The organism is Sorangium sp. So ce367 (assembly GCF_051520455.1).
Classification (GTDB): Bacteria; Myxococcota_A; Polyangia; order Polyangiales; family Polyangiaceae; genus Sorangium; species Sorangium cellulosum_B.
On the sequence record NZ_CP150334.1, the window covers coordinates 7,153,292 to 7,268,634 of the forward strand.

Annotated in this window: 95 protein-coding genes and 1 tRNA gene (2 of these 96 running past the window's edge); 38 read left to right on the top strand and 58 right to left on the bottom strand. The window is 71.4% G+C overall.

Going from position 1 to position 115,343, the window contains the following annotated elements:
• Positions 1–269 carry the end of a hypothetical protein gene (locus WME97_RS27135; protein ID WP_437541446.1) on the top strand. It extends 898 nt beyond the left edge of the window, so the window shows 269 of its 1,167 coding nt (coding positions 899–1,167); the start codon falls outside the window, past its left edge; the stop codon is at positions 267–269.
• A 13-nt stretch (positions 270–282) separates the two neighbouring features.
• Here the strand turns inward: WME97_RS27135 and WME97_RS27140 are convergent, their stop codons facing one another.
• Positions 283–1,437, bottom strand: coding sequence for an FHA domain-containing protein (locus WME97_RS27140; RefSeq protein ID WP_437541449.1), 1,155 nt, complete (start codon positions 1,435–1,437; stop codon positions 283–285).
• A gap of 283 nt (positions 1,438–1,720) precedes the next feature.
• Positions 1,721–4,174, bottom strand: coding sequence for an endopeptidase La (gene lon, locus WME97_RS27145; protein ID WP_437541452.1), 2,454 nt, complete (start codon positions 4,172–4,174; stop codon positions 1,721–1,723).
• Between the two features lie 438 nt (positions 4,175–4,612).
• On the opposite strand from lon, the gene WME97_RS27150 reads away from it, so the two are divergent.
• Both WME97_RS27150 and fmt read left to right on the top strand, forming a co-directional pair.
• Positions 4,613–5,437, top strand: a complete 825-nt coding sequence (locus WME97_RS27150) for a formylglycine-generating enzyme family protein (RefSeq protein WP_437541454.1) — start codon at positions 4,613–4,615, stop codon at positions 5,435–5,437.
• Between the two features lie 78 nt (positions 5,438–5,515).
• Positions 5,516–6,451: a methionyl-tRNA formyltransferase gene (gene fmt, locus WME97_RS27155; RefSeq protein WP_437541456.1), complete on the top strand. Its 936-nt coding sequence runs from the start codon at positions 5,516–5,518 to the stop codon at positions 6,449–6,451.
• 48 nt (positions 6,452–6,499) lie between these two features.
• Here fmt and WME97_RS27160 read toward each other — a convergent pair whose 3' ends face one another.
• From WME97_RS27160 to deoC, 3 genes are all read right to left on the bottom strand, one after another.
• On the bottom strand, positions 6,500–7,339 hold the full coding sequence (locus tag WME97_RS27160) for an aldehyde dehydrogenase family protein (RefSeq protein ID WP_437555508.1): 840 nt from the start codon (positions 7,337–7,339) through the stop codon (positions 6,500–6,502).
• Positions 7,340–7,470: 131 nt separating this feature from the next.
• Positions 7,471–8,997, bottom strand: a complete 1,527-nt coding sequence (locus WME97_RS27165) for an aldehyde dehydrogenase family protein (protein WP_437541458.1) — start codon at positions 8,995–8,997, stop codon at positions 7,471–7,473.
• A 63-nt stretch (positions 8,998–9,060) separates the two neighbouring features.
• Positions 9,061–10,014, bottom strand: coding sequence for a deoxyribose-phosphate aldolase (gene deoC / locus WME97_RS27170; RefSeq protein WP_437541460.1), 954 nt, complete (start codon positions 10,012–10,014; stop codon positions 9,061–9,063).
• 78 nt (positions 10,015–10,092) lie between these two features.
• Between deoC and WME97_RS27175 the strand changes: the two genes are divergently transcribed.
• The 3 genes from WME97_RS27175 to WME97_RS27185 all read left to right on the top strand — a co-directional run bounded on the left by WME97_RS27175 (position 10,093) and on the right by WME97_RS27185 (position 12,071).
• Positions 10,093–10,857: a peroxiredoxin gene (locus WME97_RS27175; RefSeq protein WP_437541463.1), complete on the top strand. Its 765-nt coding sequence runs from the start codon at positions 10,093–10,095 to the stop codon at positions 10,855–10,857.
• 124 nt (positions 10,858–10,981) lie between these two features.
• Entirely contained in the window at positions 10,982–11,941 is a 960-nt protein-coding gene (locus WME97_RS27180) for an alpha/beta fold hydrolase (RefSeq protein WP_437541465.1), read from the top strand.
• 58 nt (positions 11,942–11,999) lie between these two features.
• Positions 12,000–12,071: transfer RNA gene (locus tag WME97_RS27185), tRNA-Thr, on the top strand.
• Between the two features lie 200 nt (positions 12,072–12,271).
• Here WME97_RS27185 and WME97_RS27190 read toward each other — a convergent pair.
• The 4 genes from WME97_RS27190 to WME97_RS27205 all read right to left on the bottom strand — a co-directional run bounded on the left by WME97_RS27190 (position 12,272) and on the right by WME97_RS27205 (position 16,079).
• Complete coding sequence (locus WME97_RS27190) at positions 12,272–12,877, bottom strand: hypothetical protein (RefSeq protein ID WP_437541466.1); 606 nt, start codon at positions 12,875–12,877, stop codon at positions 12,272–12,274.
• A complete protein-coding gene (locus tag WME97_RS27195; protein ID WP_437541468.1) occupies positions 12,874–13,995 on the bottom strand; it encodes an AAA family ATPase in 1,122 nt (373 codons plus the stop codon). The genes WME97_RS27190 and WME97_RS27195 overlap by 4 nt, the downstream gene beginning before the upstream one ends.
• Complete coding sequence (locus tag WME97_RS27200; RefSeq protein WP_437541470.1) at positions 13,992–14,420, bottom strand: hypothetical protein; 429 nt, start codon at positions 14,418–14,420, stop codon at positions 13,992–13,994. The genes WME97_RS27195 and WME97_RS27200 overlap by 4 nt, the downstream gene beginning before the upstream one ends.
• A 78-nt stretch (positions 14,421–14,498) precedes the next feature.
• Complete coding sequence (locus tag WME97_RS27205) at positions 14,499–16,079, bottom strand: serine/threonine-protein kinase (protein ID WP_437541472.1); 1,581 nt, start codon at positions 16,077–16,079, stop codon at positions 14,499–14,501.
• A gap of 168 nt (positions 16,080–16,247) precedes the next feature.
• Here WME97_RS27205 and WME97_RS27210 point away from each other — a divergent pair, with 168 nt between their 5' ends.
• A complete protein-coding gene (locus WME97_RS27210) occupies positions 16,248–16,556 on the top strand; it encodes a hypothetical protein (protein WP_437541473.1) in 309 nt (102 codons plus the stop codon).
• Between the two features lie 115 nt (positions 16,557–16,671).
• Here the strand turns inward: WME97_RS27210 and WME97_RS27215 are convergent, their stop codons facing one another.
• Both WME97_RS27215 and WME97_RS27220 read right to left on the bottom strand, forming a co-directional pair.
• Positions 16,672–17,160: an AAA family ATPase gene (locus WME97_RS27215; RefSeq protein ID WP_437541474.1), complete on the bottom strand. Its 489-nt coding sequence runs from the start codon at positions 17,158–17,160 to the stop codon at positions 16,672–16,674.
• A 248-nt stretch (positions 17,161–17,408) separates the two neighbouring features.
• Positions 17,409–17,816: a hypothetical protein gene (locus tag WME97_RS27220; RefSeq protein WP_437541475.1), complete on the bottom strand. Its 408-nt coding sequence runs from the start codon at positions 17,814–17,816 to the stop codon at positions 17,409–17,411.
• A gap of 216 nt (positions 17,817–18,032) precedes the next feature.
• Between WME97_RS27220 and WME97_RS27225 the strand changes: the two genes are divergently transcribed.
• From WME97_RS27225 to WME97_RS27250, 6 genes are read left to right on the top strand one after another with little or no spacing between them, the layout of a single operon-like run.
• Entirely contained in the window at positions 18,033–19,073 is a 1,041-nt protein-coding gene (locus tag WME97_RS27225) for a DUF2169 family type VI secretion system accessory protein (RefSeq protein ID WP_437541476.1), read from the top strand.
• A 12-nt stretch (positions 19,074–19,085) separates the two neighbouring features.
• The gene (locus WME97_RS27230; protein ID WP_437541477.1) at positions 19,086–19,553 is read left to right on the top strand and encodes a DUF4150 domain-containing protein; all 468 of its coding nucleotides are present in this window, start codon (positions 19,086–19,088) and stop codon (positions 19,551–19,553) included.
• 16 nt (positions 19,554–19,569) lie between these two features.
• On the top strand, positions 19,570–20,646 hold the full coding sequence (locus tag WME97_RS27235; protein WP_437541479.1) for a hypothetical protein: 1,077 nt from the start codon (positions 19,570–19,572) through the stop codon (positions 20,644–20,646).
• 21 nt (positions 20,647–20,667) lie between these two features.
• Positions 20,668–21,357 (top strand): AHH domain-containing protein, encoded by a 690-nt coding sequence (locus WME97_RS27240; RefSeq protein ID WP_437541481.1) that lies wholly within the window; start codon positions 20,668–20,670, stop codon positions 21,355–21,357.
• Complete coding sequence (locus tag WME97_RS27245) at positions 21,354–21,950, top strand: imm11 family protein (RefSeq protein ID WP_437541482.1); 597 nt, start codon at positions 21,354–21,356, stop codon at positions 21,948–21,950. The genes WME97_RS27240 and WME97_RS27245 overlap by 4 nt, the downstream gene beginning before the upstream one ends.
• The gene (locus tag WME97_RS27250) at positions 21,947–22,717 is read left to right on the top strand and encodes an Imm49 family immunity protein (protein ID WP_437541484.1); all 771 of its coding nucleotides are present in this window, start codon (positions 21,947–21,949) and stop codon (positions 22,715–22,717) included. Before WME97_RS27245 ends, WME97_RS27250 begins: the two co-directional genes overlap by 4 nt.
• A 34-nt stretch (positions 22,718–22,751) precedes the next feature.
• Here the strand turns inward: WME97_RS27250 and WME97_RS27255 are convergent, their stop codons facing one another.
• The 5 genes from WME97_RS27255 to WME97_RS27275 form a co-directional block, all read right to left on the bottom strand.
• Positions 22,752–23,999: a TIGR02270 family protein gene (locus WME97_RS27255; RefSeq protein WP_437541486.1), complete on the bottom strand. Its 1,248-nt coding sequence runs from the start codon at positions 23,997–23,999 to the stop codon at positions 22,752–22,754.
• Positions 23,996–24,478, bottom strand: coding sequence for a DUF6484 domain-containing protein (locus WME97_RS27260; RefSeq protein ID WP_437555510.1), 483 nt, complete (start codon positions 24,476–24,478; stop codon positions 23,996–23,998). The genes WME97_RS27255 and WME97_RS27260 overlap by 4 nt, the downstream gene beginning before the upstream one ends.
• Positions 24,479–24,691: 213 nt before the next feature.
• Positions 24,692–26,830 carry a type VI secretion system Vgr family protein gene (locus WME97_RS27265; protein WP_437541488.1) on the bottom strand — a complete coding sequence of 713 codons (2,139 nt, stop codon included), beginning with the start codon at positions 26,828–26,830 and terminating at the stop codon, positions 24,692–24,694.
• A gap of 202 nt (positions 26,831–27,032) precedes the next feature.
• Positions 27,033–29,018 carry a DUF2169 domain-containing protein gene (locus WME97_RS27270; protein WP_437541490.1) on the bottom strand — a complete coding sequence of 662 codons (1,986 nt, stop codon included), beginning with the start codon at positions 29,016–29,018 and terminating at the stop codon, positions 27,033–27,035.
• Between the two features lie 137 nt (positions 29,019–29,155).
• On the bottom strand, positions 29,156–29,335 hold the full coding sequence (locus tag WME97_RS27275) for a hypothetical protein (protein WP_437555512.1): 180 nt from the start codon (positions 29,333–29,335) through the stop codon (positions 29,156–29,158).
• Positions 29,336–29,379: 44 nt separating this feature from the next.
• Here WME97_RS27275 and WME97_RS27280 point away from each other — a divergent pair, with 44 nt between their 5' ends.
• The 3 genes from WME97_RS27280 to WME97_RS27290 all read left to right on the top strand — a co-directional run bounded on the left by WME97_RS27280 (position 29,380) and on the right by WME97_RS27290 (position 32,946).
• Positions 29,380–31,431 (top strand): B12-binding domain-containing radical SAM protein, encoded by a 2,052-nt coding sequence (locus WME97_RS27280; protein ID WP_437541492.1) that lies wholly within the window; start codon positions 29,380–29,382, stop codon positions 31,429–31,431.
• Between the two features lie 428 nt (positions 31,432–31,859).
• Complete coding sequence (locus tag WME97_RS27285) at positions 31,860–32,249, top strand: hypothetical protein (RefSeq protein WP_437541494.1); 390 nt, start codon at positions 31,860–31,862, stop codon at positions 32,247–32,249.
• 112 nt (positions 32,250–32,361) lie between these two features.
• Positions 32,362–32,946, top strand: a complete 585-nt coding sequence (locus WME97_RS27290) for a Uma2 family endonuclease (RefSeq protein WP_437541496.1) — start codon at positions 32,362–32,364, stop codon at positions 32,944–32,946.
• A gap of 126 nt (positions 32,947–33,072) precedes the next feature.
• Here the strand turns inward: WME97_RS27290 and WME97_RS27295 are convergent, their stop codons facing one another.
• The 3 genes from WME97_RS27295 to WME97_RS27305 all read right to left on the bottom strand — a co-directional run bounded on the left by WME97_RS27295 (position 33,073) and on the right by WME97_RS27305 (position 35,213).
• The gene (locus WME97_RS27295) at positions 33,073–33,498 is read right to left on the bottom strand and encodes a type II toxin-antitoxin system VapC family toxin (protein WP_437541498.1); all 426 of its coding nucleotides are present in this window, start codon (positions 33,496–33,498) and stop codon (positions 33,073–33,075) included.
• Positions 33,479–33,745: a hypothetical protein gene (locus WME97_RS27300; RefSeq protein WP_437541500.1), complete on the bottom strand. Its 267-nt coding sequence runs from the start codon at positions 33,743–33,745 to the stop codon at positions 33,479–33,481. The genes WME97_RS27295 and WME97_RS27300 overlap by 20 nt, the downstream gene beginning before the upstream one ends.
• A gap of 160 nt (positions 33,746–33,905) precedes the next feature.
• On the bottom strand, positions 33,906–35,213 hold the full coding sequence (locus WME97_RS27305; RefSeq protein WP_437520870.1) for a DUF362 domain-containing protein: 1,308 nt from the start codon (positions 35,211–35,213) through the stop codon (positions 33,906–33,908).
• A gap of 430 nt (positions 35,214–35,643) precedes the next feature.
• On the opposite strand from WME97_RS27305, the gene WME97_RS27310 reads away from it, so the two are divergent.
• From WME97_RS27310 to WME97_RS27320, 3 genes are all read left to right on the top strand, one after another.
• Positions 35,644–35,808 carry a DUF1328 family protein gene (locus WME97_RS27310; protein ID WP_012237660.1) on the top strand — a complete coding sequence of 55 codons (165 nt, stop codon included), beginning with the start codon at positions 35,644–35,646 and terminating at the stop codon, positions 35,806–35,808.
• A gap of 66 nt (positions 35,809–35,874) precedes the next feature.
• The gene (locus WME97_RS27315) at positions 35,875–36,189 is read left to right on the top strand and encodes a hypothetical protein (protein WP_437541502.1); all 315 of its coding nucleotides are present in this window, start codon (positions 35,875–35,877) and stop codon (positions 36,187–36,189) included.
• Positions 36,190–36,194: 5 nt separating this feature from the next.
• Positions 36,195–41,123: a translocation/assembly module TamB domain-containing protein gene (locus tag WME97_RS27320; protein WP_437541503.1), complete on the top strand. Its 4,929-nt coding sequence runs from the start codon at positions 36,195–36,197 to the stop codon at positions 41,121–41,123.
• 71 nt (positions 41,124–41,194) lie between these two features.
• Here WME97_RS27320 and WME97_RS27325 read toward each other — a convergent pair whose 3' ends face one another.
• The 5 genes from WME97_RS27325 to WME97_RS27345 all read right to left on the bottom strand — a co-directional run bounded on the left by WME97_RS27325 (position 41,195) and on the right by WME97_RS27345 (position 47,503).
• Complete coding sequence (locus WME97_RS27325) at positions 41,195–41,824, bottom strand: hypothetical protein (RefSeq protein WP_437541505.1); 630 nt, start codon at positions 41,822–41,824, stop codon at positions 41,195–41,197.
• Positions 41,825–42,087: 263 nt separating this feature from the next.
• On the bottom strand, positions 42,088–44,070 hold the full coding sequence (locus tag WME97_RS27330) for a hypothetical protein (RefSeq protein ID WP_437541507.1): 1,983 nt from the start codon (positions 44,068–44,070) through the stop codon (positions 42,088–42,090).
• A 453-nt stretch (positions 44,071–44,523) separates the two neighbouring features.
• A complete protein-coding gene (locus WME97_RS27335; protein ID WP_437541509.1) occupies positions 44,524–45,591 on the bottom strand; it encodes a hypothetical protein in 1,068 nt (355 codons plus the stop codon).
• A complete protein-coding gene (locus tag WME97_RS27340) occupies positions 45,588–46,247 on the bottom strand; it encodes an RNA polymerase sigma factor (protein ID WP_437541511.1) in 660 nt (219 codons plus the stop codon). The genes WME97_RS27335 and WME97_RS27340 overlap by 4 nt, the downstream gene beginning before the upstream one ends.
• 59 nt (positions 46,248–46,306) lie before the next feature.
• A complete protein-coding gene (locus tag WME97_RS27345) occupies positions 46,307–47,503 on the bottom strand; it encodes a hypothetical protein (RefSeq protein WP_437541513.1) in 1,197 nt (398 codons plus the stop codon).
• A gap of 282 nt (positions 47,504–47,785) precedes the next feature.
• Between WME97_RS27345 and WME97_RS27350 the strand changes: the two genes are divergently transcribed.
• From WME97_RS27350 to WME97_RS27360, 3 genes are read left to right on the top strand one after another with little or no spacing between them, the layout of a single operon-like run.
• Positions 47,786–48,163 (top strand): hypothetical protein, encoded by a 378-nt coding sequence (locus tag WME97_RS27350; RefSeq protein ID WP_437541515.1) that lies wholly within the window; start codon positions 47,786–47,788, stop codon positions 48,161–48,163.
• Positions 48,163–48,870 (top strand): DUF4166 domain-containing protein, encoded by a 708-nt coding sequence (locus WME97_RS27355; RefSeq protein ID WP_437541517.1) that lies wholly within the window; start codon positions 48,163–48,165, stop codon positions 48,868–48,870. Before WME97_RS27350 ends, WME97_RS27355 begins: the two co-directional genes overlap by 1 nt.
• Positions 48,867–49,403, top strand: a complete 537-nt coding sequence (locus WME97_RS27360; RefSeq protein ID WP_437541518.1) for a hypothetical protein — start codon at positions 48,867–48,869, stop codon at positions 49,401–49,403. Before WME97_RS27355 ends, WME97_RS27360 begins: the two co-directional genes overlap by 4 nt.
• A gap of 28 nt (positions 49,404–49,431) precedes the next feature.
• On the opposite strand, the gene WME97_RS27365 is transcribed toward WME97_RS27360, so the two are convergent.
• The 3 genes from WME97_RS27365 to WME97_RS27375 are packed head-to-tail and all read right to left on the bottom strand — an operon-like array spanning position 49,432 to position 52,677.
• Complete coding sequence (locus tag WME97_RS27365; RefSeq protein WP_437541520.1) at positions 49,432–50,310, bottom strand: carbohydrate ABC transporter permease; 879 nt, start codon at positions 50,308–50,310, stop codon at positions 49,432–49,434.
• Between the two features lies 1 nt (position 50,311).
• Complete coding sequence (locus WME97_RS27370) at positions 50,312–51,244, bottom strand: carbohydrate ABC transporter permease (protein WP_437541522.1); 933 nt, start codon at positions 51,242–51,244, stop codon at positions 50,312–50,314.
• A 29-nt stretch (positions 51,245–51,273) separates the two neighbouring features.
• Positions 51,274–52,677: an ABC transporter substrate-binding protein gene (locus tag WME97_RS27375; RefSeq protein ID WP_437541524.1), complete on the bottom strand. Its 1,404-nt coding sequence runs from the start codon at positions 52,675–52,677 to the stop codon at positions 51,274–51,276.
• 715 nt (positions 52,678–53,392) lie between these two features.
• On the opposite strand from WME97_RS27375, the gene WME97_RS27380 reads away from it, so the two are divergent.
• The 3 genes from WME97_RS27380 to WME97_RS27390 all read left to right on the top strand — a co-directional run bounded on the left by WME97_RS27380 (position 53,393) and on the right by WME97_RS27390 (position 59,184).
• The gene (locus WME97_RS27380) at positions 53,393–54,673 is read left to right on the top strand and encodes an isochorismate synthase (protein WP_437541526.1); all 1,281 of its coding nucleotides are present in this window, start codon (positions 53,393–53,395) and stop codon (positions 54,671–54,673) included.
• A 97-nt stretch (positions 54,674–54,770) separates the two neighbouring features.
• Positions 54,771–56,939, top strand: a complete 2,169-nt coding sequence (pabB, locus tag WME97_RS27385) for an aminodeoxychorismate synthase component I (protein WP_437541527.1) — start codon at positions 54,771–54,773, stop codon at positions 56,937–56,939.
• A 31-nt stretch (positions 56,940–56,970) separates the two neighbouring features.
• Positions 56,971–59,184: an anthranilate synthase component I gene (locus WME97_RS27390; RefSeq protein WP_437555513.1), complete on the top strand. Its 2,214-nt coding sequence runs from the start codon at positions 56,971–56,973 to the stop codon at positions 59,182–59,184.
• A 244-nt stretch (positions 59,185–59,428) separates the two neighbouring features.
• On the opposite strand, the gene WME97_RS27395 is transcribed toward WME97_RS27390, so the two are convergent.
• Positions 59,429–60,256, bottom strand: coding sequence for a GNAT family N-acetyltransferase (locus tag WME97_RS27395; RefSeq protein ID WP_437541529.1), 828 nt, complete (start codon positions 60,254–60,256; stop codon positions 59,429–59,431).
• A 290-nt stretch (positions 60,257–60,546) separates the two neighbouring features.
• On the opposite strand from WME97_RS27395, the gene argG reads away from it, so the two are divergent.
• Together argG and WME97_RS27405 are read left to right on the top strand one after the other, a co-directional pair.
• Positions 60,547–61,899, top strand: coding sequence for an argininosuccinate synthase (argG, locus tag WME97_RS27400; protein WP_437274770.1), 1,353 nt, complete (start codon positions 60,547–60,549; stop codon positions 61,897–61,899).
• Positions 61,900–62,046: 147 nt separating this feature from the next.
• Positions 62,047–62,406, top strand: coding sequence for a phage holin family protein (locus WME97_RS27405; protein WP_437520919.1), 360 nt, complete (start codon positions 62,047–62,049; stop codon positions 62,404–62,406).
• A gap of 28 nt (positions 62,407–62,434) precedes the next feature.
• On the opposite strand, the gene WME97_RS27410 is transcribed toward WME97_RS27405, so the two are convergent.
• Together WME97_RS27410 and WME97_RS27415 are read right to left on the bottom strand one after the other, a co-directional pair.
• Positions 62,435–63,418: an aldo/keto reductase gene (locus tag WME97_RS27410; protein ID WP_437541531.1), complete on the bottom strand. Its 984-nt coding sequence runs from the start codon at positions 63,416–63,418 to the stop codon at positions 62,435–62,437.
• A 49-nt stretch (positions 63,419–63,467) separates the two neighbouring features.
• Positions 63,468–65,183: a MutS-related protein gene (locus WME97_RS27415; protein ID WP_437541533.1), complete on the bottom strand. Its 1,716-nt coding sequence runs from the start codon at positions 65,181–65,183 to the stop codon at positions 63,468–63,470.
• A 208-nt stretch (positions 65,184–65,391) separates the two neighbouring features.
• On the opposite strand from WME97_RS27415, the gene WME97_RS27420 reads away from it, so the two are divergent.
• The gene (locus WME97_RS27420) at positions 65,392–66,279 is read left to right on the top strand and encodes a BON domain-containing protein (protein WP_437541535.1); all 888 of its coding nucleotides are present in this window, start codon (positions 65,392–65,394) and stop codon (positions 66,277–66,279) included.
• A 239-nt stretch (positions 66,280–66,518) separates the two neighbouring features.
• On the opposite strand, the gene WME97_RS27425 is transcribed toward WME97_RS27420, so the two are convergent.
• The 5 genes from WME97_RS27425 to WME97_RS27445 all read right to left on the bottom strand — a co-directional run bounded on the left by WME97_RS27425 (position 66,519) and on the right by WME97_RS27445 (position 72,653).
• Positions 66,519–68,153 (bottom strand): protein kinase domain-containing protein, encoded by a 1,635-nt coding sequence (locus WME97_RS27425; protein WP_437541537.1) that lies wholly within the window; start codon positions 68,151–68,153, stop codon positions 66,519–66,521.
• A gap of 599 nt (positions 68,154–68,752) precedes the next feature.
• On the bottom strand, positions 68,753–69,814 hold the full coding sequence (locus WME97_RS27430; protein WP_437541539.1) for a 3-oxoacyl-ACP synthase III family protein: 1,062 nt from the start codon (positions 69,812–69,814) through the stop codon (positions 68,753–68,755).
• A gap of 225 nt (positions 69,815–70,039) precedes the next feature.
• A complete protein-coding gene (locus tag WME97_RS27435) occupies positions 70,040–70,666 on the bottom strand; it encodes an endonuclease III domain-containing protein (protein ID WP_437541541.1) in 627 nt (208 codons plus the stop codon).
• Positions 70,663–71,418 carry a c-type cytochrome gene (locus WME97_RS27440; RefSeq protein WP_437541543.1) on the bottom strand — a complete coding sequence of 252 codons (756 nt, stop codon included), beginning with the start codon at positions 71,416–71,418 and terminating at the stop codon, positions 70,663–70,665. The genes WME97_RS27435 and WME97_RS27440 overlap by 4 nt, the downstream gene beginning before the upstream one ends.
• Positions 71,415–72,653: a YncE family protein gene (locus WME97_RS27445; protein WP_437541545.1), complete on the bottom strand. Its 1,239-nt coding sequence runs from the start codon at positions 72,651–72,653 to the stop codon at positions 71,415–71,417. The genes WME97_RS27440 and WME97_RS27445 overlap by 4 nt, the downstream gene beginning before the upstream one ends.
• Positions 72,654–72,928: 275 nt before the next feature.
• Between WME97_RS27445 and WME97_RS27450 the strand changes: the two genes are divergently transcribed.
• Complete coding sequence (locus tag WME97_RS27450; RefSeq protein WP_437541547.1) at positions 72,929–74,548, top strand: metallophosphoesterase; 1,620 nt, start codon at positions 72,929–72,931, stop codon at positions 74,546–74,548.
• 36 nt (positions 74,549–74,584) lie between these two features.
• Here the strand turns inward: WME97_RS27450 and WME97_RS27455 are convergent, their stop codons facing one another.
• Positions 74,585–75,325 (bottom strand): 4'-phosphopantetheinyl transferase family protein, encoded by a 741-nt coding sequence (locus WME97_RS27455; protein ID WP_437541549.1) that lies wholly within the window; start codon positions 75,323–75,325, stop codon positions 74,585–74,587.
• The gene (locus WME97_RS27460) at positions 75,326–76,165 is read right to left on the bottom strand and encodes a metallophosphoesterase family protein (RefSeq protein ID WP_437541551.1); all 840 of its coding nucleotides are present in this window, start codon (positions 76,163–76,165) and stop codon (positions 75,326–75,328) included.
• 230 nt (positions 76,166–76,395) lie between these two features.
• Between WME97_RS27460 and gltB the strand changes: the two genes are divergently transcribed.
• The 4 genes from gltB (at position 76,396) to WME97_RS27480 (ending at position 83,997) form a co-directional block, all read left to right on the top strand.
• Entirely contained in the window at positions 76,396–81,003 is a 4,608-nt protein-coding gene (gltB, locus tag WME97_RS27465; protein WP_437541553.1) for a glutamate synthase large subunit, read from the top strand.
• Positions 80,996–82,435 (top strand): glutamate synthase subunit beta, encoded by a 1,440-nt coding sequence (locus WME97_RS27470; RefSeq protein WP_437541555.1) that lies wholly within the window; start codon positions 80,996–80,998, stop codon positions 82,433–82,435. The genes gltB and WME97_RS27470 overlap by 8 nt, the downstream gene beginning before the upstream one ends.
• A gap of 9 nt (positions 82,436–82,444) precedes the next feature.
• Positions 82,445–83,440, top strand: a complete 996-nt coding sequence (locus WME97_RS27475; RefSeq protein ID WP_437541557.1) for an MDR/zinc-dependent alcohol dehydrogenase-like family protein — start codon at positions 82,445–82,447, stop codon at positions 83,438–83,440.
• Between the two features lie 146 nt (positions 83,441–83,586).
• Positions 83,587–83,997, top strand: a complete 411-nt coding sequence (locus tag WME97_RS27480) for a hypothetical protein (RefSeq protein WP_437541560.1) — start codon at positions 83,587–83,589, stop codon at positions 83,995–83,997.
• A 106-nt stretch (positions 83,998–84,103) separates the two neighbouring features.
• Here WME97_RS27480 and WME97_RS27485 read toward each other — a convergent pair whose 3' ends face one another.
• Positions 84,104–85,408: a GRAS family protein gene (locus WME97_RS27485; RefSeq protein ID WP_437520963.1), complete on the bottom strand. Its 1,305-nt coding sequence runs from the start codon at positions 85,406–85,408 to the stop codon at positions 84,104–84,106.
• Between the two features lie 961 nt (positions 85,409–86,369).
• The gene (locus WME97_RS27490; RefSeq protein ID WP_437541562.1) at positions 86,370–87,758 is read right to left on the bottom strand and encodes a sigma 54-interacting transcriptional regulator; all 1,389 of its coding nucleotides are present in this window, start codon (positions 87,756–87,758) and stop codon (positions 86,370–86,372) included.
• A gap of 206 nt (positions 87,759–87,964) precedes the next feature.
• On the opposite strand from WME97_RS27490, the gene WME97_RS27495 reads away from it, so the two are divergent.
• Positions 87,965–88,612, top strand: a complete 648-nt coding sequence (locus WME97_RS27495) for a hypothetical protein (RefSeq protein WP_437292956.1) — start codon at positions 87,965–87,967, stop codon at positions 88,610–88,612.
• Positions 88,613–88,740: 128 nt separating this feature from the next.
• Here WME97_RS27495 and WME97_RS27500 read toward each other — a convergent pair whose 3' ends face one another.
• From WME97_RS27500 to WME97_RS27530, 7 genes are all read right to left on the bottom strand, one after another.
• Positions 88,741–90,147, bottom strand: a complete 1,407-nt coding sequence (locus WME97_RS27500; RefSeq protein ID WP_437541564.1) for a hypothetical protein — start codon at positions 90,145–90,147, stop codon at positions 88,741–88,743.
• Between the two features lie 101 nt (positions 90,148–90,248).
• Entirely contained in the window at positions 90,249–93,185 is a 2,937-nt protein-coding gene (locus WME97_RS27505; protein WP_437541566.1) for a carboxypeptidase regulatory-like domain-containing protein, read from the bottom strand.
• Positions 93,186–93,383: 198 nt separating this feature from the next.
• The gene (locus WME97_RS27510) at positions 93,384–93,815 is read right to left on the bottom strand and encodes an ExbD/TolR family protein (RefSeq protein ID WP_044965786.1); all 432 of its coding nucleotides are present in this window, start codon (positions 93,813–93,815) and stop codon (positions 93,384–93,386) included.
• A 10-nt stretch (positions 93,816–93,825) separates the two neighbouring features.
• Positions 93,826–94,287 (bottom strand): ExbD/TolR family protein, encoded by a 462-nt coding sequence (locus WME97_RS27515; RefSeq protein ID WP_437541568.1) that lies wholly within the window; start codon positions 94,285–94,287, stop codon positions 93,826–93,828.
• Positions 94,238–94,939: a MotA/TolQ/ExbB proton channel family protein gene (locus WME97_RS27520; protein WP_437541571.1), complete on the bottom strand. Its 702-nt coding sequence runs from the start codon at positions 94,937–94,939 to the stop codon at positions 94,238–94,240. Before WME97_RS27520 ends, WME97_RS27515 begins: the two co-directional genes overlap by 50 nt.
• A gap of 59 nt (positions 94,940–94,998) precedes the next feature.
• Positions 94,999–95,766, bottom strand: coding sequence for an energy transducer TonB (locus WME97_RS27525; RefSeq protein ID WP_437541574.1), 768 nt, complete (start codon positions 95,764–95,766; stop codon positions 94,999–95,001).
• Between the two features lie 177 nt (positions 95,767–95,943).
• Positions 95,944–96,651: a response regulator gene (locus WME97_RS27530; protein WP_437541577.1), complete on the bottom strand. Its 708-nt coding sequence runs from the start codon at positions 96,649–96,651 to the stop codon at positions 95,944–95,946.
• A 252-nt stretch (positions 96,652–96,903) separates the two neighbouring features.
• On the opposite strand from WME97_RS27530, the gene WME97_RS27535 reads away from it, so the two are divergent.
• Complete coding sequence (locus WME97_RS27535; protein WP_044965787.1) at positions 96,904–97,473, top strand: serine O-acetyltransferase; 570 nt, start codon at positions 96,904–96,906, stop codon at positions 97,471–97,473.
• A gap of 38 nt (positions 97,474–97,511) precedes the next feature.
• Here WME97_RS27535 and WME97_RS27540 read toward each other — a convergent pair whose 3' ends face one another.
• From WME97_RS27540 to WME97_RS27580, 9 genes are all read right to left on the bottom strand, one after another.
• A complete protein-coding gene (locus WME97_RS27540; RefSeq protein ID WP_437541579.1) occupies positions 97,512–99,065 on the bottom strand; it encodes a PrsW family glutamic-type intramembrane protease in 1,554 nt (517 codons plus the stop codon).
• A 481-nt stretch (positions 99,066–99,546) separates the two neighbouring features.
• A complete protein-coding gene (locus tag WME97_RS27545) occupies positions 99,547–100,245 on the bottom strand; it encodes a LolA family protein (RefSeq protein ID WP_437541581.1) in 699 nt (232 codons plus the stop codon).
• A 309-nt stretch (positions 100,246–100,554) separates the two neighbouring features.
• Positions 100,555–101,094, bottom strand: coding sequence for a crossover junction endodeoxyribonuclease RuvC (gene ruvC / locus WME97_RS27550; RefSeq protein WP_437541583.1), 540 nt, complete (start codon positions 101,092–101,094; stop codon positions 100,555–100,557).
• Between the two features lie 4 nt (positions 101,095–101,098).
• A complete protein-coding gene (locus WME97_RS27555) occupies positions 101,099–102,607 on the bottom strand; it encodes an FAD-binding oxidoreductase (RefSeq protein ID WP_437541585.1) in 1,509 nt (502 codons plus the stop codon).
• A gap of 157 nt (positions 102,608–102,764) precedes the next feature.
• A complete protein-coding gene (locus tag WME97_RS27560) occupies positions 102,765–104,939 on the bottom strand; it encodes a hypothetical protein (RefSeq protein WP_437541587.1) in 2,175 nt (724 codons plus the stop codon).
• A 41-nt stretch (positions 104,940–104,980) separates the two neighbouring features.
• Positions 104,981–105,172 carry a hypothetical protein gene (locus WME97_RS27565; RefSeq protein ID WP_044965791.1) on the bottom strand — a complete coding sequence of 64 codons (192 nt, stop codon included), beginning with the start codon at positions 105,170–105,172 and terminating at the stop codon, positions 104,981–104,983.
• Between the two features lie 232 nt (positions 105,173–105,404).
• Positions 105,405–106,889, bottom strand: a complete 1,485-nt coding sequence (locus WME97_RS27570; RefSeq protein ID WP_437541590.1) for a PQQ-dependent sugar dehydrogenase — start codon at positions 106,887–106,889, stop codon at positions 105,405–105,407.
• A gap of 912 nt (positions 106,890–107,801) precedes the next feature.
• Entirely contained in the window at positions 107,802–108,827 is a 1,026-nt protein-coding gene (locus tag WME97_RS27575; protein ID WP_437541592.1) for a hypothetical protein, read from the bottom strand.
• Positions 108,828–108,988: 161 nt separating this feature from the next.
• Complete coding sequence (locus tag WME97_RS27580; RefSeq protein WP_437541594.1) at positions 108,989–110,539, bottom strand: protein kinase domain-containing protein; 1,551 nt, start codon at positions 110,537–110,539, stop codon at positions 108,989–108,991.
• A gap of 235 nt (positions 110,540–110,774) precedes the next feature.
• Between WME97_RS27580 and pdxH the strand changes: the two genes are divergently transcribed.
• Positions 110,775–111,362: a pyridoxamine 5'-phosphate oxidase gene (gene pdxH, locus WME97_RS27585; RefSeq protein WP_437541596.1), complete on the top strand. Its 588-nt coding sequence runs from the start codon at positions 110,775–110,777 to the stop codon at positions 111,360–111,362.
• 99 nt (positions 111,363–111,461) lie between these two features.
• Here pdxH and WME97_RS27590 read toward each other — a convergent pair whose 3' ends face one another.
• Entirely contained in the window at positions 111,462–111,815 is a 354-nt protein-coding gene (locus tag WME97_RS27590) for an HNH endonuclease (RefSeq protein WP_437541598.1), read from the bottom strand.
• A gap of 169 nt (positions 111,816–111,984) precedes the next feature.
• Here WME97_RS27590 and WME97_RS27595 point away from each other — a divergent pair, with 169 nt between their 5' ends.
• Positions 111,985–112,398, top strand: a complete 414-nt coding sequence (locus tag WME97_RS27595) for a secondary thiamine-phosphate synthase enzyme YjbQ (protein ID WP_437292975.1) — start codon at positions 111,985–111,987, stop codon at positions 112,396–112,398.
• A gap of 56 nt (positions 112,399–112,454) precedes the next feature.
• Here WME97_RS27595 and WME97_RS27600 read toward each other — a convergent pair whose 3' ends face one another.
• Entirely contained in the window at positions 112,455–112,913 is a 459-nt protein-coding gene (locus WME97_RS27600; RefSeq protein ID WP_437541600.1) for a globin domain-containing protein, read from the bottom strand.
• A 329-nt stretch (positions 112,914–113,242) separates the two neighbouring features.
• Here WME97_RS27600 and norR point away from each other — a divergent pair, with 329 nt between their 5' ends.
• Positions 113,243–114,820 (top strand): nitric oxide reductase transcriptional regulator NorR, encoded by a 1,578-nt coding sequence (gene norR, locus WME97_RS27605; RefSeq protein WP_437541603.1) that lies wholly within the window; start codon positions 113,243–113,245, stop codon positions 114,818–114,820.
• A gap of 64 nt (positions 114,821–114,884) precedes the next feature.
• Here the strand turns inward: norR and thpR are convergent, their stop codons facing one another.
• Positions 114,885–115,343, bottom strand: the 3' portion of a protein-coding gene (gene thpR / locus WME97_RS27610) for an RNA 2',3'-cyclic phosphodiesterase (RefSeq protein ID WP_437541606.1). The gene runs 129 nt beyond the window's last position; only the last 459 of its 588 coding nucleotides appear in the window; its start codon lies beyond the right edge, outside the window — the gene reads right to left on this strand; its stop codon occupies positions 114,885–114,887.

Consider the following 115,343-nt stretch of genomic DNA (forward strand, 5'->3'; position numbering starts at 1 on the left):
TCCCGGCGGCCCTCCCGCTTTGCTTCAATGGCGTGAAGGACGGCACGGAGACCGACATCGACTGTGGCGGCGCGCTCTGCGAAGCGCGGTGCGGCGATGGGCAGTCGTGTATCAGGGGCGGCGATGATTGCTCGGATGGGCTCGAGTGCCTCATCGTGGATGGCTTCTCCAAATGCACAGGGCCCACGGAAGGCACCGGCACCGGCGGCTCGGGTGGCGCCGGCGGCGCAGATGGTACTGGCGGTGCAGGCGGCGCCGACGGCCAGTAGCCTCGCGCTCCGCTCAGGCGACCAGCACCTTCACCACGAACGTCGTGCTCCCGAGGCGCAGCCGGTCGTTGTCGCGCAGCTGCCGGCGCTCGCCCTGTCCGAGGCGCTGCTCGTTGACGAAGGTGCCGTTGCGCGAGCCGTCGTCCTCGATGAAGACCTGACCCGTCGTCGGATCCGCGTGGATCGACGCATGCCGTGAAGAGGCGCTCGCATCCGCGAGCCCGATCTCCGTCGCGGCGTCCGCCCCGGCGCGCCCCACCTGCGTCCGGCCGCTGTAGATCGGCCAGAAGCTGCCTCCGGGATCGTTCTGGAACGTCACGATGAAGCCGACGAGGACACGCGCAGGCTGCGCCGACATCTGCGGCACCGCGCCCGAGACCGCCCCCTGGACGATCGGCGGCGCGACGATCGCAGGCGCCCTGGCCTGAGCGACCATCGGCACCCCGCCCTGCACCATCGGCGGCGGCGCGACCGCACCCCCTTGCATCATCGGCGGCGGCGCCACCACGCCCCCCTGCACCATCGGCGGCGGCGCGACCGCACCCCCCTGCACCATCGGCGGCGCGACCAGCCCCGGCGCCCCCGTCGGCACGACCATCGGCGGGGGCGCAACCATCTGCGGAGGCGCGCCGAAGACCGGCGCCGGCGCCACGGGCTGCTGCCCCATCGCGCCACCCATCGACGCGCCAGGCACCATGCCTGGCCCCGGTGCCCCGAGCGCAGGCTGGACCGGCGGGACGCCCGGCGCGTTCATCGGAGGAGACGCCGGCTGCGACGTGAGCCCCGCGGAAGGCGCCGCTCGGGCCCAGGGGGAGACCGGGAAGGGAGCTTCCGCGCCCGTCGAGAAGGCGACGCTTCCGCCCGGCGATGCCGGCACCGCGAGCCCGCCTCCCCCGACCCCGTAGGCCTGAGGAGGAGGCGGATAGGCGCCCTGCGCGCCCCCCGCCGCGTAGCCTGGCGACGCCGCGCCGCCATAACCCGCGACGGCTGGCTGCCCTGGATAGCCCGGCGGGCCGGGCGGAGCATAGGCGCCAGCCCCCGCCTGCACCGGCGGAGGCGCGACCGGAACAGAGGCTCCAGGCGATGCGCCCGCCACGCTCGTACCGCACATCGAGCAGGCAGCGTCGGTCTCCTTGAGCATCCACGCGCAGTTCGGACACGGCCTCATGCGATCTCGAGGCTACCGATTCGCTTGACATCCGTCGAGGCGAAAGCCGCGCTTTGGCGAGAGCGCGCGAGCCCGCCGCGCAGCTCGGCGCGCGCTGCGCGGGCGATGCGATGCCGCTCCCACGCGCTGCAACGCGAGCGCGCCAAGCTCGCCGAGAGGCAGGGCGCCCTTCGCTACGGCGCGGGCGTCGTCACGAAAAAAAGCATGAAAAAAGGCGCCGCGCGTTCAAGCCGCGCGGCGCCTCGGAGACAGGTCGCTCAGCGATCGCTGGCGACGGCCGTCATCAGTTGCTGGCGATCGAGCTCTTCTCCGACTTCTCGATCTCCTTCTTCTCGCCGTCCTTCGACTCCTCGGTCACGGGCGCGGGCTCGGGCAGCCGCTCGAGCGCGGCCTCCAGGACCTGCTCCATCCGGCTGACGAAGAAGAACTGCAGCTCGTCCACGACCTCCTTCGGGACCTCCTCGAGATCCGCCCGGTTGCGCTCGGGGACGATGATGCGCTTGATGCCGGCGCGGTGCGCCGCCAGCACTTTCTCCTTCAGGCCGCCGATCGGGAGCACGCGACCGCGGAGCGTGATCTCGCCTGTCATCGCGACGTCGTGACGGACCTTGATGCCGGTGAGGAGCGAGACGAGCGCCGTGAACATCGTCACGCCCGCGCTCGGCCCGTCCTTGGGCATCGCGCCGGCAGGGATGTGGATGTGCAGATCGCTCTTCTCGAGGAAGTCCTTCGCGATGCTGTACCTCGACGCGTTGCTGCGCACGAACGACAGCGCCGCCTGCGCCGACTCCTTCATCACGTCGCCGAGCTGGCCGGTCAGCTGGAGCTTGCCCGTGCCGTACATCCGCGTCGCCTCGATGAAGAGGATCTCGCCGCCGACGCTCGTCCACGCGAGGCCCGTCGCGACGCCGCTCTCGGCGGTGCGCTCCGCGACCTCGCTCGTGTACTTCGCCGGGCCGAGGAACTCGTGCAGGTCGTCCTCGTTGTCGACGCGCCGCTTCTGCGTGTCGCCCTCGGCGACCTTCACCGCCACGCCGCGGATGACGCCCGCGATCTGCCGCTCGAGCGACCGGACGCCGGCCTCGCGCGTGTAGTGATCGATGATCTCCTCCAGCGCCTTGTCCGTGACCTCCAGCTGCTCGGTCGTGAGCCCGTGCTCCGACAGCTGCTTCGGGAGCAGGTGCTGCCGCGCGATCGCGAGCTTCTCCTTCCGCGTGTAGCCGGGGATCTCGAGGATCTCCATGCGGTCGCGGAGGGGCGGCGGGATCGGATCCGCCACGTTCGCGGTCGCGACGAACATCACGTGCGACAGGTCGTACGGGATCTCCAGGTAGTGATCCGCGAACGTGTTGTTCTGCTCTGGATCGAGCACCTCGAGCAGCGCCGCCGACGGATCGCCGCGGAAGTCGTGCCCGATCTTGTCGACCTCATCCATCATGAAGACCGGGTTGATCGTCCCCGACTTCTTCATGCCCTGGATGATCTGGCCAGGGAGCGCGCCGACGTAGGTGCGCCGGTGGCCGCGGATCGCCGCCTCGTCGTGCACGCCGCCGAGCGAGACCCGGTGGAACTTGCGGCCGAGCGCGCGCGCGATGCTCCGGCCGAGCGACGTCTTGCCGACGCCGGGAGGCCCGAGCAGGCAGAGGATCGGGCCCTTCTTGTCCTGCTTCAGCTTCCGGACCGCCAGGTACTCGAGGATGCGCTTCTTGACCTTCTCCAGGCCGTAGTGGTCCTCGTCGAGCACCTTGCGGACGCTGCCGATGTCGAGGTTGTCCTGCGTCGACTGCGTCCAGGGCACGTCGAGGATCCAGTCGAGGTACGTCCGCACCACGGTGTACTCGGCCGACCCGACCTGCATCGTGCGCAGCCGCTTCAGCTGCTTCTTCGCGACGGTCTCCGCCTCGGTCGGCAGGTTCGCCTTCGCGATGCGATCCTCGAGCCCGTCGAGATCGCCCTGATCGCCGTCGTCCTCGCCCAGCTCCTCCTTGATCGCCTTGAGCTGCTGGCGCAGCACGTACTCGCGCTGGTTCTTGCCCATCTCCTCCTTGATCTGGGAGTTGATGCGCTCGCGCATCTTCAGGATCTCGAGCTGCCGCGTGAGCAGCCGCAGCACCTTGCGGATGCGCTCCTTGACGTCGATCGTCTCGATGAGCTGCGCCTTCTCCTCGACCGGAGCGTCGAGGTTCGCCGCGACGAGATCGGCGAGCGCGCCAGGCGCCTGGATGGAGTCGATGAGCGAGCCCGCCTCGCGCGGGAGCTCCGGCATGAGCTGGATGACCTGCTTCGCGATGTCGCGCAGGCTCATCGCCAGCGCCTCGGCCTCGACGTCCTCCGTCGCCGGCTCGTCCATGCGGCGGATCTTGGCGCGCAGGTACGGCGTGTGGGCCGTGACGCTATCGAGCCTGATCCGCGTGAGGCCCTGCAAGATCAACGAGTAGTTGCCCGAGCTGTGCTTCAGCGCCTTCAGCACGCGCGCGGCGCAACCCATCGGGTACAGGTCCTCCGCCCCGGGATCGTCGGTCGACGGATCGCGCTGGGCGAAGATCGCGATGACCGGGCCGGGGAGGTTGTCGACATCCTCCACCAGCGCGACCGACTTCTCGCGGCCGACATCGAAGGGCGCGACGGCGCCCGGGAACAGCACCGCATTGCGGATCGGCAGAACCGGCAGCTCGTCGCCGAAGACGACCTCTTCCTCGGAGCGCGGCGGCATCGGCGGGTTCTTTTTCTCGGACATGGCGATCTCCTCTAGGCACCCGACCGGGGGAGGTAAACCCCTTCATCAACACGCAGCCGGGCCGCGCGGCCACCGCGCGCCCCGGTCATCTTGGCTTGCATCCAGACGGATGCGGATGGTGCAACGCGGAGCCCTGCTGGCAGCTCTTGGTGGAAGACAGCCCGCGAGGCTACGGGAACTCACCATAGACACGGCGCATGCCGCGTGCCACAGCCCTGGCCATTTTTTTGAATGAGGATACGCTGCGGGTGGTCAGGTCCGACTCCGACCTGCAGCGCTCGCTCGTCACGCTCGTCACCACCTGGCGCGCGCGGCGCGGCGCAGGATCCTCGGCGGCCGGGTCAACGCGGCGCGCGGAGGAGGCGCGCCTCGGCCTCGCCGCGCGGCGCAGCCGAGGCTGCGCCCGGCACGGAGCGACACCCCGGCCCTCGCTGAACGATGATCGATCCCCTGCTCGGCCTCGGCGCGCTCGCGATCGCGATGCTCGGCCTGCCGGCGGCGCCGTCGCTCGATCCAGGGCCGAGCCCGGCGTGCCCGGCGGACATGCGGCTCGTCACCGGCACGCACCGCGACGAGGTGCAGCACGTCTGCGTGGAGCCGGTCAAGAGCGGCAAGGCGACCCACTGCTTCGCGTACTGGGAGGACATCACGGCCGAGGAGGGGCCGTCGACCGAGATCTCCGTGTGCATGGACCAGTTCGAGGCGCCGAACCAGCGGGGGGCGAAGCCGCTCGTCATGCAGTCGTTCGAGACGGCGACCGCGTGGTGCGCCGCGCGCGGCAAGCGGGTGTGCGCCGAGCAGGAGTGGGAGCTCGCGTGCGAGGGCCCCGAGCGGCGTCCCCTCGCCTACGGCTGGCGCGTGGACAAGGCGGTCTGCAACAGCGGCAAGGCCTGGCGGCGGGTCGACGAGCGGAAGCTCGGCGCCTCCGGCGAGGCGGCGCAGCGCGAGGTCGAGCGGCTCTGGCAGGGCGCGCCGAGCGGCTCCCATCCCGGGTGCGCCTCGACCTTCGGCATCTTCGACATGATGGGCAACGTCGAGGAGTGGGTCGCCTCGCGCCGCGGCCGCCGGTGGCCAGGCGCGCTCATGGGGGGCTTCTGGGCCAAGCCGTGGACGGGCTGCCGCGGGACGAACGACGCGCACGATCCGAAGTTCGTGTTCTACGAGACCGGCTTCCGCTGCTGCGCCGATCCTCGGCCCGCGAGCGGCGCGGCGGCGCGCGACGCGAACGAAGAGCGCGGCGGGCGCCGAGCGCCCGGGCCCTGAGGCCGAGCCTCCACGGCGGCGCTCGCCGCGAGCGAAGAAGGCGGCACGACGGGCGCAGGTCCTGCTAGAAGCCAGGGCGTGCGCGCCCTGTTCTTCGGTACCCCCGCCATCGCCGTGCCGTCGCTCGAGGCGCTCGCGTCGATCGCGGACGTCGTCGGCGTCGTCTGTCAGCCGGATCGGCCGGCCGGCCGCGGGCTCGAGCTGAAGGCGCCGCCGGTGAAGGTGAAGGCGCTGGAGCTCGGCGTGCCCGTGCTGCAGCCCGAGAAGGTCCGCACGCCCGAGTTCGCCGCGTGGGTGGCGGGCGCCGGAGCGGACGTCGCGCTGGTGATCGCCTACGGGCGCATCCTGCCGAAGGCGGTGCTCGAGGCGCCGCGGCGCGGCTGCATGAACCTGCACGCGTCGATCCTGCCGCGCTACCGCGGCGCCGCGCCGATCACCTGGGCGATCGTCGGGGGCGAGACCGAGACGGGCATCTCGCTGATGCAGATGGACGAGGGCATGGACACGGGGCCCGTCTACGCGGTGCGCCGGACGCCGATCGGCCCGGACACGACCGCCGACGAGCTCGCGATCGATCTCGGGGCGCTCGCCGCGCGCGTCGTGCGCGAGGACCTCCGCCGCGCGGTGGACGGTGAGCTCACGCTGACGCCGCAGGACCACGATGCGGCGACGCACGCGGCGCTCCTGAAGAAGGAAGACGGGCGCATCCGGTGGGAGCGGAGCGCCCGGCAGATCCACGACCACATCCGGGGGATGACCTCGTGGCCAGGCGCCTTCACGACGATCGACGGCAAGGCGCTCAAGGTGCTGGCCGCGCATGTCGAGAGCGAGGCCGACCAGGCCGGCGCGCCGCCGGGGACCGTGGTGATGGCCGGCCGCAGCGTCGTGATCGTCGCCTGCGGCGCGGGCGCGATCCAGATCGTGCGAGCCCAGGTCGAGGGGCGGAAACCGCTCGCGGCGGCGGACCTCGTCGCCGGGCGGACGCTCCAGACGGGGATGGTGCTCGGTCGTTGAGCGCCCCGGGCGCCGTTCACGGCGCCCTGTCGTCGAGCGCCGCTCGCGTCACGGCCCGGCCGGGTGCCAGATCGTCTTCATCTCGACGAACCGCTCGATCCAGCGGGGGGACGTCGCCGCCCTGTCGTCGAACCACTCCGCCTCGCCGAGCGATCGGGCGCGCACCCGCTTGACGCTGGCCGCGGCCGCCTCCTCGAGGCGCTTCGTCAGCGCCGCGTCCACGCCGTGGAGATCGAGCGCGGCGACGTCCATGTGCGCGGCGAGGTGCGGCAGCACCTCCGCGAGCTGGCCGGTGAGGACGTTGACGACGCCGCCCGGGAGATCGCTCGTGGCGAGCGCCTCGCCGAAGACGAGCGCCGTGCGCGGATCCGCCTCGCTCGCGAGCACGACGCAGGTGTTGCCGGCGGTGATCACCGGCAGGAGAGCGCCCGCGAGGCCGAGGAGCGCCGGCCGCGGCGGCGCCGCGATGACGACCACCCCCATCGGCTCGGGCACCGTGAAGGTGAAGTGCGGGCCGGACACGGGGTTCAGGCTCGCGAAGAGGCTCTGGTACTTGTCGGCCCAGCCCGCATAAGCGACCGCGCGATCGATCGCCGCCAGGACCTCGCGCTCGGCGGCGCCTGCGCCCTGCCCGCCGCGCTCGAGCGAGGCCGCGAGCTCCGCGCGCCGCGCCTCGAGCATCTCGGCGAGGCGGTAGAGGATCTGCCCGCGGTTGTACGCGGCGCGCGCCGACCAGCCGCCGAGCGCGCCGGCCGCCGCGAGCACGGCGTCGCGCCCGTCCTTGCGCGAGGCGCGCGGGATGTTCTCGACCGCGCCCGCGCCTCCGTGATCGCGCACCTGCGTGTACCTCCCGGACTCCGAGCGCACGAACGCGCCGCCAACGAACATCTTGTACGCCTTGCGCACGCCGACCCGCGCGCGCGCCTCGCCCGGAGGAGCGTCGAGCGCGGCCGCGCCGGCGCAATCCCCGATCGGCGTGCACCCCTCGTCGCCGCCGCTGTCCTTGTCGCCGAGCGCCATCAGTCCACCTCGAGGTAGGCGAGCAGCCCCTGGCGCCCGCCCTCGCGGCCGAAGCCGCTCTCCTTGTAGCCGCCGAACGGCGCGCTGGGATCGAACTTGTTGAAGGTGTTCGCCCAGACGACGCCGGCGCGGAGGCGCTGCGCGACCCAGAAGCTCTTCGAGCCCTTGCCGGTCCAGACGCCCGCCGACAGCCCGTACATCGTGTTGTTCGCCTTCTCGATCGCCTCCTCGGGCGTGCGGAAGGTCAAGATCGAGAGCACCGGGCCGAAGATCTCCTCGCGCGCGATCCGGTGCGACTGCGCGACGCCCGTGAAGAGCGTCGGCGCGAACCAGTAGCCCCGCTGCGGGAGCGCGCAGCTCACCGAGAAGCGCGAGGCCCCCTCGCGCTCCCCCGCCGCCACGAGCTCCTCGATCTTCGCGAGCTGCGCCCGCGAGTTGATGGCGCCCACGTCCGTGTTCTTGTCGAGCGGATCGCCGACGCGCAGGGTCGCCATGCGCTCGCGCAGCTTGAAGAGGAGGGCGTCGTGGACGCTCTCCTCGACGAGGAGGCGCGAGCCCGCGCAGCAGACGTGGCCCTGGTTGAAGAAGATGCCGCCGATGATCCCCTCGACGGCCTGATCGAGCGGCGCGTCCTCGAACACGATGTTCGCGGCCTTGCCGCCGAGCTCGAGGGTGAGCCGCTTCCCGGTGCCGGCGAGCGCGCGCTGGATGCGCTTGCCGACCTCGGTCGACCCGGTGAACGCGACCTTGTCGACGCCAGGGTGGCCGACGACCGCGGCGCCGGTCGCGCCGGCGCCCGTGACCACGTTGACGACGCCGGGCGGGAGATCGGCCTCCTCGATGATCTTCGCGAGGAGCAGCGCGGTGAGCGGCGTCGTCTCGGCGGGCTTGAGGACGCACGTGTTGCCCGCCGCGAGCGCCGGGGCGAGCTTCCACGCCGCCATGAGCAGCGGGAAGTTCCACGGGATCACCTGGCCCGCGACGCCGAGCGGCCGGGGGTCGCGCCCCGGGAACGCGTGCTCGAGCTTGTCCGCCCAGCCCGCGTGGTAGAAGAAATGCGCGGCCGCGAGCGGGAGATCGACGTCGCGGGACTCCTTGATGGGCTTGCCCCCGTCGAGCGACTCGGCGACGGCGAGCTCGCGCGCCTTCTCCTGGAGGGCCCGGGCGACGCGGTAGAGGTACTTGCCGCGATCGAGCGGGCGCATCCGCGACCAGTGTTTCTCGTACGCCACCCGCGCCGCCTGCACGGCGAGATCGACGTCCTGCTCGGAGGCCTCGGCGAACTCGCAGAGCTTCTCCTCGGTCGACGGGCTGATGCTGTCGAGGTAGCGGCCCGAGGCCGGAGCGCGCCACGCGCCGCCGATGAAGAGCTCGTACCGCGGCGCGATCTTCACGTGGTCGCGCCCCTCGGGCGCCGGCGCGTAGCGCCAGGCGTCGCCGAACACGACGGCCGCGTCCCGCGCCGCGGTCGCATCCGGGGGCGAGCCCCCGTCGCCGCCAGCCGCGGCGGTGCTGTTGTCGCTCATGCGGCGCACTCTACGCCCGCGGCCGCGCGTTGAACACCGACGCGGACCCGCCCTCGTGGCGCGTCAGTCCTTGCTGAAATGGTCCCCGCTCTGGTAGGCGCCCGTCCGCTCCTTCTCGAGCTGCATGAGCACGTCGTTGAGGAGCGTCGACGCGCCGAAGCGGAACAGGTCGCTCGTGAGCCAGGCGTCGCCGAGGGTCTCCTTGACCAGCACGAGGTAGTGGAGCGCCTGCTTCGCGGTGCGGATCCCGCCGGCCGGCTTCATCCCGACGCGCCGCCCGGTCGCCTGCGCGTGATCGCGGATCGCCTCCAGCATCACCAGCGTCACCGGAGGCGTCGCCGCCGGCGTGATCTTCCCGGTCGAGGTCTTGATGAAGTCGGCGCCCGCGAGCATCGCGATGCGGCTCGCCTTGCGGACGCGATCGTAGGTCCCGAGCTCGCCCGTCTCCAGGATCACCTTGAGGTGCGCGTGCCCGCACGCCTCCTTGGTCGCGGCGATCTCGTCGTACACGGCGCGGTACTCGCCGGAGAGCATCGCGCCGCGGTCGATCACCATGTCGATCTCGTCGGCGCCGAGCTCGACCGCCTGGCGGACGTCGGCGAGCTTGACGGCGAGCGTGGAGAGGCCGCTCGGGAAGGCGGTCGCCACACTGGCCACCTTGACCGCCGAGCCCGAGACCGCTCGCTTCGCCACGGAGACGAGCTTGGGATAGACGCACACCGCCGCACAGGAAGGGATGTCCGCGCGCTCGTGGGGTCGAAGCGCCTTCTGACAGAGCTGCTCAACTTTTCCCGGGGAGTCTTTCCCCTCGAGGGTGGTGAGGTCCATCATCGAGATGGCGAGCTTGAGGCCGGCGACCTTGGCGGGGCCTTTGATGCTCCTTTTGCCGAGCCCGGCTGCGCGCTCTTCGACCATGACCTTATCCACGGTGGGCGAAGAGAAATCGGGGTAGGTGACCTCCCTGCCCTGGCGCACCACGCCGGGCGCGGCGCCGCTGTCGTTTCCGAAGATCGCCATCGGCCTCGTCTCCTGGCGCGGGAACGTACCAGAAGCGTCGGATCGATCCTACCGAGTGCGTGCTAACGTGGCGCTCTGATGAAGAGACGCTTCCCGATTGCGGTCGTTTTTGTCGTACTTGCTGTCGTCTTTGCCTTTGCCTCGCTGCTCGGGTGTGGCGCGGCCGAGCGACCCGATGGTGGACAAGGGCTGATCCCGGTCGGCGCGACGGCGCCCGACGTGTTCGCCGCGGATCAGCACGGCGCGATCCAGCGGCTGTCCGACCAGCGGGGTCGGGCCGTGGTCGTGTACTTCTATCCGAAGGACGGGACGCCGGGCTGCACCGAGGAGGCGTGCGCGTTCCGCGACGCGTGGGATCGCTTCAAGCAGGCCAACGTGCAGGTCTTCGGCGTGTCCTCGGACACCCGCGAGTCGCACGAGAAGTTCGCGACCGAGAACAAGCTGCCGTTCCCGATCCTCGTCGACACCGATCACGCGTGGGCCACGGCGTTCGGCGTGCCGATGCGGCTCGGTGCGACGGCGCGCGTGACGTTCCTCGTCGATCCGGACGGCAAGATCGCGAAGGTCTATCCGGACGTGGATCCCGGGGTGCACGCGGACGAGGTGCTGAAGGACGCCGCGCAGCTCACGGGCGCCGCGCTCCCGGTCGCGCCAGCGGCGCCGGGCAGCGCAGCGCCGGCCGGAGCGGACACCGCGGCGCCGGCCGCCACCGGGGCGGCGCCCGCGGCGGCGCCTGCGGGAGCGGCGGAGCCGGCCACCGCCGCGCCGGTGGCGACGGGGACGATGCTGCCCCCGGCGGCCCCCGCGGCGCCCCCGGCGAAAGGTCCGCCGGGGAGGCGGTGACGCCAGCGCGCGCACGCGGCGCGGGAGCGCCGGCGGGGCGCGCGCGGACCGCGCGGCCGCGCGGAGGGCTGACGGGAGATCTGCTGACGGGAGCGCGCGCGTGGTGCGTAGGTCGTCGGAATTTTTGAACACCAACGGGTTGGACCTCTGCGTCCATCGCTTCCGCGACGACCACGCGCAGCCGACGGGCCTCACGCTGCTGCTGCTCCACGGCTTCCTCGACGCCGGGAGCACGTGGGACCTCGTGGCCGAGCCGCTCGCGCGGGCGGGGCACGACGTCGTCGCGCCGGACCTGCGCGGGTTCGGCCGGAGCGCCCGCGTCGGACCGGGCAGCTACTACTACTTCCCCGACTACATCGCCGACGTCGCGGCGCTCGTGGACGCGCTCGCGCCGGCGCGCCTCGGCGTGGTGGGCCACTCGATGGGCGGCGCGGTCGCCGTGTACTACGCGGGCGCGTGCCCCGGCCGCGTAGAGCGCCTGGCGCTGCTCGAAGGCATGGGGCCGCCGGCGAGCGGGCCCGAGATCGCCGTCGTGCGCGTCGAGGCATGGCTGCGCCAGATGTCGGAGCTCGATCGCGCGCCGCGGAAGCTCTCGTCGATGCAGGACGCGATCGCGCGGCTGGTGGCGAACCACCCGCGCGTGCCGCGCGAGGTGCTCGCGACGCGCGCGCCGCTGCTCACGCGGGAAGAGCCGGACGGCGGGCTCGCGTGGGCGTACGATCCGATGCACCGGACGACGTCGCCGCTGCTGTTCCAGGTGGAGGCGTTCATGACGTTCCTGGAGCGCATCGCGTGCCCGACGCTGCTCGTGAGCGGCGGCCCGACCGGGTGGCACCCGGAGGACGAAGCGGAGCGGGCGGCGAGGCTCAAGCGCGCGGAGCACGTCGAGCTGCCGGAGGCCGGGCACATGATGCACTGGTCGGCGGCGGCGGAGCTGGCGGAGCGGCTGGGCGAGTTCTTCGCCGCGGGAGGAGACGCCGGGGACGCGACGGGCGCGGAGGGGAAGGGAATCGCGGAAGCAGCCGAGGCAGCCGAAGCCGCGGCAGCAGCGAGCGAAACCGGGTCCCTCCGAGGACGGAAATAAAAGAGCTTGACTCGGCAGGGCGAGTGGGTAATCTGCGCGCCTCCTCGACGAGAGGCATGCCACCTTAGCTCAGTGGTAGAGCAACGGTTTCGTAAACCGTAGGTCTCGAGTTCAAATCTCGAAGGTGGCTCAACGTGAATGCCAGCGTGTTCGCTGCCCTGTGGGCGAGCAGATGACGCGCTGGGTGCGGCCATGTACGCGCCGCGCAGAGAATTCTCCTGCTCGGGCGCGTGGTCCACGAGCCGCGGCGGCGCGTGTGTGATCCACCGGTTGAGCCGGGGCGTCCCGGACACCGAAGGCCGTACGAGTTCATGCGGGATCGGCGCGGATCTACGTGGATTCGCCGAGTGCCTGGCGCGCGCGCCCGATCCATCGCCGCAACGAGTGCGCGTCAGCGGGGATGCTGGTCAGGCCGCTCTCCTCCACGAGGCGCACCATGGCGGCGGTGTCCTTCTCGTTCATCCCGAGCTCGGCGAGCCTCTCTTGCGGCCTGCGCATCGCTTCGGAGCCATGGTGGCCGGCAACGGCCACCAGCCACGACTCCAGCTTCTCGATGGCAACACCGCCAACGACAGCCGGCTGCTGATCCGCGGTACTTCCCAGCCCTTCGATCGCCCGTTCAATGCCGTCCTCGCGGTGGGCGAACTTGGCCTTGTCACGGTCGCGCGTGAACGCAAAGACCTCGCACCCACGCTTCTTGGCATGGTGGAAGGCGCGCTGGACGTTGAGCTCCTCGCCCTTTCCACCGATACCCACGCGGAGCTTGGGGATGCTCTTCCAGAGGATGGCGTCCACGACCTTCCACCCCTCGGGACGGACCTGCCGCAGCAGCGCCTCCACCACACCGGGCTCGGGGTTGTCGTCGCGGAAGCTCGGCTCGGCTGCGAAACCGCCGAGCTCGTTCTTGCCCTCACCGGCGAGAATGACGCGGATCAAGGCTCGGTGCCCTCGAGGAGCGGCGCCTCGTCCTCGCCGTTGGCATAGGCGATCCACAGCTCGCCGAGCGCGTAGATTTTGGAGCGCTCTTCGAAATCGGGCGTATCCTTGATGCGCTTGACCCGGGTGCCCCCCTCGGCGGTGCGGGTGACGACGGACACCTCGTCGGGCTTGAGCTCGTTCACGACGAGCGGGCTATGGGTCGCCATGAGGACCTGTGTCCCGCTCTCCTCGACGATGGCACGGAGGATGCGCATGACCTCGGCGATGCGCGCCGGATGCAGGCCGTTCTCGGGCTCTTCCACGAGCAGGAGCGAGACCGGGTCCATGTAGCGGAGAGCGGCGAACGCGAGATAGTAGAGGAGGCCCTCGCTGAGCCGAGCGGCTTCCACCCGCGCGCCATTCACGAGCTCGACCTCCAGGACGACCTCGCTGCTCGTTACTACCTTGACCCGAAGACCTTTGATCGTCGGGAAATGGCGGCGAACGTCGTCGACGATGCGGGAAAAGGCGTCGTCGTTGCGGTTGCGAATGGCGAAGTAGATGCCGGCCAGGCCGTGACCCCGGTCGTCGAGGAAGCCAACCGGCTGCGTTTCGGGGATCAGACCGCTTGGCTCACGCAGCGCATCCGGGTCGAAGCGAACAAGCCTCGCCTGATAAATCTGGCTCAGGATATGCCGCTCGGACGGATGTTTGCCCTCCTGCGGTGCGTCCCGCGGTACGGTGCTGAACCAGGTACTGGGCCGAGGAGCAACCGAACGGCCATGATATAGAGACGTATCGCTGCTGCGCCGCTCGCCGGTACGCTCTTCGAGACTTCGCAGCCCCGTTTTGATAGCGTACCATCCCCCGTCGACCCCGCACTCGAGCAGGATGTCGTGCGGGGATTGAGGTAGTTCATGGGATGGAGGCTCTGTGGGAAGATAGGGATCAAACGGCTTCCATCTACCCTTATCCTGCTGAAAGTGGGATCCGGCGAACTGCACCAGGGTCCGCATACCGTGCAGCAATGTGCTCTTGCCGCTATCGTTCGGGCCGATGAACGCATGAAGCGGGGTCAGCGAGGCCTCGGTATCGACCAGGCAGCCGTAGTTCCGAGCGTAGAAGGTGTGAATCATCGCAGCTCCACGTGGGCGTCAGCCGCTCGCCTGCTCTGAAGGGCGTGCATGCTCTCCGTCCGCAGGTCGAGCCGCTCCCGAGGGCGAGGGAAGGCTTGCAGCCGCTCGAAGCCGCTCCCGCTCGGTTCATCCTCGAGGTCTTCGGGCCGAGACTCCGCGCCGAGAGGACTGCAGGCCGAGCTCCGGCCAGCCGCTGCAGCAGCCGCCTTCTCGCGGCTCCCGTCGCCGAGGCCGAGGCCGCGGCAGAGCTCCTTCAGGCGGTCGCAGGAGATGCCGGCGAGCAGCTCGGGCAGCGCGGGCCTGTGGCCATCGAGCATGTCGGCGAGCTGGGCCTTGCCATCCCGAACGAGCAGATTGTAGCGGCCGACGAGCTCGACGAGCTCGTCACGGGGCAGGAGGTCGAGAACCTGGCGCTTGCTGGGCATGAGCGGCGCGAAGAGTACGCCAGGAATCGCGGATGTGGAGCCTGGACTCTCGAACCACAGCCCGCCGACGGCGATGCGTCACGCCGGGGCGAGACCCAGCATCACCGCAGCAAATAGCGCCATGACCACGCCGAGCACGACGAGCACGACGAGCCCCCACCTGGTCCGCGGAGATGCCGCGCGCGCTCCCGACGGCCGCACGCCAGCTCTTGCCGCATCCCAGGGCTCCGTCCTCGCCAGCCGCTCTGGTCCTGACACCGCCGCCGTAACGGCCGCTGTCGACTCCCACCGCTCCGTGCTCACCCGCATCCCCCCTCCCGTCACCGGAGTAGCCGCCCCCTCCCACCGCTCGGTGCTCCCCACCAGGCTGGTTCCCGCGCTGGCGTCGATCGCGCTCGCGCCCTCCCCCGGCGCCGGCCCCGCCACTTCACCCTCTATTGCCGGCAGCACCGGCCCCCGCAGTGGCTGCCCGGCAGCTGCATCCTCGCTCCGAGTCCCCGTCCCCGCGCTCGCCCCTCGCAGCCCCCACGACGGCTCCACCCTGAACCTCTGCGCCATCGCCAGCCTGCTCCGCGCATCCGCGCCCGGCACCGCGCTCCCCGGCATCACGCCCTGCCCCGGCATCGCTCCCGGTCCCGGCAGCGCCGTCACCAGCTGCGCCGGGCTCGCCGCCCTCTCCTCCCGAGGCGTCCCAGCGCGCTCGCGGATCGCCCGCTCCCTTGCCGCGTCCGCCGCCTCGCTCAGGAGCTGCCGCGCGCCCGCGTCGTCCAGCGCCCTCTCGGCCGTCACCGCGGTCCCCGCCACCTCGCGCAGCGCCGCCGCGAGCTCCGCCGCCCGCGCAAACCGCGCTTCAGGCCGCTTGGCGAGGCACCTGGCCACCGCGCTCCAGAGCGCCTCCGGACACCCCGGGAGCACCTCCGGCAGGGGCATCGCTTCCAGGTGCACGTGCGCCGCAAGGATCTCCGTCTCCCCGATGCCCGACGCCTCGTCGAGCACCGCGTACGGGTGCGCCCCCGCCAGCATCTCGTACACGACCACGCCGAGCGCATACAGATCCGCGCGCGCGTCCACGGCGCCCCTGGCCACCTGCTCCGGGGCCATGTAGCGCGACGTCCCGACCGCCCTGCCTTGCCCGGTCAGCCCGAGGCCCACGCCCCGCGCGTCCTTCGCCACGCCGAAGTCGACGAGCCGCGCGCGCACGCCGTCGCTCACCAGGATGTTCTCGGGCTTCACGTCGCGGTGCACGAGGTCGGCCTCGTGCGCCGTCGAGAGCGCGTCCGCGATCTGGATCGCGTAGTGGAGCGCGCGCACCGGATCGAGCCGCGCGCCGCCTGCGATGATCTCCCGCAGCGGCACGCCCGCGGCGCGCTCCGTCACCATGAAGAGCCGCCCGTCCGCGGCCCTGCCGGCGTCGTACAGCCGCACGATGTTCGGGTGCGCGACCCGCGCCGCGAGCTTCGTCTCCCGGAGGAAGCGCTCGGCGTAACGCGCCTCCCCCGCGAGGGCGCGGTGGATGATCTTGATCGCCACCGGCCGCTCCAGCGCCGTGTCGAGGGCGGCCCAGACCTCGCCCATCCCTCCGCGTCCGAGGAGGCGATCGATCAGGAAGCGCCCCTGGAACAGCGCCCCGGGGCTCAGCGGCTCATCGACGCTCGTCACCTCGCGACACCCTACCTCGCAGCAGCTGACGATAGGCGAAAGAGCGCCCGGCCCTCCTCGCTCCTCTGCCCTTGTTGACCCTCCCCGGGAAAGGTAGCGTCGGGTGTCCATTGCGCGAAGCGCGCCGAGCGCATGCAGCGCCAGCGGGCAGCGCGCCCCCGGAGCCCGATGTCGAGCCCCCGCCCCGACCCCGATGACGGCGATCCGACCCTCGAGGCCCGCGTCGCCCACGCCGTCGCGCCGTACGCCGATCTCGTGCCCGCGGAGGATCTCGAGGCGCTGCGCGCGCTGACCTCGCGCTTCCTCGCGACGCACCCCGTCGCCGCCCCGCTCGTCGACCGGCTCCGCCCGCGCACGCCGCCTGCCGCGAGCGGCGAGGTCGACCGGCGCGAGCCCGCGGCGCTGGCCGAGGCCGCGCAGCGGCTCGCCGCGAAGGCGGGCGCTGCCAAGGGCCGAGGGCAAGGCGGCGCCCGATGAGCCACGGCGACCGGCCGCGGAGGCCCCTCCGCCCCGACCAGCAAGCGCTCGTCGCGGAGGCCGTGCCGCTCGTCGAGAAGCTCTGCGGTCACTTCCTCCGGCGGACGCGCGCGCACTACGTGAGCTTGATTGCGGCGAGCGCGAGATCATCGCTGTACGCTGCGGCGGCGATGCGCTCCGCATTGAGCTTGTAGAGCGTCGCGGGTGCGACGGCCTCGTCCAGCCGCGGCACCAGCTTGCGGAGGGGGGAGATGCCGCTAGCGGTGAAATTCTTCGTATCGTCATCATCCCGTTCCCAGTCGACGTGCACCGAAGATTCCGAGAGAGCGGTCCGGAAGCTCCATGCCTCGTGCTCCCATGTGCCCTGTGACGTCAGCTCGATCGGCCCCCCCTCGGCTCCCCGGCGCAGCAGATCCCCGAGCGACCAATCACCCGTCAACACGTCCCGGGACGCGTGGCGCACGAGGCGGCTCTGAAGCGCGAGCGCCTCGAGCACGCTCGTCTTCCCGGACCCGTTCGGGCCGACGAGCACCGTGAGCCGGCCGAGCGCGACGGTGCTGTCCCGATGGCCATTGAATTCCTGGAGTCGAACGGACGTGATCATGAGTAAATTCCTACAGGTCGAGCTTCCCCTGGCGGAGAGCAGCGGCATCCGGGGCCGCCCGCCGCGTCAGGCGCCACGGGCGGGCGGAAAGGTACGCCCGTGGGACCAGCCGGTGAAGCCTGTCCTGTGAGGGCCCGGGCGTCAGCCGGCGGTTCGGCGGAGGCCCGGGGGCGCTTCGCCGCCGCGCTGCGCGCGGACCGGGAGCGCGCAGCGCAGCGCCTCGCCACCCGCTCAGCCAGGGCTCTCCGTCACGAGCTCCGGGATGACGGGCGTCGCCCCCGGCTCCTCCCCGCTGCCGCTCCCATCGCCGCCGCCGCCATCACCGCGCCCGTCCCCCTCGCCTCCCTCGGCGCCTCCTTCTTCGACCGGCCCGAGTTGGGCCTGCCCACAGCGAACAGCGACGGGAACCGCTCCTGGATGCGCGAGTTCTTCCCCCACAGCCACAGCGCTGCCGCCCGCACCTCCTCGTAGCGCAGGCAGAGCAGCGTCCAGACCCGCACGTACCAGTCGAAGGCCTGCCGGGCCCTCGGCGTCATCGCCGCCGAGAGCTTCTGGATCATCACCCCGGCCAGCTCCCGCGCGCGCGCCGCGTCGGTGACATCGAACTCCTCCCGGGGCAGCCGCGCGAAGCGCGCGCGCACGTCGGGCGAGGACACGAACCCGACGACGCCGAGGACCGGCGATCGAGCTCCGAGGCGAGCGTCTCGATCGCCTTCTGGCCCGCCGCAGCGGCCACGACGTGCGGGACGGGCCCGAGCACGAGTAGCGCGCTCGGCGCAAAGAGCAGCGGCGCCGGCGGGCGGACCCACCGCCGTCGGGCCCGCGCTCCCGCTTGCCAAGCGCCGAGTTTCGCGTTCCGATCGCTCGGCGCCATGGGTCACGCGAGCATCGAGAACCGGACGCCGTTCGCGTTCGAGGCGGTTTACCTCTCCGACGAAGAGGCGCGCCCGCTGCTCGTGACGGTGATCCGCGCGACGTACGCCCTCATCGGCCACCACCTCGCGCTCGCCGAACAGCAGGCGCCCGTGTGCGTCGCTGGCGAGCTGTGGGGCGACAACGCCGAGACCTCGAGCTGGAAGCTCGAGCCCGAGGTCGCGTTCTTCAAGCCCACCACCGACGTCGTGCTGATCGGCCACGCGCGCCCGCCGCGCATCGGACTCGCCGAGGTCGACGTGGCCCTCCAGGTCGGTTCCGTCTCCCGCGCGGCGCGCGTCGTCGGCGATCGCACATGGGTCAAGAGCGCTGGCGAGCTCAGGATGACTCGCCCCCAGCCGTTCGAGCGGATGCCGCTCGTCTGGGAGCGCGCCTTCGGCGGCCGGGACCGCACCGCCGGCACGCCCGAGATGCCCGCCTTCGAGCCGCGAAACCCGGTGGGCACAGGATACCGCTCCTCCTCCGAAGGCGCCTTCGAAGAGGGTGTTCGCCTCCCGAACATTGAAGATCCCGCCCACCCCATCCGGAGCTGGGGCCAGGTGGTGACGCCTGTCGGGTTCGGCTTCACTTCCCACAACTGGCAGCCTCGCGGCTCGCTCGCCGGCACCTACGACGAGGCCTGGATGAGAGACCGGATGCCTCGCCTGCCGCGTGACTTCGACCGCCGCTTCTTCAACGCCGCAGCCCCAGGGCTCGTCGCCCCGAGGTACCTGCGCGGCGACGAGCAGGTCGCCGTCACGGGCATGTCGCCGGCGGGGACGATCACCTTCCAGCTCCCCGGAATGCCGCCCCCCGTCTGCCGCGCAGCGCTGGCACGCCGCGGCGACGCCCTGATCGAGACGAAGCTCGACACGGTGGTGGTGAGCACCGACGACAATCGTGTCTACCTGACATTTCGCGGACATACCCGGCTCCGCGACGGGCCGCACGACGTTCGATCGATCCTGATCGACGCCCCCGGGCTACAATCGGTGCGCTAAGCGGAGGAGAGCATGGGAGTCACGGTCGGCGTCAACAACATGTCGGTCGTCCACGCGAGCTCGAGCGGGATCTCGTCGGCGTTCCCCGACGTCTGCAAGACGCCGAGCCCCGGCGGCCCGATCCCCATCCCGTATCCCAACATCGCGAAGTCGGGCGACACCGCGAAGGGGACGAAGAAGGTGAAGTGCGACGGCGAGTCGGTGTGTGTCGCGGACTCGAACTTCAGCACCTCGGTCGGCGACGAGGCGGGCACCGCGGGCGGCGGGGTGGCGTCGAACAAGACGAAGGGAAAGGCCGAGTTTGTCAACAGCTCGTTCGACGTGAAGTTCGAGGGAAAGGGTGTGGCGCGAGCGATGGACCTGATGCTTCACAACGACAAGAACACGCCGCCCTTCCCGGTGATGCAGGGGCCCGTGATGGTCATGGGCGGAGACGAAAGCGTGAAGAAGAAGTGCGTCATCTGCGACAAGGACAAGTAATCGCGAGGGGGGCTCGATGCCGATGCGCGCCACGATCACGAGCCTCGGGATGATCTCGCCGGTCGGCCTGAGCGCGATCGCGACGGCGGCGGCGGTGCGCGCGGCCCTATCGTTCCCCGCGGAACTCGATCTGTTCGACGCGGAGCTCGGCGACGAGGCCGACGCGCGGCCCGTCCGCGGGCACCCCATCCACGATTTCACCGAGGGGTTTCACCTTTTCGGGCGGTGGGTCCGCATGGCGGCCGGCTGCCTCGACGATCTCGTGACCTATGGCGATCTGGACCGGAGAGACACGGCGTTCTGGCGCGGCACGGGCCTCTACCTGGCCACGCCCGTCTCGGATCCGCGCCGCTTCGACCTCGATGCTCCGATGTCGAGCCAAGAGGTCTTGGACGTGTACGGGCTCCGGATCCTCAGCGTCACCGAGCTCGCCATCCCGGCGGCTCAGGTGGAGGTCATGATGCTCGGCCATGCCGGAACCGCGTCGGCCGTGCAGCGGGCCTCGCGCGCGATCCAGAACGGCCATCTACAGCGCGTCATCGTGCTCGGCGTCGACTCCTACCTCGACGCGCCCTCGCTCGAATGGTCGCTCGATCGCGTCAAGGTCGCCGATCATCCCGTCGGGCTGATGCCGGGGGAGGCGGGGGCGTGCTTCCTGCTCGAAGCCGAAGCGGCGGCGCGGCGGCGCGGCGCGCCGATTCACGCCGTCGTCCAAGGCGCGACCGTGGGCGCCGAGCCCAATCACCTCTTCACCGAGGAGATCAACCTGGGTACCGGCCTCGCCTCCGCCATGGCCGCGCTCCTGCCCGAAGGCGCGATCTTCTCGGGCGACGCCTTCGTCGATCTCAACGGCGAGGAGTGGCGGGCGCGCGAGCTGGCGGGCGCGCGGGTGACGCTCGGCCCGCGGTTCGAGCCCGCGCGGCTCGTCGCACCGGCCAGCTCGCTCGGCGAGACGGGCGCGGCGAGCGGCGCCATCGGGGTCTGCCTCGCGGCGCGATCCTTCGCGCGAGGATACGACGCCAACGGACAAGCGCTCGTGACCTCCAGCTCCGAGCATGGCCACGTGGGGGCCATCCGGCTCTCCAAGACCTGAGCGTGCACGCAGGAGACCACAATGGGTGACGAGAAACAGCACAAGTTCGACAACGAGGTCCTCGGCCTCCATGATTGCACGGGCAGCACCGAGGGCGGCGCATGCCTCACGCGGCACGAGTTCAAGTCTCCCGTGGCGCTCAACAATTCGTGTTCTTATCGGTGGCAGGCCATCGTGCGGGCCATGGGCGAGGACAGGACATACTATAACGGCAAGCGCTCAAGCTGGGACGTCACGGTGAACGGCTTCCGCTGGTCGGCGAGCAAGCCGTACCCGCATCAGGCTCATCACATCCTCCCGAAGGGCACGCTGGACGACGCCATGCTCACCACCGCGCAGAAGTCGAACACCACCTTGCTCGCCATCATCCTGCGCATGGGCCTCCTCCAGGCCAAGTACAACCTCAACCATAAGGATAATATGATGATCCTGCCGACGGGGCTCCACGCGTCGAGGATCCTCAGCCTGCCGCGGCACCTCGGCTCCCACCCGAACTATAACGCGATCGTCCAAAGCAAGGTCCAGCCCGTCATCGACGAGTACGCGCAGCTCCTCGAGAAGGCCGCCGCCGAGCCAGAGAATCACCCGGCCGCGCCGGACAAGCTCTCCAAGGCGAAGCTCATGCGCGTCTCGGCGCAGATGAGGGCGCTGGTCCTCACCTGGGCGCGCGGGACCGGCGGCACGCGCCTCGAGACGCAGGCCACTCCGTGAAGTACTACTTCATCGACACCCTCGGCGAGCTCACCGGGGGCTACTGCATCCTCGCTTCGCCCCCGGAGGGGCTCGGGCTCTCGTACTATCGAATGGCAAAGGGGGAGCCCATCCAGGACAAGTATCCCGAGGACGCCCGGATCTATATGAGCGAGAAGATGCCCGGGATCAAGGTGCCCTCGATCGTCGGCAACACCCACAATTACCTCATCACCTCGAAGCCCGCCAAGGACGAGATCGCCGCCCACTGCCAGGGCGTTGAGATCGAGGTTCTCCCCATCACCCTCTACAACCACAAGAAGCGCCCGCACCCGGGGGAGTATTTCATCATCAACCCGATCGGCACGCGCGACTGCCTCGATCTGGGCGCGAGCGCGATCGAGTACCTGGACGAGCCAGGTGATCCGTACCACGGCGCCATCGTCGGAGTCGACCGCTTCGTCCTCGATCCCCAGAAGCTCGTAGCGGCGCCCGCCTTGTTCCGGGTCCGCGAGGACCCCAACAAGTACGTCGTAGACGAGCGCCTCGCCGGCGCCCTCCGCGCGCTCGGCCTCACGAACCTCGTGCTCACGGAGGTCGAGCAGAGGCAGTGACGATAAGCTCGATCCACCTCCCTGTCTTCCGCTCCAACGCGGCGTTCGACGCGCAGGATCTCCTGCCGCGCCTCTCTCAACGTCGCGTCGCCGCGAAGGACGCGCTCGCGTTTAGCCGCGCCTGCCGCGTTCAGGGCATCGCAGGGCTCTTTCAGGACGGCGTCCCCGAGCCGCTCCATCGGGAGCTGTGCCGCAGCGGGCGCGCGATGCTCCACGCGCTCGGCCGCATGGACGACACCGAGAAGGCGACCGGCGGCCTTTTCCCGTTCTTCGACGCCATCGCGGCGTGCGACTTCGACTGCGCGCGCGGCATCGCGGGGCTCGCGAGGGCGAACTGGAATCAGGACGAGGAATACGAGGACGATTTCCTCTACGTCCATGGGTTGATGAAGCATTTCTTCCTAGGCGCAGATCCGGCCGAGCGCGACGCGCTCGCCGCCCGGTGGGAGGCCGTGCTGGGCGGCACGAGCGATGTACGACTCGACGTCTCCCGCGCGCTCTGGAAGCGATCCGCCGGCGACTTCGAAGGCGCGCTCGTGAGGCTGCTCGGTGACGAGAAAGCGCGTATTGGTCGGCTCCGGCGGGCCGACGCGCTTGCCCCGGAGATCGAGGCAACCGAGGGGCACCTCTCGGTCGAGGGGATCGCGCTCGTGCGGCTGGCGCGCTGGGTCGGCATGAAGACGGGCTCCAATTACTGGGGGGTTCCATCGATCGCGCTCAAGGAGTCGCGCCCCGTGTTCTCCGGGGACGCCTGGCAGGGCCTCTGATCGAGCACCGCCTCACGAAGGGTTCCACGCTCGCTCAGACGGCACGAAGCTCCCAGGACCGCACCGGTCCCCTCACTTCAGCCACGCTCCGTCGCACGCCCCGCAATGCCAGCTCCACCGCGGCCGCTGCGCGCGCCGGCTGGCTCCCCCGCTGCAGCACCTCGCCCATCCACTCCACCGCCATCGGCCTCCCCAGCAGATACCGCGTCCCCCGCTTCAGCTCTTTCCCCCGGCTCCCCCACCACGTCGCGATCTTCTCCCTGTCCGGCCACGAGAGGCTCTCGTCCGGATCCATCGCCACGTCCTCGTCCCCTGGATCATCGCTCGGCCCGGCCTGAAACCCCGGCGGCCGCCCCCCCCGTAGCTTCGCCTCCTCGAGGTCCACCCCGGTGATCATCGTGAACGCCCCGCCCGCCACCCGCGCGAGCTCCGGCGTCCCCATGCACTCGATGATCCACGGCATCAGCGCCGGATCCCCGAGCGCCGCCGCCCCCGCGAGCGCCACGCGCGCCCCCCGCATCGTCCCGGCGATCGCGCGCAGCCGGCTGGACGCCATCCCCGGATCCATCTTCCGCATCGCCATCGCGCAAGCCCGCTCGGCGAACGGCCCTCCACGGTCCGCGATGGCTTCGAGCACCCTCAGCGCCGCTGCATCGCCGAGCAGCGCCGCCGACCACGCCGCCGCGAAGCGGCACGCATCGTCCTCGCTGCCCAGCGCTCGCCGCACCTCGTCCAGCAGGTCCTCCCGCCCGAGCTCCCCGACGGCGCGCAGCGCCCGCGCCTTCAGGCGCAGGTCGCTCGACGTCACCGCGTACCCCAAGGGCGCCCCCGGGTCCTGCCGGTGAACCGCGCACCCCGCGATCCCGATGCGGTGCAGCTCCGGCCCAACCCGGTGCGAGAGCAGCCCCGGCAGGATCCCCCGCACTTTATCGAAGCTCACCCACCCCAGCGCCGACACGATCGCCCGCGACAGCGCCGGCACGCCCCCGCCCACGTCGAGCACCCCGGCGATGCCCCTCAGATCCCGCCGCTCCACCGCGAGCACCATGGGCGCAAACAAGCTCCCCGGCTCCTCCTCGTCGATGGCGCCCTTGCAGATCTCCCACCCCGCATCACCCGCCAGCCGCAGCCCGTCGACATGCGCCTCCAGCCGCTCGTCCAGCTCACCGAGGCTCTGCAAATCGTAGAGCGGATCCACCACCGCAGCGTCCCGGTACGACCACAGGAACGCCGCCTCCTGGGCGTGCTGCTCGAAGATCTCGGCCTCGATCGTCGAGATCAATTGATCTGCACCGATCCGCCCTGGATCCGGTTCACGCCGGACGACCGGGTCAGCAGATAGGCGCCTCGAATCAAGATCTTCCCGGCGCGCGTCAGCGTGATGCTGGCCTTCCCGCACTGGAGCACGATCTCCTTCTCCGCGGTGAACACCAGCCGCTCGCCGTCCGCGGTCGCCGTCGCCCCGTCGCGCACCGCCGCGATCGCGCTCTCCCCCGCCACGTGCATCCGCCCCATCACCACCGGCCTGTCACGCCGCCCGCCCTCGAACAGGAGCGCCACCTCCCGCCCCTCGTCCTCCGGCCCGAGCGCCGTCATCGCCCGCGCAGCAATCCCCCCGCGCGCCCCCTCTCCCAGGACCGCCGCCTCGACGAGCGGCTCGCCGCTCTGCGCGAACCCCACGATCCGCCCGACAACGACGCCCTCGATCGGCCCGGCCTTCTCCGCCTCGGCCCGGACGCGCTCCTCGTGCGCCGCGACCACCAGCTCGAGGAGCCCCTCCGCGCCCTCGAGCGCTCCCGCTTCTACCCCGCCCTCGTCCGCCACCTCCCCGCCGGCGGCAGCAGCCTCCCCTTCCCCCTCGATCAGGATCGCCTCGCCGCTCGGCTCCGCCGCCGGTGCCCGCCCGTCGTCTCTCATCACCCAGCTCCTCCGCTCCCCCTCATCCTCGAAGCGCCCGCGAGCCCCCGCTCCACCTCAGTTCACCCCCACGTTGCTCCCCTTGATCTTCACGTTCCCAGAAGCCTCGACGTTCACCGCCCCCTCGCTCTTCACGTCGAGCTTCTTCCCCTCGACCCGGATCGGCCCCTCGCCCTTCACCGTGATCTTCTTCCCCTGCACCGTCACGTTCCCGTTCTTCTCGACCGTGATCGTGGCGTCCCCGCACTGGATCGAGAGCTTCTCCCCGATGATCATCGTCTTCTTCTCCTTCACCTCCTCCTTCGCGCTCTTCCCGATCGTCACCGTCATGTCCTTGCCCACCGTCACGGTGTAGCCCTCGTCCACGCTCGTCGACTTGCCCTTGGAGACGCTCTCCGAGCTCGAACCACCCACCGTCTCGCTCTTGTTCTTGCCGATCGACGCGCTCTGGCTCTTGCCCACGTCGATCGACTGGCTCCCGGCGACCGACTCGGTGTGATCCCCCTCCACGCTGACCGACCGGTTCCCGCCGACCGAGAGGGTCTCGTCCTCGCCGATGCTCTCCGTGTGGCTCTTCGCGACGTCGATGCTCTTGTTGCCGCCGATCTGCTCGCTCTGGTCGTTCCCCACCACCTTGCTCCGGTCGTGGTCCACCTCGAGCGCCTCGTCGTTCCCGATCCACTGCTTCTTGTCGTGCTCGATCGCGATGTTCCAGTCCTTCTGACCGTGCAGGAAGATCTCCTCCGAGCCCTTCTTGTCCTCGAACCGGAGCTCGTTGGACCCCCCGCCGCCCTTCGAGCTGTTCGACTTGATGGTGCTCTTCGTCTTCTCCGCAGGGAGCGCGTACGGCGGCACGTTGGTGCCATGATAGACGCTCCCCACCACGAGCGGCCGGTCCGGATCGCCCTCCAGGAAGTCGACGACCACCTCGTGGCCGATCCGCGGCAGGAACACCGCGCCCCACGCAGAGCCCGCCCAGATCTGGCTCACGCGGATCCAGCACGAGCTCTGCGCGTCCTTCTTGCCCTCCCGATCCCAGTGGAACTGGACCTTGATGCGGCCGTGCTCGTCCGTATAGACCTCCTCGCCAGCAGGACCGACGACGATCGCGGTCTGGATCCCCTTGATCGTCGGCCAAGGCGTCACCGACTGCGGACGGAAGGGGACGTCGGACGGCACGACCTGGAACTCGTTCCGGTAGGCCGCGGCGTCGCCCTCGGGGACAGCGTCCACCACGGGCTCGTGGCCCTCATGGCGCACGGACACCAGCAGATACTCCCGGTTGAAATCGTCGCGCGCGTGCTCCGCGAGCGTGAAGGTCTGGCCAGGAACGAAGCGCGGGCAGACGCTCTCGCCGCTGCCGGTCTTGCGTGAGGTCTGGATCTGCTCGAGCCGGATCTTGGCGATGCTCGATCCCGCGCCGGGCGCGTCGTAATCCCCAGGATAGTCATAGACCTCGAGATCGTCGTCCGCCTCGGCCTGGGCGTTGCTCTCGAGCGACAGGCCGGGCTTCTTGAAGTTGTAGTCGCGCAGCGTCACCTTCCCGGAGCGCACCCGCTCGGCATAACGGAAGCGGGAGACGTGCTCGCTCTGGCGGAGGGCGCCGAGCGGCGGCCGGGACACGACGGTGCTCTCCCCCGCGATCGGCCCGTGCCCCGACGCACCGTCAGAGAACACGAGCACGTGACCGCCCTCGTCGTGCTCGAAGTAATAACAGATGCCCTCCTCCTCGAGCAGGCGCGACACGAAGGCGAAGTCGCTCTCCCGGTACTGCACGCAGTACTCCCGCGGGCGATAGGCGCCGCTCAGCACGAAGCGATAGCCCTTGCTCGCGATCCCGGCCGCGCGCAGGACCTTCTCGATGATCTCCGGGGTGGAGAGCGCCTGGAAGATTCGGCTGTTCCTGCGGTGCTTGAGGCGGGAGACATCGGGCACGATCGTGGCGTGATAGGCCGTGACCCGCTTGCCCTCCTCACCTTGCTCGAAGCTCGCGACGACACCGTGAAGGTGCCGCGGCAGCTCGCCGACCTGCCAGGTGAGCAGCGCCGTCTTGCCCACGACGTCAGCGAACGCGATGTCCCTGTCCGCGCAAGCGACGAGCACATCGAAGTGGAAGAGCTCGGAGATGCCCTCGCGCCCCTCGAACCGCGTCACCCGGAGCTCCTGCTCCAGTCCGTCGACCTGAAACGAGTGCATGGACTCTCCCCTGTTCAGAGCGCGTGCGCGGACAGACCGCGGGCAGCATTCACCCGGAGTCATCCTACATGCTGCGACCGCTCGACCGCAATGGACGGTTGAGCTCGATGCCTGTGAGGCGCGTCGGGACAACCGAACGCGGCGTCGGCACGGCCGACGGGCGCGCGCCGGAGCGGCGCGGCCTCGGCAGTCCCGGGAGGTGCTAGCGGTGAAGCAGCCCTGCCTCGGCCATCGCGGCGAGGAACTGAGCGCCGAGCGCCTCCGGCAAAGCGCCCGCATCGCCGAGGCGCTGCGGATGCACGATGGGCGGCGCCGCATGGACCTGCGCGGTGACGAGAGGCGCTGGCGAGAGAAGCGAAGGGGGCGCTGGAGGCGCGCTGGATGACGCTGCCTGGCGCGGAGGCGCGGCAGGCGCGGCGACCGGAGCTCGGCGTGCGTCGAACGGCGTCGCGGCGGAGGCGATCACCCTCGCCGCGTCCTCGGGCTCGAGCGAGGTCGTCTCCCCGAGCAGATCGCGGACGCCACCGGGCCGCGCGGGAGGGGCCGCGGCAACGCGCGGGGCGACGGCCGGCTGCGACGTCGCCGGCGTCGCCGAGCGCGCAGGCTCCGAAGGCCCTCGCGCTGCGCTGAACGGCATCGCCCCGGCGGCCACCAGCCTGGCCGCGTCCTCGGGATCGAGCGCGTCCGTCTCCCCGAGCAGATCGCGGACGCCGCCAGCCCGCGCCGGCTCGGCGGCTGTAGCCCGCGCGGCGACGGCCGGCTGCGACGTCGCCGAGCGCGCAGGCTCCGAAGGCCCTCGCGCTGCGCTGAACGGCATCGCCCCGGCGGCCACCAGCCTGGCCGCGTCCTCGGGATCGAGCGCGTCCGTCTCCCCGAGCAGATCGCGGACGCCGCCAGCCCGCGCCGGCGCGGCGGCTGCAGCCCGCGGGGCGACGGCCGGCTGCGATGTCGCCGGCGTCGCCGAGCGCGCAGGCTCCAATGGCCCTCGCGCTGTGCTGAACGGCATCGCCCCGGCGGCCACCAGCCTGGCCGCGTCCTCGGGATCGAGCGCGTCCGTCTCCCCGAGCAGATCGCGGACGCCGCCGGGCCGCGCCGGCGCGGCGGCTGCAGCCTGCGGGGCGACGGCCGGCTGCGACGTCGCCGGGGTCGCCGAGCGCGCAGGCGCCGAAGGCCCTCGCGTTGCGCTGAACGGCGTCGCCGCAGCCGCGACCACCCTGGCCGCGTCCTCGGGGCTGAGCTGGTTGGTGCCGTCCAGCGTGATGGCCTTGGCGTTTTGCTGTGAGGCCGATCCAGAGGGCGCGGCGCGCGCAGCGGGCGCGCTGCCGGCGGCGAACGGATCGGCCCATGCGATCGGCTGCGCCGGGAGCTCCACGCCCGCGAGCACGCGCAGCGACTGGATCTCCGCCTCCTCGAGTGGCGCATGGCCGCGCCACACCACCGAGCAGCGCCGTCGATCCACGTCGACGTGCACCGTGTCGGCGCGGAGCGAGATCGGCTCCCCGGCGCGCGGCGCGGCAAGCTTCTGGCGGTACAGCCGCGCGACGCCGCGCGCCTCAGGAAGCTGCGTCCGGAGCTTCGGCCGCTGCGCGATCATGCCTCCGAGCACGATCCACTCGTCGCCGCGCAGCGCCGGGATGCGCTGATCCATGGGCGCCGCCTGGAAGTAGCTCCAGTCGAGCCCCTCGGGGATGTCGAGCAGCGAGCCGTGAACGCGACGCGCGTCGACCGCGCCGAGCAGCCGGCTGCGCAGCGGCGACGTGCGGGGAAGCGGCCCCAATCCGTCGATACGGACGTGGGAGCGAGCTGGCCCGACGCGCGCGGAGCCGTCGAGCTGAGCTTGCTTGTCGATGCGGACCTGGCCGTCCTGCACGACCGTGAGCCGGACCATGGCGTGCGGCGACGAGAAGCCCGGCGGCAGCTCTGCATGGCCGGTCACCACGACGCCGCACGGATCGAGGTACGGCGCGAGATCGCTCGCGATCTGGAGCCGCTGGCCAGAAGGATCCGGCTGCTCATCCGCCGCGATCGGGTCCGGGGCGACGGGCGACATGCGCCCCTCGGGGACGAGCGCGAACGTGGCCTTCACGACGACCGTGACATGGATCTGGCCGCGAAGGCGCCAGACGACCGTCGCGGCGGCGGAAGGGCCGAGGGGGGTGCTCGCAACGTGCCGCGTCGGTGGGATCATCGAAGCCGGGACATCATGCCTCACGGCCATACGGGCATCTAGCGGGTTCGGCTGAGGTCGTTCGAGGCTCCAGAAGAGCCCTGTCGTCCCCAGCGCGACACACGGACTCGACTCGATGTCGCTCGGGTCGAGATACGTCAGCAGGCGTCTGCGTCCGCTTGATCGGGATTGGCAAAGAGGGGGCAGTCGTCGTCCCCGTCGGGAATGCCGTCCTCGTCGGCGTCGAGTCGGCACGCACCCGCGATGCATGTGTCGCACAGGCACTCGAACGGCGCGTCGCAGCAGGCGCCCTCGGCCTTCCCGGGGATCGCGGCCAGGCGACCCCACGCTCCGCCCCCGGGTGTGCTAGACCGCCGCCCCGATGCGCATCGCGCTCGTTTACCCGCCGACCTGCGATCCCACGGCCCCGTACCTCGCGGTGCCGATGCTGACCGGCTTCCTCCGCGCGAACGGCGTGGAGGTCCTGCCCATCGACGCGAACGTCGAGGCCTTCGACGCGCTCCTCACGGCGCAGCGCATGGCCGACCTCCGCGACCGCCTGGAGGCGCGCCTCGGCGAGCTCGACCGCCGCGCCTCGCTCCCGCACGCCGATCAGCTCGAGTACCTCGCCCTCGCCCGCGCGCGCGGCGACGCGCACGCCGTCCCGGAGGCGGTGGACCTCGCCAAGGCCACGCTCCGCTCCCCTGACGCCTTCTACGATCCGGACGCCTACGCCCGCGCGGTCGCGACGCTCGACGCGGCGCTCGGCGTCGTGTCCGCCACGCACCACCCGCTCAAGCTCGACTTCACGGCGTACCGCACGCCGTTCGGCCTCACATCGATGGACGAGATCGCCCGGTCGAGCCGGCCGGAGCACGACCCCTTCGACGCCTGGGTGCAGCAGGCGCTCGTGCCCCGGCTCCGCGACGCGCGCGCCGACATCGTGGGCCTCTCCGTGTGCTTCCCGGGCCAGCTCCAGCCGGCATACGCGTTCGCGCACAAGATCAAGGAGGCGCTGCCCGGCGCGCACGTCACGTGCGGCGGTCCCGGCGTCACGCAGCTGCTCCTCCGGCTGTCGGGAGAGCGGCTCGCGCGCGCGCTCGGCCCGTTCGACTCGGCGTGCCTGTTCGAGGGCGAGCACACCCTCCTCGGGCTCGCGCGCGCGCTCGACGAGGGCCGGCCGCTCCGGGACGTGCCGAACGTCGTCGCACGCGATCGCCTGATGGGCGCGCGCTGGACGCCCGGTCACGGCATGGAGGACCTGAAGGCGCTCCCCGCGCCCGACTTCGATGGGCTCCCGCTCGATGCGTACCTCGCGCCGGCGCTCGTGCTCCCGTACGACCCGACGCGGGGCTGCTACTGGGGCAAATGCACCTTCTGCCATTACGGGCTCGCGGAGGTCGGCACGGCGGCGTACCGCGAGCGCGCCGTCGAGAGCATCGTGGCGCACCTCGCGGCCCTCGGCGCGCGGCACGGCACACGCCACTTCTACCTGTCGCAGGACTCGGTCGCGCCGAAGACGCTCGTGAAGATGGCGCAGGCGATCCTCGACGCCGGCCTCGACGTGCGATGGGCCACCGATCTCAAGCCGGAGAAGTACCTGACCAGGGAGCGCGCGGACGTGCTGCGCCGCGCGGGCGCCGTCGCGTGCGCGCTCGGCGTCGAGTCCGGGTCGCCGCGCGTCCTCGGCCTCATCGACAAGGGCGCGCCCGTCGAGGTCGTCTCCGACGTCATCGACCACCTCGCGTCCGCGGGCGTGGCCGCGGAGGCGATGTGCTTCACGGACTTCCCCACCGAGACGCACGCCGAGGCCGTGGAGACGCTCGACTTCCTGCGCGCGCGGCGGGAGGCGCTCGCGGTCTACATCGTCGGCGAGTTCGGGCTGACGCACGGCTCGCTCGTCGCGCAGACCCCGGAGCGCTTCGGGATCGACGAGGTGTTCGCGCTCGAGGGCGACGAGCTCGGGCTCGGCCTGTTCTTCGTCCCGCGGGAGCCGTGGAAGACCGACGCCGAGCGCGCCGACGTCGACGCGCGGCTCTCCGACCTGTCGCGCGGCTGGACGTTGCGCAGCTATCCATGGGCCGGCGCCGTGTCGACCGCGCACACGATCCTCCAGTACGACCGCTTCGGCCCCGGCGTCTTCCGCGATCGCGCGGCGCGCCGCCCCGACGACAGCATCCCCGGAGCCAGCACCATCGAGCGTGGGCTGCGCTTCGATCCGCGCGCCGCCGAGCACGCGGAGGCGCGCGAGGCGGAGATCTGGGCGACGCTCGTCCACGAGGAGCGGCGCGTGGGGCGCGACGCCTACGAGCGGCTCGCCCGGTCGTTGCCGCCGCTCCGGCCGAGGCCGGTGCGCGTCAGATTCGTCGCGGGCGCCGCGCCGGCGGTGACATCGGGGCGACGGCCGTCGCACGCGACCAGCGCGGCACGCTGAGCCTCGGCCCGAACAGGAACGGCGATCGACCCATCACGCGATGGCTCGCCATTGCGCGTCGAGGCGTGGATCCGCGGACGATGGCATGGGTGGCTTGCTTGCCTGGCCGCGCGCCGCGACGGCGATGTCGTCCGACGTGAGGTAAAAGCGGCCTGTCGTCGCACACGCGATGAATCGATGTATCAACGATGAATCAAATTGGCTTCCCACAAGCCTTCACGATCGGTTAAATTCCTTCGTTGGAGGTCCGTCGCCCCCGAGCCCTCGAGTCAGCGAAGCACAGGAGGAGGCTCCGGGAGTCGATAGGACATGCGCCTTCGGCGCGCTTTCTTGGGGAAGCCGCGTGCGGGTCGTCACGCGGTGGAGTTCAAAGGCATCAACGGATGAAAAGTTTCAACGCATTCGCAATCCTTGGTTCGGTGCTCGCGATGGCGGGGTGTGTCGTCGACGTGGACTCCTCGTCGGAGCTGGGGGACGACGCGGAGGTCGACGAGCAGACCGCCGTCGCCGAGCAGGCGGTGACGAACGGCGCGGTGAACGCCGCCTGCGCCCAGTCCCTCACGCTCCGCAACCAGCCCGGCGGAGCGACGATCGGCACGATGTACAGCGGTCCGCTCAACGGCGTCTCGAAGTTCTACGTCGACTCGACGAGCGGGAGCTGGTCCTACGGCTACTCGTACTCGCTCGGCCAGTGGGGCTGGGCGATGACGTACTACCTGACGGCGAGCTACACGGAGCGGGGGGTACCGGGGCAGCTCGGCTATCATTACGCGTGTTATCGATCGGACGGCACGGCCATGGGCGGCGGCGTCGGCTGACCGGCGCGGCGGGTCGCGGGCGGCGCTCCTGGGGCCGCCCACCCGGCGCTATGCCGCCGCCGCTCCGCTCCCGCCGGCGGCCTGCCCTCGGGAGGGCATGGTAGAATCCGGCATGGCCCAGAAGGCGCCCCAGGCGAAGCTGTCCCCGGAGGAGTACCTCGCGCTCGAGCGCTCCTCCGAGGTGAAGCACGAGTACGCTGGCGGCGAGGTGTTCGCGATGTCGGGCGGCACGCGCGAGCACAGCCTCATCGCGGCCAACGTGGTGGGTGAGCTCCGCGGTGCGCTGCGAGCGCGTCCCTGCGAGGCGCACGCGTCCGACCTGCGGATCAAGAACGTGACGACGGGCCGCTACGTCTACCCGGACGCCTCGGTCGTCTGCGGCCAGCCCCTGTTCGAGGACGAACACCGCGACACCCTGCTCAACCCCACAGCCGTCTTCGAGGTGCTCTCCGACTCCTCGGAGAGCTACGACCGCGGCGGCAAATTCGCCCTGTATCGGGGCATTCCATCCATCGCCGATTACATCCTGCTGTCCCAGAAGCAGGTGGAGGCCGAGCACTTCCGGCGCCAGCCGGACGGAACGTGGCTGCTCCGCGTGCTCGGGCCGGGCGAGCGGCTCCAGATCGCGTCGATCGGCTGCGATCTGGCCGTTGACGAGCTCTACCTCAAGGTCTTCGCTCGGCCCACGGGCGGTTGAGCGGCTCCGCTCGGCGCTCGGCCCGACGGGGAGCGGACCATCACCATCCTATGCGCGGGGACGTCCGGGCGCCGCTGGGTTGCCGGAAACTCTGAGCCCATGATCCGCCCGCGACGACGGATAAAATCATGCCGGCTCTCTCCAGTTCTCCAGAACCAGCGGGTAGCCGGCTGATTGAACACGGCTGTAATCGGACGTGTTGCCTGTCACGAGGGACAACCCATGATGAATCGCCGTCGCGGCGATCATCGTATCCGGTACGCCGATCGGCGTTCCGGCCATCCGCAGGTCGGCCAGGATGCGACCAGCGAGCTCGGCCGCGGTCGCATCGAACAGCAAGACCTCGCTCCGGTGTGCCATTTCCAGGAACCGCCGCGTCTTCTGGTCGGCTCGCTGCTGCGAGTAGCCAGCGACGACCTCCATGACCGAGACGACGGAGAACGTGAAGCGGCCGTAGGCAGCGATGTACGAGCGCGCGCGCTCCACGACAGCCGGGCTCCTGGCCTTGGTGATCTCGGACAGAATGTCCGTGTCAAGGAGAGCCCTGCTCATCCTCTTCCTCCACATCGCGCAGCCTGGAAGAGCGACGATTTTCCCGGACAACCTCCATCATGGCATCGACGGCCCCGGGGTCATCGGCGAAGAGCCCGATCAGGGAGGGTGCTGCCTCGGCTTCACGCGGCAAGCCCTCGCTCACGGATCCATCCGCGAGCTCATGGACCACGCGCTCGATGAGCCGGAGCCGCTCCTGGACCGGCAGGCCCTGGATGGCCTGGAAAATCTGCTCGACGCTGGTCACGGGGCCGACCTCCTGTTCGCACGAACCGCAGCCAAGCGTACCCCGATCCGAGGGCGCACGGGGTTACCCTCTCCGTGCGCAGGCGGGCCCCCCGCCTGGGCCGGCTCGCAGACGCCCATCAGCGCGCCCGCGACCGCTCCCCGGCGGAGGGACCTCCCTCCTACACCGCCGCCGCCCCGCCCCCGCCGGCTGCCTGCGCGCGCGCCCGCTTGCGGACCATGATCTCCGGCGACTCGGCGACCGCCATCCCCACGAGGCGCATGCCCTCCAGGAAGTGCTTCACCCCGCTCCGGACGAGCTCGTGGCTCGCCTCGCCGACCTCCGGGTAGCCCTGCCCCGCCGCGTCGGGCTGCACCTTGCCCCAGTTCGCGAAGAGGCGCCCCCACGGGCTCTCCAGCACGGGGGCCATCTTCTCCTTCGCGTAGCGCGGGTACCAGAACATGTCGTGATACGTGACCGACGCCACGTAGGCCCAGGGGGCGAGCCACGTCTTGAGCGACCACTCGATCGGCTTCTTCAGGGGACCCCAGTAGATGCGGTGCTGGTTGCGCGAGGCGAACGTCATCTCCTTGAACGGTCCATCGAAGTTCCACTGCTCGTTCGCCGCGTCCACGTCGCCCACGAGCTCGATGTCGCGCACGTCGCCCGTCCCGAGGCCGAGGTCGTGCGCCAGCCGCACGAACTTGAGATCGCGCAGCGGGTCGAACCCCATCAGCTTCGCCGCCACGGCGTCGATCGCCACCTGGTCCGAGGACGCGAGCAGCACGTTCTTCACGTGCGGCACCATGCAGCGCGGCCCCGGGCCGTCGCCCGCGAACGTCCCGTCCATCACCGCGAAGACCCCGCGGTGGATCTTCTTCTGGATCATCAGGAGATCCACGAGCGTCTCGTGGATGACCGGGTGCGTCCAGTGCCGGTGCTCGTTCAGGAGGCCGCCGAACGCGTTCTTCATCGCGCCCGTCGTCGTCGTGAAGATGTGGGTCTTCACCGTCGGCAGGTGGATGATGTTCTCCCCGATGAAGCGCTTCGGGATCGAGAACCCCTTCGGGTACACCTCGTTCAGACAGAGGAACTTCTTCCGCAGATCGCCGACCGCGTCCCCGATCGGGATCCACTCCTCCCCTTCGTAGAGGTGGACGTTGCGCAGGCCGTGCGCCTGCACGACGTCGATCTGCTTGTTCTCGCGCTCGCCGAGGTGGGCGTCGATGACGACCGTGCGGTTGTGGCAGGCGTGGATCAGGTCCTTCGAGTACCCGTCCTGCGTCATCGCCCGGATGACCCCCTCGAGCTGCCAGGGCGTCGTGGATGAGCTCGGGTAGAAGAAGTGCCAGGAGATGTTCACCTTGAGCGCCGTGTCGGCGTCCTTGGCGACCACATCCTGGTAACCGGCCAGGTTCATCAGCCGGTGGTAGTCCGAGAGCACCGTCGCAGGCGACGTGCGGATCACAGCGACCTTCGATTTCGGCATGGCCGGGTCCTTATAGCCCGTCCAGAGTCGCCCGTTCCGGGAAGTTGCAGGGCGTCCGCGTGGAGCCTCCGTGCAGGCGCCGTCGGCACGGAGCAGCGCGGCGCAGGGGCGCGCGCTCGCCCGACGCCCCTGTTCCGCGCTCCGCCCACGCGCAGGTCACCCTGTCACGATCGAGGCATCTTGCCCCAGACGTGAAGCGCAGCACGCGTGCCCGGACGGAAGCGGCTGGGCCGATCTCGGCGCTAGCCGCCTCGCGCCGCCGAGAACGCGCCGGCCGACAGCCTCTGCCGCCGGCCGGCACGGGGACTGCAGTAGCCAGGGAGCAGCAGGGAACAGCAAGGAACCGCGGCGAACAGCCGCCATCAGGAACCACGTTGAGGTCGTCTCCACGAAACAACGGATCGACCCCTGACCCCCCTTGGAGGACATCATGCTCGGCTGGACTGTCACCTTCTTCATCATCGCGATCATCGCCGCAATCTTCGGCTTCGGCGGGATCGCCGCCAGCGCCGCGTCGATCGCGAAGATCCTGTTCGTCGCGTTCCTGGTGCTCGCCGTGATCTCGCTCGCGCTCGGGCGCCGCATGCCGGCATGATCCGGAGACAGGGTGGAGGCCATGAAGAACGCGTCGCAACCGCGGAACGGTGAGAGGAACGGTACGTTGAACAGCACGTTGAACAGCGCGCCGAACATCGCGCCGAACGGTGAACCCTGGAAGCCCGGCGCGCCGCAGCCGGCGGCGAGCCCCCCCGATGAAACGCCAGCGACGCCGGTGCCCCCCGGCTCGCCTGGCTCGCCCGGCCGTACGTCGCCGGACCGCGAGATCCAGCTCCCGGGGACGGCGCAGCCCGGAGGAGATCCGGGGACGAGGCACCAGCCCGAGGTGCCTGCGCCCGCGCACACGCAGGAGATCCCGGCGCCGCCGCCTCACGAGGTCCCCGGCCACGATTTCCCGCGCGCCCGGAGCGGTCCATAGGCGATATGCCAGAGACTCCCGCCCTCCCTCCCGCGCCCGGCACCGGCGTCGCGCCCCGGCAAGGCCGCTTTCGCCGGGCGCTGGCCCGCGCGGCCGCGGTGTCGGCCAGCGTGATCGGCCTGGGCGGCGTCTTCGTCGCGGCGGCGGCGGTCGGCGCCGTCATCCACCTGAACGCCGGGTCGACCCGCAACCTGATAAGGCAGCTCGTCAACGACACCCTGCGGTCCACCCTCGAGGGACGGATCGAGATCGAGCGCATCGACCGCCTCGGCCTCTTCACCGCCGACATCTCCAGGGTGACGGTGAGCCACCCGAACGGAACCGAGCTCCTGGGCGTCAGCGGCGTCCACGCGGACTTCAACGCGCTCTCGATCGCGACGGAGCTCCTCCTCGGCGACGGCGACCTCGCCGTCACGATCCCGCTCGTCCGGGTCGCGGACGCGGACGTGCTGCTCGAGCAGGACGAGCAAGGCGCGCTCACCCTGGCCGAGGCGTTCACGCCGACGCCGCCTTCGGAGCCGCCCGCCGAGCCTGCGCGGCCGCTTCGCCTCGAGCTGTCGCGCGTCGTGCTCGATCGCGCGGCGGTCCACGGCACCGTCGCGCCAGGGAGCCCCATCGACGCCACGATCGAGGACCTCGCCGGCGGCGTCGTCGTCGCGGACCGGAGCCGGTACGCGCTCGAGCGCGTGCGCATCACGGAGCGGCGCCTGCTGCCGGTCCCGGTCGAGGCGACCAGCATCTCCGGGAGCGTCAGCGTGCCCGCGGACGCGCCGATGGAGCTCACCGCGAAGCTCGAAGGGAGCGTCGGCGCGATCCCGCTCACGGCCGAGGGGACCCTGAAGGACGAGCGGCTCACGGCGCGGGTCTCGTCCGCGCGCGTGACGCCCGAGGCAGCCCTCGCGATCGATCCGAGCGCGCCGCTCGCCCGGCCGCTCTCGGTGCTGGTCACGGCCGACGGAGCGCTCTCGGACCTGGCCGTCACGGCGCGCGTCGCGGTCCTCGATCCGCTCGTCGCGGGCGACGCCGTGACCGGCGAGGTCACCGCCAGCGCCCGGCTCGACGCGTTCGATCCGAAGCGCATCACGGCCGAGGTGCGGATCTCGGAGCTCGACCCGCGCGCCTTCGTCGGGGCGGCGCCCGCCGCGCGGGTGAGCGCGGAGGCTCGAGGGGAGATCCACCTCGACGAGGAGGGCGGGCCGCGCATCGTCGCCGAGGCCAGGACGGAGCCGTTCGTCGTCGCAGGGCAGCGCGTGCCGGCGACGGAGGCGCGCGCGACGCTCGAGCGCGGCGCGCTGCGGGCCGCGGCGACGATCCACGAGCCCGGCGCGCCCATCGAGGCCAGCGTCGCCCGCTCGAAGGACGGGGTGCTCGAGTTCGAGGCGCAGAGCGAGATCCCGTCGCTCGGCGCGGTGCAGCGCGTCCCGCGCGGCATCCACGGCAGCGCCGCGCTCCACGTCGAGGGAGCGCTCAGGGACGACGCGCTCGACGCCAAGGCGACCGTGCGCGTCGCCGGGCTCCGCGTCGGGTCCGATCTGCAGCTCGGGCGCGGCGAGGTCCGGGCCAAGGCCAGGGGGCCGCTCGACAAGCTCACGATCGACGGCGTGTTCCGCGGAGCCGACCTCCGCGCCCAGCAGTACGCGTTCCGCAGCGTGGCGGCGAGCGCCGCGGGGCCCGTCACGGCGCCGCGCGTCCGCGTGTCGCTGGCCAGCGCGGAGCGCCGGATCACGGCCTCCGCCCACCTCGATCTGCCGCGGAGCGAGGCGCGGCAGCTCCGCGTCGAGGTGGCGCGCGGGGACGACGAGGTGACCGCGCAGGCCGCCCGCCTCGCGTGGGACCGCGGGATCGCCCTCCGCGGGCTCGCGCTGCGCGGCGACGGCGTGGGGGAGCTCGAGGGGAGCCTCTCGCTCGCCGGGGACGAGATCGAAGGAGACCTCCGCGGCACCGCGATCGACCTCGCGCGCGTCGCCGACATCACCGGCGCGCCGCTCGGGATAGGAGGCCTCGCCAACCTCGACGTGTCGGTGCACGGCCGGGGGGCGCGCCGCGCGGGGCGCGTCCAGATCGAGCTCGAGGACGGCTCGGTCCCGGGCGTGGCGCCGCGGCTCTCGATGAACGTGACGGCGCGCCTCGACGGGGAGGCGCTGAAGGCGGACGGCCTTGTCCGGCTGCTCGCGCCGCCCGAGCCGCCGCCCGCGCAGGTGCGGGAGGCCCAGGGCCGGGGCGCGACGCCCGAGCAGACGTTGACAACCGCCTTCGACACGGCGTCGCAGCAGAAGGCGCCACCCCCGCCGGTGTGCCACGGCGCCATCGCGCGCGTGCTGGTCGACGGGAGCGCGGCGAGGCTGCGCGGGCCGCTCCTCTCGGCGCGCACCTGGCAGACCGTCACCGGCTCGGCCCGCATGGACGCCGACGCGTGGCAGCTCGGGTGCCTGGCGCAGGCGTCGCCGGTCCAGCTCGCGCTGAGCGAGCTCTCGGGCCGGCTCACCGCGCGCCTCGCGGTGGCGCGCGAGGCGGGAGAGCGGCTCCCGTCGGTGCGGAGCCTCCTTGTCCGGACGGAGGGCCTGCGCGCGGCCGGGCCGATCGACGCGCAGACGGGCGCGCCGGCGTGGGTGTCGAGGAAGCTCGACGCGCGGATCGCGGGGGATCTCGACGCGAAGACCGGCGACGCCCACGTCACGCTGTCGGTGTTCGATCGCCAGCTCGTGGCGGAGCTCTCGGCCGCGCTCGACGCCGATCTGCCGGCGCTCCTCGCCGATCCGGCCGCGGCGCTGCCGCGGACGTCGATCGCCGCGCACCTCCGCGTGCCGCGCCGCCGGCTCAACGATCTCACCGAGCTGGCCGCCTTCGGGAAGCGGACGCCGGTGCTCTCCGGCTCCGCGGGGCTCGACGTGTACTTCGCGGGGAAGCTCGCCGAGCCCCGGCTCGTGGCCCGCGCGACGGCGGCGAACGTGAGCGGCACCGCGGGCCCCTCGCTCCTCGGCAAGCTCCGGGTCGACACGCTGCTCGTCTATGACGGGCGCGACGCCGCGCTCGACGCGTACGCGTTCCGCGGCCCGCTCACGTACATGACGGCGAAGGCGAAGCTGGGCGCGGACGCCGCCGCCCTCCTCGGCGGGGCCCCTTCCGCTCGGCGCTTCAGCAACGGCAGCCTCGAGGCGAAGATCGCGGATCTGCCGCTCGCGGAGGTCCCCGTCCTCGCCGACATGCAGATCGGCGGCGAGGCGCGCGGCGAGATCTCCGTGCGCGGGCTGTTCGAGGCCGCTCCCGAGGTCAGGGCGCACCTTCAGCTCCCCGGCCTCACGCTCGGCCCTGACGCGCGGTACGAGACCGCCGAGGCGTCGCTCGACATCGCGCCGCCGGGCGGCGCGGGGCGCACCGCGGCCGTGGCCAGCGTGCGGCTCGAGGGGCGCGACGGCGGCCGGCTCGAGGCCAAGGCCGAGGCGCCCATGGTGTGGGAGGCGAACGCGATCCCGACGCTCACCGACGATCGGAACGCCTCGGTGTCGCTCGCGGTCGAGCGCTTCCGCCTGGCGGCGCTCGAGCCGTTCGTGCAGGGCTCGGTGAACCGGCTCGACGGCACGCTCGACGGCGAGGTGCGGCTCGGGCTCGGCGCGCAGGCCGGCTTCTCCGGCGAGATGCGCCTCGAGGGCGGGCTCGTCCACGTGGCCACGATCGGCCAGCCGTTCGAGAACGCCTCGTTCCGCGTCACCGCGAGCCCCTCCGGCGAGCTCCGCATCGACGACCTCCGCGCCGACGCAGGCAGCGGCCAGGTCCGCGGGAAGGCGACGCTCCAGATGGAAGGGTTCGCCTTCAGGAACGCCCGCGCCGAGCTCTCGATCCCGAGAGGCCGGGCCCTCCCGATCGCGCTGGAGGGCGTCCCGATGGGCGAGGTGCGCGGCAGGGTGGCGCTCGCGGCGGAGAAGCGGGACGAGGAGATCGCCGTCCGGGTCGACGTGCCTGCGCTCGATCTGACGCTGCCGCCCACGATCGGGCGGAGCGTGCAGCCGCTCGGCGAGAACGCGGACATCACGACGTCGGCCCCGCTCAGCCAGGAGGACTACGAGGCGCGGCGAGCGCCGGCCGAGCCGCCGGAGCAGGCGAAGGAGAGCGCGGGCGGCACGCCCATCGCCATGGAGGTCCACCTGGGCAGGATCGGCGTCGAGGGCGACATGGTGCAGGCCTCGCTGTCGGGGGATCGGGCGCACCCCCTCCGCATCAAGGTCGCGGGGGAGACCGAGATCCGTGGCAACGTGAACATCGTGTCGGGCAGGCTCGAGGTGCTCGGCAAGGAGTTCGAGATCGAGCCTGGCGTGGTCGCGCTGCAGGGGGATCCGTCGAATCCGTTCCTGAACGTGAAGGCGTACCACGACACGCCGGAGGGGACGCGCATCTACATCGACTATGTGGGGCAGCTCAACCCGATCACCGAGGACAAGATCACCTTCCGCTCGGAGCCGCCGCGCCCGGAGAACGAGGTGATCGCCGAGCTCGTGCTCGGCAGGGAGTTCGCGGAAGGGACGCTGGCGGGCGGCACGTCCACCGAGGCGCCCGGGTCGGGCGGCGGCGGCGCCGCCAGCGGGGTCGCGGCCGGCGTGGGGAACCAGCTTGCGTCAGCGCAGATCAACATGATCCTCCAGAGCATCGGTCCGCTCCGGAACTTCGAGACGAAGCTGGGCACGACCGAAGAAGGCGGGCTGAAGACGACCGTGGGCTACCAGCTCGGGCAGCAGGTGACCGCCAGCGCGAGCTACGAGGAGGGGCCGACGGGGCAAGGACAGGGGCCAGGGTCCGGGGGCGGCAACACCGGCGCGCAGGCGCGCACCGAGGTGAGCCTCGAGTGGCGCTTCCGCCGTGACTGGTCCGTGCGGGCGGCGATGGCCACCGGAGCGAACCCGGCGACGAGCCTCGACCTGCTCTGGAAGCACCGCTACTGAGCGCCGTCGCGCGGCGGGCGCGCCCGTTCGTCAGGGCGGCGCGTCCCCTTCGGCACCGGCTGCGCGCCGGCTCAGCGCGCGACGCAGATGCCGCCGCAGTCGGCGCCGATCGGCGGGCTGCAGTCGTCGCCCGGATCGTCGATGCAGGTGAGCCCCTCGGGGCACGGGCGGGCCGTGATGCCGCCGCACGCGGGCGGCCGCGGCTCGGGCACCACGCAGATGCCGCCGCAGTCCGCCCCGCCGTGCTTCGGGTCGCAGTCGTCGCTCGGATCGTCGATGCACACGAGCCCCTCGGGGCACTCGAACCCCGCGATCCCCCCGCAAAACGGCGGCTTGGGCGTCGGTTCCACGCAGATGCCGCCGCAATCCGCCCCGCCGCGCTCCGGGTCGCAATCGTCGCTCGGATCGTCGACGCACTCGAGCCCGTCGGGGCACGGGAAACCCGCGAATCCCCCGCACATCGTCGTCGGCGGGTCGTCGACGCACACGCCGGGACAGTCCGCGCCGCCGTGCTCGGGGTCGCAGTCGTCGCTCGGATCGTCGACGCAGGCGAGCCCGTCGGGACAGGGGGTCCCGAGGAACCCGCCGCACGTCTCTGATCCGGGCGGATCCGGCGGCTCCCCGGTGTCGCCGCCGCCGTCCCTGCCGCAGCCCACGAGCCCGATCACGATCAGCAAGAGAGCCAGCCCTTTGTGGCGCATCAGAACCTCCGCGTTGCGTTTGTCCGAACGCGCCATTGAAGCACCTTCGGTGCCACGGGAGGCGGGCGCAATTCGGGCGGAGCGCGCGGTCCTCGGCGCGGGCACCGCGATCGCGGTGTCTTGCTGTGTCGCGGTTGTGCCAATGGCTTGACGGGAGGATCCGCGGGAGCGCGCGGAAGTCGTCTCCTCCGCGAGCCCAGGGGCGGCACATGCATTCCGCGCGCCGTCCCTGGGCGGGCCACGTCGATGGGGGCGCCGGCGCGTCAGAGCGCGGTGGAGAGCCGGTCGAGCACGGCGTTCATGATCGGCCGATAGCCGTAGTCAGGCGACGAGGTGTCGACCAGCTGTTTCGGACAGATCGAGCCGGCGACCCCGCGCTCCCCGAGGCTCCGGATCAGCTGCAGCTCGCGGAGGCCGGGATAGGCCTTGGCGTGGTCCTGCACGTTGGACCGCGCCCCGGGGTCCGCCGGGTCGTTCGTGCCTTCCGGCTTGCACAGCGGGTTGTCGCTCGGCACGCCGGCGATCGGCCTGCAATCGCACGACTGGGCCGCACCGTCGCAAACGCGCTCCTCGGCGAGGGGGAAGATGCAGGCGTACTGGAGATCTCCAGTGCTACCCGGCGGAACCGTGTACTCGCGGCCGTTGATCGGGTTCCAGCCCGCGGAGCTCGGGTGGATGATCGCGTCGCCGGTGATCGGGTTCACGCCCGAGCGGGGCGCCATCGACTCGATCATGAGCGGATCCGCGGACGGGATGTGGTTCGCCGGATCGCCGAGGATAGCTTCCCAGGTGCTGCTGAGGGTCGTGCCGGACGGCGGATCGGCGAGCTCGGCGGCGTTCTTGAGCCCGCCGACCGGCTGGCCGAACTGGTTCAGGCCGGCCAGGAGATCGGGCTGGCCGAGCGCGTTCTGGCGCGCGAGGTCCTGCCACGGCACGCCGACGATGCCGGTGAACACGATGTGCTGCGGCCCTCGGGTCCGGGTGTTGTCGTCGCTCGGGTCCAGATCCGAGAAGATCGGGTTCGGCACGATGTCTCCGCTCCGCGACACCACGGTGCGCTCCGTGAGCGCCCGGGTGTACCGCTCGATCGGGTAGAGGAAGTCGATCCCGAAGCGGCGCTTCTGGTCCCAGCACCGGCTGTTCACCGGGTCTTCCGCCGCGGTGAGCCTTGCGACGGTGCCATCGGGGGCGGTGCAGGCCGGATCGACGGGGCAACCGTCCTGCTGCTGTGCGCAGGACGTGCAGCACGGACTGTTCGGGTCGGTGGCGCACTCGGTCCGCGGCCGCCACAACCTGAAGTTCTGTCCCGTCTCGGCGACGAGGTAGTTCTTGCCTTCCTCCCTGATCGAGCAGTCGTTCTCGTCGGAGAGCATCACGATGAGCAGGAGCGAATCCGGCCGGAGGAAGGCCTTCCGCTGCGCCAGGAGCGTCGTGTCGAGCCCGGCCACTGCAATGTCGTCGCTCGACGACACGCCGATCGTCGCATACGGATCGGGATCGACGAGGAAGCGATAGAAGCTCTCCAGGGGCGCCTCGAAGCCGCACCCAGCTTGCCCGACCCCTTGCACGATGTCGCTGAGCTTCTCGGCGAGCGCGGCCGGATCGGAGTCTCCCGCGGGGACGTGGCTTCCGGTCGGGTCCCACACGAGGAAGCCCTTGTCCTGGTACGTCGGCAGGTCGTTCTCGTTCGACGACTCATTGGAGCGCGCGAGGAGGTGGGCCATGTCCACGTTCGAAGGGGACGTGGCCGGCTGGCAGGCGCCCGACCCGTGGCCGCCGAGGCTGCTGCTGATGACGCCGATGTGCATGTCCTGCACCGGAGTGCGCACGCGCAATGTGCCAGCGGGGCATGCGCTCAACCCGCTCGAGGGCTGGAAGGGGGGAGCAGCACCGGTCGGATCCACGCAGAACGGGTTGGTCATGCCGTCGACGAAGTCGGCGAGCACGAAGCGCATCAGCTCCTGCTTGTCCGCCATCGAGCCGGAGTTGTCGACAACGAAGAGGAGATCGACCTTGTCCGGCGTGAACTGCGGCGGAATCCAGCCGCCTGCGCCCGTGCTGGAGTCGCCGCCGCCAACCCCGGTACCATCGCTGCCGCCGCTGCCCCCGGTACCATCGCTGCCGCCGATTCCCGAGCTGGAGCTCCCCCCGGGCCCGCCGAGGGAGACCTCGACTTGACATGCCACGAGCGAGACGGCGCTCAGGACGAGAAAGGGTGACAGTGTTCTCGATAGCTTCGAAGACATAATTCCTCCTTGCGCGGTGCCGTGACGCGCCGTCCAACACCGGCAGTGACCGAACGTGAAGGGACGCCCGCCCCGCTTCCCATTTCAAAAAAAACCACCTGGCCCCAAACGACGCGGACAGCCCCCGTTCCCGCCCCTCCCCCCGGATCGCCCCCGCAGATCGCAGAGCGGGGCTCTCCCGCACAGGAGACGGGCCAGATCGGCGTTTTCGGCGCGGAAGCGCGCTCAAGCGCGCCGAGCACCGAAAGCGTAAAGATGGGTCCGTCTCCGAAGCGGGAGCGCTCCCCTTAAATGCCGTCCACCAGAAGTCCGGAGAGAGAGTTCAACGCAAAGGCGCAAAGGCGCAAAGGCGCAAAGAGAACAAGTTCTCGTGCATTTTGGCGTCTTGGCGCCTTTGCGTTGAGCTCTCTCTGCTCGCGAGGCAGATCCCTGTCAGGACTTCTGCCCCGCGGTCTAGTGAGTGGTGAAGGAGCGGAGTCGGGGTACGTGCGGGCTCGACGGATAGGCGAGGAGGAACGCCGACGCGCGCTGCGCGGCCGCCGCGCGATCGCCGCTCTGCCAGAGCGCCTCGATGGTGAGCGCCTCGCGCTCCTGCGCCAGCGCGCCGCCGGGGAAGCGGAGCCGCGCCTGCTCGGCGATCCTCAGCGCGCCGGAGGGGTCACCGCGCCGGAGCGCCGCGCGCGCGTCGCCGAGGAGCGTCAGCTCCTCGCGCAGCCGGCTCTCCCGCAGCCCCGGGCTGGACGCGCCCTCCGCGCCGAGCTCCGCGCCTGTAGCCTCCGGCGCGGGCGCCGCTTCGAGGAGGTCCGCCCTGGCCGCGGGCGGCGCGCTCGCGGCGCGCTCCGGTAGCGGCGCGCCCGGGCTCGCGGGCGTCGCGGTCGCGCGGGGACCGGTCCGCGCGGGAGACCTGTCCGGCAGCGGCGCCTCGGCCGGCGGAAGCGGCCTGGATCGCAGCGGCGCATCGACCGGCGGCGGCTCGGCAGGTGCCCGCTCGGCCTGCGCGGCAGGCCCGCGGCCCTCCTGCGGCGATACCGGCGCCGCGACAGCCTCCGCGGCCTCGACGATCCGAGCCGGCGGCGCCTCGCCCGACGGAGCCACGACGACATAGCCGGCGACGATCAGGCCCCCGCAGGCCGCGCCGAACAGCATCGCCTTCAGGATACCCGCAGCGCCCGCCGCCGCGGTCACGCCGCCGGTGACCGCCGTGCCGGCAGCGCCGGCGCCCGCCGCAGCGGACGCCACCTTGCCCGCGGACACGGCCGCGGCGATCTCGCCAGCGCCCGCGCTCGCCGCGCCGCCCGCGCTCGCCGCGCCGCCCGCGTTCACCGGGAGCGCCCCTCCCGCGGCGCCTTGAGCCCCTCCGAGCGCGGCGGCTCCGGCGAGGCCGATCTGCGCGGCCATCGCGGCCCACACCCGCTCCTGCGCCCCGTCGGGCGGGTCCGCCGGCGGAGCTGCGCGCAGGAGCTCGCGCTCCGTCTCGAGCGCGTTCGCCTCGGCGTCGAGCCAGCGCACCGGATCGCTCATCGCTCCCCTCCTGCGCGCTTCCAGACGGGTTGCCGCTCCACCTCCGGCAGCGGAAGGACGACCGAGGGATGCCCCTCGGGCACCGGCGCGGCCTCGACGGCCGCCTTCAACACGGGCTGCGACCGCATGACCCGGGGCCCGCCCACGTGGAACTCGTCGCGCGCCTTCAGGCGCGCGACGGCGCGGCGAAACGCATCGCGGGCGAGGCGGAGGCGCGAGTAGACGGTCCCCAGCGGGACGTCGAGCAGATCGGCGACCTCCTCGCCGCCCATGCCGTCGAGCTCGAAGAGCGTGAACACGGCGCGCTGCTCGAGGGGCAGCTCGTCGAGGATCGCCTCGAGCAGCGTGATCGCCTGCCGCCGCTCCGCCTCCGCGCCGACGTCGGCCCGGTCATCGGCGCAGTCGAGCAGCGGCTCGTCGTCGTGAGCGCGCCGCCTCATATGCGCGAGCTTGCGCCGGTCACGGGCGGCGTGAAAACAGATACTGTAGAGCCAAGTCGTAATTTTCGACCTGCCCTCGAATTCGGACAACCGCCGATGGACGACCAGGAACACGTCCTGGACCGCGTCCGCGACGTCGCTCTCGGGCACGCCGAGGCGTCGCAGCGAGCGCCACACGAACCGGAAGTGCTGCGCATAGACCTCTCCGAAGGTCATCCTGTCCTGCCGCTTCTCGCCATGCCCATCGCCTCCGTGGCGGGTCCCGTGGCTCGCCATCAAAAAATCGACACGCGGGCGCTCAGGCCGACGAGCAGCCCCACCGGGGAGGGGTCGAGCGCCACCTCCTGCGTCAGGGGCGCGCCGGCCTCGCCGCCCGCGGGGCGCTCGACCGTGAAGCGCGCCCGCGCGACCGGCGCGAGGAGCGTCGCGCGCGCGGACCAGCCCAGCGCGCTGGAGCCAAGGAGGGTCCCTTCCGCGACGGCCGAGCCGCCGAGGGCGAACCAGGGCGCGGAGGACTCCCGGTCCGGGGCGAACCCCTTGCCGGAGCCGTACACGGCGCCCAGCACCGCCGCCGCGCAGGCCGAGAGCCGGAGGCCGTCGAGATCGCCGGCGATCGTCGCGCAGCCGCGCGCCGTGGCGGCGCCGAGCCCGAGGGAGACGACGCCCGGCGCGAGCTCGGTGTCCTGGGGGGGCAGCCATACCCCGCCGACGCCTGCGGACCACCCGCGGCGCCGCAGGGAGACATCGGCGATCACGGCCGCCCGGAAGGGATCGAGCATGCCCACGGTCTGCGCGGCGCCGAGCTCCATCGAGACGTCCCCGCGCGCCGCCCGAGGCGGAGGACGCGGCGGCGCCGGCACGACAGGAGCCACCGCGGGCGGGACAGGAGCGGGCGCGGGCGCTGCCGGCGCGGGCGCAGGCGCGACAGGGGCCGGCGCAGGCGGATCGCTGTCGAGCAGGATGGCAAGGGTCAGCGCCACCGCCTCGACGAGCTCGCCGCAGGACGCCCCCACCTCGGACGAGAGCTGCCGGGTGCGACCACCTGCCTGAAGGACGGCGGTGTAGGTGGCGCCGTCGTGGAGAAAGCGGACCTCGAGCTCGGTCGCCCCGCCCGAGCTCGCCAGGGCGCCGCCCCCGTTCGCTGACGTGTCGCCAGGAGGGGCGCTCCCCGCGTTCGTTGACGTGTCGCCAGGAGGGGCGCCGCCCGGGTTCGCCGGCGGGTCGCCGGCAGGGGCGCCGGCGCCGGTGGGCGGGCCGGCGGTGCTCACGGGGTCGAGAGCCCGCCTCTCCATCACGCGTTCGACCGCGACCGCGAGCGACGGCGCGTCCGGGCAGTCGGCCGCAGCGGGCGCCCGCTGGACCGCGAGCCGCGGGAGCGGGGCGGCCGCGACGACGCTCGGCCAACCGAGGGAAAAGGCGCACACGGCCAGGACGCACAGCGCGCCCCGACGCGAGGGATGAGGGCAGGTCACAGGATGCCTCCCATTACCGCAAGGAACGGCGCAAGCGGAATTAGGACGCGCAGAGCTCTGTGGCCTTGGGCGAAATCGCTGCGAGGGCGAGACCGCCAGACGGCCAGGCCACCGGCGCCCGCGGGAGACGCCGGTCGCGACGGCGCGCGTTCCATGGCGGAGGCGTCACCGCCTGCCACGCCGGAGCGCACGACGCCGCCGCCCGTGGCGCGACCGATCGACCGATCGAACGACGGCGACGCCGGTCGCGAGCACGGCGCAGGATCGGATAGAGTGCGCCGCATGAACTCCTACGAGCTGGTGACGTGCGCGAGCTGTTATGGCGAAGGCGAGATCAACACGGACTCCGGCCCCTATCTGTGCAAGGACTGCCACGGAAACGGCCGCATCCTCCCGACCGGAGAGCAGATCGAGGAGCGCATCCGCGAGATCGAGGTCGAGCTGGAGCGCCACCCCCAGGAGGCGAAGCCGGAGACCCGGTGGCTCGTCTTCGAGCTGCGGCGCACCCGCAAGCTGCTCTGGCAGATCCGGTCGTACTGCGAGGAGGCCCGGAGCGAGACAGACGACGCGATCATCGTCAAGATCCGCGATCTCGCCGACGCGGCCGTCGCCCCGAGGAGCCCTGCGGTGCCGCGGGAGATGCTCCCAGAGGACGCCTGATGCGCGGCTCCGCCGGGGAGCCGGACAGTCGACCCCGGGGAGCGCCCGCGTCCTGCTCGAGCGCGGCGCGGGGTGTTCCAGCGCCTGCTCTCTACCCTGCCCTCCTCGGCGCCGCGTGGGCCGCGCTCGCGCCGCCGGTGCAGCGCCTCCACGCGGGCGGCGTGCGCGCTCGCGGCCGCTTCCGCGTGCGGCGCGGCCGGGGGCTCGCAGCGCGCCTTGTCGCCGGCCTGCTGCGCATGCCGGAGGCGGCCGAGGACGTGGCCGTGACGCTCGCGGTCGAGCCGGCGGGCGACGGGGAGCGGTGGCTCCGCACCTTCGGGGTTCGCCCGCTCTTCTCCTCGCAGTGGCGCGCGGGTGATCTCCTGGTGGAGGGGCTCGGCCTCGTCCAGTGCTGGTTCCGGCTCCGCGCCGAGGGCGGAGCGCTCGTGTTCGAGCAGGTGCGGTCGACGCTCGGGCTCCGCCGCCTCGGCCTGCCGCTGCCCCGGTGGCTCGCCCCGCGGATCGAGGGGCGGGCCGGGCCGCTCCAGGACGAGGTCCACGTCGACGTGCGGATCTTCGCGCCGGTCGCCGGGCTGCTCGTCGCGTACGAGGGGCGCGTGGCGAACGAGCCGGGCGGCGAGGCGCCCCCTGCTCGCGCCGGCGGGTCCACGCCGGAATCGACCGCGCTGTCAGCGCCGGAGCCCCGCGCGCCGGAGCCCCACGCATGATCACGGCGCTCGTGCTCCTCGCCGTGCAGGGCGCGCTCGGCGCCTTCGACACGCTCTATTACCACGAGTGGCGGGCGCGCCTGCCCGGCGGCGTGCCGGGCACGGCGCCCGAGCTTGTCCTCCACGGCGCGCGCGATCTCCTGTACGCGGTGCTCTTCGCCTCCTTGCCGTTCGTGCGCTGGGAGGGGCTCGCCGCGTGGGCGCTCGCGGCGCTGCTCCTCGCGGAGATCGCGATCACGCTCCGCGATTTCGTCGTCGAGGACACGGTCCGGAGGCCGCTCGGCGGCGTCTACCCGGGAGAGCGGGTGATGCACGCCGTGATGGGCATCATTTACGGCGGCGCGCTCGCCCACCTCGTCCCCGAGATCTGGCGCTGGGCGCACGCCCCCACCGGCTTTTCCCGCTGGGACGCGCCGCTCTCGCTCCGCGTGATCCTGCCGCTCATGGCCGCAGGCGTGCTGCTGTCGGGGCTGCGCGACCTCGGCGCCGCCTACGGGCCTCGCTGGCTGCGCTTCCCGTGGGGGCGCGCGTGAGCCGCCGCCCGCGCCGCCTGACGCGCCGTCAGCCCTTCACCGCGCCCGCCGTGAGCCCCGCGAGGATCCGCCGCTGGAAGACCAGCGTCAGCACCACGAGCGGCACGGTCACGACGATGGAGGCCGCCATGGTCTGCCCCCAGGGGATCTCGTAGAGCCCGCTGCTCGTCGTCGAGAACGCCTGGATCGCGTAGGTCACGGTGCGCTTGTCCGGCGTCTGGGTGAAGGAGAGCGCGAACAGGAACTCGTTCCAGGCGGCGATGAAGGCGAGGATGCCCGTCGTCGCCATCCCGGGGACCGAGAGCGGCAGCATGACCCGGGTGAACACCTGCCAGTGCGTCGCGCCGTCGACGTAGGCCGCCTCCTCGATCTCGCGCGGGATCGCCTTCATGAAGCCGGTGAGCACCCACACCGTGAAGGGGAGCGTGAAGATGAGGTATGTCAGGATCAGCGCGGGGAGCTGGTTGTACAGCTTGAAGAAGTTGATCATCTGGAACAGGGCGCCGAGGACGGCGATCTGCGGAAAGATGGTCATCCCCAGGACCACGTAGAGCACGAGGCTGCGCCCTCGGAAGCGGAACCTCCCCAGCGCGTAGGCGGCCAGCGAGCCCACGGCGAGCGAGACCGCGGTGACCGAGACGGCGACGATCACGCTGTTCAGGAGCGCCGTCTGGAACTCGCCGTTCGCCAGCACGAGGCGGTAGTTGTCGAGCGTCGCGCGGCCGGGCCAGTAGCGGACCGGGGTCGTGAAGAGCTCGTCGTCGGGCTTGATGGAGGAGACGAACGCCCAGACGAACGGGAAGACGGTGAACACGAGCACCGCGGCGACGAGCAAGTAGAGCAGGGCCCGCAAGGCGCCCTGTCCCAGCGAACGCCGCCGCCCCGCGCCTCGCGAAGCGCCGCTCATCTCACACCTCCTCGGCGCGGAACACCGCGAGATAGATCATGATGAACACCGCGATGATGAGGAAGAGCGCGACGGAGATCGCCGAGCCGTAGCCGATGTCCGAGACGCTGACGAGGGTCTGCTGAGCGTACGTCGCCATGGTCTGCATGTCCGGCCGGTTGCCGAACATGACGAAGAAGACGTCGAACACCCGGAGCGCGTCGAGCGTGCGGAAGATGAGCGCGACCAGCATCGCGGGCCTGAGGAGCGGCAGCGTGATCCGGGTGAACTGCTGGAGCGCCGTCGCGCCGTCGACCCGCGCGGCCTCGTACAGATCGTGCGGGATGAGCTGCAGCCCGGCGAGGAGGAGGAGCGCCATGAAGGGCGTCGTCTTCCAGACGTCGATGAGCGCCACGGCCCAGAACGACACCGCAGGATCGGCGACGAAGGCGATGTTGCGGTCCAGGACGCCGAGCTGGTTGACGAGCAGGTCGTTGAAGACGCCGTAGACGTCGTTGTACATCCACTTCCACATCTGGGCCGAGATGACGGTCGGTATGGCCCAGGGGATGAGCATGGCCGCGCGCACGGCCGAGCGCCCCTTGAAGCGGGAGTTGACGACGAGCGCGACGCCGAGCCCGAGGGCGAGCTCGCCGAGCACGGTGACGACCGTGAAGAGCACCGTGAGCAGGACCGCATCGTGGAAGTAGCTGTCCCGCACGAGATCGACGTAGTTCTGCGCCCCGATGATCCTGACCGGCTCCCCGGTGCCGAGGCGCGCATTCGTGAAGCTCAGGTAGAACGTCTCGGCGAGGGGGTAGAGGGCGATGAACGCGACGACCGCGAGCGTCGGCAGGAGGAACAGCCAGGCGCGCCGCTGTCGCCGCGCGTCGAGCGACGGGTGGTCTGGAGGGGCCGCCGCGCTCGTGGCCGCTGGGTTCGCCGGCATGCTCATGGGATATCCGTTCTCGCGAGCGTGCGGCGTCAGCGAAGCGCGCGCGTGAGCCGCTGCTCCACCTGCCCGAGCACCGCCTTCGGCTCCTTGCCCTGCAGGACCTGGCTCACCCCCTGGAAGAAGGCGATCGACGCCTCGTTGTACCGGGCGCCGGTGCTGTTCGAGGGGCGCGGCACGAGCGCGATGTCCTTCGCGCTCGCCAGGAAGGGCAGCGACTTCACCACCTCCGCGTCCTGCTGCACCGATCGGATCGTCGGGAGGAAGGAGCCCGCGGTCGCGCGGAACCGCTGCGCCTCGGGGCTCGTCATGTAGCGGACGAGCTCGATCGCCGCGTCCTTGTTCGGCGAGAACTTCGACACCGCGAGCTGCCATCCGCCGATGGTGCCCGCGCTCTTCTGTCCGGGCTCGTGCGGCAGCGGGCCCGCCGCGAACTTGCCCTTGATCGGCGACCGCTCGGCGTTGCCCGCCGCGTAGGCATAAGGCCAGTTGCGCATGAAGGCGGCGTTGCCGCCCTGGAACGCGTTGCGCGCGTCCTCTTCCTCGTAGCTCGTCACGCCGGCGGAGGAGATCGAGCCCACCCAGCCCCTGGCGCGCGCGAGCGCCTTCTGGGCTTCCGGGTTGTTCACGGTGATCTTGCCCTCCTCGATGATCGCGCCGCCGCCGTGGGAGGCGATCCACTCCAGCGCGTTGCAGGTCAGCCCCTCGTAGGCCTTGCCCTGCCAGACGAAGCCGAGGAAGTTCGGGCTCGCCGCCCGCTCGCCGTCCTGGATCTTCTTCGCCATCTGCTCCAGCTCGTCCCACGTCTCCGGCGGCTTCTGATACCCGTACTTCTCCAGAAGATCGGTGCGGTAGTAGAGCAGCCCGAAGTCGGTGAACCACGGCATCGCCACGAGCTTGCCGTCGACCGTGTTGTTCTGGACGATGCTCTCGATGTGCTGCTTCGCCGCCTCGCCGAGCTTCTCGCTCAGATCGACGAGGTTCTGCGCGAAGGCGCCGGGCCAGATGACGTCCAGCATCATGACGTCGACGTCCCCGGACTGCGCCTGGAAGAGGCGCTGGTAGACGGAGTAGGTCTCGGTCGCGTCCTTGGGACGGGGGATGATCGTCACCTCGATGCCGGTGTCCTTCTGGAACTGCTGGATCATCACCCTGTCGAGCTCGGCGCCCACGCCCACCGGCTCGCTGTAATACTTGAGCTTGCTGCCGGCGTATCGCTTCGCCTCGGCGGCGTTCGGCACGGCGGGGGGCTGCGCCTTGATCGCCTTCTCGCCCGGCGCCTCCGACACCGCGGCCGCCGTCGTGGCCGCGGCGCCAGGGGGGTTCTCGCGGGCAGGCGGGCTCTTGTCTCCGCGGCAGGCGCACAGCCCGACGACGAAGAAGATCAGCGCTGCGGTTCGCCATGCGCGGAGATCATGCTGCCGAGTGGGGTCCATCGCAGGATCCTTTCTGAGCTCTGTTCTGGAGAATTTTCGCATTCCCGGTGGCCGGCAGAGCTATCGAGACGCGCCGCTCACGCCCGCGCCGCGAAGGGCGAGTGCCCTCGGCAGCATCGACCAGATGCGCGCTCGGGGGCAAGGGATCGCGCCGCCTCTCCAGGGGTAAAAAGCCCAGGAAAGAGCCGTCGATCACAGACGGGACGGAGCGCGCGCTGCTCGGCACTGCTCTGCTCGCCGATCGCTGGCAGCGCAGCACAGCAGACGGCGCGCGGCGCGCCGCACACAGCGCGGCGCGAAGCGCGGAGACGCGACGCGCGCTGGCGGCGAGGTGGGGTGAGACGAGACAGCAGCGCTGGCGGCGAGACCCGACACGACGCGCGCTGGCGGCGAGATGAGGTGAGACGAGACGCGATGCGGCTGCGTCGCGCGGAGACAACGCGCGCAATACGTGCGCGGGTGCGCGGGCGCGCGCGCCGACGCCACCACCTCGCCTCGAAGCGCAATTTCAGCGGCAATTCAGCGGTAGGCGCGCGTCGCAGGCGCCCTGAACGTGGGCTGCTTTGCGCTTGCGGAGCCTTTCCGGAGGCGGTAGAGCCGATGCTGCGTGGCCGGCGCTCGCGATCCGGCACGGTGCCGCGGGCTCGTGGCCTGCTGGCTCCAGGCTGGTCCTGCCGAGCAGGACGAGCCCGAACCGGCCTGCGCACGGCGGTGCATGACTCCCCTGACGTTCTCCTCCTCGGCCGACGCCCCCCGCCAGGCGGCGCGGCTCGTCGCCCGCACCTTCCGGCTCGACGCCGACACGCTCGCGAAGCTGCCCGGCGGCGTCTCGTCGCTCATGGGAGACGGCGCGCGCGTCTGGCTCCACCCCGGCACCCAGCTGGTCGCGCACGGGGTCGCCGCCCGCCTGGAGCTGCCGCACGGCATCGAGGGCGGCGTGGCGTGGATCAAGGAGGCGCTCGCGTCGATCGAGGCCGCCGACGCCGTGGGCCGCCCGGGCTGCGGCCCGGTGGCGCTCGGCGCCCTGCCGTTCGACCGGACGGAGCCGGCCGCGCTCGTCGTGCCGGCCCAGATCGTCGGCGCGGCCCCCGACGGGACCGCGTGGGTCACGACCATCGGCGAGGGCGCCGCCCCGGCGCCGCACCTGGAGCGGGCCGAGGGCCACCGGCGCTCGCCCGACAGCTTCACGCTCCGCTCCGCGCTCCCGCACGAGGAGTGGTGCGGGCGCGTCGCGCGCGCGGTGGCCGACATCCAGCAGGGGGCCCTCTCCAAGGTCGTGCTGGCGCGCGCTGTCGACGTCGAGGCGAACCGCCCCATCGTCGTCGAGGAGGTCCTGCGCCGCCTGACCGCGCTCTACCCCTCGTGCGCGATCTTCCATGTCGACGGCTTCCTCGGCGCGAGCCCCGAGCTCCTGCTCTCGCGCCGCGGGCGCGCCGTCTCCTCGCACCCCCTCGCCGGCACCTACGCGGTCTCCGCCGACGTCGACGCCGACCGCCGGTTCGCCGAGGTCCTGCGGCGCTCGGCCAAGGACCAGCGCGAGCACCGCTTCGTGGTCGACGCCGTGGCCGCCGCGCTCGCGCCGGAGTGCGCGTCGCTCGAGGTCCCCAGCGAGCCGTCGATCCTGAGCCTCCGCAACGTGATGCACCTCGGCACCCCGATCCACGGTCAGCTCGCGGAGGCGGCGCCGGACGCCCTCACGCTCGCCGCGCGGCTTCACCCGACGCCCGCCGTGTGCGGCACGCCGCGCGAGGCGGCGGAGGCCTGGCTGGGCGCGCACGAGGGCATCCGGCGCGGGCTCTACGCGGGGCTCGTGGGCTGGGTCGACGCCCGCGGCGACGGCGACTGGTTCATCGGCATCCGCAGCGCCACGGTCGACGGCGCGCGCGCGCGGATGGTCGCGGGCGTCGGGGTCGTCGCGGGCTCGAGCGCCGAGGCGGAGCTGGTCGAGACGCAGCTCAAGCTCCAGGCCATGCTCGCGGCCATCATCCGCCCCTGATGCCGCGCCCGCCGCCGGGGCGCCTCACCCGAGCCGGGATCCGCGCCGGCTCGCCTGCATCGACGGCCTCGACGCGGGCCCCGAGGCGAGCTTCGCCGTGAAGACACTCCTCATCGACAACTACGACTCGTACACCCACATCCTCGGGCAGTACCTCTGGGAGGTGAGCGGCGAGGAGCCGATCATCGTCAAGAACGACAGCCTCTCGCTCGCCGAGATCGAGGGCCTGGAGCTCGACAGCATCGTCCTCTCGCCCGGCCCCGGCCGCCCGGAGCGACGGGCCGATTTCGGCGTCTGCGCCGAGGTGATCGAGGCCCTCGCCGGGACGCCGATCCTCGGCGTCTGCCTTGGCCACCAGGGGCTCGCCGCGCGCTTCGGCGGGCGGGTCGAGCACGCCCCGCGGGTCATGCACGGCAAGATCGTCGAGATCGAGCACGACGGCGCCGGGCTCTTCGAGGGCGTGCCCAGCCCGTTCCAGGTGGTGCGCTACCACTCGCTCATCGTCGGCGACGGCGAGCTGCCGGCGGAGATCCAGGTGACCGCGCGGACGCGCGGCGACGGGCTCATCATGGCCCTCAAGATCAAGGACCGGCCGTTCTACGGCGTGCAGTTTCACCCCGAGTCGATCGGCACCGAGCACGGCAAGAAAATCATCAGCAATTTCAGGAACATCGCTATGAACACGCCGCGCGACCGGAGGGGCGCGGCGCTCCGCCGGATCGCTCGCGCGCCGGGCCTCTCCGCAGGCGCGCAGGGCGATTGCGCGCCGGGCGCGCGGCGACGCGGGCGCGTGCGTCACCTCCGGCTCCCGTGGGTCGATCCCGAGCGGGCCTTCGCCGGGCTCTTCGCTGCGGCTCCTTACGCCTTCTGGCTCGACTCGAGCGCGACCGGCCGAGACGGGCGCTTCTCGTTCATGGGGAGCGCGACCGAGGCGCTCGAGAGCCGCGGCGCCGCCGTGACGCGGTGGAGCGCCGGCGGCCCTGGGGACGCCCTCACCTCGACCACGTCCGAGGGGAGCCCGTTCGTCGCGCTCCGGCGGGAGCTCGCCTCGATATCGCTCGATCCGAGCGGTCTACCCTTCCACTTCACCGGCGGCCTCGTGGGCTACCTCGGCTACGAGCTCAAGGAGCATCTCGGCTTCGGCGCGTCCGCCCACCCGCGCCGCGCGCTCCCGGACAGCGCGATGATGATCGCGCGGCGGATCCTGGCCTTCGACCACGTCGAGCGCACGGTATACGCGTGCGCGATCGACGCCGACGAGCCCGCGCCGCCGCCGTCCGCGCCATGGCTGGACGAGATCGCGGCGCGCCTCCAGGGCCTCCCGTCGCTCTCGGAGCCGCTCCTGCCGCCCGTCCCGGAGGGCTTCGCCGACCGGATCGCGCACGCGCCGCGCCTCTCGCGCCGGGAGCACCTCGACGCCATCGAGGCCATCCTCCGCGAGATCCGCGAGGGCGAGACGTACGAGGTGTGCCTCACGAACGAGTTCCACGTACGGACCTCGCTCGATCCGTTCGCCCTCTACCGCGTCCTGCGCCGCACGAACCCCGCGCAGTTCTCGGCGTTCCTCAGGCTGCCGGAGGGCGCGGTGCTCTCGTCGTCGCCGGAGCGGTTCCTGGCGGTCGACCGGGAGCGGCGGGTGCGCAGCGAGCCCATCAAGGGGACGCGACCGAAGGGCGCCACCGAGGAAGAGACCCTGGCCCTGCGCCGCGATCTCGCGGCCAGCGACAAGGACCGCTCCGAGCTCCTCATGATCACCGACCTCGTCCGCAACGACCTCAGCCGCGTCTGCGCCATGGGCTCGATCGACGTCGAGGCGCTCCAGCGGATCACGGAGCACGCGACCCTGCTCCAGCTCTCCTCGGTGGTCACGGGCGCGCTGCGCGAGGGGAAGGGCGCGCTCGACGCGCTCGAGGCGTGCTTCCCCGGCGGGTCCATCACCGGCGCGCCGAAGCACCGGACGATCTCGATCATCGACGCGCTGGAGCGGCGCGCGCGGGGCGTGTACACGGGCTCGATCGGGTATCTCGCGTACGAGGGCCCCATGGACATGAACATCGCCATACGGACCCTCGTCGCCGACGGCCGCGGGCTCAGCTTCGGCAGCGGCGGCGCGGTGGTCGCGGAGTCGAGCGCGGAGGCCGAATACGAGGAGGTCCTCGTCAAGAGCTTCCCCCTGCTCCGCGCGATCTACCTCGCGGAGCGCGCCGCGGACGCCGGTCGAGCGCCCGCGCGGGACGCACGCGCCACGAGCGCGCAGCGCGGATGACGCGCCCGACGGAACCATGCACGCGGCGAAGATGCCGGTACGGCGCGCATGCCGCACCGCGTATACTCATCGCACAGAAGGAGACGCGGTCGTGAAACGAGAGAGCAACATTACGCGGAGGGGCGTCGCGGTGCGGCGGACGGTCGAGGACCTCGCCGTCGACGGCGCCATCCAGCCCATCGTCGAGGCGCTCGACAGCCACCTCGGCGTGGTCCTGGCGTCCAGCTACGAGGTCCCGGGCCGGTACACGCGCTGGGACATCGGCTTCGTCGATCCGCCGCTCGTGCTCGTCTCCCGGGGCCGCGACTTCCGGTTCACCGCGCTGAACGAGCGCGGGCGCGTGCTGCTGCCGGCCATCGACGAGGCCCTCCGTGATCTCGACGCGGTCGCGGCCCTCGAGCGGCGCGGCGACGAGGTGGTCGGCGCGGTCCGGCCGCCGGGCGAGCGGGTGCCGGAGGAGCTGCGCAGCCGGCAGCCGTCCATCTTCTCGGTGCTGCGCCGGCTCATCGAGCTCTTCGGGGTCCCCGGCGACCCGCTCTTCGGGCTCTACGGCGCGTTCGCGTACGATCTCGCCTTCCAGTTCGAGCCCATCCGGCTCCGCCTTGAGCGCCCGGCGGATCAGCGGGATCTCGTCCTCTACCTCCCCGACGAGATCATCGCCGTCGACCACCGCCGCGAGCGCGCGACGCGCACGCGCTACGAGCTGAAGTACGGCGATCGCTCGACCGAAGGGCTGCCGCGCGAGGGCGCGACGCACGCCTACGTCGGCGCCGACCGCGCGCCCGAGAACGAGTACGCGCCGGGCGAGTACGCCGAGCTCGTCCGGCTGGCGCGCGAGTCCTTCAAGCGGGGCGATCTCTTCGAGGTCGTGCCGGGGCAGACGCTCTACGAGCCGTGCCCGGTCGCGCCCACCGAGCTGTTTTACCGCCTGCGCGAGCGCAACCCGGCGCCCTACGGCTTCCTGATGAACCTCGGCAACGCCGAGTATCTGATCGGCGCCTCACCGGAGATGTACGTCCGCGTCGAGGGCAATCGCGTCGAGACCTGCCCTATCTCAGGCACGATCCCGCGCGGCAGCGACCCGCTCGCCGACGCCGCGCAGATCGCGCGCCTGCTCGCGTCCGCGAAGGACGAGTCGGAGCTCACGATGTGCACCGACGTCGACCGCAACGACAAGTCCCGCATCTGCGTGCCGGGGAGCGTCCGGGTGATCGGGCGCCGGCAGATCGAGATGTACTCGCGGCTGATCCACACGGTCGATCACATCGAGGGCCGCCTGCGCGACGGCTTCGACGCGCTCGACGCGTTCCTGGCGCACACGTGGGCGGTCACGGTCACGGGGGCGCCGAAGGCCTGGGCCATGCAGTTCATCGAGGATCACGAGCGCTCGCCGCGCGCGTGGTACGGGGCGGCGGTCGGCATCGTCGGCTTCGACGGCAGCATGAACACGGGGCTCACGCTGCGCACGATCCGCGTCAAGGACGGCGTGGCCCAGGTCCGGGTCGGCGCGACGCTGCTCTTCGACTCCGATCCCGACGAGGAGGAGCGCGAGACCCAGGTGAAGGCGTCGGCGCTCCTCGACGCGATCCGGAGGCCGCGCGGCGACGCCACGCCGCCTCCGGCGGCCATCCAGCCGGTGCCTGGCGGCACGCGCAAGGTCCTCCTCGTGGATCACCAGGACTCCTTCGTGCACACGCTGGCCAACTACCTCCGGCAGACGGGCGCCGAGGTGATGACGCTCCGCGCCGGCTTCCCTCACGAGGAGCTCGACGCGTACGCTCCCGACCTCGTTGTGCTCTCGCCCGGCCCTGGCACGCCGAGCGATTTCGATCTCTCGGGCACGCTCGCGGCGCTGCTCCAGCGGCGGCTGCCCGTCTTCGGCGTCTGCCTGGGCCTGCAGGGGATGGTCGAGCACTTCGGCGGCAAGCTCGGCGTCCTCGACTACCCGATGCACGGCAAGGCCTCGCAGGTCCGTGTGCTCGGCGGGCGCCTCTTCGAGGGGCTGCCCCGCGAGTTCCGCGCGGGGCGCTACCACTCGCTCTACGCGTTGCGCGACGCGCTCCCTGCGTCGCTGAAGGTCACCGCCGAGACCGAGGATGGGGTCGTGATGGCGATCGAGCACACGGAGCTGCCGATCGCAGCCGTCCAGTTCCATCCGGAGTCGATCCTGTCGCAGGACGACAACGTGGGGCTCCGGCTCGTGAGGAACGCGGTGACCGAGCTGCAACGGGGCGCCGCGCGGTGACGGTCGAGCGGTAAAGCGGGGCGCTGGCGGCGAAATGAAAAAGCGCCGCCGGGGCCTCGGGGGGGAAAGGCCACGCCAGCGACGCTGAATCAGAATATCAGCATGAGGCGTGCCATGACGCACTTCCGTCAGGGTCGGGCATTTCGCATGGATGTCCTGGGCGTTTAATTCGGTTCTGCACGAACAGCGCTGCACCCCTGAAATGTGCGCCGCCCTCGACGAGGCCCGGGGCGCCGGGAGCGGCTCAGGCAGGCGCCTCCGGGCTCTCGCTCCGCCGCGTGAAGATCCCCTTGCTGTACGCCATGAAGAAGCCGAGCCGCATCGCGTTGCGCTCCGTGGGGATACCGGGGCTCGCGCTGATGCACGCCAGCAGGCGACCCTGCTCGCGCACCCGCTCCAGGCGGCGGGCGATGAGCGCTTGCTGGATGCCGCGCTCGCGGAACCGGGGGAGCACCGAGGCGCCGAAGAGCGCGGCGCCCTCGCCGGAGATCTCCACGCTGCCGCCGCCGGCGGGCTCGCCGTTCACGAGCGCGAGGTACGAGTCGCATCCGGGGTGCGCGACCACGCGGCGCGTGATCTCGAAGAGCACCGGCGAGATCGGCGCGTCCTCGGGCCGGAAGCCGCTCGTCGCGATCTCGATGAACACCCGGACCTGCGCCGCGTCGCCCGGATCGATGCGCACGATCTCCAGCTCCCCGGGGCCACCATACGACGCCAGCGCGCGGAGGTCCTCGTCCGGCGCGAGCTCGCGCGCCAGCACGTTCTCGAACTCGCGCAGCACGAACCCTCGATCGGCGAGGCCGCGCACCAGCGATCCGTGCGCGAAGGGGCAGACCTGTATCTGCGGCTCCGCGCCGCGCGCCGCGTAGAACGCCACGAGGCGATCGAGCTCCTCGCCGGAGACAGGCCCATCGAGCCCGAGCCCGACAGCGAAGTTTCCCCAGGAGCCCTCTCCATCAAAGGCCATCCACCCGCCCGCGATGGGCTCCGCGCAGGCGACCACGGCGGCGATGCCGACCGCCAGCCGGCGCTCCTCGATCCGGGCGATCTCGGCGTACGGCAGCTTCGGCATGGATTTGCACCTCATTTGCGAGCAGGGCTCGCGTGACACGGTGTCCTCCATCCTAGTCCGATGAGGCCCGGCCTGCGCCGTTTCGTGCAAGCCAGCGCGCTTCCGGTGGAGGCGCCTGACCGCCCGCCCGCGCGGGCGGGCGGAGATCGCGCGGCCGCGCCGTCCCGGCGGAGCGGGCGGAGCCTCTGACGTCGCGCTCGGGCGCGCGTACACACGCCTTGTCAGGTGCCTCCGCCGCCCCGCGATCTCCGCTCGCGCGCTCGCGGCCGTTGCGATTATGCTGCGCCGCCATGAGCAGGATCTTCCGTTCACTCCCCCCGGCGGGCACCCACCTCGGCATCGCGTTCTCGGGCGGCCTCGACACGCGCTGCGCGGTGGCGTGGCTCTCGCGCAACGGGCTCAAGGTGCACGCGTACACCGCCGATCTGGCGCAGCCGGACGAGGACTCCCCCGGCGACATCCCGCCGATCGCCCTGCAGCACGGCGCGGTCTCCGCCAAGCTGGTGGACTGTCGCGAGGCGCTCGTCCGCGAGGGCATCCTCGCCATCCAGTGCGGCGCCTTCCACCTCTCGACGGGCGGCAAGAAGTACTTCAACACCACGCCGCTCGGCCGCGCGGTGACCACGACCGCGATCGTCCGCGCGATGCGCGACGACGACGTCCACGTCTTCGGCGACGGCAGCACGCACAAGGGCAACGACATCCAGCGGTTCTACCGTTATGGCATCTTCGTCGACCCCTCGCTCAAGATCTACAAGCCCTGGCTCGACCCGAGGTTCGTGGGAGAGCTCGGCGGGCGCAAGGAGATGAGCGAGTACCTCGAGCGCCACGGGCTGCCCTACCGCATGGGGACGGAGAAGGCGTACAGCACCGACGCCAACGTGCTCGGCGCGACGCACGAGGCGAAGGACCTCGAGCACCTGAACACCGGGATCAAGATCGTCCAGCCGATCATGGGCGTCGCCTCCTTCCGGCCGGAGGTCGCCATCGAGGCCGAGACGGTGACCCTCGGGTTCGAGCGCGGCGTCCCGACGACGATCAACGGCAAGCGCTTCGGCTCCCTGTTCGAGCTGTTCGTCGAGTGCAACCGGATCGGCGGGCGCCACGGGCTCGGCATGAGCGACCAGATCGAGAACCGGGTGATCGACGCGAAGAGCCGCGGCATCTACGAGGCGCCGGGCATGGCCCTGCTCCACGCCGTCTACGAGCGGCTCCTGTCCGCCATTCACAACGAGAACACCCTCGACGTCTACTTCACCCAGGGCAGGCGCCTCGGGCGTCTGCTCTACGAGGGCAAGTGGTACGACCCCGAGGCCATGATGCTGAAGGACGCGCTCTCGCGCTGGATCGCCCCCGGCGTGACCGGCGAGGTGACGCTCGAACTGCGCCGCGGCGACGATTACAACATCCTGAACACGCGCGCCGACTACATGGCCTATGCGCCGCACAAGCTCTCGATGGAGAAGGTCGAGGAGGCCTATTTCACCCCCGAGGACCGCATCGGCGCGCTCGAGCTCCAGAACCTCTCGGTGACGGACAACCGCCAGTTCCTGATCCACCTCATCGAGAGCACGCAGGCCCTCGGCCCGGGCGGCGCCCCCGCCATCGGCGAGCTGCTCGGCGGCGACAAGCCGAAGGAATGAGCCGGGGGCGCCGCTGAGGCTGAGCGGAGGCCGCGCGCCGGCTCCGCTCGCGGCGCGCCGGACGAGGTTGCGCCCGGCACCTCCCTGGGTCACGAGGAAGGTGCGAACGCCGGCCCGCCCGAGCGGTGCCGGCCCAGGGAGGTGGTCATGAAGGCGCTCATCATCCAGGCACTCGCCGCGGGCCTCGCGGTCCTCGTCGGAACGAAGATCCTGCCCGGCGTGCGGATCCGAAAGACCCAGACGGCGCTCGTCGTCGCCGCCGTGTTCACCGTCCTCAACCTGCTGCTCGGCTGGCTCGTGAAGTTCCTGGTCGCGGTGGCGCTCCTGCCCGCCGCCGTCCTCACGCTCGGCCTGGCGTATCTCTTCTTCGGCCTCGTCGTGAACTCGGTGCTGCTCTACGCCACCGACAAGCTCATCGACGATTTCGAGATCCGGGGGCTAGGGCCGCTCTTCGGCACGGCGGCCCTCATCTCGTTCGCAGGATGGCTGTTGCCGCGCATCTTGTGAGCCTTCGCAGCCCTCGCCCGGGCGGCGTCTACCATAGCTGGTGAACGTGAGGCCGGAGCCGCCGGTCGTAGATCTCGCGGATCTTCGCCATCGTCTCCTGCGGCACGGGCGGCAGGTCCGCCGCGCTCGCGTTCTCGTCCACCTGCTCGGGCCGCTTCGCGCCGGGGATCACGCACGTCACCGCGTCCTGCATCAGGATCCAGCGCATCGTCCACGCGCCCATGCTCACGCCGGCGGGCACGAGCGGGCGGAGCTCGTCGACGACCTCGAGGCCCAGGTCGTAGTCGACGCCCGAGAACGTCTCGCCCTTGTCGAACGCGGCGCCCTCTCGGTTGAAACTGCGGTGATCGTCGGCCGCGAACCGGGTCGCCGCGCTCATCTTTCCGGTGAGCAGCCCCGAGGAGAGCGGCAGTCGCGCCAGGACCCCGACCTGCCGGCGCTTCGCCTCGGGGAAGAAGAGCTCGGCCGGGCGCTGCCGGAGGACGTTGTAGATGATCTGCACCGACTGCACGCCGGGGTACTCGATGGCCTTGAGCGCCTCTTCCACCCGCTCGACGCTGGCGCCGTAAAACCGGATCTTGCCCGCCTTCACGAGCCTATCGAGGGCGTCGAACACCTCGGGCCGATAGTAGACGTCCGTCGGCGGGCAGTGCAGCTGGAGGAGGTCGAGCGCGTCCGTCTCGAGGTTCTTCAGGCTGCGCTCGACGAAGGCCGTGAGGTTCCCCTCGTCGTAGCTCGCCGCCGTGTGCGGGCTCAGGCGCCGGCCCGCCTTCGTCGCGACGACGATCTCCTCGCGCCGCTCGCGCCTGAGCCGCGCGAGCAGCCGCTCGCTCCGGCCGTCCCCGTACACGTCCGCGGTGTCGAAGAAATTCACGCCTCGATCGACGGCCCGGTGCAACGCCGCGAGCGACTCCTTGTCGTCGACGTCGCCCCAGGTGCCCCCGATCGCCCAGGCCCCGAAGCTCACCGAGGAGACGCGGAAACCCGTCCTGCCAAGAGGTCGATACTCCATGGCGGCGCATACAACCAGATTTCCCCCGCCACGGCGAGCGTGGCCGCGCTCAGGCGGGCTCGGCCCCGCGGCGGCGGTGCGCGCGCTTGCTGCGCTCGACGAGCGCGACGAGCTCCTCGCGCGTGACCCCGAGCCGCGCCGCCGTTCGGTGCGCGAGCGAGGTCCGGGCGACCCCGTCGACGAACTGGTATGTCGGCCACTGCTGCGCGTCGAGCTCGACCTGCAGGAACACGAGCCGATCGACCGGCCGCTCCCGCTCGAGCCGCGCCGCGAGCTCGAGGAAGTGCGTCGTGATGAAGGCCTGAGGGCGGAGCTCCGAGAGGAGCGAGATCACGAGCTGGAAGATCTCCTCGCCTTCCGACGGGTTCGTGCCCGAGCAGAGCTCGTCGAGCACCACCATGTCGCCGACCTGCATCGCCTCGAACAGCGACCTGATGCGGAGCAGCTCCATCCCGAGGCGGCCCTCGCTCTGATCGGCCTGCGCCTGCTCGATCAGCGACACGAAGAGCCCGTGGCACGGCGACAGGCGCGCCTCCGCGGCCGGCACGAAGAAGCCCGCCTGCCCCATCATCTGGGCCAGCGAGAGCGCCTCGAGCAGCCGGGTCTTCCCCCCCGAGTTCGGCCCGGTCACGATGACGGTCGCGTCGTGGTGATCGGTCGCGATGTCGCACGGGACCGTGCTCACCGAGCTCGCCAGGAGCAGCGGGTTGAACAGCCCCTTGAGCTCGCGCCCGGGGCTCCCGCCGCGCGCGCCGTGCGCGCCGTCGGAGGCGCCCGGCGAGACGAGCTCGGGCAGACAGACGGAGAGCCCGGCCGCGCGGGCGCGGTCGCGCAGCGCGAGGCCGGCGAGGTAGAACTCGAGATCTCCGAGCAGCTGGACGAGCGCGACGAGATCGTCCTCGATGCCGTCGAACACGCTGTTGACGTGGCGGGTGAGCAGCTCGTCGTCGCTGAACCGGTACCCCCTCCACAGCATCACGAGCTTCGTGACCAGGCGCCCGAGCGGCGACTGGTAGAAGCGGTTCTCGCTGTTCTCGCGGATCGACAGGGCGCGCAGATCGCGGACATGGCCGTCGGAGCCGACGCGGATCCGGACATCCAGCGTCGCGATCTCCTCGTCGTACGCGAGCAGATCCGCGAGGCGGCGGTACGCCTCGCCCTCGCGCACGGCCGCGCCGAACGCCGAGAGCCGCGACAGGCCCGAGCGGGCGCCCGCGAACCCACCGGCGAGCGCGTCGAACGCGTCCTTGGCGGCGGCGAGGATGTCCAGCCGGCGCCGGCTGCCTTCGCCGCGAGAGATGGGGATCGTCTCGATCTGGCCCACCCAGCGGCGCAGCGCCGCGTAGGCGCGCTCGAGATCGCGGCGGTGCGCCTCCGACCCGGTGAGCTCCCGGAAGATCGCGCGCCGGAGCTCGACGGTGTCGCGATCGCTCGGCGGCTGGGAGAGGGCGCGGCCCAGCAGCGCCGGGCTCGGGATGTACGTGCGGCCTTCGCTCGTGAAATGGAGGCAGCCCACGATGAGCTCGCGCAGGAAGACGTGCTGCGCGAAGCGGGCTGGATCCCACGTCGACGCGGGCAGCGACGCCGACTCGACGTGCCGATCGAACGCCCCCGCCGGCGCGCCGCCCGCGAACGCGAACGCCAGCGACTCCTTGACCGCCCGCGCGTCGACCCGGAGCGCTGGCCGGTGCGAGAGGAGATCGGGCGCGGAGCGCTGTCCGGGCGGGGCGTCAGGCAGGACGGGTTCCGGCGGCGCCGCGCTCACGACCTCGAGCCTACTACGATGCGTCGGGCCGGAGCGCTCGTCCGGTGTCCGGTGCCGCCGCTGCGCGGTGGCCAGGGAGGGTCTCGGCATGACCCCGTCGACACGCGCGGCGCGCTGTTGTTCCCGGGCGGCCGGGAACGACCGAGTTCCTGGCACGACGTCTGCCTCGGTGTGCGCCCGGAGATGCACCATGAGCTATCGCTGCACGATGAGCAGAATACGCTGGTTCTGCGGCCCAACCGTCCTCGCGCTGGCGCTCGCCGGCACGGCCTGCAGGAGCGAGAGCGAGAGAGCTGAAGGAGCGGTCCGCGAGCCCGTGGACCAGACGAACAGGAGAGGCGAACCGCCTCCGGCCCCGAACCAGCCCGGCAAAGAGCTGCGCGAGCAGGCCGAGCGCGTGGGCGACAAGGCAGAGCAGCTCGCCCAGGAGGGTCAGCAGCTCGGCAAGGAGGCGCGAGAGCAGGCCGGGCGCGCGGGCGACAAGGCAGAGCAGCTCGCCCGCGAGGGTCAGCAGCTCGGCCAGGAGACGCGCGAGAAGGCCGAGCGCGTGGGCGAGAAGGCAGAGCAGCTTGCCGAGCGCGGGCGCCAGGCGGGCCGCGATGTCAACGACCAGATGAACAGGGTCGGCGAGCAGACAGGTGCGCTCAAGGACAACCAGGGCGCGCGCCCGCAGTCGGCGCCGCCCGCCGCTCCCAAGGACAAGGCCGCGCCGCAGCCCCCGCAACAAGGCCAGGCTGAGGGAGCCAAGAAGCAGGAGGGAAATGCCGCCGCGATGGAGCGCGACGAGTGGACGAAGGCAGCGAAGGACAACGACTATCAGGTCACCTTCGGCCGCGACGGCTCGGTCATCGCCACGAAGGAGGCGAAGCGGACCGGCGCGCGCCCGTCCGACGAGACGCTCCGCAACGCGGTCGGCGGCAAGCTCGCGGACAGCGATCACGACGCGGTGAAGAAGCTGCACGTCACGGTGCGCGACGGCGTGGTCACGCTGCAGGGCACCGTCGCCAGCGTGAAGGAGGCGACCGAGGCGGTGAAGGAGGCCATGGACGCCGACGGCGTCACCAAGGTGATCTCCTACATCCGTCACGGCTCATGACGCCATGAGGTCCTCGTCCTAGCCGCAGTCACGGGGTGCATCCGTTCGCCGGCGGGCGGATGCCCCCCGGCTCATCCGGTTCCCGCCCCCCTCAGCCCCCTCCAGAGCCGCAGCAGAGCGGCGGTCACCCGCACAGGAGACGGGCCCAGATCGGCGTTTTCGGCGCGGAAGCGCACTCCCGTGCGCTGAGCACCGAAAACGCCGAGGTGGGCCCGTCTCCTGTGCGGGTGACCGCCGCTCTAGTGGGTGAAGTCTTTGGGGCGGAGCTTGACGGAGCGCTCCACGGCCTCCGCGGGTGAGAGCGCCAGCATGAGCGTCTCATCGAAGCAGTCGGATCTCGACACGACAACGACCTGCGTGCCCACGGGCAGCTCGGTCTTGAGCGGCGTCTTGCCGAGCGTCTTTCCCTTCCAGCTCACGGTCGCGTCCGGCGGATCGCTCGCGATCGTCACGCTCGCCCTGGGGCCCTCCTCGGGCTTCTTCTGGACGGTCTCCCCGGCCTCGGCGCCGTGCGAAGCGACCGCGGGAGCATCGGGGGCGGGCGCGCGCTGGTTCGCGACGTGGACCGCGCCGCCGACCAGCGCGACCAGCGCGGTCAGGGCGGACGCGCCGATCAGGTAGCCGCGCTTCGAGGCCGACACGGGCCCGGACGTGGTCGCTCGCAGGCTCACCGAGTCGCTCACGGGGGTCCTGGGCCGCTCGACGCCCGACGCCCGCTCGGCGCCCGACACGCGCTCGAAGCCCGAGGCCCGGTCGATGCCCGACCGGCTGGACTCCCCGACATAGGGGAGCCTGCTGCCCGAGCCGGAGCTCGAGGGAACCATCGCGACGCCGATGCCGCTCATCGTCACCTGGCTGGAGGCGTCGCTCAGCAGCGACGCGCTGGCCACCCGCTCGATCTGCGCCTTGATCTGCTGGCGTATGGAGGCCCGGCTCTCGGCGAAGATCCCCCGCATGCAGGCGCCGAGGAACTCGCTGCGGACGTCCTCGCCCGACCACTGAAGGTAGTTCTCGAGCACATCGCACATCTCCTGCGCCGTCGCGAAGCGCTTCGATGGCTCGCGATCAAGGGCCTTCGCGGCGATCTGATCGAGCGCGATGGGGATCCCCGGAACGACGGTGGAGAGCCGCGGTATTTTCCCCAGCAGGAGCTGGTGCATCACGGTGATCTGATCGCCCTCGAACAGCCGCCGCCCGGCGAGGAGCTCCCAGAGCACGACGCCGACCGCGAAGATGTCTGCCCGGCGGTCCACCGTCTTGCCCGCCGTGACCTGCTCGGGCGCCATATACGTCAGCTTGCCCTTGAAGGTCCCGCTCTCGGTGCTGGAGGCGTTGACGACGGCCTTGGCCACGCCGAAATCCACGAGCTTCACCGCGCCCTCGTACGTGATGAAGATGTTGTGCGGCGAGACGTCGCGATGCACGATGCCGAGAGGCCGACCGTCGAAATCGCAGAGCTCATGCGCGTAATGGAGCCCGCGCAGCACCTCGGCCACGATCCGGATCCACGTGCCACGGACGAGCCCGCCCGTGCCGGACTCCCGCTCGACAGCCGCCTTCATGACGCGCTTCAGCGGCTGGCCCTCCAGGTACTCCATCAGAATGAAGTAGCCGTCCCGATCGCTGCCGACCTCGTAGGTCTGGACGACATTCGGGTGGTTCATGCGAGCCGAGAGCTTGGCCTCGTCCATGAACATGAGGACCTGGCGATCCTCCTCGTCCCCGGAGCTGCGGAGACGCTTGACGACGACCAGCTTGTTCACCGAGGCGGGCCCGTGAGCCATCGCGAGGAAGACGTCTGCCATCCCGCCGCGGCCGAGCTTCGCGATGGGACGATACCGGCCGAGCCCAAGCTGGGTCGGTGTGTCTCTCAAGATCGACGCTCCGTGTTCTCCGATCACACTCACCTCAGTGTGCAAAATCCGATAATTGCGCGTCCGAGTCAATGCGAAGAGTTTGCGTCCTCGCCATCAAGGAAAACATGCTCCAATGAAGTGAATGGCCTACAATCGTATGAGCAAGAGCGGCAAGAGACGACATCCGAACACACGCGCACACGCATTCGAGCGCATTCGCGCGCGTTCACGCGCATTCACGCGCACTCGCGAACACCGCACCCCCGCGCGTAGGTCCCGCGCTGCGCTGTGCCTGCTGCGCGCTACCTGCTCCGCATGAGGTGCTGCGTGCGCAATTCGCCGCTGGCCGGGGAGGGGCCGTGCCGCCGAGCCCTGAGGTGACTCCCTTCCCGGTGGCGCCCGCGCAAGGTCGATCGCATTGCAAACACGGGGTCTGCTGCGGGCGTTGATGGAAACGTAACAAGGGGTACGCCACGTGCAATCCGTCGCGACACGATCGCACGAATTTTCTGCAGCGTTCCGCGCCGGACGCAATACGCCGCGCGTTACCGCCGCGGCTCGATGACGATGACGAGGAGGACGGGACGCCTGCGAGCGAGGCGCCGCCGCTCAGCCGCTCAGAGCTTCCAGAGCGCGCAGCCCCAGTGGACGCCGGTCCCGAGCGCGAGCACCATGGCGAGTTGCCCTTTCTTCACCCTTCCGGCGCGCATCTCCTCGTCGATGAGGATGGGCACGGTGGCGCCGCTCGTGTTGCCGAATCGATCGATGTTGCTCGGGAGCTTCTCGACGGGCACGCCGAGGTCCTTGCGAATGTGCTCGTTGATCCGGCCGTTCGCCTGGTGCGCCAGGAACACGTCGATCTGCTCGATCGCGAGGCCCTGAGAGGCGCAGAGCTCCCGCGCGGTCGCCGGGAGCTTGGTCACCGCGAACTTGAAGAGCTCGCGGCCATCCATGCGGGGGATATGCAGGTCCTCGTCGAACGACGTCGGCTTCCAGTACGGGCGCGAGCGGAAGCCGCCGCCCGGCACGAAGAGGAGCTCGGCGAAGCGTCCATCGGAGCAGATCTTGTTGGCGCGCAGGCCCGCGTCGCGATCGGTCGCGCGCAGGACGAGCGCGCCCGACCCGTCCCCGAACAGGACGGCGAGGTTCCGGTGGCGGTCGGCGTGCGCCCGCGCCTCCGGCGTCGCCGATCGGCCATTCTTCGGGTCGAGCGCTCCCCAGTCCTCCCAGGGCATGAAGCCGGCGTGCGCCTCCGCGCCCACGAACAGGATGGTCTTGGCGGCCCCGGTCTGGATCAGCCCGTCGATCGTCTGGAGGCCGAACAGCATCGCGGCACACTGCTGCCGGATGTCGAGCGCGGGGACGCCCGGAATGCCCAGCTTCGCGCCGAGAAGCGCCCCGGAGCCGGGGAAAATATAGTCCGGCGTCATCGTGGCAAAGAGGATGTAATCGATCTCCGACGGTGCGATGCGCGCCGACGCGATCGCGCGCTTCGCCGCTTCGCACGCGAGATCGCTCACCCCCACGCCGTCCGGCGCGTAATGGCGCTGGCGGATACCGGAGCGCTGGTAGATCCACTCGTCGGAGGTCGTGATCACCCGCGCGAGGTCGTCGTTGGTGACAGGTTCTCCGGGCACGTAGTGGCCCGTCCCGATGATCTCAAATCCAATCTTTGTCACAGAAGTGCCTTACCCGAACCGCAGGCCCGCGGCGACCGGGAACCGCACACCCGCACACGACCGCGCCCGGCCGCCTCGCGCCGCAGCGCGGCGGGCGGTGCTCGCGCTCATGAGATCGCCGGGACGTTGCACCCAGCTTGACGGAAACGCGCCGCCTCGATAGCCTGCCAGCCGCGCTGCGGCGTTGTACCCGCCCCCGTCTTCGGCGGCCGCCGGGCGCCGCGATCAGCGTCGACGGGCGGCCCAGCTGCAGATGGGGCAGCCGGTCCTGTCGTGGCGCAGCGCCGGGCAGTGCTCGCGGCCGAAGTAGATGAGCTGAAGGTGGAGCTTGTTCCACTGCTCGGGTGGGAACGTGCGCTTCAGGTCGCGCTCCGTCTCGACGACGTCCCTTCCGGACGACAGCCCCCAGCGGAACGCGAGCCGGTGAATGTGGGTATCGACCGGAAAGGCGGGGTGACCGAAGGCCTGTGCCATGACCACCGAGGCCGTCTTGTGACCGACCCCCGGCAGGGCCTCGAGGGCCTCGAACGAGGCGGGGACGACGCCGCCGTGCTCGGTCGCGATCCGCTCGCTCAGCGCCTTCAGGTGCCGCGCCTTGGTGGGCGCGAAACCGATCCTCCGGATGAGCTGGGCGATCTCCTCGGTGGGCACTGCCGCCATGGCCGCGGGCGTCCGGGCGCGCGCGAGGAGCGCCGGCATCACCGCGTTGACCATCTTGTCCGTCGTCTGGGCGCTGAGCATCACCGCGACGAGCAGCGAATAGGGATCGTCGTGGGCCAGCGGAATGGGCGGGGCCGGGTACAATCGGTCGAGGATCTCGGCGATCCTCGCGGCTTTCTCGGCGCGCTTCACGGAGGCCAAGGCAGCCCGTAGAACGAGAGCAGATCGCCGAGCTCCTCATCGGAGAGGACCTCGCGGGAGAACGGCGGCATCTGCCCGCCGTAGCCGACGAACCCGCCGTGCCGGACCTTCTCGATGAAGACAAGCCGCCGGTCGGCCTCCGTGTACTCGCCGAGCGGGTGCTCCTTCAGCGTCTGGTCGGGCAGCGCCGGCGCCCGCGCCACGAGCCGGCCGTCCCCCGAATGGGCGCGCCCGTGACACGAGGCGCAGGCGCGCTCGTGGATGCGCCCGCCCGCGGCCGCGTCGCCGGCCGGGATCTGGCTCAGCTCGTAGACCGGCGTGAAGGGGACGGCCTCGGCCGCGCCTTCATCGCTGGGCAGCGACTCCAGGTAGGCATAGATGGCCTGCGCGGCGTCGTCGTCCGCCGTCCAGGGCAGGTCCTTCGTCATGAAGTAATAGAGACAATGGTTGATCGCGCCGAGGAGCTCGACCTCTTGCCCGCCCCAGTAATGCGGGCGCTCGACGGCGCCGGCCAGCGGGGCGCCCGGCAGCATGGCGTCGCCCGCGTCGCCGGCGACAGCTTCATGGCACGTCGAGCAGGAATAGCGATTGAAGCGCGTCTCCGCGATCGACGGGTCCCGGAAGAGCGCCGCGCCGTGGTCGACGGCCGTCGCGTCGACGACCTTCGTCTCGGGATCACCCGGACAGCCACAGAGGAGCGCCGCGCACGCGAGCGCGGCCGCAAGACCGCAGGGCGCCCTCACGGCGCCTCCGGCGCGACGCGCACGAGCCCGTCGGGATAGAGGCCCACCTCCGTGTCGCTGAGCGTCTCCAGCGTCTCTGGATCGAGCCGGAGCACCCTGCCGGGCGTCGCGCTCCTGTCGCCCTCGCAGACGACGAAGAGCCCGTGCGCCTCGTCGAGCTGCGCGAGGTGCGGCCGCATGCATTCATCGGCGATATTTCGGGTGACAACGCCGTCGTCGTCCGGGGTCACGCCGATCCGCACGATGGTGTCGGGCACCTGGGTCGGCACATAGATGGCGCTCCCGTCGGGGGTCCATGCGGGGAAGTAGGGCGCGCCGATCGTGAGGATCTTCCGGGAATCGTCGAACGTCTCCGACGCGACATCGAAGAAGCGCACGTCCCTGCTCTCCGTGCTGCTCACGGCGATGGTCTTTCCATCGGGCGACATGACGGCCGCGTAGGGTCCGTAGTTGTTGGCATGGGGCGACGGGCTGGAGGTAGACCCCACCGGTACGCGCTTCACCTCGGCGGAAGGGTCCGTCAGGTCGACGATCGCGAGCACGTCCTCGCCGTAACAAGCGACGTAGGCGCGGGCGCCGTCCGGGCGCGAGAGGGCGATTCCGTGGGCGGCCATGCAGACCGGGATGAATACCGGATCGGGCGATCCCGAGAGCAGGACCTCCTCGGGATCGATCACCGCGAGGGACGAGCGCGCCGCCTCGACGTCGCCCGGGTTGTCGAGCACGCGTTTCAGATCGAAATGAGAGACGACCACGCGCTTGCCGTCCTCCGAGATCACGATATCGCCCGGGTTGGCCTCGACGCGCACCTGCCCGAGGATGCGCAGATCGTCGAGCGCGAGCTTCTGGACGTAGCCCGCCACCACGCTCCCGCCGTGCACCGCGTGGGGGCCGATCGCGCCGGCGATGTCAGGGTACGACAGCGCGACGTAGACAGCGCCGCCCTCGGCGTCCACGGCCACATGGTGAGGCCCGTCGATCGTCACGGGATCGCGTCCCACGGGGTGGACGCCGAACCGCTCCCCGGTCGCGAGCGAGACAAGAGAGATCGTATCGGAGAGGCTATCGCTCACCAACCCCATCCCGCCCTCCGGAATCGTGATCTCGGGGAGTCGGTCCGGATACGCGTCGCCTTCGTAGGCCCTGTAGCGGTATTCGATGATGGGCTCGGGATCGCTGCAGCTCACCAGCATCGCCGCCGCGAGCGCGCAACCCAGGAATCGCGAAATGACCATAGATGACCTCGGGACGAGCGCCTCTGGCTCGGACGCGCCGCATCCTAGCAGCCGTCGGCGCGCCGGCCGCGGCTCCGCCCTACCATGGCTCGGCTCGCTCGTGCGCCTCGACGTGACGCTCCGCCGACGTCCGCCGCCGCGCTGCGCGATGTGGGACGTACTACGCGCGTTCTGCGCTCTCTCTTCCTCGGTCGGCGCCGGCCCCCAACGGCAGCGCTACCGCCCGAGTGAACATTTCTTGATCAGACGCTGTGGTGTTGTCATGTAAGGAAGCGATGAGCCAGACACGAGCGGTGGGCATCACAACATGGGAGGTCGGTCGGCGGCGGATCGCGCGAGCGCGCCCAGGTCACCCCGCGGCGTGCTTCTTCCTTGCGTCCCTTGCGCTCGCGGCGTGTGCCGGGGAGGAGTCCATCGCTCCGGCGCCGCTCCCTGCGCCGGTACCGCTGCCAGCGCTCCGCGGCGCGCCCCCGCTGACGACCGCTCGCACCTGGGCGCCGCGCGCCGCGGTGGCCGATCCACCGGACAGGAACCCCGCTGTCCCGGCGGAGATCGAGCAGATGCTCGCGGAGGGCTACGGCGAGCTCGAGGGCGGGCCGGGGCAGCCGCTCGCACCGGCGACGCTCGACGACATCCCTCCACCGCCGCGCGGCGAGCGGCCGACGCTCCTGACGAGGTTCGTCCACCTCGCCGACACCCAGCTCGCGGACGACGAGTCGCCCGCTCGGCTGGCGATCTTCGACTCGCCCGGCGTGTTCGCGTCGGCGTTCCGCCCGCAGGAAGGGCACGAGTGCCGGATCCTCAACGCCGCCGTCCGCACGATCAACGCGCTCCATCGGAGCACGCCGATCGACTTCGTCCTGCTCGGCGGCGACAACGCCGACAGCGCGCAGACGAACGAGATCGCGTGGTTCTCGGCCATCCTCGACGGCGCCGAGCGCGTCGAGTGCGACTCGGGCGCTGACGACGACCCCGTGCCAGGCCCCGACAACGATCCCAAGGATCCGTTCTTCGCCGAGGGGCTGCTCGTTCCCTGGCGATGGGTGACCGGCAACCACGATGTCCTGCACCAGGGGAACTTCCCGGTGCACACGCGCGCCGAGCTCGCGACGGGGAGCTGGTCGGACGGCGGGACGCGCGACTGGTCCCTCCCCGGCGCGCCGGTGATCACGGGCGAGGTCGTCCCCGACCCGAGGAGAGCGCTGCTGAGCGGCCCCGAGCTGCTCGATCGGGTCGCGGCGACCGGCGACGGGCACGGGATCGGGCCCGACGAGCGCGCGTACGGCAAAGCGTTCTACGAGTTCGACATGAAGGACACCCCCCTTCGCGTCATCGTGCTCGATACGGCCGCCGAGACGGGCGGGCCGAACGGCGTGATCCTCCAGGACGACGTCGATCGGTTCATCCGTCCCGCGCTCGACCGCGCGAAGCGCGAGCGCAAGTGGGTCATCCTCACGTCCCACCACGCGTCGCGCTCGCTCGGGGACGGCTCCTTCGCCGCGACGGGCACCCCCGCCGTGCCCGGCGCGATCGACGTCGATGCGTGGCAGTCGCTCGTCGGCGGCTACGACAACGTCCTGCTCCACCTCGCCGGACACACCCACGTGCACCGGGTGACCCGGGTCTCTCCGGCCGGCGGGCACGCGTACTGGGAGCTCGAGACCTCCGCGCTCGCCGACTACCCCCATCAGGTCCGCGTCATCGAGATCTGGGACGAGGACAACGGCTTCGTCGCCATCCGGGGCGCCGCCCTCGACTACGCCGTCGACGACGACCCGATCGCCGCCGAAGGGCGCCGCCGGGCCGTCGTGGACGTCACCTCCGGCTTCGGCGACGACGGCCGCGGAGAGCCCTCGTGGCGCAACGTCGAGCTCTCGATCGCGCGGCCTGACTGACCTCGCGCGCCGCGCGCCGGCGGCCCCAGCCGTCGCTCATCCGCCGTCGCGCAGCGGCACCGTCTCCCGCAGCTCGATCGACAGCGGGGGTCCGCCCCCGCTGCGGATCGCGGCGGCCATCGTGTGCCGCGCCGAGGGCTGGTAGAGCGCGAACTGCCAGGCCGAGCGGTCGTCGCCGAGCCGCGGATCGAACGAGATGCCGATCGTCGGTCCATCGTCCAGGTGGAACGAGAACTGATCGAGCGGGATCGCGAGCCCCATCCCGCGCGCCTTGATGTACGACTCCTTGAGCGTCCAGTACTCGAAGAAGCGCGCGCGCTGCCTCTCCGGCGGCAGCGCGCGCAGCGCCGTCACCTCGCCCGGCGAGAAGAAGCGATCGGCGATGTCCACCGCGCTGCTCGCGCGCTCGGTGTCCTCGACGTCGACGCCCACGTCGCGATCCAGTGCGACCAGGCAGGCGATCAGCCCCCGCGTGTTCGACAGGTTGAACCGGATCGGCGGCACCCCCGGAGGTCCGGCGATCTGCGGGCGGCCAAACTCGTTCCGGACGAACGACCACGCCTCGGGCGCGACGTTCGCGTACTTCGAGAGGACCGTGCGCACGAGGGCGCGGGTGAGCAGGTACTCGTGCCGGTTCTCGGCGAACAGGAAGCGCGCCTGCTGCGCCGCCTCGTCAGGCGCCATCAGCCGGTGGTACGCCTCGAGCAACGCGTCGTCGCGAGCCGAGTCGCAGAAGACGTACCAGAGGTGCGCGGCGCCCGGGCCGATCGTGAGCATCTACATCCTCGGCGGCACCGCGCCTGCAGGGCCCGGCAGGATCTCCCGAAGGCAGCTGTCGGCGCTGCGCTCGACGGGCCGCTGGCGCGGATATCCGAACGACACCTCCTCGAAACGAACACCGTCGATCCAGTCGGTGCGGGGGATGTGGAGGTGCCCTGACACGACCACCCGCGCGCGGAACCGCGTGTGCCAGTCGTGCGTGCGCCGCGTCCCGCACCAGATCGAGAAACGCGGGATGTGCCGCAGCCGCACGAGCTCTTCGCGCAGCGGGAAGTGGTTGATGAGCACCGTGGGGCGCCCCTCGATCGCGCCGAGGCGGGCCTCCGTCGCGGCGAGGCGGGCCCGGCACCACGCGGGCCGGCTCGCGTAGGGGGCCGGGTCGAGCAACTCCTCGTCGCTGCAGAGGACGCCGCTCTCCATGGCCCACGCCACCGCGTCGCGCTCCGGCACGCCGTCCGGCCGGAAGCTGTAGTCGTAGAGCAGGAACATCGGCGCCAGCACGTGCGGTCCACCCTCGCCGTCCCAGAGCACGTAGGGGTCTTCGGGCGTGAGCACGCCGCGGCTCCGACACAGCTCGACCAGCCGCTCGTACCGGGCCTGGCCGCGCGGGCCGCCGCGCTCACTCGGCATCGTATAGAGCTCGTGGTTGCCCGGTGCCCACACGAGCCGCTTGAACCGCGGACCCAGGGTCTCGAGGACGTAGATGAGGTGCTGCTCCGTCTCCCCGAGATCCCCCGCGAGGATGAGCCAGTCGCTCGGCCGCGGCGTGATGCGCTCGATGGCCCACCGGTTCTCCGCATACCCGACGTGGAGATCGCTGAGTGCGAAGAGCTTCATCCGAATACCGCGCCGCCAGGGGCCGGACCGGCGAGCCGGCCGCCCCCACCCAGACCACGGCCGACGACGGGCGTCCACTGCCGAGCGCCGCCGCCGGGCGCGGCGGCCCCCGGGGCAAGGCGACACCCCTTCCCCATTTTGCGCCCGGTTCCGCGGCTCCTGGCGCGCCGCATTAAACTAGGGCTCCAATCCTTGTGCCACCTGTGCTACGCGCGTGTGAAGTCAGCACCATGCCTCTGCCCCAACGACAAGGTCTTTACGATCCGGCTTTCGAACACGACGCATGCGGTCTCGGATTCGTCGCCACGCTCCGCCGTGAAGCGACGCACGAGGTCGTCTGCCAAGCGCTCGAGATCCTCGAAAATCTAACCCATCGCGGCGCCGCTGGCTGCGACCCCTGCACCGGCGATGGCGCGGGCGTCCTCCTCCAGATCCCGCACGAGCTGTACGCCACGTCCCTGGCCGCCCTTGGCATCGCGCTGCCTGCTCCCGGCGACTACGCCGTCGCGACGGCGTTCTTCTCCCAGCTCCCGTCGCGGCGCCGCCAGTGCGAGGCGATCCTCGAGGCCGCGGTCGTGCACCACGGACAGCGCGTCCTCGGCTGGCGTGACGTCCCCATCGACGACGCGGCGCTCGGCCCGATCGCGCGCGACTCGCGCCCCGCGATCCGCCAGCTGTTCATCGGCAGGGTCGCGCCTCGCCAGTCCTTCGAGCAGGTCCTGTATGCGATCCGCAAGCGCGCCGGCCGCGCCGCCAACGCCGACGACTTCTACATCACGTCGTGCTCGTCGCGGACGGTCGTCTACAAGGGCCTGATGCTCGCGGAGCAGGTCGCGGCGTTCTACCCCGATCTGTCCGACAAGCGCACCGTGTCGCGGCTCGCGATGGTGCACTCGCGCTTCTCCACGAACACCTTCCCGACGTGGGAGCGCGCGCACCCGTACCGGGTCATCGCGCACAACGGCGAGATCAACACCGTGCGCGGCAACACCGCGTGGATGTCGGCGCGCGAGGCGCTGCTGAAGAGCGATGTCTTCGCGAACGCGATCGAGGACTTCAAGCCGATCATCCGCCCGGGCGGCTCCGACTCGTCCGCGCTCGACAACGTGGTCGACTTCCTGCTCGCGAGCGGCCGCTCGCTGCCCCACGTGATGATGATGCTCGTGCCCGAGGCCTGGGCGCTCGACCCGGACATGTCGGCCGAGAAGAAGGCGTTCTACGAGTACCACGGCTGTCTGATCGAGCCCTGGGACGGCCCCGCGGCGCTGTGCTTCACGGACGGACGGCTGATCGGCGCGACGCTCGACCGGAACGGGCTGCGCCCCGCGAAGTACGTCGTGACGAGCGACGGGCTCGTCGTGCTCGCGAGCGAGTTCGGCGTCCTCGACATCGAGCCGGCGCGCGTGATCCAGAAGGGGCGCCTCCAGCCGGGCAAGATGTTCCTCGTCGACACGACCGAGGGTCGCGTCGTCAGCGACGACGAGATCAAGCGCCGCGTCGCGACGCAGAAGCCCTACGCGGCGTGGGTCGCCGAGAACAAGATCGATCTGCGCGCCCTCGAGGACGTGCCGAGCCTCTACACCATCCCGCACGCGGATCTCCGGGGCCTGCAGCAGGCGTTCGGCTACACCGAGGAGGACCTGCGGATGATCCTCGGGCCGATGGCCACCCTCGGCGAGGAGCCGGTGGGCTCGATGGGCATCGACATCCCGCTCGCCGTGCTCTCCGAGAAGCCCCAGCTGCTCTTCCGCTACTTCAAGCAGCTGTTCGCGCAGGTCACGAACCCGCCGATCGACCCGCTCCGCGAGGAGATCGTGATGTCGCTCGTGAGCTGCGTCGGCGGCGAGGGCAACCTCCTCGAGGAGACGCCCCGCCAGTGCCGGATGCTCGAGCTGCCGCACCCGATCCTCACGCAGGACGACCTGTCGAAGCTTCGGAAGAACGTCTTCCCCGACTTCCGCGCGGCCACGCTGCCCATGTACTTCCCGGTCGACGGCGACCCGGAGGACAACCTGCGCGCCGCGCTCGCGAAGCTCTGCAAGGACGCGAGCCGCGCGATCGCCGACGGCGCGAGCATCCTCATCCTCAGCGACCGCGGCATCGACGAGACGCTCGCCCCCATCCCGAGCCTGCTCGCTGTGGGCGCCGTGCACCACCACCTCATCAACGAGGGGGCGCGCACGCGCGCGGGCATCATCGTCGAGACCGGCGAGGCGCGCGAGGTCGGCCACATGGCGCTGCTCATCGGCTACGGCGCCGGCGCGGTGAACCCGTACCTCGCGTTCGAGTCGATCGCGGCGATGTGCCGCGACAAGACCCTCGGTGCCGACCTCTCGCCGACCGCGGCGGGCTCGCGGTACGTGAAGGGGCTCAAGAAGGGCATCCTGAAGATCATGTCGAAGATGGGGATCAGCGCGCTCTCCAGCTACCAGGGCGCGCAGATCTTCGAGGCGATCGGCATCGATCAGCTCGTCATCGACGCGTACTTCACCGGCACGGCGTCGCGCGTCCGCGGCGTCGGGCTGCGCGAGATCGCGGAGGAGGCGCTCGCGCGCCACCACGCGGCGTACGGCGAGCGGGCGCGCGCGCACCTCGACGTCGGCGGCCACCACCACTTCCGCGTGTCCGGCGAGCGGCACCTCTGGACGCCGCAGTCGATCGCCTCGCTCCAGCGGGCGGTCCGCCTCGACGACGCGAAGAGCTACGCCGAGTACGCCTCCGTCATCAACGAGCAGCAGGAGCACCCGATGTCGCTCCGCGGCCTGTGGGACTTCAGGCCCGCGGGCCCGCCGGTGCCGATCGAGGAGGTCGAGCCCGCCGCCTCGATCGTGAAGCGCTTCGCCACGGGCGCCATGTCCTTCGGGAGCATCTCGAAGGAGGCGCACGAGACGCTCGCGATCGCGATGAACCGGATCGGCGCGCGGTCGAACACCGGCGAGGGCGGCGAGGACCCGGCGCGCTTCCTCCGGCTGCCGAACGGCGACTCGAAGCGGAGCGCGGTGAAGCAGGTCGCCTCGGCGCGGTTCGGCGTCACGGCCGAGTACCTCGTGAACGCCGACGAGCTGCAGATCAAGATGGCGCAGGGGGCCAAGCCCGGCGAGGGCGGCCAGCTCCCGGGCCACAAGGTCGACGCGGTGATCGCGAAGGTGCGCCACTCGACGCCCGGCGTGACGCTGATCTCGCCGCCGCCGCACCACGACATCTACTCGATCGAGGATCTCGCCCAGCTCATCTTCGACCTGAAGAACATCAACTCGAAGGCGCGCATCAGCGTGAAGCTCGTCGCCGAGGCGGGCGTCGGCACCATCGCCGCGGGCGTCGTGAAGGCGCACGCCGACGTGGTGCTGATCAGCGGCGACTCGGGCGGCACCGGCGCCTCCCCGCTCACGTCGATCCACCACGCGGGCGTCGCGTGGGAGCTCGGCCTCGCCGAGGCGCACCAGGTGCTCGTGATGAACGGGCTCCGCGGCCGCGCCATCGTGCAGACCGACGGCAAGCTGATGACGGGCCGCGACGTCGCGTTCGCCGCGCTGCTCGGCGCCGAGGAGTTCGGCTTCTCCACGGCGCCGCTGGTCGCGACCGGCTGCATCATGATGCGCAAGTGCCACCTCAACACCTGCCCGGTCGGCATCGCCACGCAGGACCCGGAGCTCCGCAAGAAGTTCACGGGCGCGCCGGAGCACGTCATCAACTTCTTCTTCTACGTGGCGGAGGAGCTCCGGCAGATCATGGCGCGCCTGGGCTTCCGCACGCTGACCGAGATGGTCGGGCGCTCCGACTGCATCGTGCAGCGGAGCGCCGGGCTCCACCCGAAGGCGAGGAAGATCGACTGCTCCGAGGTGCTGTACCGCCCGAAGGAGGCGCTCACGAGCCCGACCCACTGCGTGGAGCTGCAGGACCACAAGCTCGACCGGGTGCTCGACCTCAAGCTGATCGAGAAGGCGCGCGCGACGATCGACGGCGGGGCGCCCGTCGTCATCGAGACCCGCGTCAAGAACTCGGATCGGACGCTCGGCGCGATGCTGAGCGGCGAGATCGCGCGCCGCCACGGCAGCGCCGGGCTCCCCGAGGACAGCATCGTGGTCAAGTGCGCCGGCAGCGCCGGCCAGAGCTTCGGCGCCTTCGCCTCGCGGGGCATGACCCTCGAGCTCGAAGGCGACGCGAACGATTACGTCGGCAAGGGCCTCTCGGGCGGCGTTGTCGCTGTGCGGCCGCCGCGCGAGGCGCCGTTCCGGCCGGACGATCAGGTCATCGTGGGCAACGTCGTGCTGTACGGCGCGACGAACGGCCGCGCGTTCTTCAACGGCCGCGCGGGCGAGCGCTTCGCGGTCAGGAACAGCGGGGCCACCACCGTCGTCGAGGGCGTGGGCGACCACGGCTGCGAGTACATGACGGGCGGCACCGTGATCATCCTGGGCACCACCGGCCGCAATTTCGGGGCCGGCATGAGCGGCGGGCTCGCCTACGTCTTCGACGAGGACGCGCTCTTCGAGGCGCGCTGCAACAAGGAGATGGTGCAGCTCGAGACGATGACCGCCGCCGACGCCGAGTCGGTGCGGGCGCTGCTCGAGGAGCACGTGCGGCGCACGGGCAGCCGGAAGGCGATCGAGCTGCTCGAGTCCTGGCAGGCTGTCCTGTCGAAGTTCGTGAAGGTCGTCCCGAGCGAGTACCGCCGCGCCCTGGAGGCCGCGGCGTCGCCCGCGACGAACGGAGCGGACGGGTCCGACAGGCTCGTGTCTCTCCTTTCTCCTTCAACCCCCTATGTTTCCACTGGACGTTACATCCCCGCCAACGCGGGTCCCCTGAGCACGGGAGAGAGGTCGGCCGCCCATGGGTAAGGTACGAGGCTTCCTCGAGATCCAGCGGGTCGACATCAAGAAGCGGCCCGTCTCCGAGCGTTTGAACGACTGGCAGGAGTTCGAGCTCCCGGTCCCCGACGCCGAGCTGCGCGATCAGGCAGCCCGGTGCATGGACTGCGGCATCCCGTTCTGTCACGACGGATGTCCGCTCGGGAACCTGATCCCCGACTGGAACGATCACATGTTCCGCGATCGCCTCCCCGAGGCGATCGCGTCGCTCGACGCGACGAACAACTTCCCCGAGTTCACGGGGCGCGTGTGCCCCGCGCCTTGCGAGGCGGGGTGCGTTCTGAACATCGAGAGCAAGCCGGTCACCATCAAGAACGTCGAGCGCGCGATCGCGGATCGCGCGTTCGACCGGAACCTGGTGGCGCCGGTCATCGCGAAGCAGCGCACGGGCAAGAAGGTCGCGGTGATCGGCTCGGGGCCCGCCGGGCTCGCTGCTGCCCAGCAGCTCGCGCGCAAGGGCCACGACGTGACGCTCTTCGAGCGCGACGACCGCATCGGCGGCCTGCTCCGGTACGGCATCCCCGACTTCAAGATGGAGAAGCACCTCATCGACCGGCGCATGGAGCAGATGCAGGCCGAGGGGGTGACGTTCCGCACGGGCGTCCACTGCGGCGTCGACATCACCGGCGACGCTCTGCGCGAGCAGTACGACGCCGTCGTGCTGTGCGGCGGGGCGCGCCGGCCGCGCGACCTGCCGGTGCCCGGCCGGGAGCTGAAGGGCGTCCATTTCGCGATGGATTTCCTGACCCAGCAGAACAAGCGGGTCGCCGGCGACGTGATCCCCGACAGCGAGGCGATCTTCGCCACGGACAAGCGGGTGGTCGTCATCGGCGGCGGTGACACCGGCTCCGACTGCCTCGGCACGAGCCACCGCCACCGCGCGGCGCACGTGACGCAGCTCGAGCTCCTCCCCCGCCCCCCCGAGCAGCGCTCGCTGACGAACCCGTGGCCCGCGTGGCCGCTCATCCTCCGCACCTCGTCCTCGCACGAGGAGGGCGGCGAGCGCGACTGGTCGGTGTCGACCACCGCGTTCCTCGGGGACGAGCACGGGCACGTCCGCGCGCTCCAGGCGATACGGGTGAAGCTGGAAGGTGGGAAGTTCGTGCCGGTCCCGGGGAGCGAGTTCGAGATCCCGTGCGAGCTCGTCCTGCTCGCGATGGGCTTCGTCGGCTCCGAGCGCGAGGGGCTGCTCGAGCAGCTCGGCGTCGAGATGGACCAGCGCGGCAACGTGAAGGCCCACGGCGGGCGCACCAGCGTGGAGGGCGTCTTCGCCGCCGGCGACATGTCGCGCGGCCAGAGCCTCGTCGTCTGGGCCATCGCGGAGGGGCGCAAGGCCGCGGACGCGGTCGACGCGTACCTGATGCAGCCGGCCAAGCGCCGGCTGGCGCTCGCGGCGGGCTAGAGCTCGACCGTGCGAGCGCTGGTCTGGGACGGAACGGCCGCGCGCGTCATCGACCGCGACCCCCCCTCGACCACGGCCGGCATGGCCGTGGTCGAGGTGCGGTGCGCCGGGATCTGCAACACGGATCTCGAGATCATCCAAGGTTACATGGGCTTCCGCGGCACGCTCGGGCACGAGTTCGTCGGCGACGTCGTGGAGGGCCCGGCCGCCTGGCTCGGCCGCCGCGTGGTGGGCGAGATCAACTTCGCGTGCGGCCGCTGCGAGAGCTGCGCGCGCGGGCTGGGCAGGCACTGCCCGACGCGCACCGTCATGGGCATCGTCGGCGCCGACGGCGCGCTGGCGGAGCGCGTCGCGGTGCCCGTGGCGAACCTCCACGCCGTGGCCGACGGGGTCGACGATGAGGAGGCGGTGTTCGCGGAGCCGCTCGCGGCGGCGTTCGCGATCCTGGAGCAGGTGCGTGTGTCGCCGGGCGCGTCGGCGCTCGTGTTCGGCGACGGGAAGCTCGGCCTGCTCATCGCGCAGGTGCTCCACCAGGCTGGCGCCCGCGTCCTCGCAGTCGGCAAACACGAGGAGAAGCTCGCCCTGCTGCGCGCGCAGGGCATCGCGACCGAGCTCGTTCGCCAGGAGCCCTCGGGCCAGGCCGACGCCGGTGCCTCGCCGCCCCGGTGCGCCTGGGCCGGAGATCCGGCCGAGCTGGTGGTCGAGGCCACCGGCACCGCCGAGGGGTTCGTGAGGGCCGTCCGCGCGACCCGGCCCAGGGGCACGCTCGTGCTCAAGAGCACGGTGGCCGGGCTCTCCAGCGTCCACCTCGCGGAGCTCGTGATCAACGAGATCACCGTCGTCGGCTCGCGCTGCGGGCTGTTCGGGCCAGCGCTGCGCGCCCTCGAGGCCCGGACCGTCGATGTCCGCTCCCTCGTGTCGGCGCGGCTCCCCCTGGAGCGCGCCGCAGAGGCGCTGGCGGCCGCCGCAGCACCCGGCGCTCTCAAGGTGCTCGTCACCCGCTGAGCTCGGCGCGCTGGCTGTCAGCTCGTCCGGGTGGCCTGCGGCCGGCGCGGCATGTTCGCCAGGCGCATTGCGTGAGAATTTCTCGCGGCTGGCCGGAATAGATCCTTCTAGGGGGCCGCAGGCCGCGCCCCCGATCAGGAGCTGCGATGAGCGCGACGGACAGCCCACACCACGACGACCGCCGAGAGGACGCGCACAACGAGGCCCGGCGAGCCAGGGAGAGCTGGGAGCAGCAGCGGCTACGGGAGCTCGACCTCGTCGGCATCGAAGAGGATGCGTCGACGTTTTGCCTTCATTGTCGCCGTGAGCTGCTGGGGCAGCTCGCACGGGCCCAGGCGCGCGGCTCGGTGCTGTTCGAGCTCGTCAGGCGCGAAGGGCTGAGCCCTCTTCCCTTCCACGACCCCCCGTCCGCGGCCGAGGGCGGTCACACGCCGGGGTACCGGCGCGACCTCCGGGAAGCCGCAATGCACAAGCGCCGCGCCCTGTGGATCCCCCTCGCGTGCCTCGCGCTCGGCGCGCTGGTGCTCTGGGTGGCATTCGTCCTCCTGAGGCGCTGAGGGCGAGGGGCCGCTCGCGTCCGGATGTGATCCGGAGAGGGAAGCGGTCGTTGAAAGAGGGGCGCAGATTCGTGCGTTATGGGATCACCTGCGCTGTGCGGCGCTCCTAGCGGCGGAACAGGCCGGACATGAACCGCGATGGCGGCGGCAGCTGCCGCGGACGCCACGCCGACGCGGCCACGATGGACACGCCGTTGCGCATGAGCAGGAGCGCGGGCTCGTCGCTCCGGACGTCGAACCCCTGGCTCAGGCGGAGCGCTCCGCGGACCAGCGACTCGTGCGGCGAGACGCGGAGCGGCTCGAAGCCGTTCATGCGGAGGCGGCGCTGCCAGGCGCCCCGGCGCTCGTGCCGCTCGACCCGCGCGGCCCCCTCGCCCACCACCACGTTCATCACCTCCTGCCCGAAGAAGACCTGCTCGATGGTCTCCCGCGCGGCGATGTGCGGCGGGAGCAGCGCCTCGAGCGCCTGGAATACCGCGTAGTAGTGGCCGATCGCCTCCGACAGCCGCGGGAGGAACTGGTGCGCGTTGTGCTCCACATCCGGCTCGACGAGCGTCAGCACGCGCGGCGACAGCGCCCGGATCCTCGTGAGGATCGTGTCGCGGTTCGCGGTGGCGTGCACCGAGGCATCCGGCACGTGGTGCAATGCGAACGCCGCATTGACCGCAATGGGCGCCGTGGAGCGGGACGCGATACGGCTCCAGTCGACGCGCTCCACCGAGGACGCGACGCCGTGGAACTCGAAGGGGACCTTCAGGCGCTCCGCCCACCCCCCGATGAACGCGCCCGCCCAGCGCAGCCGCTGTTCGGGATCGGGGCCCCGGCACGGCAGGTCGATGCCGGTCAGCCGGACCCGCGGCGGGCCGCCGGGCCGCGTCGCCAGCCGGTGTAGCAGGAATGGCCACTGCGTACCGCCGCCAACGCCGATGTCGATGACATGGATCTCCCCTTCGTCCTGGAACGCCTCGACGATGGCCGCGTTCGCGCTGAGGTAGCCGAACCGGATGAGCGGCGTCGCGTGCACGAGCAGCTGAAACGCCGCGAGCATGTCCCGCGGCCCGGCGCTGCGCAGGTACAGATTCCCGTCGCCGGAGCGATCTCCGTCCAGGCGGGCGAGCAGCGCCCGGCCAAACACGCCAGAAATGCGCTCGGACGCGTCCCCCGTATCGGGCTCGGCCCGCAGGATGCCCTCGATGAGGGCCCTCGCGCGCTCGCTGTCCCCCGCGTCGATCGCCTCGCCCGCCGCCAGGAGGCGGCTCAGGAACGGGCGGCGACGCGAGTGGGTCTGGCGGGTCCCCGAGCTCGGCTGCTGCCCTGGGCTGGACGCTGTCGAGCTGGTGGGCCCCTCGATGTGCGCTCGTAGGCTAAGAGGCGCCTCTTCGGCCGATACGTGTCTACGGATCGCGTTCATGGTGTCCAGGGCTGTTCAACCAGGCAGCCCGCCGTCCTGGCTGGGCTCTCCGCGGGCAGCCGATTTCAGGCGAGAACGCATGACGTCGACCACCTCGCAGGAGCCAGGGGTTTCAATGTTTGCAGATGTCGCTGAGGGAGAGCCCGACGGCGAGCAAGGGGCAGGCGCTCGACGGCCGCGCGCCCGCGGCAAGGCCGCGGAGCGCGGCGCCCGCCCGTGACGCGACGGGGCCTGAGCTCGCAAGGAGACCCGACAGACAACTCTCTGTACATCGATGAAGCCGCCCGCCCGGTCAAGTCCAAGATCGTCATTGTGCGTCGCGCCCCCGTCCTCGTGTTCCGCGCGCCGTCCGAGCCTGTCTTCTGGCGACAGACGTAGGCACTCGTAGGCGTCCCGCGAGGCGCGCGTGATCGCGCCGCAGGCGGAAGACCCGCCGGCCCCGGCGCGCGCGGATCGCGAGGAGCGCCGCCTCGATGACGCAGGCCGCGCGCGACGCGCAGGCCACGGCACACTTCACCGGTGGTCTCTTCAGGGCGCATCGTGGGCTCCGACCTGGCGAGCACGCGCCGGACTCGTTGAGTTGACCGTGGTCGTGACAACACCTCGCTGGGGACGGGGCTTACACACCACATTACAACCCGCATAATCAGCTCTGTAAAGTCCCTATACATGGGCGTTCGGTCGATCGAGCCCACGTTGCGTCGCCGGATGGAGGCAACCCTGCGACGATCGCGCGCCTCTTCGCCGGAGAAACAGCGCCGAGACGGCCTTCAGGCCTTCGGAAGGAGCAGAGCGTTTGCTGGAGGTGATGTATGGAACGACCGCCCCCTCGGGCTCAGCAGCCTACGCCGGGAGTGACTTCCTCATCGCGACGCAGCCGGAAGACGAGCGCTCTCCAGCGACGCTGCGGCACCATTGACGCACTCCTGCACCTGTGCATGCGACGGCGGGCGCCAGCGGTTCAGTCGTTGTCGGACAGGTCGCTTCCCTCGGCGAAGTGGGAGCGATCGACGCCATTCTTCTCGAGCCAGCGTCGAATTCGATTCCTGTGCACTCCGAGCCTGGTGGCCGCGCGAGACACATTGCCTCGCTCGAGGCGAAGCGCCTCGGCGATCTCATCTTCGGGCAGCGCCTGTCCTGCGCGCGCCGGTCGAACATCGCTCGCCGTCGGCCGGGCCTGCGGCTCGATCGACTCCGGGCTCAGCCCGACGCCGGCGAGCGGATCCAGATCCTTGGCCTCGACCGTGCGCCGCTTCTCGTCGAGCGCGCGCGTCACGGCGCGCCGCGCCTCGCCGACGAACTCGCGCAGATTCCCCGGCCATCGGCGCATCGCGCACGCGATGATCATCGAATGGTGAATCGCCGGCGGCGCGCTTTGAGCCGCCGCGCCGACCGCCTTTGCGCATTGCGCGAGCAGCCACGGGATCTCCTCGGTCCTCTCGCGGAGGGGCGGGAGCCGGACCTCGGGCCGGCCGATACGGTAGTAAAGATCATCCCGGAAGCGGCCCTGGGCGACGCGGGCGCGGAGGTCGTGTGTCGCCGCGCAGATCCGGATCTGCACCGGGCGAGGCGCGACCGCGCCGAGCTCGAGGACCTGCCGGGTGTCGATCGTCCGCAGCAGCTTCGCCTGGACGGCCGCGTCGAGCTCCGCCACCTCGTCGAGGAAGAGCGTGCCTCCGTGGGCGGCCTGCACATAGCCGTCGGTGTCGTGCGTCGCGCCGGAGTAAGCGCCGCGCCTGGCGCCGAAGAGGAGCCGCTCCGCCAGGCCCTCCGGAATGGCCGCGCAGTTGACGGCGACGAATGGGCCGCGCGCCTGCGGCCCCGCCTCGTGGTAGGCGCGCGCCGCGAGCTCCTTGCCCGTGCCGCTCTCGCCCGTCACGAGGAGGCTGTCTCCCCCGGCCGCGGCGCGGATGATCGTGTCGTAAATGAGCTGCAGCCTCGGCCCGAGGACGCTCTCCTTTTCGAGGCGCACGCCCCCGCGCGCGAAGCTCCGGATGTCGCTGAGCGCGAGGAACACCGACGTCCCCGCGCCGACGACCTGGATCGCGTCCCTCCGCACCTCGCCGCGGATCGGCTCGCCGTTGACCGACGTCCCGTTGGTGCTGCCGAGGTCCTCCACGGTCCAGGCGCCGCCGTCGTACGCGATGCGGGCGTGTCGCCGCGACATGAGCGAGTCGTCCATGAGCGGCACGCCACCGACGCCTCCGCGACCCACCACCACGGAGCCACGATCCAGCGGGATGGGAGCGCAGCGCGGCTGATCGCCCGAGAAGATCAGGACGATGCCGGGGACAGGCTCGGCGACCGAGGGCTCCGGTGCAACCGAGACGCGGACGGTGGAGTGGTCCATCGGGCACAATCTTACCCGCTGAAGAACCTGGCCGGCCAGTGGCCGGCCATCCCAACGGCATGGGAAGGCTCTCTGGGCAGAACTCCCAGCAAATCCAGGTCGCCCCGTTCGCCAGGTTCGGCACAAGTTGTGCTTGTTCCCTCGGCATGGTGGCCTCTGCAAGAGCTCGCATCCATCGGGACCGGGGGTCTGCCCTCGAGGTGAACATGGGATCCGGCCGCAACATCGAGGAGGCGAGCCGCCGCTCGTCCCGGCGTCTGCACACATCCCGCACCCTGCCGAGCCTCCCCACCCACCCCGGTCTCCAGAGCATCAGCGGCCTCCGCGGCGCTCTCGAGTTCCTGGAGTGGCCGGCGTCCGAGTGGACGCCCAAGGACCTCCAGGAATGGTTCGTGGACCACCTCGTGACCCCGGGCCTGATGAAGCGCCCCCAGATCGTGCGCGAGCCCGGCGCGACGCCCGTCATGCTCGATCCCCGGGCCGACGGCGGCAGCAACCTCGAGGAGCTCATCCACAAGGCCCGCGGGCGCGTCATCACGGCCCTCCGGGGGCTGATCGCGCCCGTCGCCGACGATCGATTCCTGAACGCGGCGATCTACGGCGGCAGGGTCCGCCGGGCGGCGGTCGGCGGCCGTCCCGTCTGGGTCGCCTCGCCGCGCGAGATCGACTTCCTCGGCGACATTGTGCTCAGTTTGCTCGCCGCCGACATCCTGCTCGACCGGGAGTTCTATCGCGCACACCTGTGCATCTGCGAGGTGTGCGGAAGGGTGTCATTCAAGGAGACCGCGGACGCGCGAGGCGTATGCAGCGAGCATCGCAGCAGTGTGTCCGGGTTTACGCCGCGGGTGCGCTGAGCGCCTGCGGCGGAGTCGTGACGCCAGAGACGATAAAGGCCGGCTGAAGAGCCGGCCTTCGTCATTTCTCTCGCCACGGATCCGGTCCGCCCGCCGCATCGCGGAGGGCCGGCGCGGACGGCGCCGCGTCAGTTCGCGTCGAACGAGACCCAGGCGCCCGTCGCCCAGGTGTCATCGGCCTTGAAGGCGCCGATGTAGCTCGCCTCCGGGTCGAAGAAGCCGTCATCCGGCGGGGTCGCCGCGTTCTCGGTGAGCGTGGCCTCAGGCCGGAAGTCGGGCGTTGCGGCGAAGCAGTCGGCGAGCCCGGGATCCTCGGCGCTGTTGGTCGCCTCGCCCTCGAACCACGCGACCTCGTCCGTGCCTGCGTCGTCGTCGTCGTCGAGCTTCGACTCGGTCGCCGCCTCGGTGTCGGTCTCTTCGTAGGCGATGTTCGCCTCGATGTTGCCGAAGAAGATCGAGCTCGCGAGCTCGACCTCGGTGAGCTCGTTACGGAGATCCACCCCTGCCTCGAAGCCGGTCACGATGGTGTTGAAGATGTGGGCCTTCGTCGAGCGGCGGAGCAGCATGCCGTACTGCTGCTTGTCGACCTCCTTGTTCTTACCGCACAGGGTCGCGTTGTAGATCGTCGGCTCGCTGAGGGGCGTGTTGGCCGACGAGTCGGCGTCGTTGTCGCCCTCGAAGCCGTTCGTCTCGTCGGCGACGGACGGGTCCTGCTGGAGCGCGAGGAACTGGAGCTTGCCGGTGTAGCCGAGGTCGAAGTCGAAGCCGTCGTCGCCGTTCTGCGCGCAGATGAGGTGCTTCGCGTTGACGGTGCCGCCGAAGAACTCGAAGCAATCGTCGAGCGTGTGGTGCACCATCACGTGATCGACGGTCGTCCCGGAGCCCACGCCGGCGAAGGTGAGGCCGTTGACCTCGTTGTCCTGGGAGAGGAGGATCCCGCTGTACTCGATGCGCACGTACTCGAGGACACCGCTGCTGTCCGCGGGCTTGTCGCCGCCGTACTCCGTGCCTTCGCCGGTGATGCCCTCGACGCTGGCCTTGCCGCCTTCGACGTTGACGGGCGCCTCGCCGAGCAGGATGACGCCGCCCCAGTCGCCGGCGGCGCGATCGCCCTCCTCGCCCTGGCTCGTGAACACGATGGGCTTGCTCGCCGTGCCCTTGGCGTTGATCTTGGCGCCGGGCTTCACGACGAGCGTGGCGAGGCTCACCTTCTCGCCCATGATCTTCGTGCCTGGCTCGATGGTCAGGGTCGCGCCGCGCTCGACAAAGATGATCCCCTTCATGAGGTAGCACTTGTCGGCGGTCCACTTCGCGCTGGCGGTGATCGCCTCGCTGACCTCCACCGGGGAGGAGCAATCGGCGCTGACGTCGCCACCACCGCCGCCGTCGCCACCGCCGCCCTCGCCGCCACCGCCACCGTCACCGCCGCTGGCGGAGCTGCTCGCGGACGAGGTGCTTGTCGAGGTCGGGGAGATCGAGTCGTCATCGCCGCACGCGGCAAACGCCGCGACGGAGAGCGCCGAGGCGCAAACCAAGCCCAATTTGAATGTACGCAATTTATTCTACCTCCTCCCCCAACATGGCGTGTGCAGGAAAACTCGTGACGAGCGGCGCGTGACGATTCAATGGCAGGTGCTCAGTACGTGAACGCCGCGCTCAACGTCACAGTCGTCCCGACGCTGTACTGGCTGGCGATCTTGTCCTCATCGCCGTCGCTCCCCCTGGTGACGCGGATGGGCGCATTGAGGAGGTTCTCGCCGGCCAGCTTCACCTCGACGTGCTCGCCGAGGCGCTGGGCCACGGTCAGGTCAATCTGGTGCCGCGGCTGCTCGTACTCGTCCGCCAGCCCGTTGCGACCCACCCGCTTGAGCCGGGCGCCGAACACGTTGTAGAGGAGCCGGGCGCTCGTGCCGGTCGACTCTCTGGCGTAATCGAGCCCCAGGTTCACGACGAAGGGAGACTGGCCCTGGAGCGGGTGCGTCGGGGTGCTCTCGATGGTGACCCCTCCCTCGGTGTTCTCGGGATCGATCGTCACCTCCGACTGCACGAACGTGAGGTTTCCGAGCGCCGTGACCTCGTTCAGGAGAGGGGTGATGAAGCCCAGGCCCTTCCTGAGCTCGAGCTCGACCCCGGCGACATAACCGGCTTCTCCGTTCACGTAGCTGAGCCTGCCCCTGCCGCTGTTCGGGACGATGATCTCCTCGATCGGATCCTGGAAGTGCTTGTAAAAGACGCTGACCGCGGCCACCTCGCCGGCCGTCGGGAAGACCTCGAAGCGGAGATCGGCGTTCACGACGCTCGTCCGCCCGAGGTCCGGATTGCCTTTCGCCTCCATCCCGCTGTATCCCTCCTGATACAAGGTCGGGCTGAGCTCGCGGAGCTGGGGTCGGGCCAGCGTCCTGGATACGCCGAGCCTGACGTTCGAGATCGAGCTCGCCTTGAAGATGACGTTGGCCGCGGGCAAGATATCGACCTTGTCGCTCTCCTCCTTGATCTCCGGGCTTGCCGGGGAGTACCTGTCGAACGCCCTCAGCGACAGCGTGGAGGCCTCGATCCGGGCGCCGAGCACCGCGCGGAGCCATCGTGTGACGGCGGCGTCGGTCATCACGTAGCCTGCATAGAGATCGCTGTTCGCCGTGTAGGAGTCGGTCTCGCGCGTGATCTCCTCCAGCTCGAGCGCCGTGCCGATGTTCTCGTCCGAGAACAGCTGGCCCGGCTCCTGGCGCAGGATCGTCGGGTCCGAGCCCGGGCGCTGCTTGAACCGGAACCGGCGCGCGTTGAACTCGCGCTCTCGAAGGTTGAACAGACCGCCCAGCTTCACCCGGGTCGGGGTGTCCCCACGGACGAGAGGCTGGGTATAGGAGAGCTGCCCGCCGTAGTTCACGTCGGTCATGTCGCTGAAGAAGTGGGCGCCGCTCAGCGTGCCCTCGTCCCACGAGAAGGCCCCGCTCGTATCGTCCCTGATGTAGACGGTCTCCCTCGTATCGGGCTCGTCCGAGGACGCGTGGGAGATGGACGCCTTCCAGTCGAGGGTGCCGCCGTCCAGCGCGCCGATGCGGTGCTCTCCCTGGAGCTGACCCAAGGTGAGGGCCCGGGAGATGAACCGCTGCTGGGTGTCGCGAAACGCGCTGCTGCCGTCTGTAGGGTTCCCGCTGATCTCGCTGGCCAGATCCTCCGACGAGCGGCTGTGGAGTCCGGTGATCGTCACCTTGTGGTTCTGATCCGGGTTGTAGGTGACGCTGGCGAACGAGCCCCAGGACACCTGATCACGGATGCTCCCGGTGCTGGTGTCGCCGTTGGGTGCGGGCTCACCGCCCAGAGGATCGGGCTCGAAGGTTCTGGTGCGCTCTTCAGCGCGCGGAGCGAACTTCCGGCCATAGCTCAGGGTGGCGATGTAACCGAGGCGCTGCTCGCCGCCGAGCTTCAGGGTGTCGCCGACGACCACGCTGCCGCTCCCGTTCGGCGGGGTGAACGACCGCGTCGTCACCATCGATGAGTTGATCGCCCGCCCATAGGCCGTCATCTCGTCCCTCGTGATGGTGCCGCCGCCAGGCTTGGGGCCGAGCCGCACCACCTTGTAGTCGGGGATCTCGCCGGGGAGCGCGCGCGCGCCACCGTCGATCCCGAGCCAGTCGGTGCCCGATCCGGCGTAGGTCAGGCGATCACGGAACGTCGCCTGGCTGTTCAGCCCGAGCGACAGCGATGCCTGGAAGAGGAACTTCGTCGGGAGCTCGCGTGTGTTGATCTGGACCGAGCCGCCCGCGAAGTCGCCGGGGAGATCGGGCGTGAACGTCTTGACGACGGTGATGTCGCTGAGGACCAGCGACGGAAAGAGGTCCAGCGGGACGGCCTGCCGGTCGGGCTCGGGGCTCGGCAGCGGGGCGCCGTTCAGGAGCGCGTTCGTGTAGCGCTCGCCCAGGCCGCGGACGTAGACGTACCTGTTGTCGACAACGGTCGCGCCGACGATGCGCTTCGCGGCCTCGGCGGCGTTGCGATCGGGTGTCTTCGCGATCTCCTTCGCGCCGATGGCGTCGCCCACGTGGGCCGCGTTCTTCCGGATGAGCAGCTGCGCCGCGACGCTCGCCCGCTCCGGCTCGAACTCGACCTCGATGACCTCCTCTGTCTGCTGATCCGCCTCGAGGCCGACGTCGACCTGGACCACCTGCCCGGCGGTCACCCGTACGTCCTGCACGCGCTGCGGCTTGTACGCCTCGTACCAGACCCGCAGCTGATGGGTGCCCGGCGGGAGCTCCAGCCGATACCGCCCGTCGAGGTCCGCGATCGCCTTGAGCTTCGTCCCCACGACGGACACCTGGGCGTCGAGCAAGGGCTCTTTCGTGGCGGTGTCCGTGACGACGCCCCACACCACGCCTTTCCCCGCGGGCGGCGGGCGCGACGGGCTCGGCTCGTCGAGCCCCGCGGCGTCCTCCGCCGCAGGACCGACGGCCTGAGGCGCCGCGCCGTCTGGCTGCGGCGCAGCGGCTCCGGGGTCGCCCTGCGCGAGGGCCGTGGCCCCCCAGCAAAGCGGTGTCACCAGCGCTGCGACTACCCCCGAGATCCTTCTGCGACTCATGCACCTGTCCCTTCGCGCGCTCCGAGCCCGGGCGCGACTCTCGATTCGATGGCCGGGCGCACGCGCGCCCGTCTGATGAGGAGAGCGGAGGGCCACCTCGCGCCCTCTCCCGTGCACCCCGCCGCGCCCGCGCGCTCGAGCGACGCGGCGGCGGCTCCCGCGCGCCTCGACTTCACCTCATCGGGGCTCTGCCCTGGCTCAGCGCGCGGGCTTCTCCGTCAGGACGGCGATCGTCTTGGCCCCGCCCATGCGCGCGGCGTCCATGGCCTCCACGGCGACCGCGTAGACGGCCTCGTCATCCGCGTCGAAGTAAAGAACGTTGTCCGAGCGCGCCGCGAAGATCCGCGCGAGCCGCTCCTTCAGCTCGCCGCGCTGCACCTCGGCCTGGTTGATGCGGAGGACGCCGCGCTGATCCACCGTGAGCACCACGGGCTTGTCGGCGTCGATGGGAGGCGGCGCGAGCTTCGCGGTGTCGTCCTTCTTGGGCAGATTCAGCCAGAGCTGCTTGGCGAGCAGCGGCGTCACGACCATGAAGATGATGAGGAGCACGAGCACCACGTCGACGAGCGGCGTCACGTTCATGCTCGGCGCGACGCCGCCCTTCTTGCCTCCGCCCTGCGGAACGCTCATCCCCACGGCGCTATCCCTCCTCCGGCGCGGCGGACGCCCCGCCGCCCCGCTGGCTCACCTGCAGCGAGATCCCGGCGAACCCGACCTCCTGGCACAGCGCGAAGGCCTCCCGGACGCGGCCGTACCGCGCCGAGGAGTCGCCCTTGATGACCACCCGGCGCTCCGGCTCGGCGGCGCGGATGGCCCGCAGCCGCTCGCCGAGCGCGCCGAGGTCGGCGACAGCCTCCTTCTCGAGGAACACGGTGCCTGCGCCGGTGATCGTCACGTAGATCGTATCGAGCTTCGATTTCGACTTCGGATCCGGCTGAAACACCGCCGGGAGCTCGACCCGCTCGCCGTGCTCCATCTGGGGCGCGATCACCATGAAGATGATGAGGAGCACGAGCACCACGTCGACGAGCGGCGTGACGTTGATCTCCGGCTCAGGCGGCTGCTGCCGACCCGAACGACTGCTCTCCGCTCGAACGCCCATGTTCGTTCTCCATCTCGTCGATGAGCTCACCCGCGCTGCGCTCGAGCGCGAGCTCCACAGCGGCGATCCGGGTGGTGAGGTAGTTGAAGCAAAGCACCGCCGGTATGGCGACCCCGAGCCCGAGCGCGGTGACGATGAGCGCCTCGGCGATGCCGGCGCTCACGGCGCCGAGGCCGCCCGAGGCGATGGTCTGGAAGGCCGTGATGATGCCGATGACCGTGCCGAGCAGCCCGACGAACGGGGCCACCGAGCCGACCGTCGCGAGCACCGAGAGGCCGCGGCGCAGGTCGGCGGAGATCGCCTCCCGGCGCCGCGACACCTCGCGGCGCGCGAGCTCCACAGGCGGCACGCCGCCCTCGCCGGCCTCGACGGCGCGCTGGAAGCGGCGCACGGCCGCGCCGACGAGCCGGGCGAGCGCGGAGCGTCCATAGCCGTCGGCGATCGAGACGAGCCGCGCGGTGTCCCAGGCCTCCATCACGGGGCGCGCCTCCCTCGCGAAGCGCCGGGTCTCCGACGCCTGACGCGCGAGCGCGATGAGCCGCTCCACAACGACGGCGACGCTCGCCAGCGCCATGAGCACGAGGGCGAACGCGACGAGCTTGCTCAAAAGCCCCATGGTCGCCCAGATGTGCCCGAGATCAAACTGCATCATGGTTACAACCTCCTTCGTTCCTCGCGCGAGAGGCCGCGTCCGCGGCCGCGCGCTCGACGTCATCTCTTCGCCTTGAACGGGATCCGGACCGTCTTGAAGGTCGACACCGGCCTCCCCTCGTGGATCGCCGGCCGGTAGCGCCACGTCTTCACCGTCGCGAGCACCACGTCGTTGAACAGCGGATGGCCGCGGACGATGGTGACGTTCGTGACCTCGCCGGTCTCGGTCACCACGAACCTGACGACCACGGTGGCCTCTATCCCCGCGCTTCGCGCCGCCTCGGGGATGGGAGGGAGGGAATTGGAGAGCGCGACAGGCGGCGCGGCGTTCTCGGGGAGGTGAATCGGCCCTTTCGGCTGCGGAGGCGGCGGCGGTGGCGGCGGCGCGGGCGCAGCCACGGCGGCCGTCCCCGTGCCGCCGGGGACCCCGCCGGGCACGCCGCCCGGTGCGCCTCCCGGCTCTCCGTAGGTGTCGTCGTCGCTCGCCTTGGCCTGGCCCGGGTCCGCCTCCGCCGGCGCCTCGCTCGGCACCGCGGTCGGCGCGACGAGCGCCGGGCGCCTGGGCGCCGCGGGGCGAGGCGCCGGAGCCTCCGCCGCCGGCGGCGGGGGCGCGGGCGCCAAGGCCACAGGGGGCGCCTCGGGGATCTGGGTGGCCAGCTTGACCTCGACGACCTCCTCCTCGGGCGGAGGAGACGCGATCGCGCCGCTCAGGCGGGCGGCGGCGAGCGCGATGGCCGCGAACAGCAGGAGCCCTGCCGCAACCCCGATCGCGAGGCGCTTCGCCCGCTCAGGATCGGCCTCCCCTGCATTCCACGTTTCAAGATACATCGAGGCTCCCGGCACACGCTGGCGACAACACAAGAGCTCCACCTGAACTCATGAGAGGGACCGGCAGGCTTCAACAAGGTCACCCAGCATGTGAATCACCGTCTGCACGGTACACTGGCTGCCGTTGCGGCCCGGTGACGGTGGGGCAACGATTGTCGTGCTCGCCCGGCAGGACGCTCAGGCGCTGCGGCTCTCGGGGAGGTCGGGCGAAGCGGCGAATCGATAGCCGATACCGCGGACGGTCTGGATATAATCGCCGGCGCTGCGCAGCTTGTCGCGAAGCCGCTTGACGTGGGTGTCCACGGTCCTCGTCGTGATGCTCACGTCGATGCCCCACACGCCGTCGAGGAGCGCGGTGCGCGTCTGCACGCGCTCGCGCGCCTCGTACAGCGCGACGAGGAGCTTGAACTCGAGGAGCGTCAGCTCGACCTCCTCGCGCTCGACCCACACGCGGTGAGCGCCCTCGTCGATCCGCAGGCACCCGAACTCGATGCTCCGCTCCCCATCCCCGGAGGACTTCGCGCGGCGGAGCACGGCTTGCACGCGCAACACGAGCTCCCGCACGCTGAACGGTTTGACGACGTAGTCGACGGCGCCGAGCTCGAAGCCGACGATGCGGTCGACCTCGTCCCCGCGCGCCGACACGATCATCACGGGGATCCGCTGGGTGCCATCGCTCTGCTGGAGAGCACGGCACACCTCGGTCCCCGGGATGTCGGGCAGCATGAGATCGAGCAAGACGAGATCGGGCCGCTGGTCCACGGCCAGCTGGACCCCCTCACCGCCCTGCCCCGCGAGGAGCACCTCATGCCCGGCTTGCCTGAGGTTGTAATCGAGCACCTTCTGGAGCGCCGGCTCGTCCTCGATGACTAAAATCCGCGCCATGGTGAAGAGCGCGTGTACCCGAGCGATGTGACGGACCGATGACCGGATGGCAACAGGGCGGTGCGGCGTCGAAAAGACCGCGCGGGCACGCAGGCGCGGCGGACGCGCGACGGGATGTAGCAGGGGAGCGCGGGCACGGCGAAAGGTCACGCGGGCGCGGCGCGGCGCAACGAGACAGACGCGACGAGGTGCCCCCGAGGGCGCGCGGCGAAAGGTCGCACGGGCGGGGCGAGATGCGCTAGGCTCGTCGGGATGCTGCGGACTTTGCGACTCATCGCGGCCGACGTGCGCCAGAAGGCCACATGGTGCTACGGCAGCGATCCACTGCCGACCATCCTGAAGACGCTGGCGACCGACGGCACCGCGGCGATGGTCCTCTACAGGTTCACGCAGGCCGCGCGAGCCCACCGGATGCCGGTGCTCGAGATGGTGCTCAACAAGGCGACCAACCTGGCCGGCGGCTGCGTGATCGGGCGCGGCGCGGACTTCGGGCCCGGGTTCGTGCTCATCCACTCGAACGGCGTTGTCATCAATGGCAACGTCCGCGGCGGATCGAACGTGCTCATCGAGCACCAGGTGACCATCGGTGCCGATCGACGGCAGACACCGGTGCTCGGGAGCGACCTCTTCATCGGCGCGGGGGCGAAGATCGTCGGCGGGGTCACGGTCGGTGACGGCGCCAGGATCGGCGCCAATGCCGTGGTCGTGCACGATGTCGCGCCGAACACCACGGTCGTGGGCATCCCCGCGAAGCCCGTGCAGCGGCGCGAGGACCGCGCCGCGCGCCCAGCCGCGGACGGGACGAACACCTCGCAGAGCTGACCGCCGCCACGCCGGCTCGGGGGTCCCCGAGCGGCGGTCTACCGGGGCGCTCGGGCCAGAAGCTCGTGCCTGAGCTGCGCGATCTCTTGCCGGAGCGGGCCGATGAAATCGGCGCTCAGGGTGCGGTTGCGGCCCTGCAGCGCGCGCGCCGTGTGCCACTTGCTGAGCGCGAGCCGCGCGCCGGCGCGGATGAAGCTCCGCCCCGTGGCGCCGCGCCAGCCCAGGGTGCACCGGAGCCGGCCGATAGGCGAGCAGACGAGCTCGAGCTCGTCCTGGGTGAGCATGCCGAGCGCGACCTCGTCGCGCAGATGATCCCGGATCACCCAGCCCTTGCGGATCACGAGCGCCACGATGATCCCGAAGAACGACGCGACGAAGCACAACCAGAGCAGGAGCCACGGCATGAAGATGTCCCCCATCGCGCGCCCCAGCGCGGTGGGGAGGAAGTTCCACACCGCGTGCAGCGCGACGCCGAGCAGGTAGCCGCCGATCGGGGCCGCCGCGCGCACCCACGTCTTCGACGACTCCCGGGCGAGCCCGAAGCCGATGCCGGTCATCGACGTGAACAGCGGGTGGAGCCAGGGCGTGAAGACGCCCCGCAGGACGAACGTGCCGGCGAGGACGTCGCTGCCCTGCATCGAGGCGCGCGCGTAATAGAGCACGTTCTCCACCGCGGCGAAGCCGAGCGCGCAGAACGTGGCGTAGATGATGCCGTCGACAATCCCGTCGAACTCCCGGCGCAGGAAGTAGAAGAAGCCGAACACGCCGAGCCCCTTGAAGAGCTCCTCCGCGAACGGCGCGCTGACCGATGCGCTGACGAGCTCGCCGGCGGGCTCGCCGAAGTTGCTTGAGACGCCGATGTGGACGCCCGTGTTGATCAGGATCGAGAAGCCGGTCGCCGCGAGCGCTCCCCAGAGGAACGCCATCAGCAGGCACCACCACGGCTCGGGATCGTACCGATCGATGATCATCGGGACGAACAGGTAGAGGACGAGCGGTGGGAACGCGAAGAGCGCCCCGACGAGCATGGCGCTCAGCATGCTCCCCCCGGACTCGATGACGCCGAGGAGCGTGAAGAGCACGTTGAGGACCGCGCCCGCGATGAGGCCGATGGCCCACAGCCACAGCCCGGCGATGCGCAGCCGCCGGTCCGGGTCGAACCTCCGAACGGCCGCCGGGTAGCCTGCGTGGTGATGCGCGTACGCGTGACCCTGATGCCCCCGCGCGTAGCCCTGGGGTGCCAGCGGGTACGCGTGACCCTGCTGCGCCTGCGCGTACGCTTGCCCCTGCGCGTAGCCCTGTGGAGCCTGCGGATACGCTTGCCCCTGCGCGTAGCCCTGTGGAGCCTGCGGATACGCGTGCCCCTGCGGCCCTTGCGCATAGCCCTGCGGCCCTTGCGCATCGCCCTGCGGCCCCTGCGGATACGCGTGCCCCTGCGGCCCTTGCGCATGGCCCTGCGGCCCCTGCGGTCCGTGCGGATGGCCCTGCGGCCCCTGGGGATATACGTGCCCCTGCCCGTAGCCCTGCGCTGGCTGCGCGTACCCCTGCGGCGCCTGCCCGTAGCCCTGCTGCCCGTGCGGCGGTTGCCCCATGGAGCTCTGCCCCGCACCTTGCGCCGGATACCCCGAAGGGCCCTGCCCGCCCCCCTGCGCGCGCTCGCTCAAGCGCTCCGCCGGCCGGGGTTGTTGCGGCACGCCGGGGGAATCGGGACGATGTCCGTGGGGATTGTTCATGGATCGAGCGCTCTCGCGAAAGCCTCGTGACAGCGGGTGACCGTTCAGCCGAGGCGAATCCCCGCCGCGCGCGTGGAGCCGAAAGCAGCGGTGACGATCCGCGCCGGGCGACGCCAGCCTCGGAGCTGTCGCTCACGCCCGTGGGATCGAAGTATCACGGAATATTTCTACCACGGCAGGGACGCGCCGGGCATATATCCCAGCAGCTTCGCCACGGCGCGCTGCCGGCGAGGAGCGCGGAGGCTGTGACGCTCCGCTTCCACGGGTTCCACGAGCTGTCGGGGGTCGGCGGGGTAACGCGGCAGCGGCTCCTCCGCGCCGGGAACGTGGCGGGAGAACGTCAGGGGCGGACGACGCGCGTGCCCGGTGGAGGCGTGAAATCGAACTCGGTCTTCCCGACCGGCTGATTCACGACCGGCGACGAGAAGTCGAACCGATTCCGGTTGCCCTGCGCGTCGAGGATCAGCACGCGGCGGACCTGGTTGGTCTGCCCGTCCACATAGAGGAGCATCTTCTGATACGCAGGGGTCGCCTCCTTCGGCGTCCCCTCGAGGACATAGCCGCCCTCGAACTTCATCTGCGCAGGATCGAGCAGGCGCAGCGAGAAATCCTTCGTGAGCTGCCCCTTGCCCATCAAGAACGCGAGCGCCGCCGGATACTGAGAGCCCTTCACCGGGGTCTCGAACATCTGCTCGTTGTCCTTCTCGTAGACCTTGATCGTGATGCCGTCGGAGACGACGCGGTTTCCGTTCGGCGCGTCGTAGATCCAGCTCATCTTGCCCGGCTTCTCGAAGGTCACCTTGCCGGTGGAGACCTTCTTCACGTCCTGGACCTTGATCGTGTAGGTCTGGGTGAAGCTCGCCTTGAAGGTCTTCGTGGAGTCGTAGAACTGCTGGACGCGCCTGCCGAGCTCTTCGGCGGTGGGACCCGCGGCCTGGGACTCGCCGGCGGTCGCGAGCGTCGCGAGCACGACCGTGAGGGGCGCCGTCAGCCCGATGAGGCACGCGGCGGCGAGGCGGTTGAGTGAGGTTCGCGTCATCCTTCCCGATCTCCTTTGATGTCCAGAGGCGTCTCGCCCCCGCTCGTCGGCGACGGGGGCGCCGGCGATGCACCGCCGGCTCCGTGCCCTGGCAGCCGCACCCTCGCTGAAGACGGGGCGCGCCGCACGTTTTCATGTTGGACGCGGCGCGGGAGCGTCCGATGCAGGCTCCATAGCACACGGGATGTGCGCCCGGACCGCCAGGGCCGCGCCCGCCGGCCCCCTGTCGCGCGGTCAGCGGTCAGCGGTCGACCAAGCCGCCGCGCCTCTCGTCCCCATGCGCGACCAGGGAGCCGCGCCGGCCCACGCTCACCCGAGGCGCGCCCGTCGCGGCCGGGCGCGGCGCTGGACGGGCGCGCCCGACGCCGCCAGCGCGGCCGCGAAGCCCGCGGCGCTGAGGTGGGTCATCGCGATGGCCAGCGCGTCGGCAGCGTCCGGCCGCGGGGGCGCGGCGAGGCGCAGGACCGCGGTCATCACCTGCGCGACCTGCGCCTTCTCGGCCGCGCCCCGGCCGACGATGGTCCGCTTCACCAGCGCCGGCGGATACTCCGAGATCGGCACGCCCGCGCGCGCCAGCCGCAGCAGCACGACCCCGCGCGCGTGGCCGAGCTTCGCCGCGCTCTGTGCGTCCTTGGCGAAGAACAGGCTCTCCACCGCGGCCGCGTCGGGCGCGAGCGACGCGATCACCTTGCCGAGCTCGTCGTCGATCTCCACGAGCCGGGCGGCGAACGTCCCGCTCGTGTCGATGTCGATGACGCCGTGCGCGACGTGCTCGATGCGCGTGCCCTGCCGCACGAGCAGGCCCCAGCCGAGGTGGCGCGAGCCGGGATCGATGCCGAGGACGCGCATCGGCTCAGCAGGCCCCGTGCGAGGGCGCCACGACGTGGGACGGGAAGCCCGGCGCGCGCTCGGCCCCCCCGTCGCGCTCGCCCCGCTCGGCCGCCTCGAGAGTCCGCCGCGGGAAGATCTTGTGCGGGTTGAGCAGGCCCTTCGGGTCGAACAGCGCCTTGATCTTGCGCTCGATCGCGATGAGCTCCGGCGACTGCTCGAGCGCGAGGAAGTCCGCCTTCGACGTCCCGATGCCGTGCTCGCCGCTCAGCGTGCCGCGCATGCCGATCACCGCGCGGAACAGGCGCGACAGCGCCGTATCCACCTGGGGGACGAGGTCCGGGTCGTTCCAGAGCAGGTTGACGTGGAGGTTGCCGTCCCCGGCGTGGCCGTACGTCAGCATGCGGACGCCCGTCGCCGCCGAGATCTCCGCGACCTCGTCGAGCAGCGCCGGGATCTTGTCGCGCGGGACCACGACGTCCTCCGAGATCTTGTAGCGCGCCATGGCGCGCGTCGTGGGCGAGAGCTGGCGGCGGGCCTCCCAGAGCCGCTCGCGCTGCGCCTCGTCCTGCGCGACGAGCACGTCGAGCGCCCCGGCATCCATGCAGACCTCCCCCACCCGCTCGGCCTGGACCTCGCAGTCCGCGGGCTCGCCGTCGACCTCGATGATCAGCATCGCGCCCGCGCGCTCGTCGACCCCGACGCCGCGCGCGCGCACCGCGTCGAGCGTGGGGCGATCGAGCAGCTCGAGGCAGCGCGGGACGACGCCGGCGGCGACCAGGGCGCTCACCGCGCGCCCGCTGGCGCGCACGTCCGGGAACAGGCAGAGCAGCGTCATGACCGACGGGGGCTTCGCGATGAGCCGGAGCGTCGCCTCCGTCGTGATCGCCAGCGTGCCCTCGCTGCCGACGAGCAGCGCCGTGACGTCGTACCCCGTCACGCCCTTCACCGTGCGCCGGCCGGTGCGGAGGCGCGTGCCGTCGATGAGGATCGCGTCGAGCCCGAGCACGTACTCGCGCGTGACGCCGTACTTGAAGGCGCGCGGGCCGGCGGCGTTCTCGGCGATATTGCCGCCGAGCGCGCACATCTTGAGCGAGTTCGGATCGGGCGGGTAGAAGAGCCCCTCGGCCTCGACGGCCGCGTGCAGGTCGGCGAGGATGACGCCCGGCTCGACGACCGCGATCTGCTCCTCGCGGCTGATCTCCTTGATGGAGTTCATGCCGATCGTGGCGATGACGATCCCGCCCCCGACCGGCACCGCGCCGCCCGACTTGCCGCTGCCAGCGGCGCGCGGCACGACCGGCACCTCCGCCTCGCTCGCCGCCCGCACCGCCTTCTCGATGTCGGCGGCCGAGGACGCGAGCACGACCGCATCCGGGCTCACCGGCGGCTGATCGGACTCGTCGCCCGCGTAGGCCGCGCACCCGTCGGCCGACGTGATGACCTTCGACGGGCCGAGCGCGCGCTCGAGGAGCCGGCGCGCCTTGTCGATGGCCGACGCCGACGGGCGGGGGAACGTGGGGTGCTGTCGCATCTCCCCCATTTACCGCGGATCGCGCGGCGATGCTGGGGGATCCGCGCGGGCAGGCTCAGGGCTGGCCGCCGCCGGAATCGGGTGCACGCGGACACGCACGCTCCGCGCTGCGTGCCCACGGTCTGCCTGCCCGCGGGCGAGCGGGCGCGCCGCGCGATCAGAGCAGATCGAGGAAGGCGAGGAGCGCCTCGATCGCGCCGGCGTCCAGCGCGACGAGGCCCTCGCCCGCGGGCGCGCCGTCGTGGAAGAAGGCGCCCGGCGCAGCGGCAGCGGCCGTGCCGCGGTGATCGCCGGCGGCGCGGCCGCCCGTGTCCTCGAAGCGCGCCCGCTCGAGCACATCGCGCAGCGTCTTCGCGGAGCCGTTCGTGAAGTAGGGCCGCTTCTTGTAGAGCCGCCGGAGCGACGGCACCCGCGCGCCGTCCTCGTGCACGTACGGCACGACGCCGGTCTTCTCGTAGCCGGCCCTCCCCCACACGATCGGGCCCTCGGGCGCGAATACGAGCGCCTCCCAGCGCTCGAACGGGGCCGCGGAGCCGGGGTCGTCGCTGCGGAGCACCGGCGCGTGGCAGCGGGCGCAGCGGTCCCGGAACACCCGGGCGCCGTCGCGCTCGAGCGGGGTGAAGCTCGTCCGGCCGAGGACGGCGGGGTTCGCGCGGTGCGAGAACGCCATGAGGAAGCTCATGAGCGCGCGGCGGAGCGCCTCGGGCGGCCGCGCGGCGCGCCCGGCGTCGGCGAGCCCGAGATCGGCGAGCCACGGCGCGCCCTCGCTCGAGATCGAGAACCATGGGTCGTGGCCGCTCAGCGCGCCGGCGACGCGGAACTCGTTGTCGGCCACCGCGGTGAGATCCGGATCGAGGGCGCGGGAGAAATGGGGGCGGTTGTTGAACAGGCCGAGCAGCGGCTTGGTCGTGGCGCGCACGTCGCCTCGACCCGTGTGGTGCGTGCGGCCGTCGACGTAGCCCTCGAAGTGGCACGTCTCGCACGTGAACCGGCTGAGCGGGCCGTCGGCCTTGTTCCACGGGGCCATCAGCGAGGTGAAGAAGAGCGCCTCGCCGAGGCGGATCTCGTCGGAGCGGGCGTCCTCGCCGCCGTCCCGGACCGGCTGCTTCACGACCGCGCCGTCGCCCGCGTCGAGCAGCCACGCGTCGAGCAACGGGTTCGCATACGCGAAGGCGCCGCCGCCGAGCGCGGCCATGGCGGCCACGCCGGGGGAAAGCAGGCGGGTGGAGACCTCCGGCGCGCTCGCGAGGCCGGCGTCCGTGGCGCGGAAGAGGAGCTCGGCCCGGCGATCGCCGCCATAACCGGTCGCGATCACGCGCACGCCGCTCGATCCAGGGATCGCCGAGAGCGCGACGGCCTTCGGGGTGAGGACGCCGAGCTCCGAGACGTTGACAGCCGAGAGCCGCGTCACCTCGGGCCGGGCGCCGGCGGCGACGCGGTAGAGGAAGACGAACGAGTCGATGTATCCGAACGAGCCGCCGGTCCTGTCGAGCGGGTGATCCTCGACCCCGCCAGCCGCGAGAAGGAGCCCGCCCCCGGCGCCGCCCGTCTCGATCGCGTCGAAGCTCCAGATCGGGCCGTCGTGGCGGACGCGCGCCGCGCCGCCCGGGAGCGGGCGGCCGTCGGCGCCGACCGGGAGCACGACGAGCATCTTGTCGAGGAGGCAATCGACGATCAGGTGATGCGCGAGGCGCACGACGCGGAACGGGCCAGCGCCGATCGGCTCGTCCCAGCGCTCGACATCGATGCGTCCGTCCGCGCCGGTGGGACCAGGCCGCAGCGTGACGAGCGTGCCGGCGCGCTCGTCGAGCGCGTAAAGGAGCCCCTCGGGGCCGGCCGCGACGTCCCGGACGCCGTGGAGGCCCGCGAGCTCGATGCGCCCCGCGAGCTCGAGCGAGGCGCCGCGGACGGCGTACCGGAAGAGCGAAGGCGACGCCTCGCCGCTCGCGAAGACCTCGCCGGTGGGCGCGACCGCGACCCCTGTCGGTGAGGCCGGCGCGGGGGCGCGGGAGAGCTCGCGAAGCGACGCGTCGAGCAGGACGAGCGCGTCGCGGCCGCGGAGCGGAGAGAGCAGCGCGGGCGCGCCCGGCGCGGCGGGGCGGCCCAGCGGATCCACGGGGAGGAGCGCGATCGGGTCGGGCCCGAACAGCCGGTCGGAGCTGGGTGCGCGGGAGAAATCGGCCTCCGCTCGGCGCGCCGCCTCGAAGCGCCGCAGCGGCTCGAGCGGGTCCGGATCGGGGGTACCGCCGTGGACCGGGGGCGCAGGGCGGCCGTCGCACGCCACGGCGGCCAGGCCGAGCGAGAGCGCGAGCGCGAGGCGGACCGCGGCCATGCGCCTGCGCCGGGGGGCAGCGGGCCGCGCCGCCGCGCCGATCACCAGCCGCCGGTGCTCGCCGGCTTCGCGGTCTCGGCCGGCGCCGCCTTCTCCGGCTCGGCCTTGGGCGCGGGCTTCGCCGCCTCGGTCGTGGCCGCGGGCTTCGCCTCGGGCGTCGCCTGGGGCTTGCCCTCGCAGCCGAAGAGACACAGGGCGCCGAGCGCAACAAGCACTGTCAAGACATTCTTCATGGGACTCCTCCTGAACGAGCGGGGCAAGCGAAGCACATCCGCTGTGCGCTCGGAAGGGGGGCGCGCGCCCGCTGCCATCGGAGGCGGCGCGACGGCGGCTGCGCGGGGTTGGCTGCGTCGGCGGAGGCGGAGCGGGCGCGCGTGGCCGCCCGCGTGCAGGAGCGGGCGGGAGCTCGCGCGCTGGATCCAGGGCCGGGCGCGAGATCCGGCGCCCGCGCCCTGGGCGGCCTGGTCAGGTCCCGGGAACGATCTTCACCAGGCTGTTGCGGTTCGCGACGAAGTATTGCTCGCCGTCGTTGTCCTCGACGATCGCGGTGAGCGCGTTGAAGGTCGGCATGCTGCCCTGACGCGCGAACGCCGGCGCGTTCGGCGCGTTCGGGTCGGGGTTCTTGTTGATGATCGTGATGGGCGACGTCTGCGCCCCGCACTGCATGAGCGCGCCCATTTTCCCTCCGGCGTAGTCGCCGAACAGGTAGACGCCCCGGAGCTGCGGCACCTGGCTGCCCCGGTACACGAACCCGCTGACGACCGACTTGTAGTCGCGGTACGGCCCTGTCGCGCTCTGCCGCCGATCCATGTCGGCGATGGGCGGGGTGTGCGTATCGCCCGCGCGCATGGTGCGCCCCTGGCAGGTGTCCGCGTGGGTGCCTTCCCACTTCGGCCAGCCGAAGTTCAGCCCCGAGGTGCCGGCAGGAACGTAGTCGACCTCCTCGTAGCCATCCTGGCCGACATCGCCGATGAAGAGGTCGCCCGTCCCACGATCGAAGGTGAAGGTATACGGGTTGCGCAGACCATAGTGCCAGGTCCGCGAGGCCGCGCCGTCCAAGGGATTGCCGGCCGCGGCGTACGGCTCGGCAGCATTCGGATCGAGGCGCAGGATCTTGCCGAACAGCGAGGCCGGGTCCTGCGACGCGCCCGGCTTGTCGCTGTTGCAGGACCCGCCCCCGTCGCCCGTGCCGACGTAGAGCATGCCGTCGGGCCCGAACACGATATGGCCGCCGTTGTGATTCACCGCGGACGTGTCGAGCCGCACGATCGTCTTCGCCGAGTTTGCATCCGCCACGTAAGGTTCGCTGGAACGCTTGTACTCGACCACCATGTCACGGTTCATGTCCGTGCCCGTGGTCGCCGTCATCATGATGTAGAACTTGCCGCTCGTCGCGTAGTCGGGCGGGAACGCCATGCTGATGAGCCCGCGCTCGTCGTCGAAGCCGCCGGAGCTGAGCCGGATCTGACTGCTCACGTCGAGGAAGACCTCGCTGCGCAGCTGACCGCCGGAGAACACGCGGATCTGCCCGGTCTGCAGCACGAGATACCAGTCGCTCGACCCCTTCGGCTGAGCGGCGTAAACCAGCTTGTCCACGTTGCTGACGACGGGAGCGAGCGCCAGCTTCCCGACGTCAGGCGCCGCGCTGGCATCGCACGCCACCGGGTCGCCGCCGCCGGCGCCGGAGCCGCCCTGTCCCGCGGTGGTCCCGGACGACGAGGTGCTGCTGCCACCGCCGGTGCCGGAGCCGGAACCAGAACCGGAGCCGGAGCCGGCGCCCGCGCCGGAGCTGGAGGCGGAGCCAGCGCCGGCCCCCGTCCCCGTCTGCGCACCGGAGGAGCCCTGGTTCCCCCCGCTCGTCACGGTGTCGCCAGAGCCGGTCGCCCCGTCGTCGCTGCACGCACCGGCGCCCAGCGCGAGACACGCGCCGCCACCCAGCGCGAAGGTCATCCACAAAGCCAAGGTTGAACGCTGTTTCGTCATGAGACGCATTCTATACATGACAAGCGCCGTGGCGCACTCATGAACTACCGCCGGGCGAAAGAACAGGACATCGGAGCCCGGGGTAAGCAGGTGACGGATCATGCCTGCAGAACGCCAACACGCGCTCGCCTGGCCGGCCGACGGCGCACGTTTGCTCGATGCGAGAGCGGAGACGCCGGCGGCGCTCCTCTCCCCAGGGCCTGTGGGCTCAAGGGCATTCGACAGGCTCGCTCAAACGGTCGCCACCGCAATCGGGCAATGGGAGAAAAGCGCCCCTCGACCGGCGTCGAGCAGCATTGCCATGATTTGATCTGCCGTTCAGATGAAATGCGCCCGGCGCACGCCAGCGTGGGCCATCGATGCGCTGCTCACTCGTCGAAGTGGATATTTAAAACAGAGCGGTACGTGCGAGTCCCCGAGGTCCGCTCGGGGCCGGGGCTATATTCCCGTCCAGGACCCTTCTGATCATCGCCTGCGACGGATCATCGCTCGCCGCGCCCTCGCCGCCGGAGCTCGCTGGCCGGCGCGCAGCGTCACCAGCAGGCCAGCCGCGCCGCGCCATGGCGCGAAGGCGCCTGGCTCACCGCGCCGGACGAGCCCGGGCGGAGAGACGTGCTGTGTTTCACCCGTGCACCGCAATCGATGCCGGTCGACTCGGCATCATCGGTCAGCTCGCCGCACGGCGCCATGTCGGAGAGGTGATCCGTGTCAATCGAGGGGCCGCGCTGAACGCCGGTGTCTCGGGGCGCCCTCGCTCACGCCGGCTCTCCTCTGTCATCGGTGCCAATCGCCTCACCCGGCTCGATGCCGGACGTCGTGGGGCGCCCCTCGAGCTCCCCCGCTGCGACGACGGCCGCTCCTGCTCCTGTGGCGCTCCGCTCAGAGAGTGCCCGCGATCCACACGCTCCCGGGGCCCAAGCCGACGCGCGCGCTCCAGGGGGCGCCGGCCGTCGGCCCGCGGCCGCGCGCGGACGCCGCGGCGTCAGGCGCAGACGGCGCGGTGATCCAGAGGATCGCCCCGCCCACGGCGAGGGCCGCCCCCGCGATGAACACCGCCGTCCCGATGTTGCCCTTCGCCACCGCGTCGTCGCGCAGATCGAGGCCCGTCCGATCGACGCAGCGGCCCGCCTCGTCGCAATGGCCGCCCTCGGTGGCCTTGTCGAACGTCGATTTCGCCATGAAGCCGAGCGCCGTGCCGACGCCGAGCCCGACCACACCGAGCCCGACCCCGACGATGCCGAGCGGCTTGCGGATGCTCCCCCCCTGCGCCGGGGGCGGGTCGCTCGCCGGCGGACGGACGGGAGGCGGCGCCGCGACCACCGGCGTCGACGCGCCGCTCGATCCCGGGGCGGAGGCCGTCTCCGTGGCGCGCTCGAGCGCCGGCACCGTGACGCTCACCACGCCCGGCTTGTCGATCGTGACCTTCACCTCCCAGGGCTCGTAGCCAGGCGCGGCGGCGGCGATCCGATGCTCGCCCGGGTCGAGCGGCACCGCCGTCCCCCAGAGCGCCCTGCCCACGGCGACCCCGTCCCGCGTGAGGCCCAGGCCCGCGATCGACGCCGCCGGCGGGACCACGATCTGGAGGCGGGAGAGCCGCGGCTCGAGCGCGGCGGCCCGGCCGCGCGCCACCCGCTCGCGCTCCGTCTGCCCGGCCGAGAGGGAGGCGGCCGCGACGTCGCGAAAGCCGATCCACGCGGTCGCGATCTTGCCGGTGCGCTCGTAGCAGTCGGAGAGGTTGAAGAGGGTGCCGATGCCGGGGTCGATCGCATGGCTCTCGGCGAACTTCGGACAGGCCTCGGCATGCTTCCCCGCGGCCATCAGCGCGCGGCCCTCGTCGAACAGCGCGACCGCGGCGGCGCGCTCCTCCCGGGTCGGCTCGGCGGCGCGCGCGGCCGGCGCGAGCAAGGCGAGCGCAGCGATCGCCGACAGGAGCGCTACCGCTCGACGGCGACCGGACCCGGCCAGCGGCGCGCGGGAGACCGCAGCAGGGCCGCCGGATTCCGGACAGGGGCTCGAGAGACGACGATGGCAAAGCAAGACGGCACCTCTCCTGGGCTCACGGGATGTCATCGCGGATCGGAAAAGAAGTCTTGCGGCGCGGTCGACGTGGGGCGGGTCGGCGGCTGGGTCCGCCCCGACGGCCGCGCGCCCTTCGACGACCCCGGCGGCCGCGGCGCCGCAAACCCGCTCGCGGTCGGCCGCGCGGTCGCGACCTCGGACACGGGCGCTTCAGGCGGCGGCGCAGGGCCGCCGTCGAGGAGCTCGGCCGCCTTGCCCGCCGCCAGATCGGCCGCGGGCACCGCCGCGTCGCGCGAGGGTGCCTCCGGCGCCAGCGGCGCCTCCGAGGGCGCCGACGCGGCGAGCGGCGCCCCACCCGACGCGGGGGCGCGAAGCGCGAACCACACGAGCCACGCGAGCCCCGCGGCGCCCACGAGCGCCGCCGCGAGGGCCGCCGCGATCCCCAGGGTGCGCGCCCCGCCGCCCTGGCGCGACGAGGCCCGCGTGCCGCCCCAGGAGCGATCCGTCGCCGCGCCGTCCGAGAGGAGCGCCGTGGGCGCGCCATCCCACGCGGAGCCGGCCGCCACGCCCTTCCCATCCGGGTCGCTGGACGACGGCGTCCCGCCGGCGGGCCCGGGCGACGTGGAGCTCGAGCGCCGGGGCTGCCCGGGCGCGCGGCCCGCCTCGGCGCTCGCGTCGAGGCGGATCTGCAGCACGCGCGCGGCGCGATCGGCCAGGTGCCGCGCGTGCGGCGGCGCGAACTGAGCGAGCTCGGCGGCGAGCTCGGCGATGTTGCCGAAGCGATCGGCAGGGCTCTTCTGGAGGCAGCGCTGGACCACCCAGCCGAGGCGCTCGGGCGCGTCGGACCGCTGCGTGTCGAGCCGCGGCGGTCCCTCGAGGATGCGGTCGTAGATGGCCATCGGGGAGTCGCCCCGGAAGGGGACGGCGCCCGTGAGCAGCTGATAGAGCATGGCGCCCATCGACCAGACGTCGGCCCGCGCGTCGACGCTCTTCGAGGAGACCATCTGCTCGGGCGCCATGTAGAACGGCGAGCCCAGCATCGCCGAGCTCTCGGTCATGTCGTGCGCCTTGGGCGCCGTGGCCTCCGCCGCGAGGGCCATCTTGGAGATGCCGAAGTCGATGACCTTGATGAGCGGGCTGCCGTCGGCCCGCTGGGTCAGGAACAGGTTGGCCGGCTTCAGGTCCCGATGGATGATGCCGAGCGCGTGCGCCTCCGCGAGCGCGTCGCACGCCTGGAGCAGGTAGTCGCAGGCGAGCGCGACCGGGAGCGGCCCGCGATCGCGCAGGACGGCCTTCAGGTCGGTCCCCTCGAGGTACTCCATGACGAGGTAAGGCTCGCCGCGCGCGAGCGTGCCGACGTCGTACACGCGCGTCACGTGCTCGCTCCGGATGCGCGCCGCGACCTGCCCCTCGCGCAGGAAGCGGGCGACGAGGTCCGCGCGCTCGCGGGCCTGGGGCTGCAAGAACTTGATGGCCACCCGCTCGCCCAGCAGGAGATGGCGGGCGGCGACGACCACGCCCATCCCGCCTTCACCGAGGACGCGCTCGACCTCGTATTTCTCCGCGAGGACGTCCCCCACGCTCACCGGTACGACCATGCACGCCCTCGCTCCGCCCCTCCGCTAGTATCAAACCAGCGCGTGCGCGACAACGCGAGCTTTCCCGGAAATCAGCGAGGGACGAGGGAAGCCGCCGCGCCGCCATAGCCACCCAGCCATGCAGCCACGCAGCCACCCGAGCTCGCGCGCGTTGCTCGCATGCATCGCGGGTTCGCCAGCGGCGCGCTCTGCTTGTATATGCATGACGCAATTTCACCATGAGCACCGTTTCACCATGATCACCGAGCCGACCGATCCGTTCGTCATCGCGCGCGAGCTCCTCGAGCAGCGGCAAACCACCGAACCGACCGACGCGACCGCCATGACGCTCGCCACGGCGGACGCGTCCGGGCGCCCCTCGGCGCGGATGGTGCTGCTGAAGGGCATCGACGATCGCGGGTTCGTGTTCTTCACCAACTACGAGAGCCGCAAGTCGATGGATCTCGAGGCGAACCCGTTCGCCGCGCTGTGCATCCACTGGGCGAAGGCCGCGGAGCAGATCCGCGTCGAGGGGCGGATCGAGCGGGTCAGCGACGCGGAGTCGGACGCCTACTTCGAGACCCGCGGGCGGGGCAGCCAGATCGGCGCGTGGGCGTCCCGGCAGAGCGCGCCGCTGCCCTCGCGCGAGGCGCTCCTCGATCGGGTGCGCGAGATCGAGCGCCGCTTCGAGGGCCGGCCGGTGCCTCGGCCGGAGTTCTGGGGCGGCTACCGGGTGGTGCCGGAGCGCGTCGAGTTCTGGTACGGCCAGGAGAACCGCCTGCACGACCGCGTGGTCTACGTCCGCCACGGCGACGGCTGGCGCGTCGAGCGGCTCTACCCCTGAGCGCGGCGCCGCGAGGAGGGAGCCCTCGCGGCCGCGCGTCGGGCTCCCGACGGGGGGATCCAGCGCGGTGCAGGCGCGGGGCGCCACGGCGGAGCGGCGCTACGTCCCGGCGCCGCGGAGGCGGCTCGCCTTGCGCTCCCTGAGCCGCTCGATCACCGCGACGAGCCTCGGGTCGTCGCGGCGCCGGACGTCGAGCCGCATCCCCTTCAGCGCGTTGCACCGGCCGCACGCGAGCGCCAGGTTGTCGAGCGCGTCCGTCCCGCCGTGCGTGCGCGGGACGATGTGCTCGATCGTCGCGCGCTGGATCGGCTCGCCGTCGAGGCCGACGACGACGTGCGAGAGGCAATGGATGCACTTGCCCACCCACGCCGCCTGACCCCGGATCTCGGTGCGCTCGAACGTCGCGTCGGTCGCCACGATCTCGAGGATGAGCCGCCGCCGCGCCGCCTTCACGGCGCTCGATCGTAGCCCCACTGCGCTGCGCCCGCACGCGGTTCGCGAAAGGCCAGGAGGTGGGCTATGGAGCCCCGGAGCCGGCGCGCGCCCGCGGCGGCAGGCGGCCGCGGCGCGATCGTCGATCACGCGCTCCGTCACGCTCCGTGACCCGCGCGGGGGAGAAGCCATGAAATCGAAGACCGACTATTTCTACTTCGAGACGAAGGCCAGGCGCGAGCTCATCAACGTCACCGAGCGCGTCGCGGCCGTCGTCACCGCCAGCGGCATCCGGGAGGGCATGGTCCTCGTGAGCGCCATGCACATCACCGCCGGCGTGTTCGTGAACGACCACGAGCCGGGCCTCTGGGAGGACATCTGGGCGTGGCTCCAGCAGCTCGCCCCCGAGGGGCCCGACTACAAGCACCACAGGACCGGCGAGGACAACGGCGACGCCCACCTCAAGTCGATCCTCGTGCACCACCAGGTGATCGTGCCCATCACCGCGGGGAAGCTCGATCTCGGGCCCTGGCAGCAGATCTTCTACGCGGAGTTCGATGGCGGCCGGCGCAAGCGCGTCGTCGTGAAGGCAATGGGGGAGTGACGCCGCCGGCCGACGCGCGGGCTCCGCGGGCGACAGGGTCGAGGGCGCTCGCCTCCCTAGCCGCCCGCGGGCGCCGCCGGTGGCGGCGCGTGGGGCCTCGCGGCGCCGTACTCCCTCGCACCGCGCTGCATGAGCGAGGCGATCGCGCCGAGCGCGTCGGTCCAGGCCTGCTGGTGCGCCGGGGACCAGTCCGCCCCCGCGACCTCGGCCATCGCGGAGATCAACGCGTCGGCGACCCAGGGGTACATCGCGTCCGTGACGCCGTAATCGACGTGCTTTGCCCCCATCGCCATGAGCTTCTCCTCGAGCCACGACGCGTCCTCCAGCCGGTCGATGACCGCGGCGAGCGCCTCGGTGAGCATCTTCTCTTGCTGCTCCTGGCTATTGCGCCCGAAGAGCGGCTTCACCTGCGGATACCGAGAGAACAGGATCCCGTAGAAACGGTGCGTGAGGTTGGGCGCCCTCTCGATCACGAGCTCGAAGCTCTCCCGCAGCAAGCCAACATTCAATCCCATGAAAACCTCCAGGCCGGGCGCTGTGCCGGTGATAGCCGTCGTCGGCGGTCGATTCGCCCGTCGGCTCGCGCTGGCCGAACGCGTTCGCACGGGCCGTGCCAGGAGCGTTTCTCCGGGGATCGCGTCTATCCTCGCCGGATCGGCGCGACCTCGGCAGCCGGCGGCGGTTTCCCATGGGAAACCTGGCCCGCTGCCGAGGGCGGCCGCTCCGGCGGCGCCCAGCCGCGCGCCTCCCCGACGCGCGCCTTGCTCCGCTTCACCCCACGTTGTTTCCTGCCGGTGTCTCCGACAGGAAACCTCCGTCGCCTCCGTCTCCTCGAGGAACCCGCGTGACCCTGCTCGACGCCGTGCTCAGCCTGTCCGAAGCGCCCGCCCGCGACGAGGCGCTGCAGCGGATCCTCCGCGCGCTCGCGCGGGTGACGGCGGCGGACGCGCTCTCGGTGCTCACGGCGGCGGAGGACGGCTCGGTCGACGTCGCCGCGCAGATCGGGCTGTCGCCGGCCGCCCTGGGGATGAGCTTCCGGCCCGCGGAGCACCCGCGCCTCCGCAGGGCGACGCAGGCGGCCGGGCCGATCCGCTTCCTCGATCCGAGCGAGCCCGACCCCTACAGCGGCTGGCTGCTCGGCAGCCCCGGAGAGATCCACCCGATCCACGCCTGCATGGCCGTGCCGCTGCACGTACAGGGCCGCCTCGCCGGGCTGCTGACGCTGGACGCCTGCGATCCCCACGGCCTCCGCGGCCTGCGCGACGAGGACGCGCGCGTGTTCGCGGGGCTCTGCGCCGGCGCGCTGCGGCTCGACGCCGGCGCCGGGCCGCTCTACGCCGGCCCGGAGGCGCGCCGCGCGATCGGCCCGGCGTCGAGCGGCCCGGCGCCGGCGAGCCGCTCGACCGGGATGCGGCGGATCGAGCGCGAGATCGCGGTGCTCGCCCCGCTATCGGTGCCGGTGCTCGTCACGGGCGAGACGGGCGTGGGGAAAGAGCTCGTCGCCCGCGCGCTGCACGAGCGATCGCCCCGGGCGAGTCGGGCGCTCGTGATCGTCAACTGCGCGGCGATCCCCGCGCAGCTGGTCGAATCGGAGCTCTTCGGCCACAGGAGAGGCGCGTTCACAGGCGCCACGGCCGCGCGCGCTGGCAGGTTCGAGGCGGCGCACGGCGGGACGATCTTCCTCGACGAGATCGGCGAGCTCCCGCTCTCGGCGCAGGCGCAGCTCCTGCGCGCGCTGCAGGAGGGGGAGATCCAGCCCGTGGGCGAGGACCGGGCGCGCCGCGTCGACGCGCGGGTCGTCGCGGCCACGAACCGCGATCTCCGGCGGGAGGTCGCCGAGGGGCGCTTCCGCGCCGATCTGTTCCATCGGCTCTGGGTCTACCCGATCTGCGTGCCGCCCCTGCGCGAGCGGCGCGAGGACATCCCCGCCCTCTGCGAGCGCTTCGCCGCCGAGCTCGCGGCCGAGCTCGGCGCGGGGCGGGTGGACTTCACCGAGCCGGCGCTGGGCGCGCTCGCGCAGGGAGCGTGGCCGGGCAACGTCCGCGAGCTGAAGAACGCCGTGGAGCGCGCCGTGCTTCGCCGGACGATCGCGGAGGGCAAGAGCGCGGCCGGCAGAGCGCTCGTCGTGCGGCGCGAGGATCTCGACGCGATCGACGGCGGCGCGCAGGAGCGCTCGCTCGCCCCGCGGATCGAGCTCCCCGGGGAGCGGCTGCGGCTCGCGGACGGGTCGCTGGGGCAGCCCGTGGAGCCGCTGGCAGAGGCGCTCGAGAGGGCCCGCCGCGAGGCGTTCGCCCGAGCGTTCCGGGCGGCAGGCGGCAACGCGGCGACGGCCGGACGGCTGCTCGGGCTGAGTCGATCGTTCGCCTACAAGGAGGCGGTGCGCCTCGGGCTCATCCCTCCGGCAGGGCCGCGCAAGCGCTGAGGCGCCCGAGCGAGACGCCGTCCTCTCGAAGGACGGAACGGGGCGCCTCCACGGAGGACGACGCTCAGCGCGCCTGCTCGGGGGTGCCGATCCCCTCGAGCGGCACGCGCGCGAGCGCCGTGTAGCGCGCCCCCTTCGGGGTCAGCTCGCTCTGGTAGACGATGATCTCCTCGACCCGCGTCTCGCCGAAGTCGACGCTGCCGACCGCCTGAGCGCAGGCGTCGAGCGCCGGATCGCCGCGCGGATCGCGCGAGCGGGCGAGGGTGAGGTGCGGCTCGAACGGCCGGTCCTCGGGGACGTAGCCCGTCGACATCGAGAGCGTCTGCTCCAGGTCGCGGTGGATCGCGGTGAGGGCGCCGACAGCGCCGCCCACGCCGAGCCAGAGCACGCGCGGGCGACGCCGCGTTCCGAACGCGCCGCCCTTCTCGATGCGCAACGTGAGCGGCCTGTGGAACGCGGCGACGCTCCCGGCCGCAGCGATGACGAGCGGCAGGCGCTCCTCTCCGATCTCGCCCATGAAGGC

Coding starts and splice junctions, on each gene's coding strand:
- WME97_RS27140 (WP_437541449.1), bottom strand. CDS start 1,437: ATGAGGCCGTGTCCGAACTGCGCGTGGATGCTCAAGGAGACCGACGCT.
- lon (WP_437541452.1), bottom strand. CDS start 4,174: ATGTCCGAGAAAAAGAACCCGCCGATGCCGCCGCGCTCCGAGGAAGAG.
- WME97_RS27150 (WP_437541454.1), top strand. CDS start 4,613: ATGATCGATCCCCTGCTCGGCCTCGGCGCGCTCGCGATCGCGATGCTC.
- WME97_RS27160 (WP_437555508.1), bottom strand. CDS start 7,339: ATGTTCGTTGGCGGCGCGTTCGTGCGCTCGGAGTCCGGGAGGTACACG.
- WME97_RS27165 (WP_437541458.1), bottom strand. CDS start 8,997: ATGAGCGACAACAGCACCGCCGCGGCTGGCGGCGACGGGGGCTCGCCC.
- deoC (WP_437541460.1), bottom strand. CDS start 10,014: ATGGCGATCTTCGGAAACGACAGCGGCGCCGCGCCCGGCGTGGTGCGC.
- WME97_RS27175 (WP_437541463.1), top strand. CDS start 10,093: ATGAAGAGACGCTTCCCGATTGCGGTCGTTTTTGTCGTACTTGCTGTC.
- WME97_RS27195 (WP_437541468.1), bottom strand. CDS start 13,995: ATGATTCACACCTTCTACGCTCGGAACTACGGCTGCCTGGTCGATACC.
- WME97_RS27200 (WP_437541470.1), bottom strand. CDS start 14,420: ATGCCCAGCAAGCGCCAGGTTCTCGACCTCCTGCCCCGTGACGAGCTC.
- WME97_RS27210 (WP_437541473.1), top strand. CDS start 16,248: ATGTCGAGCCCCCGCCCCGACCCCGATGACGGCGATCCGACCCTCGAG.
- WME97_RS27215 (WP_437541474.1), bottom strand. CDS start 17,160: ATGATCACGTCCGTTCGACTCCAGGAATTCAATGGCCATCGGGACAGC.
- WME97_RS27225 (WP_437541476.1), top strand. CDS start 18,033: ATGGGTCACGCGAGCATCGAGAACCGGACGCCGTTCGCGTTCGAGGCG.
- WME97_RS27230 (WP_437541477.1), top strand. CDS start 19,086: ATGGGAGTCACGGTCGGCGTCAACAACATGTCGGTCGTCCACGCGAGC.
- WME97_RS27235 (WP_437541479.1), top strand. CDS start 19,570: ATGCCGATGCGCGCCACGATCACGAGCCTCGGGATGATCTCGCCGGTC.
- WME97_RS27240 (WP_437541481.1), top strand. CDS start 20,668: ATGGGTGACGAGAAACAGCACAAGTTCGACAACGAGGTCCTCGGCCTC.
- WME97_RS27265 (WP_437541488.1), bottom strand. CDS start 26,830: ATGCACTCGTTTCAGGTCGACGGACTGGAGCAGGAGCTCCGGGTGACG.
- WME97_RS27270 (WP_437541490.1), bottom strand. CDS start 29,018: ATGATCCCACCGACGCGGCACGTTGCGAGCACCCCCCTCGGCCCTTCC.
- WME97_RS27280 (WP_437541492.1), top strand. CDS start 29,380: ATGCGCATCGCGCTCGTTTACCCGCCGACCTGCGATCCCACGGCCCCG.
- WME97_RS27285 (WP_437541494.1), top strand. CDS start 31,860: ATGGCGGGGTGTGTCGTCGACGTGGACTCCTCGTCGGAGCTGGGGGAC.
- WME97_RS27290 (WP_437541496.1), top strand. CDS start 32,362: ATGGCCCAGAAGGCGCCCCAGGCGAAGCTGTCCCCGGAGGAGTACCTC.
- WME97_RS27295 (WP_437541498.1), bottom strand. CDS start 33,498: ATGAGCAGGGCTCTCCTTGACACGGACATTCTGTCCGAGATCACCAAG.
- WME97_RS27305 (WP_437520870.1), bottom strand. CDS start 35,213: ATGCCGAAATCGAAGGTCGCTGTGATCCGCACGTCGCCTGCGACGGTG.
- WME97_RS27310 (WP_012237660.1), top strand. CDS start 35,644: ATGCTCGGCTGGACTGTCACCTTCTTCATCATCGCGATCATCGCCGCA.
- WME97_RS27320 (WP_437541503.1), top strand. CDS start 36,195: ATGCCAGAGACTCCCGCCCTCCCTCCCGCGCCCGGCACCGGCGTCGCG.
- WME97_RS27325 (WP_437541505.1), bottom strand. CDS start 41,824: ATGCGCCACAAAGGGCTGGCTCTCTTGCTGATCGTGATCGGGCTCGTG.
- WME97_RS27330 (WP_437541507.1), bottom strand. CDS start 44,070: ATGTCTTCGAAGCTATCGAGAACACTGTCACCCTTTCTCGTCCTGAGC.
- WME97_RS27335 (WP_437541509.1), bottom strand. CDS start 45,591: ATGAGCGATCCGGTGCGCTGGCTCGACGCCGAGGCGAACGCGCTCGAG.
- WME97_RS27340 (WP_437541511.1), bottom strand. CDS start 46,247: ATGACCTTCGGAGAGGTCTATGCGCAGCACTTCCGGTTCGTGTGGCGC.
- WME97_RS27350 (WP_437541515.1), top strand. CDS start 47,786: ATGAACTCCTACGAGCTGGTGACGTGCGCGAGCTGTTATGGCGAAGGC.
- WME97_RS27355 (WP_437541517.1), top strand. CDS start 48,163: ATGCGCGGCTCCGCCGGGGAGCCGGACAGTCGACCCCGGGGAGCGCCC.
- WME97_RS27360 (WP_437541518.1), top strand. CDS start 48,867: ATGATCACGGCGCTCGTGCTCCTCGCCGTGCAGGGCGCGCTCGGCGCC.
- WME97_RS27365 (WP_437541520.1), bottom strand. CDS start 50,310: ATGAGCGGCGCTTCGCGAGGCGCGGGGCGGCGGCGTTCGCTGGGACAG.
- WME97_RS27370 (WP_437541522.1), bottom strand. CDS start 51,244: ATGAGCATGCCGGCGAACCCAGCGGCCACGAGCGCGGCGGCCCCTCCA.
- WME97_RS27375 (WP_437541524.1), bottom strand. CDS start 52,677: ATGGACCCCACTCGGCAGCATGATCTCCGCGCATGGCGAACCGCAGCG.
- WME97_RS27380 (WP_437541526.1), top strand. CDS start 53,393: ATGACTCCCCTGACGTTCTCCTCCTCGGCCGACGCCCCCCGCCAGGCG.
- WME97_RS27390 (WP_437555513.1), top strand. CDS start 56,971: ATGCCGGTACGGCGCGCATGCCGCACCGCGTATACTCATCGCACAGAA.
- WME97_RS27395 (WP_437541529.1), bottom strand. CDS start 60,256: ATGCCGAAGCTGCCGTACGCCGAGATCGCCCGGATCGAGGAGCGCCGG.
- argG (WP_437274770.1), top strand. CDS start 60,547: ATGAGCAGGATCTTCCGTTCACTCCCCCCGGCGGGCACCCACCTCGGC.
- WME97_RS27405 (WP_437520919.1), top strand. CDS start 62,047: ATGAAGGCGCTCATCATCCAGGCACTCGCCGCGGGCCTCGCGGTCCTC.
- WME97_RS27410 (WP_437541531.1), bottom strand. CDS start 63,418: ATGGAGTATCGACCTCTTGGCAGGACGGGTTTCCGCGTCTCCTCGGTG.
- WME97_RS27420 (WP_437541535.1), top strand. CDS start 65,392: ATGAGCAGAATACGCTGGTTCTGCGGCCCAACCGTCCTCGCGCTGGCG.
- WME97_RS27445 (WP_437541545.1), bottom strand. CDS start 72,653: ATGGTCATTTCGCGATTCCTGGGTTGCGCGCTCGCGGCGGCGATGCTG.
- WME97_RS27450 (WP_437541547.1), top strand. CDS start 72,929: ATGAGCCAGACACGAGCGGTGGGCATCACAACATGGGAGGTCGGTCGG.
- WME97_RS27455 (WP_437541549.1), bottom strand. CDS start 75,325: ATGCTCACGATCGGCCCGGGCGCCGCGCACCTCTGGTACGTCTTCTGC.
- WME97_RS27460 (WP_437541551.1), bottom strand. CDS start 76,165: ATGAAGCTCTTCGCACTCAGCGATCTCCACGTCGGGTATGCGGAGAAC.
- gltB (WP_437541553.1), top strand. CDS start 76,396: ATGCCTCTGCCCCAACGACAAGGTCTTTACGATCCGGCTTTCGAACAC.
- WME97_RS27470 (WP_437541555.1), top strand. CDS start 80,996: ATGGGTAAGGTACGAGGCTTCCTCGAGATCCAGCGGGTCGACATCAAG.
- WME97_RS27480 (WP_437541560.1), top strand. CDS start 83,587: ATGAGCGCGACGGACAGCCCACACCACGACGACCGCCGAGAGGACGCG.
- WME97_RS27485 (WP_437520963.1), bottom strand. CDS start 85,408: ATGAACGCGATCCGTAGACACGTATCGGCCGAAGAGGCGCCTCTTAGC.
- WME97_RS27490 (WP_437541562.1), bottom strand. CDS start 87,758: ATGGACCACTCCACCGTCCGCGTCTCGGTTGCACCGGAGCCCTCGGTC.
- WME97_RS27495 (WP_437292956.1), top strand. CDS start 87,965: ATGGGATCCGGCCGCAACATCGAGGAGGCGAGCCGCCGCTCGTCCCGG.
- WME97_RS27505 (WP_437541566.1), bottom strand. CDS start 93,185: ATGAGTCGCAGAAGGATCTCGGGGGTAGTCGCAGCGCTGGTGACACCG.
- WME97_RS27510 (WP_044965786.1), bottom strand. CDS start 93,815: ATGAGCGTTCCGCAGGGCGGAGGCAAGAAGGGCGGCGTCGCGCCGAGC.
- WME97_RS27515 (WP_437541568.1), bottom strand. CDS start 94,287: ATGGGCGTTCGAGCGGAGAGCAGTCGTTCGGGTCGGCAGCAGCCGCCT.
- WME97_RS27520 (WP_437541571.1), bottom strand. CDS start 94,939: ATGATGCAGTTTGATCTCGGGCACATCTGGGCGACCATGGGGCTTTTG.
- WME97_RS27525 (WP_437541574.1), bottom strand. CDS start 95,766: ATGTATCTTGAAACGTGGAATGCAGGGGAGGCCGATCCTGAGCGGGCG.
- WME97_RS27530 (WP_437541577.1), bottom strand. CDS start 96,651: ATGGCGCGGATTTTAGTCATCGAGGACGAGCCGGCGCTCCAGAAGGTG.
- WME97_RS27535 (WP_044965787.1), top strand. CDS start 96,904: ATGCTGCGGACTTTGCGACTCATCGCGGCCGACGTGCGCCAGAAGGCC.
- WME97_RS27540 (WP_437541579.1), bottom strand. CDS start 99,065: ATGGGGCAACCGCCGCACGGGCAGCAGGGCTACGGGCAGGCGCCGCAG.
- WME97_RS27545 (WP_437541581.1), bottom strand. CDS start 100,245: ATGACGCGAACCTCACTCAACCGCCTCGCCGCCGCGTGCCTCATCGGG.
- ruvC (WP_437541583.1), bottom strand. CDS start 101,094: ATGCGCGTCCTCGGCATCGATCCCGGCTCGCGCCACCTCGGCTGGGGC.
- WME97_RS27555 (WP_437541585.1), bottom strand. CDS start 102,607: ATGCGACAGCACCCCACGTTCCCCCGCCCGTCGGCGTCGGCCATCGAC.
- WME97_RS27560 (WP_437541587.1), bottom strand. CDS start 104,939: ATGGCCGCGGTCCGCCTCGCGCTCGCGCTCTCGCTCGGCCTGGCCGCC.
- WME97_RS27565 (WP_044965791.1), bottom strand. CDS start 105,172: ATGAAGAATGTCTTGACAGTGCTTGTTGCGCTCGGCGCCCTGTGTCTC.
- WME97_RS27570 (WP_437541590.1), bottom strand. CDS start 106,889: ATGACCTTCGCGCTGGGTGGCGGCGCGTGTCTCGCGCTGGGCGCCGGT.
- WME97_RS27580 (WP_437541594.1), bottom strand. CDS start 110,539: ATGGTCGTACCGGTGAGCGTGGGGGACGTCCTCGCGGAGAAATACGAG.
- pdxH (WP_437541596.1), top strand. CDS start 110,775: ATGATCACCGAGCCGACCGATCCGTTCGTCATCGCGCGCGAGCTCCTC.
- WME97_RS27595 (WP_437292975.1), top strand. CDS start 111,985: ATGAAATCGAAGACCGACTATTTCTACTTCGAGACGAAGGCCAGGCGC.
- WME97_RS27600 (WP_437541600.1), bottom strand. CDS start 112,913: ATGGGATTGAATGTTGGCTTGCTGCGGGAGAGCTTCGAGCTCGTGATC.